This window comes from Pseudomonas sp. B21-040 (assembly GCF_024748695.1).
In the GTDB taxonomy this organism is placed as follows: domain Bacteria; phylum Pseudomonadota; class Gammaproteobacteria; order Pseudomonadales; family Pseudomonadaceae; genus Aquipseudomonas.
This window is the reverse complement of sequence record NZ_CP087176.1, coordinates 232182-347524: the sequence shown is the minus strand read 5'-3', so window position 1 is coordinate 347524 and position 115343 is coordinate 232182. Positions and strand designations below refer to the sequence as shown.

The window sequence follows — 115343 nt, the reverse complement described above, 5'->3', positions numbered from 1 at the left end:
GATTTCAGGTTCCGCCCGAATCGCCTGATACAACGCCACGGTGTGCATGAGGTTGAGCAACTGGCGTTTGTATTCGTGGATCCGCTTGACCTGCACATCGAACATCGCCGCCGGGTTGACCGCCACCCCCAGCCGCTCGTGAATCAGGTGCGCCAGGGCTTTCTTGCTGTGCAGCCGCTGCTCCGCGAACGCCTTGCGGAACGCGGATTTCTCGGCGAACGGTTCCAGATCAAGCAAGCGCCCTTCGGGGTTGTCCAGCAAATCAGGGCCGAGGGCATCGACCATCATCGACGTCAGCTCGGGGTTGGCCTGGTACAGCCAGCGGCGGAAGGTGATGCCGTTGGTCTTGTTATTGATCCTATTCGGGTATAGCTTGTGCAGTTCGGAGAACACCGTTTTACGCATCAATTGCGTATGCAGGCCGGACACGCCGTTGACGCTGTGGGAGCCGAGAAACGCCAGGTTACCCATGCGCACACGCCGACCGTTGTCTTCCTCGATCAGCGACACAGCGCGCAGCACGTCGAAATCGTGCACGCCTTTGGCACGTAGCGAATCGATGTGATGGGCGTTGATCAGGTAAATGATCTGCATGTGTCGCGGCAGCATCCGCTCCATCAAGCCGACTGGCCAGGTTTCCAGCGCTTCCGGCAGCAGCGTGTGGTTGGTGTAGGAAAGCGTGTCGACGGTAACCTGCCACGCCGCATCCCAGGCGACGTCGTAGACATCCACCAGTTGGCGCATCAATTCGGCCACGGCAATCGAGGGGTGGGTGTCGTTGAGCTGGATCGCCGCGTGATCGCCCAGGGTCAGGACCGAGGTGTGCATGTTGCGATGGCGGCGCAGCAAGTCTTGCAGGGAGGCGGCGACAAAGAAGTATTCCTGACGCAAACGCAGTTCCTGGCCGGCTTCGGTGCTGTCCGCCGGGTAGAGCACGCGGGAGATACTTTCGGCCCGGGCCACTTCGGCCACCGCACCCAAGTGGTCGCCAGCGTTGAAACGTTCCAGGTGCAAATCTTCCATGGCCCGGGCGCGCCACAAACGCAGCGTGTTGACGCTCGCCCCGCGCCAACCGACCACCGGCGTGTCATACGCAATGGCGCGGACGGTTTCCACCGGGGTCCAGACCTGCTTGGTCTTGCCGTTTTCATCGGTGAAGGTTTCGACGCTGCCACCAAAGCCAATCGGGTACACAACCTCTGGCCGTTCAAACTCCCACGGGTTGCCGAAGTCCAGCCAGTGTTCGGTCTGCTCCTGCTGCCAGCCGTCGACGATGGCCTGGCGAAACAAACCGTGCTCGTAACGAATGCCATAACCATGACCGGCGATGCCGAGGGTCGACATGCTTTCCATAAAGCACGCGGCCAGACGACCGAGGCCGCCGTTGCCCAGCGCCGCATCGGGTTCCAGCAGGCGGATGCGTTCAAGGTCGACACCGAGTTCGGTCAGGGCTTCGCGAGCGACGTCGAGCAGGCCAAGGTTGCTCAGGCTGTCGTAGAGCAGCCGGCCAATAAGAAATTCCAGGGAAAGGTAATAAACCCGTTTCTGCCCTTTGCGGTAGATCTGCCGGGTGTGGTCCATCCAGTGCTCGACCATGTGATCTCGTGCCGCCAGGGCGATGGCTTCGAACCAGTCGTGGTCGAAGGCGTGATCCGGGTCTTTACCCACCGCGTAAGTGAGTTTGGTCAAGACGGCGTCGCGGAATGCGGCCACCTCTGCATCGCGAACAAGTGGTTCTTGAGTCATCGATAGGACCTCGAGCGAGCGTGGAGTTGTTGAGCCTAGACGGTCTGACAGACGCTGGGGGCTCTGGTTCGGCAGTTTTTCCTGAGAGTGCGAGATCGGTCGGCATTACATTGTCGTGTGCCTGAATCAATGCAGGGGCCGTGCCGGATTAACGGTGCCGATTGGGCAATACAAAAAAATCTGGCGAAAGGTTGTTCAAAAATCCACCAGTCCCGGTATGATCGCGCGCCCTGATGCACGTGCTGGTAACAACCGATGATGAAGCCCAACCTGATCGCCGCCGCTGAGATCGATCGCCTCGATACCTGGGCCAAGTACTCTGCGCCGATGTGCGGTTCCTGCGTGTCCAGCTGCTGCACGCTGCCGGTCGAGGTCAAGATCAAGGATCTGATCCGCATCGGTATCGTCGACGAATTCGAGCGCGGCGAGCCGGCGAAAAACATCGCCAAGCGCCTGCAGAAGGAAGGGATCGTCGAGCGCTACAGCCAGAAAACCGAGATCTTTACCCTCCAGCGCATGAGCAACAACGATTGCCTGTACCTGGATCGTAAGAGCCGTCTGTGCACTATTTATGAAAAGCGCCCTGACACGTGCCGCAACCACCCGAAAATCGGGCCGCGCCCGGGGTATTGCGCCTACAAGCCCAAGGAAGTGGCGCGCGAGACCAGCAGCAGTCGCCGGCCCCTCGAGAAGTTTTAACCCCTTCGCATGAGCATTCCCACGCTCGGCGTGGGAATGTAGCCCGAGACGCTCCCCGCACTAAAGCGGACGCGGAGCGTCCATAGAGGCATTCCCACGCAGAGCGTGGGAACGATCAATCCCCCGTAGCAGCTGTCGAGCCTCAGCGAGGCTGCGTTCGGCTGCGCAGCAGTCGCAGTCCGGGGACAAGGTCGAAATGATGCACCGCAGCGTTTGATTTCACGACAGCTGCGCAGCCGAACGCAGCCTCGCAAGCTCGGCAGCTGCTATAGCCAGACAAACAAAAACGCCCCCGACCTTGCGGTCGGGGGCGTTTTTTTGCCAGCTAACTAAATGACTTAGTTACCGGACTTCTTCGCAGCGCGGGTACGCTCGCTTTCGCCCAGGATCTTCTTGCGAAGACGGATGGACTTAGGAGTGACTTCACACAGTTCGTCTTCTTGTACGAACTCCAGAGCTTGCTCCAGAGTGAACTTGACAGGCGGAACCAGTGCGATGGTTTCGTCTTTACCCGAAGCACGCATGTTGTCGAGCTTCTTGCCTTTAGTCGGGTTAACACCCAGGTCGTTGTCGCGGCTGTTCAAGCCAACGATTTGACCTTCATAGATGTCCTGGCCGTGTTCTACGAACAACTTGCCACGCGCCTGCAGGGTTTCCAGCGAGTAAGTCAGAGCCTTACCGGTAGCAACCGATACCAGCACGCCGTTCTGACGGCCGGACATGTCGCCGGACTTCATCACGTCGTAACGGTCGAAGATCGAGGTCAGGATGCCGCCACCGGAGGTCAGGGTCAGGAACTCGTTACGGAAACCGATCAAGCCACGAGCCGGGATGTTGTACTCAAGGCGCACACGGCCCTTGCCATCCGGAACCATGTTGGTCAGGTCGCCTTTACGCAGGCCCATTTGCTCCATGATCGCGCCCTGGGATTCTTCCGGCAGGTCGATGGTCACGTTTTCGTACGGTTCGTGCTTGACGCCGTCAACCATACGGATGATCACTTCCGGACGACCAACACCCATTTCGAAGCCTTCGCGACGCATGGTTTCGATCAGTACCGAGAGGTGCAGCTCACCACGGCCGGACACTTTGAACTTGTCAGCCGAGTCGCCTTCTTCAACGCGCAGAGCAACGTTGTACAGCAGCTCTTTGTCCAGACGTTCCTTGATGTTACGGCTGGTCACGAACTTGCCTTCACGGCCGCAGAACGGCGAGTCGTTAACCTGGAAGGTCATCGAAACGGTTGGCTCGTCAACGGTCAACGGCTTCATCGCTTCAACGTTCAGTGGGTCGCACAGAGTGTCGGAGATGAACAGTTGGTCGAAGCCGCTAACGCAGACGATGTCGCCGGCAGCTGCTTCTTCAACGTCGATGCGGTGCAGACCGTGGTGACCCATCAGCTTCAGGATACGACCGTTACGGCGCTTGCCGTCGGCATCGATTGCCACAACCGGGGTGTTCGGCTTGACGCGACCACGAGCGATACGGCCAACGCCGATAACACCCAGGAAGCTGTTGTAGTCCAGAGCGGAGATCTGCATCTGGAACGGACCGTCACGGTCGACTTTCGGTGCTGGTACATCGTCGACGATCGACTGGTACAGCGGGGTCATGTCTTCAGCCATGGCGGTGTGGTCAAGACCAGCAATACCGTTCAGGGCCGAGGCGTAGACGACTTTGAAGTCCAGCTGTTCTTCGGTAGCACCCAGGTTGTCGAACAGGTCGAAGATCTGGTCCAGAACCCAGTCCGGACGCGCGCCTGGACGGTCAACCTTGTTGATGACCACGATTGGACGCAGGCCGGCTTCGAAAGCCTTCTTGGTCACGAAACGGGTTTGCGGCATAGGGCCGTCTTGAGCGTCAACCAGCAGCAGAACGGAGTCAACCATCGACATTACGCGTTCAACTTCACCGCCGAAGTCGGCGTGGCCCGGGGTGTCCACGATGTTGATGTGGTAGCCGTTCCAGTTGATGGCGGTGTTTTTCGCCAGAATGGTAATACCGCGCTCTTTCTCCTGGTCGTTGGAGTCCATCACGCGCTCGTCGTTGAGCTCGTTGCGCTCCAGGGTGCCGGATTGACGCAAGAGTTTGTCTACCAGGGTGGTTTTACCATGGTCAACGTGAGCAATGATGGCGATGTTGCGTAGATTTTCGATCACTTGTGTATCTCGATCAGAGGATTCGGTGTGCTGACAAGTCTTGGCAGCGATTTACAGTAGAGTCAGGCCTTGCCGTTACAGCTTGACGGCAGAGTCGGGGGGCCGGTGACGCAGGCCACAGGCATACAGCCCCGGGCTCTTAGCTCGGTCGATAAACGCGCACATTGGCATGCCCCTCACTGAGCAAATGGTGGGCATGCAGGCGACTCATCACGCCTTTGTCGCAATACAGCAGGTACTGGCGAGTAGGGTCCAGTTCCTTGAAACGAGCGTTCAATGCATAAAACGGCATCGTTTGTACCTCGATGCCAGCGAGGTCCAGCGGGTCATCCTCAGCGGCATCCGGGTGACGGATGTCGATGACGATTTGCCCCGCCAGCGCTTCGCTGACTTCTTCAATCTGCAAGTCCTGGCCCAATTCGTCGATTACGCGATCGATCGGCACCAGTTTGGCGTTTTCGAGCGCACGCTCGAGCACCGCCATGTCGAATTCTTTCTCTTCGTGCTCCACCCGGTGGCGCTTGGCAGCCGTCTTCGGATTAACCGAGATGACCCCGCAGTATTCCGGCATGTGCTTGGCGAAGTCGGCCGTCCCGATTTCGTTGGCCAGGTCGATGATGTCCTGCTTGTGACTGGCGATCAGCGGACGCAGCACCAGCTTCTCGGTCACGCAGTCGATCACGTTCAGGTTCGGCAAAGTCTGGCTCGACACCTGGGAGATCGCCTCGCCGGTCACCAGCGCTTCGATTTGCAGTCGATCAGCAATACGGGAAGCAGCGCGCAACATCATACGCTTCAAAACTACACCCATATGACTGTTATCGACTTTCCCGAGAATTTCTCCCAGTACTTCCTCGAACGGCACACTGACAAATAACACGCGCTGGGAGCTGCCGTACTTCTTCCAGATGAAGTGCGCGACTTCCATCACGCCCAGCTCGTGGGCCCTTCCGCCCAGATTGAAGAAGCAGAAGTGAGCCATCAGGCCGCGACGCATGATCTGGTAGGCCGCCACGGTGGAGTCGAAGCCGCCGGACATCAACACAAGTGTCTGTTCCAGTGCACCCAGCGGATAACCGCCGATGCCGTTGTGCTGACTGTGGATTACGAACAACCGTTGGTCGCGAACTTCGATTCGGACTTCGATTTCAGGCTTTTTCAGGTCAATCCCGGCGGCACCGCACTGACGGCGCAACTGGCTGCCGACGTACTTCTCAATATCTATCGAGCTAAATGGGTGCTTGCCGGCGCGTTTGCAACGCACCGAGAAAATCTTGCCGGCCAGCGCATCACCGTAGTGCTGCTTGCATTTTTCAACGATGTCGTCGAAATCCCCCAGCGGGTACTCATCGATCTGCAGGAAGTGCGCGACGCCCGGCATGCAGCTCAGGCGCTCGCCCATCTCCTTCAGGGCCTTGGGGTCGCTGACGCGGGTTTCCAGCTCGAGGTTGTCCCACACGCCGTTCACCACCACGGCCGGGTCCAGATCGCGGAGCACGGCACGGATGTTCTTGGCCAATTGGCGGATGAAACGCATCCGTACCGGGCGGCTCTTGATGGTGATCTCAGGGAAGACTTTTACGATTAATTTCATGGAAACAGCGCGCGCATGGCCTGCCGAAAAAGGGGGGCGCGGATTATAGCGGAAATTGCTCAAGGTTTAACCAATTAATGTGCAGAAGGTTTTGCGCGCACCAAAACGGGTCATTTGTGAAATTCAGCGCTACATTGTAGGGCGGGATTTCCCACCTAAAGGGCCTTTGCGCCTTTATAAGCGTGTATTTGGGGCAAAAAACCCATGGTGGGGCACTGGCATGCAATTTGCTCCCTTGTGAGGCAGGTTGCCTTGGCAGAGTATTCGCGCCGGCATCACCAACATTCTAAGGGCATCCACTACTAAGCCCGAAGCCACCCGGAGGACACTATGTCGAAGTCGGTTCAACTCATCAAAGATCATGACGTCAAGTGGATTGATCTGCGCTTCACAGACACCAAAGGCACTCAGCACCACGTGACCATGCCGGCTCGCGACGCGCTGGATGACGACTTCTTCGAAGTCGGCAAAATGTTCGATGGCTCCTCCATCGCTGGCTGGAAAGGCATCGAAGCCTCCGACATGATCCTGATGCCGGACGACTCCACCGCTGTTCTCGACCCGTTCACCGAAGAGCCGACCCTGATCCTGGTCTGCGACATCATCGAACCTTCGAGCATGCAAGGCTACGACCGCGACCCACGTGCGATCGCCCGCCGCGCCGAAGAACACCTGAAAGCCACCGGTATCGGTGACACCGTGTTCGCTGGTCCAGAGCCAGAGTTCTTCATCTTCGACCAGGTCAAATTCAAGTCCGACATTTCCGGCTCCATGTTCAAGATCTACTCTGAACAAGGTTCGTGGATGTCCGACCAGGACATCGAAGGCGGCAACAAAGGCCACCGTCCAGGCGTCAAAGGCGGCTATTTCCCGGTTCCGCCGTTCGACCACGACCACGAAATCCGTACCTCCATGTGCAACGCACTGGAAGAAATGGGCCTGACCGTCGAAGTTCACCACCACGAAGTGGCGACTGCCGGCCAGAACGAAATCGGCGTCAAGTTCAACACCCTGGTGAAGAAAGCCGACGAAACCCAAACCCTGAAGTACGTCGTGCACAACGTTGCCGATGCCTACGGCCGCACCGCGACCTTCATGCCTAAGCCTCTGTACGGCGACAACGGCTCGGGTATGCACGTACACATGTCCATCTGGAAAGATGGCAAGAACACCTTCGCTGGCGAAGGTTATGCCGGCCTGTCCGACACCGCCCTGTACTTCATCGGCGGTATCATCAAGCACGGTAAGGCCCTGAACGGCTTCACCAACCCGGCTACCAACTCCTACAAGCGTCTGGTTCCAGGCTTCGAAGCTCCAGTGATGCTGGCCTACTCGGCTCGCAACCGTTCCGCTTCGATCCGTATTCCTTACGTGTCGAGCCCGAAAGCCCGCCGTATCGAAGCACGTTTCCCGGATCCGGCTGCCAACCCGTACCTGTGCTTCGCCGCACTGCTGATGGCTGGCCTGGACGGCATCCAGAACAAGATCCACCCTGGCGACGCAGCTGACAAAAACCTGTACGACCTGCCGCCTGAAGAGGCGAAAGAGATCCCACAAGTTTGCGGTAGCCTGAAAGAAGCCCTGGAAGAACTGGACAAAGGTCGTGCGTTCCTGACCAAAGGCGGCGTTTTCAGCGACGACTTCATCGACGCTTACATCGCCCTGAAAAGCGAAGAAGAAATCAAGGTACGTACCTTCGTACACCCACTGGAATACGAGCTGTACTACAGCTGCTGATCCGGTAGCGCTGCGGCACGCAGCGTGACAAAAAGAGGCCTCCTTCGCAGACTGTGTGAAAACCTAGCAATCTGCGCAAAGCTCAAAGAAAATGCTCCGTATCGAAAGATACGGAGCATTTTTCGTTATGGCTTACATCCAAGGTGAGTCCCGTAGCCAGACCAGTCTGTTCCCGGTCTCGCTGGAAGAACTGATCCCCGAGGATCATCTCGTTCGGGTTATTGACCTGTACGTCGCCAAGCTGGATCTGGTGCAACTGGGCTTTGATAAAGCGCTGCCCAAAAGCACAGGTCGTCCTTCTTATGATCCTGCCGATCAGCTCAAGCTCTACCTCTATGGCTATTTTCAGCGGATTCGCTCATCGCGGCGTCTCGAAGCCGAGTGCCAGCGCAACATCGAAGTGATGTGGCTGATCAACCGGCTTAAGCCCGACTTCAAGACCATCGCCGACTTTCGCAAAAACAACAAATCCGCCTTTGTGGCGACGTGCGGTGCCTTCGTCCGGTTTTGCCGCATGGCCGGTCTGATCGCAGGAGACTTGGTGGCCATCGACGGCAGCAAGTTTCAGGCAGTCGCTTCCTCGCGGCGCCATATGAACCTCAAGCAACTCAAGCGTCAGGAAGAAAAACTGGATAAGCGCATCGCTCAGTATCTGGCCGAACTGGATGAGGCTGACAGGCTCGATGCGGGAGAGGTGATTGATCGCGGCGCGATCAAAACAGCACTGGTGCAGCTTAAAGTTCGCCAGCAGGACAATCAGAGCTGCCAAGCGCTGATGAACTCGATGGGCCTGGAGCAGTTCAACACCCACGAAAGCGATGCCCGAATGATGCGCACGCCCAAGGGGCCGCGTGTGTCCTATAACGTGCAGAGCGCCGTGGATGCCAAGCATTGCCTGATTCTGCATCATGAGGTTACCCAGGATGGCGACGACCGCAAGCAACTCGAACCAATGGCTAAAGCCGCCAAAGAACAGCTGGAACAAGATGCCCTGACCGTGACTGCCGATGCCGGCTACTCCAACGGCCAGCAGTTTCAGGCCTGCGAGGAGGCTGCGATTACCGTTTATGTGCCGCCCAACCGCTCGGTCAATCCTGGTGGTGAGGACTTTTTTGAGCGCAAAGACTTTATCTACGAAGCCGAACACGATCGTTATCAGTGCCCGGCAGGCAAGTGGTTAACGCTCAAACAGCGCCACAAGGGCGATCGGATCTATCAGGCAGATGTCAGCGACTGCGCCGCCTGCCCGCTCAAATCCCAATGCACTGGCGCTCAGCGCCGCTACGTCTCACGCCACGCCCATGAGGAAGCCTTTGAGCGAATGGAGCAACGAATGCTGGCCCATCCGCAGATGATGGCCAACCGAAGATCCATTGTTGAGCACCCCTTCGGCAACCTGAAGCAATGGCTGTTTGGCAATGCTCGCTTCCTGTTGCGTCAACTGGAGGGCGCGAGAGCGGAAATGGCCTTGGCAGTGAGTGCCTACAACCTAAAACGCGCAATTAGTGTGCTCGGGGCCCGCCAATTGATGGCGTTAATGGGCTGAAAGGCTTTTTTCGCCTGTCGCCCGCACCAAAACAAACGCCCCGAACAAGTCGGGGCGTTTGTTGGGCCGGCCTTCAGCGCGTTTTCACACAGTCTGTTCGGGAGGCCTTTTTTGTGGGCGGCTTCCGACAACGAATATCGATTTCTCCTCCCACACACACAGCATCGTCCGGCATCAACCCAGTTGAATGACTCGTAGCCTGTTCACTACCTGCAATCAATGGATGGAATGATGAAAACTTTCCCACTCAAGACGCTACTGGCCGCCTTCACCGCCCTCACCCTTCTAGGCTGCACCACAAAACCTCAATCGACAGAAATCGAACGAGAAATCCTGCTCAAAAGCAGCCAGTCGTGGGACAACTCGCCTTACATGCGTTACCCGGATGCCGCACCCGAACTGACCGTGCTCAAACTCAAGATACCGGCCAACACCCGACTGCCCTGGCACATCCACGCGATTCCCAATGCGGGTTATATCCTCTCCGGCGAGCTGATTATCGAGAGCAAGGACAGCGGCCAGACCAGACGCGTCAAACAAGGCGAAGCCGTCGCAGAAATGGTCAATATCACCCATCGAGGGGTCACCGGTGATGAACCGGTAGAACTTATTGTGTTCTATGCTGGCAGCGAAGGTATTCCATTGTCGGAGTAAGTCCTTGCTTTAACAGGGAGTCTGAATGCGGCCATTTTTTATGCTTCTGCTGCTGTCTTTCGTTTCTCCCGTGATGGCCCAGATCTACAAATACACCGACGTCGACGGCAACACCGCTTACAGCAATCAGCCGCCCGATGGCGTCAAGGCGCAGCCGGTTGAGTTGCCACCGCTCAATAGTGTGGAACGCCAAACGCCTCCCGCAACGTCGAACGTCACCCGCGACGAACAGCCTCGCAGCGCCTACGAGGTGCTGCAGTTGACCGGCCTGCCCACCGACGAGGCCTTGCGCGCCAACAACGGCACGTTCACCGTCACCGTGTTGATCAAGCCTCGCTTGCAGGCGCCGCATGTGTTGAGGCTGCTGCTGGACGGTCAACCCTACGGCCAACCCAGCAACGTGCCGATCCTGCAGCTGGTGAACATCGACCGTGGCGAACACCGCCTGGCGGTGCAGGTACTCAATGGAGAGACCGTGCTTCAGCAAAGTCCGACCGTGACGCTCACCGTACAAAGGGTGCATAAGTCATGAGTCGGTGGCTGCTGGCGGCCTGGCTGATCGCCCTTCCTGTGTCGGCCGAGGTGTTCACTTACATCGACGCCCAAGGCAACCGCACCTTCACCGACCAGCCGACGCACGGCAACGCCAAACGTGTGCCGCTGGCAACCAGCAACCGCATGGCCGCCCACCCTACCGCTGCACAGCCGTTGTTGGCGGCGAACCCGCCCGAAGAACAGCCGCTTTTTCACTACGACATGCTGCGCATACTGGTGCCCGAACCGGACGCGACGATCCGTAGCAGTGCCGGCGAAATCATTGTCAGCGTCACCAACGAACCCGGCCTGCAACCGGGTCATCGCTACCGGCTGCTGCTTGATGGCCAACCCACTGCCGAACCCGGCTTCAGCCCGGTATTCCCACTGAGCAATATCGATCGCGGCACGCACAACCTGTCCGTGGAAATCCTCGATGAGCAAGGCCGTACTGTCGAACGCACGGCTAACCAGCCATTTCACATGCAGCGAACCTCCCTCGCGCAAAAACGCCAGGTCAAACCCTGCACCCTCACCGACTACGGTCAACGACCGGAATGCCCGCTCAAAGACAAACCGGCAGAAGAAAAAAATCCGTTCTTGCGTTTGTTCTAACGCCGTTCAGGTTTGCGCACTATATTGGTGCAATAGGTTGCACCGTTCCCACATCGCAACCCATTTTGGTTCGAAAGTACCCGCGAAAGCTGGCAGAACGCCACGCAAACGAGCTTCAAACGTCCGTTTCAGGGGTTAAACGCTTCTTTTCGGAGCCTTGGTTTGGTTTTTGCATTTTCCCCGCATCAGCGCTTGTTTCGTGCGCACGCTCCGCCCCAGAAGAGGTCCCGATGACCATTAGCGACGCACTACACCGTTTGCTACTCGACAACCTCACCACTGCCACCATCCTGCTCGACGCCGAACTGCGCCTTGAGTACATGAACCCGGCGGCGGAGATGCTGCTGGCCATCAGCGGCCAGCGTAGCCATGGGCAGTTCATCAGCGAGTTGTTCACCGAATCCACCGAAGCGTTGAATTCCCTGCGCCAGGCCGTCGAGCAGGCGCACCCCTTTACCAAGCGCGAAGCGATGCTCACCGCCCTCACCGGCCAGACATTGACCGTCGACTACGCCGTAACGCCGATCCTGGCCAACGGCGCCACCCTGCTGTTGCTGGAAGTCCACCCGCGTGATCGCTTGTTGCGCATCACCAAGGAAGAGGCGCAGTTGTCGAAGCAGGAAACCAGCAAGATGCTGGTGCGCGGCCTCGCTCACGAGATCAAGAACCCGCTGGGCGGGATTCGCGGCGCGGCGCAATTGCTCGCCCGCGAACTGCCGGAAGAAAGCCTGCGCGACTACACCAACGTCATCATTGAAGAAGCCGATCGCCTGCGAAACCTCGTCGACCGCATGCTCGGCTCGAACAAGCTGCCCTCGCTGGCCATGTGCAACGTCCACGAAGTGCTGGAACGCGTGTGTCATCTGGTGGAAGCGGAAAGCCAGGGTTGCATCACCTTGGTGCGCGACTACGACCCGAGCATTCCCGACGTGTTGATCGACCGCGAACAAATGATTCAGGCCGTCCTGAACATCGTGCGCAACGCGATGCAGGCCATCAGCAGCCAGAACGAACTGCGCCTGGGTCGCATCAGCCTGCGCACCCGCGCCATGCGCCAGTTCACCATCGGCCACGTGCGCCATCGCCTGGTGACCAAGATCGAGATCATCGACAACGGTCCGGGCATTCCTGTGGAACTTCAGGAAACCATTTTCTTTCCCATGGTCAGCGGTCGTCCGGACGGTACCGGGCTGGGGCTGGCCATTACCCAGAACATCATCAGCCAGCACCAGGGCTTGATCGAATGTGACAGCCACCCAGGCCACACCACTTTCTCGATCTTTCTGCCACTGGAACAAGGAGCCACATCGACATGAGCCGTAGTGAAACCGTGTGGATCGTCGATGACGACCGTTCTATCCGTTGGGTCCTGGAAAAAGCCTTGCAACAGGAAGGCATGACTACGCAAAGCTTTGACAGTGCCGATGGCGTGATGAGTCGCCTGGCGCGCCAGCAGCCGGATGTGATCATCTCTGACATCCGCATGCCGGGTGCCAGTGGCCTGGACCTGCTGGCACGGATCCGCGAGCAACATCCACGGCTGCCGGTGATCATCATGACGGCTCACTCTGATCTGGACAGCGCTGTCGCGTCCTATCAGGGTGGCGCTTTTGAGTACCTGCCCAAGCCATTCGATGTCGATGAAGCCGTCTCCCTGGTCAAGCGCGCCAATCAGCACGCCCAGGAACAGCAAGGCCTGGAAGTCGCGCCAACCCTGACGCGTACCCCGGAAATCATCGGTGAAGCGCCGGCCATGCAGGAAGTGTTTCGCGCCATCGGGCGCTTGAGCCACTCCAACATCACCGTGTTGATCAATGGCGAATCCGGTACCGGTAAAGAACTGGTAGCCCACGCGCTGCACCGCCACAGCCCACGGGCCGCCTCGCCGTTTATCGCGCTGAACATGGCGGCCATTCCAAAAGACTTGATGGAATCAGAGCTGTTCGGCCACGAGAAAGGCGCGTTCACCGGCGCGGCCAACTTGCGTCGCGGCCGTTTCGAGCAGGCTGACGGCGGCACGCTGTTCCTTGATGAAATCGGCGACATGCCGGCCGACACCCAGACGCGCTTGCTGCGTGTATTGGCCGACGGCGAGTTCTATCGCGTGGGCGGTCATGTGCCGGTGAAGGTCGATGTGCGAATCATCGCCGCGACTCACCAGAATCTGGAAACCCTGGTGCATGCCGGGAAATTCCGTGAGGACTTGTTCCATCGCCTCAACGTGATCCGCATCCACATTCCGCGCCTGTCGGACCGTCGTGAAGACATCCCGACGCTGGCCAAGCACTTCCTCAGCCGCGCCGCGCAAGAACTGGCGGTCGAGCCGAAGCTGCTGAAAAGCGAAACCGAGGAATACCTGAAAAACCTGCCGTGGGGCGGCAACGTGCGCCAGCTGGAGAACACCTGCCGCTGGATTACGGTGATGGCCTCCGGTCGCGAAGTGCACATCAGCGACCTGCCGCCGGAATTGCTGAGCCTGCCGCAAGATTCGGCGCCGGTGACCAACTGGGAGCAAGCGCTTCGCCAGTGGGCCGATCAGGCGCTGGCGCGTGGTCAGTCAAGCCTGCTCGACAGCGCCGTGCCGGCCTTCGAACGGATCATGATCGAAACCGCGCTCAAACACACCGCCGGTCGCCGCCGCGATGCTGCCGTTTTGCTGGGCTGGGGTCGCAATACCCTGACGCGCAAGATCAAGGAATTGGGAATGAAGGTTGATGGTGGGGATGATGACGAGGGGGATGAGGGCTAAGCAGCTTTAGTTCTTCACTGACTGTTACATCCAATCGCGGGCAAGCCTTGCTCCTACCGGTCATACGCCAATTTTGACATTGCGCATGACCGGTAGGAGCAACGCTTGCCCGCGATGCTTTTGGGGTCAGAGTGCACCGACTGAATGCACCGTGAACCGCAATCGCGCACAAAGACTGATTCACAACCTCGCATTTTTTCGCAATTGAACCCCACTCGAAAAAACACGAAAGCCCCGAAATACGGGGCTTTGCGCGTTCAAGGACGGCTTTCTGTACCAAATTGTTAAAACCTGGCACGCCCCCTGCAATAGTCCATTCAGTGATTCGGTTCACTACCCGGTTTCGGGGACCTTGGTACAGGCAGGCCGGGGATTCCCCTCTTTAACATCGGGCTCACACCGCACAAGCGACGAGCCCAAACAGTTTTGGGGCCCTTGATACAGGCAGGTCAGGGGTTCCTTCTTTACACCGGGCTCACGACGCAATGCGCGAGCCCTGCCGTTTTGGGAACCTTGGTACAGGCAGGCCGGGGATTCCCTCTTTTATTGCTCCCGGAGATGGATCTCCAACCGCCAGCGGTCATCGACCTCGCTGCCGGCCCATTCGCCTTGCAGCGGCCGGGCCGCAACCACCGACAGCAACAACCCCCCATCACTCAAACGCACCCGCCAGTTGACGCTTTTGTCGCCGAGCCTGAGCTGACCTTTCTGCGCCTTGCCCTCAGCCTCGAACAGCAGCGCGAGACTACCGTCCACGAACTCGCCGTGGCTCTTGGGTTCGTTGTTGAACCACGCCACCAGCCCGTCGCTTGTGACCTCGACCTGCTGCAAAACAGTCGGGTCGGGCGCGGTCAGGCGACCGATCATCAGCCCCACCATCATTCCGACAATCGCCAGCGAACCAAGCACTCGCGGGAATAGTTTCGAACGCGGGTCCTTTGGCGGCGTAGAATGCCCGTCATCTTTACCTTCGGAGCCGTGCATGTTTCACGTCATCCTTTTTCAACCAGAAATTCCGCCGAATACCGGCAACGTTATCAGGCTGTGCGCCAACAGTGGCTGCCACCTGCATTTGATCGAACCGCTAGGCTTCGAGATGGACGACAAGCGCCTGCGCCGGGCCGGTCTCGATTACCACGAGTATGCCACCCTGCAACGTCACGCAGACCTCGCCAGTTGCCTGGAGAGCCTCGGTCATCCTCGGCTGTTCGCCTTCACCACCAAGGGCTCGCGGCCCTTCCACGATGCCAGCTTCGCCGAGGGCGACGCCTTTCTGTTCGGCCCGGAAAGCCGCGGCTTGCCGGCCGACGTGCTCGACGCCTTGCCTGCGGAACAGCGCCTGCGCTTACCGATGCGTGAAGGCTGTCGCAGCCTGAACCTGTCGAACACCGTGGCGGTCGCCGTGTACGAAGCGTGGCGCCAGAACGGCTTCAAGTAACCCCAAGATCATTTTCGCCGGACAGAAACAATCGCGGGCAAGCCCGCTCCCACAGGTTTCGCACAACCCTGTGGGAGCGGGCTTGCCCGCGATTTTCAGCAGCGCCGTTTATTGAACGGTCGGCGTCTCGCCCGCAGCCTGCATGCGCTGCAGCTCTTGCGCATACAGCGCGTCGAAGTTCACTGGCGCCAGCATCAGGGCCGGGAACGAGCCACGGGTGACCAGGCTGTCCAGGGTTTCACGAGCGTACGGGAACAGGATGTTCGGGCAGAACGCGCCGAGGGTGTGGCTCATCGAAGCGTCGTCCAGGTTCTTGATCAGGAAGATCCCGGCCTGTTGCACTTCAGCAATGAACGCCACTTCGCCGTTTTCACCGTTCTTCACGGTAACCGACAGGGTCAGCACGACCTCGTGGAAGTCACCTTCCAGGGTCTTTTGACGAGTGTTCAGATCCAGACCGACGCTCGGTTCCCACTGCTGGCGGAAAATTGCCGGGCTTTTCGGGGCTTCGAAGGACAAGTCGCGTACGTAGATGCGCTGCAAGGAGAATTGCGGTGCGGTTTCTTCTTCGCTAGCTGCAGTGTTCTGTTGGTCAGTCATCTCAGATCCTTTCTGATCTTGGGGTCTTATAGGGAAGGCATTCAGGCCTTGAGCATTGCGTCGAGCTTACCGGCGCGCTCAAGGGCAAACAAATCATCACAACCGCCCACGTGGGTGCTGCCGATCCAGATCTGCGGCACGGACGTACGTCCGGCTTTCTGGGCCATGGCGGCGCGCACCTGCGGCTTGCCATCGACCTTGATCTCTTCGAAGGCCACACCTTTGTTCTCGAGCAGGTACTTGGCTCGCGAACAGTAAGGGCAGTAATCGCTGGAGTAGACGACGACGTTGCTCATATCACTTCACCAGCGGCAGGTTGTCGCCCTTCCAGCTGGAAATACCACCGGAGAGCTTGGCGGCGGTGAAGCCGGATTTCATCAGCTCGCGAGCGTGCGTACCGGCGGTCTGGCCCATGGCGTCGACCAGGATAATGGTCTTGGCCTTGTGCTTTTCCAGTTCGCCGATGCGAGCGGTCAGTTTGTCGTGAGGAATGTTCACCGCGCCAACGATGTGACCAGCGGCAAAGTCCTTGGTCGACCGAATGTCGATCACAACGCCCGCGTCCTTGTTGACCAGCCCGGTCAGTTCACCGGTGCTCAGGCTACGGCCGCCGCCTTGCATTTGATAGGCAATCAGCGACGCCAGCAGTACGACGAAGATACCGACAAGAATGTAGTGGTTAGTGGCAAATTCAATCAGGTGAGCAACCATCGAAGGAGGTTCCAGGGCGTTAAAATGTCGGCCAGTATACACAGCCACTATGGTGGGCCAAACCCCGTCCGGCGGTGACGTGGCCGGAACTTCGCTTTAAACTGCCACTCCCTTTTCCATCGCCCTCTTTTAACTTGAGCCAGAGTGAATCCATGACTACCACGCCTAAACCTTTGGTCCTGATTATTCTCGATGGCTTCGGTCACAGTGAGAGCCCTGAATCCAACGCCATCTTTGCGGCCAAGAAACCCGTGCTGGACCGTCTGTGGGCCACCGTGCCGAACGGCCTGATCTCCGGCAGTGGCATGGACGTCGGCCTGCCGGACGGCCAGATGGGCAACTCCGAAGTCGGCCACATGAATCTCGGCGCCGGCCGCGTGGTGTATCAGGACTTCACGCGCGTGACCAAATCGATCCGTGACGGCGAGTTCTTCGAGAACCCGACCATCTGCGCCGCCGTGGACAAAGCCGTCGCTGCCGGCAAAGCCGTGCATTTCATGGGCCTGCTGTCCGATGGCGGCGTTCACAGCCACCAGGACCACCTCATCGCCATGGCGGAACTGGCATTCAAGCGCGGCGCCGAGAAAATCTACCTGCACGCCTTCCTCGACGGTCGCGACACCCCGCCTAAAAGCGCACAGTCGTCCATCGAATTGCTCGACGCCAGCTTCCAGGCGCTGGGCAAAGGCCGGATCGCCAGCATCATTGGCCGTTACTTCGCCATGGACCGCGATAATCGTTGGGACCGCGTGGCCCAGGCCTACAACCTGATTGTCGACGGCAACGGCGAATTCAACGCCGCCACCGCCCAGGAAGGCCTGCAAGCCGCTTACGAGCGTGGCGAGAGCGACGAATTCGTCAAAGCCACCTCCATCGGTGAGCCGGTAAAAGTAGAAGACGGCGACGCCGTGGTGTTCATGAACTTCCGCGCTGACCGCGCCCGTGAACTGACTCGCGTGTTCGTCGAAGACGGTTTCAACGAGTTCGAACGCAGCCGTCAGCCGAAACTGGCCGGCTTCGTCATGCTGACCCAATACGCCGCCAGCATCCCTGCGCCGTCGGCGTTTGCCGCGGGCAGCCTGGAAAACGTGCTGGGCGACTACCTGGCAAAAAACGGCAAAACTCAATTGCGCATCGCTGAAACCGAGAAGTACGCCCACGTGACCTTCTTCTTCTCCGGCGGTCGCGAAGAACCGTTCCCGGGCGAAGAACGCATCCTGATCCCGTCGCCAAAAGTCGCTACCTATGACTTGCAGCCGGAAATGAGCGCACCTGAAGTCACCGACCGCATCGTCGATGCCATCGAAAACCAGCGTTACGACGTGATCGTGGTCAACTACGCCAACGGCGACATGGTCGGCCACAGCGGCGTGTTCGAGGCAGCGGTCAAGGCAGTGGAATGCCTGGACCAGTGCGTCGGCCGCGTCGTCGATGCGCTGGAAAAAGTCGGCGGCGAAGCGCTGATCACCGCTGACCACGGCAACGTCGAGCAAATGTCCGATGAAACCACTGGCCAGGCACACACCGCCCACACCACCGAGCCGGTGCCTTTCATCTATTTCGGCAAGCGAGACCTGAAGGTTCGCGAAGGCTGCGTCCTGGCGGATGTAGCGCCGACCATGCTGAAGTTGCTGGGCCTGGAACAACCGGCGGAAATGACCGGGACTTCGATTCTGGTGTAATCAAACCTCCAAACACCAAAAAACCTGTAGGAGCGGGCTTGCCCGCGATAGCAATCTGACCGCCAACATACATATTGAATGGTCGAAAGCTATCGCGGGCAAGCCCGCTCCCACAGTGGTTTGTGGTGGTTTTAAAGATTATTTGCAGATGTATCCCAGCCCAGTTATCACACAGTCCCAATTGGGCATTTTTTTTGCCACGCTTGGCGGGCATACTAGGCCGTCCCTTTCCCTGGTGCCGCCCGCCTCTATGCTTCGCGTCCTGATAGCCCTCGCACTGACTTGCCTGCTCCAACCGGCTTTTGCTGACGAGCGCGAGCAAACCCAACAACAGTTGGACGCCACGCGTCAGGACATTGCCGAGCTGAAAAAACTGCTGGGCAAGTTGCAGGAAGAGAAATCCGGTGTTCAAAAAGAACTCAAAGGCACCGAAACCGAAATGGGCAAGCTCGAGAAGCAGGTCGATGCCCTGCAAAAAGAGCTGAAGAAAAGCGAATCCGAGCTGCAGCGACTCGATGCGGAGAAAAAAAAACTCCAGAGCGCGCGCATTGAACAGCAACGACTGATCGCCATCCAGGCCCGTGCGGCCTATCAAAATGGCCGTCAGGAGTATTTGAAGCTACTGCTGAACCAGCAAAACCCGGAAAAATTCGCCCGCACCCTCACCTATTACGATTACCTGAGCCAGGCGCGCCTGGAGCAGCTGAAGAATTTCAACGAAACCCTGCGCCAACTGGCCAATGTCGAAAAAGACATTGCCGCGCAGCAGGCGCAATTGCTGGTGCAGAAGAGCAGCCTCGACAGCCAGCGTGACGAACTCGACAAAGTCCGTCAGGAGCGCCAGAAAGTCCTGGCCAAGCTCAGCGACGACGTAAAGGCTCGCGACCAGAAACTGGCATCCCGCGAGCAGGATCAGGCAGACCTGTCTAAAGTCCTTAAAACCATTGAAGAAACCTTGGCTCGCCAGGCCCGTGAGGCAGAAGAAGCGCGGCAAAAAGCGCTGATCGCCCAGCAGGAAGCCGAAAAAAAGCGTTTACGTGAGGCGCAGGCTGCAGCAGATGCAGAGACTACCGACGCCCCACGCAAACCGGTTAAATCGACACCCGGCGCTCTGGTTTCAAGTTCAGGCGAGACCTTTGGCGGCCCTTTCGCGTCAACCCGGGGAAAACTTCCCTGGCCAGTTGATGGTCGACTGCTGGCACGTTTCGGTGAAACCCGTGGCGACGACGCCCGCACCAAGTGGGACGGCGTGATGATCAGCGCCTCCGCCGGCAGCCAGGTGCATGCCGTGCACGGCGGTCGCGTGGTGTTTGCCGACTGGTTGCGGGGCGCCGGGCTGCTGGTAATTCTCGACCACGGCAACGGTTTTTTGAGTCTTTATGGTCACAACCAGACGCTGCTCAAGTCTGCGGGTGACGTCGTAAAAGCCGGTGAGTCCATCTCCACTGTCGGCAACAGTGGCGGGCAGGACACACCAGCGCTGTATTTCGCTATTCGTCAGCAGGGTCACCCGAGTGATCCGGCGCAATGGTGCCGCGCGCAAGGATAAGCGTGCCGCCTAATTCAGGAGTTCGTTAGACATGCTGCATTTGTCCCGCCTTACCTCGCTGGCCCTGACGATCGCCCTGGTGATCGGCGCGCCTCTGGCGTTCGCCGCTCAGCCGGCCCCGGCAGTCGCGCCTGCGGGCACTGCCGCGACGACCAAGGCGCCGTTGCCGCTGGAAGAACTGCGCACCTTTGCCGAGGTCATGGACCGGATCAAGGCTGCCTATGTCGAACCGGTGGACGACAAGACCCTGCTTGAAAACGCGATCAAAGGCATGCTCAGCAACCTCGACCCACACTCCGCCTACCTGGGCCCGGAAGACTTCGCCGAGTTGCAGGAAAGCACCAGCGGTGAATTCGGCGGTCTGGGCATCGAAGTCGGCGCCGAAGACGGTTTCATCAAGGTGGTTTCGCCGATCGATGACACCCCGGCCTCCAAGGCGGGTATTCAGGCCGGCGACTTCATCGTCAAAATCAACGGCCAGCCGACTCGCGGCCAGAGCATGACCGAAGCCGTGGACAAGATGCGCGGCAAGATCGGCCAGAAAATCACCCTGACCCTGGTGCGCGATGGCGGCCCGCCGTTCGACGTGACCCTGGCCCGCGCCATCATTCAAGTGAAGAGCGTGAAGTCGCAGTTGCTGGAATCCGGCTACGGCTACATCCGCATCACTCAGTTCCAGGTCAAGACCGGCGAAGAGGTTTCCCAGGCCCTGACCAAGCTGCGCAAGGAAAACGGCAAGAAGCTCAAAGGCATCATCCTCGACCTGCGCAACAACCCGGGCGGTGTGCTGCAGTCCGCGGTGGAAGTGGTCGATCACTTCATCACCAAGGGCTTGATCGTCTACACGAAGGGCCGTATCGCCAACTCCGAACTGCGCTTCAATGCGACGGGCAAGGACGAAAGCGAAGCCGTGCCAATGGTCGTGCTGATCAACGGCGGCAGTGCCTCGGCCTCGGAGATTGTTGCTGGCGCCTTGCAGGACCAGAAGCGTGCCGTGGTGATGGGTACCACCAGTTTCGGCAAAGGCTCGGTGCAAACCGTGCTGCCACTGAACAACGATCGCGCACTGAAGATCACCACCGCGCTGTACTTCACGCCCAATGGCCGCTCGATCCAGGCCCAGGGCATCGTTCCAGACATCGAAGTGCGCAAGGCCAAGATCACCAACGAGCAGGACGGCGAATACTTCAAGGAAGCCGACCTGCAAGGTCACCTGGGTAATGGCAACGGCGGCGCCGACAAACCGACCAGCTCCAGCGGCAAACCCAAGGCCATGCCGCAGGATGATGATTACCAGTTGGCCCAGGCCTTGAGCCTGCTCAAAGGGTTGAGCATCACCTCCGGCCGCTGAGATGTTCCAGCGGTTTATCCTGGGGCTGTGTCTCTGCCTGGCGGGTGCTGTTCACGCAGCGCCCGTCGAAACGCCTTCTCAAAAAGCCTACCTGAGCCTGATCATCGACGACCTGGGGCAGAACCTGCCCCGGGATCGCCGCGTGCTCGCCCTGCCCGGCCCGGTGACCACGGCGATCATGCCCGACACCCCCCATGCCACCGAGTTCGCCCGCGAAGCCCATCGCGCCGGCAAAATCGTGATCCTGCACATGCCCATGGACCCGGCGACCGGCCCGTTCGCCTGGCATCCTGACTTGCCCATCGAGGAGCTGGAAAAACGCCTGAATGCGGCGTTCAAGGTTGTGCCTTACACCGCCGGGATCAACAACCACATGGGCAGCCGGATGACTGCCCAACCGGCTGCCATGGCCTGGTTGATGGCGGACTTGCAGCAGCGCCACAAATTCTTCGTCGACAGCCGTACCAGTGCGCAAACCGTTGCCGCCGCCCAGGCACAGAAAATTGGCTTGGCGAGCGTATCGCGGGATGTGTTTCTGGATGATGAGCGAACCGAGGCGGCGATTTTCACGCAGCTGCAAACGGCGATCAATCTGGCGCGAAAGCAGGGGTCGGCGGTGATGATCGGGCATCCGTACCCGCAGACGCTGGCGGTGCTGGAGCGGGAGTTGCCGAAGCTGAAAGCTCAGGGAATCGAGTGGATTGATATCAAGCAGATGATCAGCGTGCGCGGCAATCGGGCGACAGCGGCTCATGGCAAGGACGGCGTGTACCGTTGAAGTGGGATCGTTCCCACGCTCTGCGTGGGAACGATCAGTGCCCCCTAGAGATACCGCGCCATGATCTCGTCCACCTTGCCTTCTTTACGCAACTGATCCAGCGCAGCCTGCAGTTTGGCCACCGTTTCGTCCGGCACTTCTTTGTTCAGTGCCAGATACAGCTCGGCGCTGTTGAAGCGCAGAACGGTCTTGAGCCCGCTCACACCTTCCTGACGCGCCAGATAACGCCCGGCCGGATCACCGGTGGCCCACAGATCGATCTGGCCGCTGACCAGCTTCTTCGCGTTGTCCTGATCGCGCAGGACCACCACCGGTTTCAAGCCTTGCTTGGCCAGTGTCATGGCAATGGCATCGCCCTTGTAAGCGCCGATTTTGTACTTTCGCGCGTCATCCAGGGTTTCGAGGGTGATAGTGCTGTCAGCCTTGGCCAGCATGATCCAGTCGTCCGGACCGATCGGCCCGACCCACTTGAAGAGTCTCTCGCGGTCCGGCAACCGCGCCATCACGAATGCACCGTAACCGGGGTTTTCCAGCGCGAGTTTGTAGACCCGCTCCCAAGGGAAGCGCAGCGTCAGGCTGTAGGTAACATCGGCACGCTTGAACATCTCGCGGACGATGTCCACGGCGATGCCATCGATATTCTCGCCCTGAGCAAAGTTTTTGCCGTTCTTGGCCATGTTGTAGGGCGGGAAATTTTCTGTCAGCAACACCAGGTCGGTGCCGGGACTTTCTGCGGCACGCACTCCATTGATAAACAACAGGGAGGCGCTGGCGAGGACTAGAAGAAGGCGTTTGAGCATGTCTGGCTACCGAAATCCATGGCGTACCCAAGAGTGCCTTGAGCCCGCCATGATGTCCACTGGCCTGTATCGTTTGTTTAGGCGCTGTACGAAAACTCGTCGAGCGGCGATCAAGCAAACTCGCTTTCAATACAGCATGATCGTCGCGAAGGCAGTTTTCGTAGGAGCCTAACGCATCACGATGCCGCGATGAGCCATGTAGGCCTTGGCTTCCTGCACGGTGTATTCGCCGAAGTGGAAAATACTCGCCGCCAATACCGCGCTGGCGTGGCCTTCGAGGATGCCGTCTGCCAAGTGCTGCAAGTTGCCGACACCGCCGGATGCGATCACCGGAATGCCCAGCGCGTCGCTGATGGCGCGAGTGACGCCGAGGTCAAAACCGTTTTTCATGCCGTCCTGATCCATGCTGGTCAGCAGGATTTCGCCAGCGCCCAGGCCTTCCATCTTCTTCGCCCATTCAACGGCGTCGAGCCCGGTTGGCTTGCGGCCGCCGTGGGTGAAGATTTCCCAGCGAGGGGTTTCGCCAGGTCCCGAGACCTTCTTCGCGTCGATGGCGACGACAATGCACTGCGAACCGAAATGCTGCGCGGCTTCACCGACAAACTCCGGGTTGAACACCGCCGCGGTGTTGATCGAAACCTTGTCGGCACCGGCATTGAGCAGGTTGCGAATGTCCTGCACAGTACGCACGCCACCGCCCACGGTCAGCGGAATGAACACCTGGCTGGCCATGCGCTCTACGGTGTGCAGTGTGGTGTCGCGACCGTCGACGCTGGCGGTGATGTCGAGAAAGGTAATCTCGTCGGCACCTTGCTCGTCATAACGACGGGCGATTTCCACCGGGTCGCCGGCGTCGCGAATGTTCTCGAACTTCACACCTTTAACGACCCGGCCGTTGTCCACGTCCAGGCAAGGGATGATGCGTTTGGCCAGCGCCATGGTCAGTCCTCAGCCTTTGTACGAATCGCAGAAAGCTTGCGCTTCGGCGACATCGAGGGTGCCTTCGTAGATCGCCCGGCCGGTGATCGCGCCGATGATGCCTGGCGCCTTCGCGTCGAGCAGCGATTTGATGTCACCCAGATTGTGAATACCGCCGGACGCGATCACCGGAATGCGCGTAGCAGCAGCCAGCGCGGCGGTGAACGGTACGTTGCAGCCCTGCATCATGCCGTCTTTGGCGATGTCGGTATAAACGATCGCGGACACGCCGTCGGCTTCGAACTGTTTGGCCAGGTCGATGACCTGAACGGTGCTGATTTCTGCCCAGCCGTCGGTGGCAACAAAACCGTCTTTGGCATCGAGGCCAACGATGACCTTGCCCGGGAATGCACGGCAGGCTTCAGCGACGAAAGCCGGATCTTTCACAGCCTTGGTGCCGATGATCACGTAGCTGACGCCGGCTTTGACGTAGTGCTCGATGGTTTCCAGCGAGCGGATACCGCCGCCGATCTGGATCGGCAGGTTCGGGTAGCGCTTGGCGATAGCGGTGACCACTTCGCCGTTGACTGGCTGGCCTTCGAAGGCGCCGTTCAGGTCGACCAGATGCAGACGACGGCAACCGCCCTCCACCCACTTGGCAGCCATGCTCACCGGGTCATCGGAGAACACCGTGGAATCTTCCATGCGGCCCTGGCGCAGACGAACACAGGCACCGTCTTTGAGATCGATAGCGGGAATAATCAGCATCTGGCAAACCTTCAAATTCGAGTATTCAGCTTCGCTCGGAAATCAGTTTTTCTCGAGCGCCCACAAGTCGCTTTCGATGCTTTCGAACCTCTCTTTGAGGTGCGTCTGCACATCGAAAATCGCCCTGTTGTAATAGTGCGGAGCAATTTCACGGGTAAACAGCTCAAGGATTTCGGCCGCTTCGAACGAACCCAGGTCCAGTTCGAAGCGATCCTCCATGAAGCGCTTGATCTTGTGATTGGCCTCGCGCTCCTGTTCGGGCGTGAGGGTCAGGATCGGTGGCTTCTTCTTGACCGCCATTTACCAGCGACCATCCCACGCGGCGAAGTTCTGCAGCAATTGCAGGCCATGGGTATGGCTCTTTTCCGGGTGGAACTGCACGGCGAAACGCGAGCCTTCAGCCAGCGCCGCAGCGAAATCGACACCGTAATGACCGCCGCCCACCACCTGCCGCGCGTTGCCGGCGGCGATGTAGTAGCTGTGCACGAAGTAGAAACGCGCCATGTCCGGAATGTCGTGCCACAGCGGGTGACTGACCTTCTGCTTCACTTCGTTCCAGCCCATGTGCGGGACTTTCAGGTGTTCGCCGTCTTCATGCAGGTCTTTGCCGAAGAACTTCACCGCCCCCGGGAACAGGCCGATGCAGTCAACGCCATCGTTCTCTTCGCTGGAGTCGAGCAAGGCTTGCATGCCGACGCAAATCCCGAGGAACGGGCGGTCCTGGCTGACTTCACGCACCAGCGAATCAAAGCCAAGACGACGGATCTCCGCCATGCAATCGCGAATCGCGCCAACGCCGGGGAACACCACCCGGTCAGCTTCGCGAATCACGTCGGCATCACTGGTGATCAAGACCTTGCCGGCACCGACGTGCTCGAGGGCCTTGGCCACCGAGTGCAGGTTGCCCATGCCGTAATCGATAACCGCGACCGTCTGCATTACAGAACGCCTTTGGTCGATGGCATCTGACCGGCCATGCGGTCATCGAGCTCTACGGCCATGCGCAGTGCGCGGCCGAATGCCTTGAACACGGTTTCGATCTGGTGGTGGGTGTTGGTGCCACGCAGGTTGTCGATGTGCAGGCTGACCAGCGCGTGGTTGACGAAGCCCTGGAAGAATTCCTGGAACAGGTCAACGTCGAAGCCGCCAACGGTGGCACGGGTGTAGGGAACGTGCATCTGCAGGCCAGGGCGGCCGGAGAAGTCGATCACCACGCGCGACAGCGCTTCATCGAGCGGCACGTAGGCGTGACCGTAGCGACGGATGCCTTTCTTGTCGCCGATGGCTTTGGCGAAAGCCTGACCCAGGGTGATACCGACGTCTTCCACGGTGTGGTGGTCGTCGATATGCAGGTCGCCCTTGCTGACAATATCCAGGTCGATCAGCCCGTGACGGGCGATCTGGTCCAGCATGTGCTCAAGAAAAGGAACACCGATATCAAATCGGGCCTTTCCGGTGCCATCCAGGTTGATCGAGGCTTTGATCTGGGTTTCCAGAGTGTCGCGCTCGACTGACGCCTTACGTTCGGCCATCACCAGCTCCGCAAAATCATTGGGCGAAAAAGGCAGCCATTATAGGGGCGCGGGCACGAAACAGAAACACGAGAGGTGATATCGCTGACGGATAGAAACCCGTGTGGTCGGGGATAGACATGTCCGTACAAGCGGCCTGGTGCGCAGAATTTCGGGCTTTGATCGCTCCCACGCTCTGCGTGGGAGTGCAGCCCTGGACGCTCCGCGTCCGCTCTGAATGTGACGCGGAGCGTCACGGGAGGCATTCCCACGCGGAGCGTGGGAACGATCAACCACAGGGGTACTGCGTTTACTTAGTGGAAGAGGATCGCCGTTTTCTGCAGGGTCACCCACACACCCCACGCCAACGGAACCCCCACCACCAGCCATGCAGCGACGGCCAGCGGCTTGGTGCCAGCATCGGCTTTCCATTCCAGCACAGTGCTGCTGTCAGCACCTTTGTCATGACCCAGCGCCTGTTCGGCAGCCAGTTCAGCGTCGGTCATGAAGTACTTGTCAGCCACCGGACGCACTAGCAGGTTGCACAGGAAACCCAGCACCAGCAGGCCTGCGAGGATGTACAAGGTGATGTCGTAAGCGGCAGCGCGTTCAACGCCGATGCTCAACTGATACTCACGCAGGTAGTTCACCAACACCGGCCCCAACACACCCGCCGCCGCCCAAGCGGTCAACAGACGACCGTGGATCGCGCCGACCATTTGCGTACCAAACAGGTCCGCCAGGTAAGCCGGGACGGTCGCAAAACCGCCGCCGTACATGGACAGAATGATGCAGAACGCGGCGACGAACAGCGCGACGTTGCCCAGATGACCCAGGTTCGGGATCAACGCGTACAACGCGAAACCCAATGCGAAAAACACGAAGTAGGTGTTTTTACGGCCCAAGTAATCGGAGAATGAGGCCCAGAAGAAACGGCCGCCGATGTTGAACAAACTCAGCAAACCGGTGAAACCGGCCGCAATCGCCGCAATCGAAGCCAGTTGCCCGGCGTCCAGCTGACCAAACGGCAGGTCTACACCGATCAGTTTTCCACCGAACACTTCCTGCAGCAGTGGCGAAGCCATGCCCAGGATGCCGATACCGGCGGATACGTTCAGGCACAGCACCAGCCACACCAGACGGAACTGCGGAGTTTTCCACGCCACGTTCACGTGGACGTGACGGTGGGTGATCATCGCGTTCGCCGCTTTTTTCGCCGGGGCCGTCCAGCCTTCAGGCTTCCAGCCGGTTGGCGGAACGCGGTACGACAATGCGCCACCGATCATGAACACGAAGTAAATCGCAGCCATCACCAGGAAGCTCTGCCATACGCCGACGCTGTCTGGCGAAGCGAAATGGCCCATCAAGGCTGCGGCCAGCGGAGCACCGACCATCGCGCCACCACCAAACCCCATGATCGCCATGCCGGTCGCCATGCCGCGCTTGTCCGGGAACCATTTGATCAGCGTCGAAACCGGCGAGATATAGCCCAACCCCAGGCCGATACCGCCAATGACCCCGGAACCGACCCACATCAGCCAGATCTGGTGGGTATAAATCCCCAGCGCCGAAATCAGCAGACCGCCACACCAGCACAGTGCCGATACCACGCCAGCCTTGCGCGGCCCGGCGTGTTCCAGCCAGCCACCCCAGATCGCTGCCGAGCAGCCAAGGAAGATGAAGAACAGGGTGTAGATCCAGCCGAGCATCGAAATCGGCCAGTCGCACTGCGACGAAAACACTTGCGAGATGAAGCTCATGTCCGGCGCGCAGGCCATGGGCTTGGTGACGCCCAAGGCTTTGGACAGTGGCAACCAGAACACCGAAAAACCGTAGGCCATGCCGATGCAAAGGTGGATGGCCAAGGCGGCCGGTGGTACCAGCCAACGGTTGAAACCGGGCTTGGCGATGATGCGTTCCTTGGACAGGAACGCAGGCTGGCCGGCGTTAAGGCCGTCCGCCGTGATGCTCGTGGTCATTGTGTATCCCCCAATTATTAGTAGGGTTCGCCAGCCACTCCTCGCCCCCGGCCTTCATGCGCACGCATGACCGTTTTGTTGGGTGAAGTGCCTTTTTGTGCGACATCTGGTCGCAGCGGGACGGACGAACGGGCAAAGGTTACCATTTGCACGTGACAGAAAAACCAAACTGATATCACCTTTTGTAAGTCATCTGTTCTCGTACCTCTTAAGGAGACACCATGCCGATCATTGTCGAACCGTTGAACGAGGCCACGTACCAGGATCAGCAAGACCTGCAGAAAATTTACCGCGACGCTCCGCTGTGGCTGTTCGCCCCGTTTTCAGGGGAAGCGCAGTTGATCGAAGGCTGCCTGCGGGACGGCTCGCTGATCGCAGGACGCTTCAATGATCGACTGCTCGGCGCCGCGCGTTTACAGCGGAATCAGGACGTTTGGCACTTGTCTCAATTGTGTGTACGAAAAATTACCCGTCGGCGTGGCGTCGCCGAGCGCCTGGTGAACCAAGCGCAAAAAATGGCCTCTGAGTCGGGCGCAACCCTGCGTCTGCTGGCCCCCGCCGGGCATCTTGAAGCCCAGGCGCTGGCGGCCAAGCTGAAACTGCCGCTGGATGTGTTGCCCGATTGATCGCCTGACCGGTCGTCCGCTTCGGAGCGCTATACTCCCCGGCTAAATTTCGAATTCGACTAACTACAAGGACTCGCCCATGAAAGCGTTCGGCAAAATCCTGGGTCTGGTGCTTCTCGGGCTGTTGCTGATCATTGTGGCGCTGGGCTTTGCCCTGACCCACCTCTTCGATCCCAACGACTACAAAGACGAGATTCGCCAGATTGCCCGCGACAAGGCCCACATCGAGCTGACGCTCAATGGCGACATCGGCTGGAGCCTGTTCCCGTGGCTTGGCCTGGAGTTGCATGACGCCAGTGTCGCGACCCTGGTCAAGCCAACCGAGCCGTTCGCCGACTTGCAGATGCTGGGTCTGTCGGTACGCGTGCTGCCGCTGCTGCGCCGAGAAGTGCAGATGAGCGATGTCCGTGTCGAAGGGCTGAACCTGCGCCTGACCCGCGACAAGGATGGCCACGGGAACTGGCAGGACGTGGGCAAGGTCCCCGCGCCAGCCACTGCAAGCACGACGCCGACCACCACCGGCGAGCCTTCGCCAGCGGCCACGGCCCCAGTGGAAAAACCGGCCCAGCCCATGCGCCTGGACATCGACAGCCTGACCGTCAATAACGCCCGCGTTGAGTACAGCGACGAGCAGACGGGCAAGCAGTTCAGCGCCGAGAGCATTCAGCTCAGCACCGGCCCGGTCCACGACTCGACCAATATTCCGGTCAAGCTCACGGCATTCCTGGGCACCAACCAACCGGTTCTGCGCGTGCGCACCGAGCTCAATGGCGAACTGCGTTTCGAGCGCGCCTTGCAACGCTACAAATTTGAAGACATGAAAATGTCCGGCGAACTCGCGGGTGATCCGCTGCAGGGCAAGACCATGACGTTCTCTGCCCAGGGGCAATTGCTGCTCGATAAAGCGGCGAACGTCGCTGAATGGACCGGTATCAAGATCTCTGCCAATCAACTGCGCGCACTGGGTGAACTCAAGGTCAACGACCTCGACAAGACCCCGCAAATCAGCGGCGGCATTTCGATTGCCCAGTTCGACCTGGCGAAATTCGTCGACAGCATTGGCCAGCAACTTCCGGCCATGGCTGAAGGCAGCCTGAGCAAAGTCGAACTGGTCAGCCGCGTGGCCGGCACGCCGAGCAGCGTGGCGTTCGACAATATCAATCTGAAAGTCGATGACAGCAGTTTCAGCGGCCGTATCGCTGTTGAGGATTTCGCCAAGCAATCGCTACACGCAGTCCTGAAGGCTGACACGTTCAACATCGACCGCTATCTGCCAGCAAAATCCGCCGAAGCCAACAGCGCGACCCAGGTGCGCCAGGCTGAAGTCGCCAGCACCGAGGCCGACGCCATGGCGGGTGCGGGCAGCACGCCGCTGCCGGAGAAACCGACCAAAGATGCGTGGAGTTCCGAACGCCTTTTGCCGGTCGAGCGCTTGAGCAAACTCGACGTGGACGCCGACCTGACCTTCGGCCAGTTGACCCTCGACAAGCTTCCGATCCAGAACGCGGCACTCAAGGCCACGGGCCAGGGCGGCCTGCTGACCCTGCAGAACCTGCGCGGCGATCTGTATGGCGGCAACTTCGAAGCCAAAGGCACTCTCGACGTGCGCCAGCAGGTCCCGGCGCTGAGCCTGCAGACGAACATCAACAAAGTACCGGCGGAAAAGATCCTCGAAAGCCAAGGGAAAAATCCGCCGGTCAAAGGCCTGGTGACGCTCAACAGTGCGCTGACCGGTAGCGGCAACAGCCAGAAGGCGCTGATCGACAGCCTCAACGGCAACGCCAGCTTCGTCATCAACAACGGCGTGCTGCTCAATGCCAATCTCGAACAACAGCTGTGCAAGGGCATCGCCACCCTGAACCGCAAAACCCTCAGCGGCGAGCCACGGGGCAAGGACACGCCCTTCCAGGAGCTCAAGGGCAACCTGACGTTCCGTAACGGCGTCGCCAGCAATCCGGACCTGAAAGTGCGTATCCCGGGCATGACCGTGAATGGCGACGGCGACGTTGATCTGCGCGTGCTGGGCATGGATTACCGCGTGGGCATCATCGTCGAAGGCGATACAAGCGCCATGCCGGACCCGGCTTGCCAGGTCGGCGACAAATTTGTCGGTGTCGAGTGGCCGCTGCGCTGCCGTGGGCCGCTGGAACTCGGTGCCAAGGCTTGCCGTCTCGATAACGAACGCATGGGCCAGGTCGCGAGCAAAATGGCCGGCGACAAGATCAGCGAAAAAATCGACGAGAAGCTGGGCGACAAGGTCAGCCCTGAATTGAAAAACGCATTGAAGGGGCTGTTCAAGCGATGAGATCCGAGCAGTTTTCATCGGCGGTGCTGGATTGGTACGACCGCCACGGCCGCCACGATTTGCCTTGGCAGCAGGGCATTACGCCGTATCGCGTGTGGGTCTCGGAAATCATGTTGCAGCAAACCCAGGTCAGCACCGTGTTGAATTACTTCGACCGCTTCATGGCTTCGTTGCCGACGGTCGAAGCCCTGGCCGCCGCGCCGGAAGACGAAGTGCTGCACCTGTGGACTGGCCTGGGTTACTACACCCGCGCCCGCAATCTGCAGAAGACCGCAAAAATTGTCGTGGCTGAATATGGCGGCGAGTTTCCTCGTGATGTCGAAAAGCTGGTTGACCTGCCAGGCATTGGCCTGTCGACGGCGGGTGCCATCGCCAGCCTGAGCATGGGCCTGCGGGCGCCGATCCTCGATGGCAACGTCAAACGCGTCCTGGCGCGCTTTACCGCGCAAGAGGGTTACCCGGGGGAGCCGAAGGTCGCCAAACAGCTCTGGGCCAACGCTGAGCGCTTTACGCCGCATGATCGTGTCAACGCCTACACCCAGGCCATGATGGACCTGGGTGCCACGCTGTGTACGCGCAGCAAGCCAAGTTGCCTGCTGTGCCCGCTGGAAAAGGGCTGCGAGGCGCACATGCTTGGGCTGGAAACCCGCTACCCCATTCCAAAACCGCGTAAAAGCGTGCCACAGAAGCGCACGCTGATGCCGATGCTCGCCAACGGTGACGGCGCGATTCTGCTCTACCGTCGCCCTTCCACGGGCTTGTGGGGCGGTCTCTGGAGTTTGCCGGAGCTCGACGACCTCGACGACCTGCAACATCTGGCTTCGCAACACTCACTGGAGCTGGGCAGCCCAAAGGCGCTGCCGAGCCTGGTACACACCTTCAGTCACTTCCAATTGTCCATCGAACCCTGGCTGGTCCGGGTCCAGGAAGCCGGCCATCACGTGGCCGAGGCCGACTGGCTCTGGTATAACCTCGCCACCCCGCCGCGCCTGGGCCTTGCCGCCCCGGTCAAAACCTTGCTCGAACGCGCGGCCGCCGTATTGAACGCAGGAGAATCGTCATGACCCGCACCATCATGTGCCGCAAGTACAAAGAAGAATTGCCTGGCCTGGAGCGCGCTCCGTTCCCGGGCACCAAGGGCCAGGACATTTTTGATCACGTCTCTGCCAAGGCCTGGGCCGACTGGCAAAAGCATCAGACGCTGCTGATCAACGAAAAACGCCTGAACATGATGAACGCCGAAGATCGCAAATATCTTCAGGGCGAGATGGACAAGTACTTCTCCGGCGAGGAATACGCCAAGGCCGAAGGCTACGTGCCGCCGGCAGAATAACCCCGCCAAATCGGGGGTCGGATCGTAAGCGACGGTAATAATTAAATTTTTTTTGAAAACTTTCTTGACGACCCCCTGAAAAACCAGTTTAATGCGCCCCGTTGCCCAGATAGCTCAGTCGGTAGAGCAGGGGATTGAAAATCCCCGTGTCGGCGGTTCGATTCCGTCTCTGGGCACCAAATACCGAAAACCCTGAATCGCAAGATTCAGGGTTTTTTTATGCCTGCGATTTGATAACGGCAGAAAACCACAGCACAGACGCCTGAAACATTTCCTTTTTTTGATCCAGTCCAGTGATAGCTCCGTGCTATCATTTTTCGCGTACATGGAAGATGGTCAGCATCGATCCCGACGCCCCCCGCATTCGGATCAATCGCCACAGGCTAGAGACAGCGCAAGGAGTGCGTGCTTTTCACCCCCTCCCCGCAGAACACCTTCTCCCCTGCAGGACGATTTGCCCCCCCTTTCAAGCACGCCCTCCCCTCGATCCTGAACATGGAACCGTTATGTCTGACATCAATGAACTCAAAGACAAGATCAACACCAAAACCTTGAATATGGTTTTGCTGTCGGTCGCAACCTTCGGGCTGTACCTGTTGCTGTGGCTGGTCAGAACCAATCAGAAAATCAGCGAAACCACCAAGATCAAACTGGTCGATAACACCTACATTATCTGGCTGGCCGTCTGCCTTGGCTGGAGCCACGCATTGTCCAATTCAGGCGAAGTACTGTTCGAAGCGTTGTCGGGCATTCTGATTATTGCGACCAACGCGCTGTATATCGTCTGGGCGTTCAAAGCCAAGAATGCCTTGTCGGAATACGCCCTCAGCGAGCACAAAATCGATCTGCGTATGAACGCGTTCTACACCTTCTTCCTGAACGTTTTCTACATCAACTACTGCATCAATGACCTGCCAGAAGAGCAACGCAAGCAACAGATCCTGCGCGGTCAAACGACGCAGGCCTGATGCGACCGACAGGCGAGCAGTCTCAAGACGACTGCCGCCTGTTTGCTCAAGGTATAACGTCGGTCGTTAAAGAAACCGATCAGCTGTTCCAGTGAAAAACCAGGTTGCGTGCAGCGCCGCTACCAATGTCTGTCGTATCCCGCCGCGTTTCTCCATTGCGAGTCGCAACAACGGTGTATTTGCCAGGAGGCAGCTGGACATAAACCAGCGGGCCAGCCTGACTCAACGTCAACACTGTTTGCCCCGCTGCTTTCTGAATCACCACCTCTACATCGGGTATGTATTCATTCCCGGACCCGACAGAAAACGTCATGTGCAGGTTGTAACCCGACGTCTGCTGGATGGCCTTTGATTCATCCTCACCGATACCACCGTTCAGGTAAGTGATGCCGTTCTGCGCTTCACGCTGGACCTGTACGCCTGCGTTATCAACAGGATCAAGACTGGCCGCCGGCGCGATCCCTGGAAAAACCAGCACACCGACAGCGATGAGGGGCAACATGAATGAATGGAAGTTTTTCATGATGACGACTCCCGGGCTCTGTAGAACCCTATCGTTACCCCTTTTTAGACGCCTCGCCGAAGGCCAGGGTTTTAGATTGATTGGTACTTTGGCTCACGGCGAAATGGACTACAGGTTGTATTCCACAAACGTGCTCTGACGTCGGCTTGCTCCTGCAAAACGGATCCGGCATTTCCTTGCGAATCACCAGCGCCATCCTGCATCGCCGAATGGCGCTCCCTTGTCATCCTCTTTCGCCTGTTCCTTCAGCCTCGTCAAATCCGATCACCTGCAAGACCCACAACTCGCCTCACTGGTGGGCAATCTTGGGGAACTGATCCGCCAGGCACGTCAAAAGGTGCTGCGCGCGGTCGATACCGCTCAAGTACAAACCTGCTGGCAGATCGGGCGGCATATTGTGGAGTTTGAGCAGGAGGGGGCCCGGCGGGCAGGTTATGGCAAGCAGTTGCTGTCAACGCTGGCGAAGGTTCTGACAGCCGAATTTGGGAAAGGCTTTGATGCCTCCAACCTTCGTTACATGCGCCTGTTCTATCAAGCATTCCCAATGTGTGACGCACTGCGTCACGAATTGAGCTGGACCCATTACCGCCGCCTGTTACGAGTCGACAATGACCATGCTCGCCACTGGTACATGAACGAATCAGCCATTCAAAACTGGTCCAGCCGTGCGCTGGAGCGCCAGATCAACACGCTTTACTACGAGCGCCTGCTGGCGAGTCGGGACCGCGATGCCGTCAAGGATGAAGCAGATACCAATATCCAGAAAATGCGCGCCAGCCCCAGGGATTTCATTCGTGACCCCGTCGTACTGGAGTTTCTTGGCCTGCCCAACGCAGGTCAGGTGCTGGAAACCGAACTCGAACAAGCACTGATCAACCAACTTCAGGGCTTTTTGCTCGAACTGGGCAAAGGATTTGCCTTTATCGCCCGACAGCAACGCATCAGTACCGACAGCAAAGACTTTTACATCGATCTGGTGTTCTACAACTATCTGCTCAAGTGCTTCGTCATCTTCGACCTAAAGCGCGGCGAATTGACCTGCCAGGACGTCGGCCAAATGGACATGTATGTGCGCATGTACGACGAGCTCAGACGAGGACCGGAGGACGGCCCCACTGTCGGCATCATTCTCTGCGCCCAAAAAGATGAATCAGTGGTGCGTTTTTCAATCCTGGAGGGTAATGAGCAACTGTTCGCCAGCAAATACAAACTGGTGCTGCCGAGCGAAGAGGAGCTTCGTGCGGAGCTGGATCGGGAGCAGGCAGCGCTAGAAGAACGACTGCTTTATCAGAAATCACGATAGTGCCGGTGGATTGCTCCCAAGCAACGTGAAGACTATCGTTAGCAACTCCGCGCAAAGGCCCGAAACCTATGAATGTGCAGGACATGCCGCCATTGGCGCCGGCAGAGATTGTGCTGTCGCAGCCCACCCTGGCTTGCGGCGAACCGTTCAAAGAGCCCGCCGCAGATGGCTTCATGCTCGGCGGCTTCACGTGGCGGCACGCCCGGCAGGATGCAACCCGCCCGGTCGTTATCATCAACGCCGCCACCTCGGTACGCTGCCGCCACTACTCGCGTTTCGCCGATTACCTGTTCGCCAACGGTTTCGACGTGATCACCTTCGACTACCGAGGCATCGGTGAGTCCCGCCCCACCTCAATGAGAGATCTCGACGCTTCATGGTCCGATTGGGGCGCACTGGACTTTGAGGCGATGCTCAGGCGCGCTCAGCGAGAATTCCCCGGCCAGCCCTGCGATGTCGTCGGTCATAGCTTTGGAGGCTGTGCAGCGGGCCTGGGAGCCTCTGGGCGTGTCATTCGGCGCTTGGTGACGGTAGGCGCTCAATTTGCTTACTGGCGCGATTACGCGCCGGCCCACCGCTGGCGAATGTTTGGCAAATGGCATGTAGTGATGCCGCTGGTGACGATGCTTTATGGCTACTTTCCCGGAAAACGCCTTGGCTGGCTGGAAGACACGCCTGCCGGCGTCGTGCATGACTGGAGCACGCCCACCGCCCGCTACGAAAAACGCCCCAGCGGTCGCGTCATCCACGCCAGGGACGGTGGGCTCCCGTTCGCTAACGTCAGCGCAAAAACCCTGGCCATCAGTATCAGCGACGATCCTTACGGCACCGTTGCGGCCATTGAACGCCTGCTCGGTTACTTCACCGGCAGTACAAACACCCACCTGAGAATCGCCCCCGAAGACATCGGCGAAAAAGAAGTCGGACATTTCGCCTTTTTTCGCAGCGCATACCAAGCCACACTATGGCCCATTGCATTGTCCTGGTTGCAGACCGGCGAACTGGCCCCCGATACCCCCGGGCGGCAAGTCCCGCGCAACTGAGCCCCTCAACGAATTACGGAACGACACCCATGGCCTCCGCCAACAAGCAGCACAAACGCGCCACTCGCGCTAAAGCCAAGGCCAAGCAAAACCGCACGCAGCGGGCAGCCGCACCGGTCGAGCTGGACCCGAACGATGATCGCATCGACTTCGAATCGGTGGACCTGACCGAACTGTTCAAGAAAATGATCGACGCCGAAAAAATCAGCCAGCAAGCGATGTGCGTAGCCTTCCTGGAAGACCCGCTGCTGGAGCTGGTGTACGAGCAAGAAGGCGAAGAAGGCGCGATGGACTTCATCCTCGCCGCGCTGATCGAGTACCGCCAATGGTCGACCGAAGCAGACGAGGCCGGCGCCCTGGCGTGGATCGAATCACCGGCCTTCCAGGCCGACTATGTCGCAGCGTCCGATATCATCGCCGCCCAAACCCAACAGAAAACCAACTGAGTTCCCATGGCATCCCTGAACAAGCAACAAAAACGCGCCAAGCGCGCAAAGGCCAAAGCCAAGCAGATCAATATCCACGGCCGCAAACCCGCCGCGCTGGACGATGACCTTGGCCATCTCGATGAGCCGATCCCGGAATACACCCTGGCGATGTTCAGCAAAATGCGCGATGCGGAAGCCGTCAGCCGCAGTGAAATGCTCTCGGTGTTGCTGACGAACCTCGCCTTTATCATCATCGACCACCCAGAACTGCTGGACATGGAAAACGCCGACGACGAAGGCATGGCTGCCACCCACCTGGCCGCCGACATGCTGATCGACTACCGCATGTGGGCCGACGGCATGGACCGCGACGCCGCCCAGGCGTGGCTGAGCGAGCCACAGTTCATCGCCGATTTCGGCGCTGCATTGGATGTCTACCGTGAGTCGCTGGAAGAAAAAGCCGAGTAAGGATTACGACTCAAACAAAAACGGCCGCTCGTCATCACTGACAGCGGCCGTTTTTTTTACCTGCAGAAGCTACAAGCCTCAGGCAGCCACAGGATTCAGACGCGGGATTTCCATGCCGATCTTGGCACTGGCGTAGCTAAGATCACCGCTGGCAATGGATTGAGCCTTGAAGCCGGCACCGATCAGATCCTTAACGTACAGCTTGTTGTAGATGAACATGAACACGAGGTTGCTGAGGCTAAAAGTGAAGCAGGCCACGACAAACATGATCGCTGCCCACTTGAAATCACCACGGAATAAAGCCGGGAAAAAGCCAAAGAAAAACACAGTCCACGAGAAGCCGATTGGCGCTTCTTTCATGGCACCGGTATTCGGGTTTTTGAACACAACCGATGTAAACGCCATGCCTGTCTCCTTGATGCCCCAATGGGTTGGCTGAGTGGCCGGGCTAGCTCCATGCAGCGCTGACTCTGATCTGCCGCTTGAACGGCAGGCACACGCAAATGCATCTGTGAACACACCGCAGATGAAGGAGCAGGCAAGAAAGGGTCGGGGGGCTTTTAGCCGCAAAGGCTGAGGGCGTCGAACAATCCGTGTCCTGAAACTCCATCGTATCCCGTAACAGCGAGATACACATTCGGTGCAAAGGCTACTATCTCGCCATCATCGTGTCTATCCGCTTACTACCCAATAAAGCACCTGAATGAAAGGCAAAAAAACGACCGCGATCATTTCTGATGGCGGTCGTTTCGGTGCCTCAACAACAATTGGCTTGAGTCAGATATCTCAGCGCGCCAAGGCTGCGCTCAGCTTCTCATTGTGACGACGACGAGCTACCAGCACGCCTGCCGCGACTACCAACAGCGCCAGCAGGCCGGTCGCGAGAATCTCTACGCGATGCGCTTCCTGGAACAACATGATGGTCAGGGCCGCCACGATGAAAATGATCACCGCGTAGGTCAAGCCCGGGAACAGCCACATGCTGAAGGCAATTTTTTCACCGCGTGCCATACGCTGTTTGCGCATACGCAGCTGGGAAATGGCGATCACCAGGTACACCAGCAGCGCGATGGCGCCGGAGCTGGCCAGCAGGAACTCGAACACCGCAGCCGGGGCGACGTAGTTGGCGAACACGGCGAGGAACGCAGCACCGGTCGACAACATCACAGCCCAGTACGGCGTGCCGCTCTTGTTGGTGCGCTGGGAAACGGCCGGTGCGTCACCGCGCTTGCCCAGGGAGAACATCATGCGCGAGGCGGTGTACAGCGCCGAATTGAGGCAGCTGGTCACAGCCACAAGTACCACGATGTCGACGATCAGCTTGGCATTCGGGATGCCCATGCGCTCAAGCACAGTCTGGTAAGAACCGACGCTGGCCAGAATCGGGTCGTTCCATGGCACCAGGGCCACGACGATGAAGATCGACACGAGGTAGAACAAGCCGATCCGCCAGATAACCGAGTTGGTCGCCTTGGAGATTTGCTGGCCAGGGTTTTTCGATTCCGCGGCCGCGATGGTCACGATCTCGGTGCCCATGAAGGAAAACATGGTGGTCAGGATCGCGCCCAATACCGCGCCCATGCCGTTTGGCAGGAAGCCCTGGGTGTCGAACAGGTGCGAAACGCCACTGACCTGGCTGCTTGGCAGGAAGCCGAAGATCGCCAGAACGCCAAGGACGATGAAACCGATGATCGCTACAACCTTGATCAAGGCGAACCAGAATTCGAACTCACCGTAGTTTTTGACGCTGAACAGGTTGGTCACCGTCAACAGCAGGGTGATGATCAGCGTGAACGCCCAGATCGCCACGTTCGGGAACCAGGCGTGCAGGATGGTGGCGGCGGCGTTGGCTTCCAACGGGATGACCAGCACCCAGAACCACCAGTACAGCCAGCCGATGGTGAAACCGGCCCAGTGACCGATCGCGCGATCGGCGTACGTCGAGAAGGAGCCGGTGTCTGGCGAAGCAACAGCCATTTCACCGAGCATGCGCATCACCAACACCACCAGCATACCGGCGGCAGCGTAAGCCAACAGCACGGCCGGGCCGGCGGCGGCGATGGCGTGACCCGAGCCTACGAACAAGCCGGCGCCGATAACCCCGGCAATCGACAGCATGGTCACATGACGCGGTTTAAGCCCCTGTTCGAGGCCATTGGAGTTTGGGGTACTGCTCATTGAAACTACCTTTGTAAGGAAAAGCGAATGCATGCATCCCGCCTGGTTTTCTTTCTCGTAAAAAGAAACCAACGGGGCGTTCTGGATTCTGCACGCAATAATTGCGCCAAAATGTTTCAAAACCGTCTATCACGGCGATCTCGACCTGACCGGACAGTCATCGCAAGTCATTGAAAGTAATAGCACTTCGCCAGAACGTTACCCTGCGACTCACTTTTCCAACGAGCGCGCGCACCAGAAACACATCCGGTAAACGCTCGACGCACAATAAAAGTGCGGATCAGGAACGTTTGGCCGCTTAGCGCTTCCAACACCCCGCCAAAGCTGGCAACATCGCGCCCTTTTTTACGCCACCCGCGGCTGCTTTGTATTTAAAAGCAGGATCAAACGGCTGTTCGGTTGATAGCAGCGCGACAGTCTGCTGTACCGATGCGACAACCTGCCACATCACTTCCGTTTACCGCCCATAGCGCTGTTGGCTGCCATTCAAACGCTATGCTAGCGTGGCCGCCTCGCCAGGAAGGCCGCCAACAGCAGGAGCGAAACACTATGAGGAACGCACATGGCTGAGGCCACGCCCGCGCTTGAAATCCGCAATTTGCACAAACGCTACGGACAGCTTGAGGTGCTCAAAGGCATCTCGTTGACCGCCCGCGACGGTGACGTGATCTCGATCCTGGGTTCTTCCGGTTCCGGCAAGTCCACGTTCCTGCGTTGCATCAACCTCTTGGAAAACCCGCACCAGGGCCAGATTCTGGTAGCCGGCGAAGAACTCAAACTCAAAGCGGCGAAGAACGGCGAACTGGTCGCTGCCGACGGCAAGCAGATCAACCGCCTGCGCAGCGAGATTGGTTTTGTGTTTCAAAACTTTAATCTCTGGCCGCACATGAGCGTGCTCGACAACATCATCGAAGCTCCGCGCCGCGTGCTCGGCCAGAGCAAGGCCGAAGCCATCGAAGTGGCCGAAGCCCTGCTGGCCAAGGTCGGCATCGCCGACAAGCGCCATGCCTACCCGGCGCAACTGTCCGGCGGCCAGCAGCAGCGCGCCGCCATCGCCCGAACCCTGGCGATGCAGCCCAAGGTGATCCTGTTCGACGAGCCCACCTCAGCCCTTGACCCGGAAATGGTCCAGGAAGTACTTAATGTCATCCGTGCACTGGCCGAAGAAGGCCGCACCATGCTGCTCGTGACCCACGAGATGGGCTTCGCCCGTCAGGTCTCCAGCGAAGTGGTGTTCCTCCACCAGGGCCTGGTAGAAGAGCAAGGATCGCCACAGCAGGTGTTTGAAAACCCGCTTTCGGCGCGCTGCAAACAATTCATGTCCAGCAACCGCTAACGGAGCTCCCCACATGCAGAACTACAAAAAGGTCTTCCTGGCTGCCGCCGTCACCCTGGCGTTCAGCGCCGGTGCCATGGCCGAAACCCTGAAGATGGGCATCGAAGCGGCCTACCCGCCATTCAACAACAAAGATGCCAGCGGCAACGTGGTCGGCTTCGACAAAGAAATCGGCGACGCCCTGTGTGCCAAGATGAAAGTCGAGTGCACCGTGGTCACCTCCGACTGGGACGGCATCATCCCGGCCCTGAACGCGAAGAAGTTCGACTTCCTGATCTCCTCGATGTCGATCACTGACGAGCGCAAGGGTGCGGTGGACTTCACCGACCCGTACTACTCGAACAAGCTGCAATTCATCGCCAAGAAAGACGCAGACTTCAAAACCGACAAGGCTTCCCTGCAAGGCAAAGTGATCGGCGCACAACGTGCGACCCTCGCCGGTACCTGGATGGAAGACAACATGCCCGACGTCGAAGTCAAACTCTACGACACTCAGGAAAACGCTTACCTGGACCTGACCTCTGGTCGTCTGGACGGCATCCTCGCCGACAAATACGTCAACTACGAGTGGCTGAAAAGCGACGCCGGCAGGTCTTACGAATTCAAAGGCGATCCGGTAGAAGAAAGCGACAAAATCGGTATCGCTGTCCGTAAAAACGACCCGATCCGCGAGAAGCTGAACGTCGCACTGAAAGAAATCGTCGCTGACGGCACCTACAAGAAAATCAACGACAAGTACTTCCCGTTCAGCATCTATTGATTCTGACCTGCCTGACCGGCGCCGCTTTATAGCGGTGCCGGTTCTCGGCATTGCCTGCCGCGATTTGAAAAGAAATCCATGACTATCGATCTCTACGGATTCGGCCCGGCGCTCGCCGCCGGCGCGCTGATGACTGTGAAACTGGCACTCTCGGCCCTGTGCCTGGGACTGGTGCTCGGTCTGCTCGGCGCCTTGGCCAAGACTTCGCCATACAAGCCGCTGCAATGGCTTGGCGGCACTTATTCGACACTGGTTCGCGGTATTCCGGAATTACTCTGGGTGCTGTTGATCTATTTCGGCACGGTCAACCTGATGCGTGCCATGGGCGAGTTTTTCGGTAACCCCGACCTCGAACTCAATGCCTTCGCAGCCGGTGTGATTGCCCTGGGGCTGTGCTTTGGCGCCTACGCCACCGAAGTGTTTCGGGGCGCGATTCTGGCGATTCCCAAAGGTCACCGTGAAGCCGGCGTGGCGTTGGGTCTGTCGAAGTTTCGCATCTTCACCAAACTGATCATGCCGCAAATGTGGCGCATCGCCCTGCCGGGCCTTGGCAACCTGTTCATGATCCTGATGAAAGACACCGCGCTGGTATCGGTCATCGGCCTGGAAGAAATCATGCGCCACGCGCAAATCGGCGTGACCGTGTCCAAGCAACCGTTCACCTTCTATATGGTGGCCGCGTTCATGTACCTGGGCTTGACCGTGCTCGCCATGAGCGGCATGCACTTAATGGAACGACGTGCCGCTCGCGGCTTCGCGAGGAGCACCCAATGAACTGGGAAGTCATCATCAAGTGGCTGCCGAAACTGGCCCAAGGCGCAACGCTGACCCTGGAACTGGTGGCCATCGCCGTGATCGCCGGTTTGCTGCTGGCGATTCCGCTGGGCATCGCGCGTTCGTCACGACTCTGGTACGTACGGGCATTTCCCTACGGCTATATCTTCTTTTTCCGCGGCACGCCGTTGCTGGTTCAGCTGTTCCTGGTTTATTACGGCCTGGCGCAGTTTGATGTCATCCGTAATAGCTCCATGTGGCCGTACTTGCGCGATCCGTTCTGGTGCGCCACCGCGACCATGACCCTGCACACCGCTGCCTACATCGCCGAGATCCTGCGCGGCGCGATCCAGGCGATTCCGCCGGGTGAAATCGAAGCGGCGCGCGCGTTGGGTATGTCTCGCGCCAAAGCGCTGTTCTATATCATCCTGCCGCGAGCCGCGCGCATCGGCCTCCCGGCCTACAGCAACGAAGTGATCCTGATGCTCAAGGCCAGCGCCCTGGCCAGTACCGTGACCCTGCTGGAACTGACCGGCATGGCCCGCACCATCATTGCCCGAACCTACCTGCCGGTGGAGATCTTCTTCGCCGCGGGCATGTTCTATCTGTTGATGGCTTACGTGCTGGTTCGCGGCTTCAAGCTGCTGGAGCGCTGGTTGCGCGTCGATGCCTGCCAAGGGCGTTGATTCCTCCTGCGTGCTGACGGGCGAGGCCCTGCTCGCCCGCTTCACGGCGCTGGATGCTTTTCTGATCGAGCATCAAGCGCTGTGGAAGCCACGGCCGTTTACTCATCTGCACCTGCCTTGGGAAACGTCCTACCCTGAATTGTCCTTGTGGCTACGCAACCGCTCGCTGGACGACGCGGAAAGCAGCCACAACCACCCTTGCTCGTTGAGTGCGCCGGAGCCATTTGCTTCGTTGGCGGCGCTGTCGCTTGAGCTGAGCCAGGTGGCTGAATTGCCGGCGCACGCACTGCAAGCGGCCGGGCATCGCCTGAACGTCGATGTGCCGGGGCGCAAGTGGCAGCAGATTGAGGCGTTTGCCAGTCGCCTGTCGTTTGCTGCGCCGCCGAGGCATTGGCTGGACTGGTGCTCGGGCAAGGGCCACCTGGGCCGGCGTTTGCTGCAAACCGGGCAACAACTGACCTGTCTGGAATACGACCCGGCACTGGTGGCCAGCGGACAGGCACTCAGCCAGCGTCATCACTTGCACGCACTGCACGTCGAACAGGATGTACTGGCCTCGGATGCTGCATCACTACTGCACAACGGACACACACCCGTCGCGCTGCATGCATGCGGTGACTTGCATGTGCGACTGATCCAGCTCGCCAGTGCGGCAGGTTGCAAGCAACTCGCCATCGCGCCGTGCTGTTATAACCGGATCAGTCTTGCGGCCTATCAGCCACTTTCCTCTGTGGCTTTACGCTCCGACCTACAGCTGTCCCTCGACGATCTCGCCCTCCCGATGAGCGAAACCGTCACCGCCGGTGCACGCGTGCGCCGTCAACGTGACACCTCCATGGCCCGGCGTCTGGGTTTCGACCTGCTGCAACGGCAACTGCGCGGCGTTGATGAATACCTGCCGACTCCGTCCCTGCCCAGCGCCTGGCTGGACAAACCCTTCGCCGAGTACTGCCATCATCTGGCCGCGCTGAAAGAGTTATCCACAGTTGGCGCGCAAGATTGGTCCGCACTCGAAGCCGCTGGCTGGCAGCGCTTGGCGCATGTACGCAATCTGGAGCTGCTGCGCGGACTTTTCCGACGCCCGTTGGAGCTATGGCTGGTTCTCGACCGGGCACTTTTCCTCAGGGAGCAGGGCTATACCGTTCGTCTGGGCACCTTCTGCGAAACTCCGCTCACGCCGCGTAATTTCCTGCTTCTGGCAGAACGCCCTTAAAGCAATTCAGACCTGTGGATAACTCTGTTGATGAAATAATCGTGGATCCAATAAACACGGCTGTTTCAGAGCTGAAACTAGTCTGTTCACTTTTCGTACACCTGCGAAAAAAACCAGAAAAACAGGCATTTGCGAACAAATGAGAACGGGTCCGCAAAAACAGTAATGAAGGGGGCAAGGCGTGCGGCCCGATGTGCATAAGCATTCAATGCAAAGGACATAAGCGCCGAAGTCAGGACGCCAGACCGGGGAAATTGCACCGCTTCGTGACTCTTGTTATACACAGACGCAAGGACGCCGACAGCGCGACCACCCACAAGAAAATTCGACCGACAGGATGCGACAGTGACGTTCATTTCTTACGCACAGAATTTCGAAGACATCCGCCTGTGGCGCGCCCTCAAGACTGTCGAGAACGGCTTCTATATCGATGTCGGGGCCAACGACCCCACCCATGACTCGGTCACCAAAGCGTTCTACGACCATGGCTGGACCGGCATCAACGTCGAACCGATGCCCAACTACTACGAAGCCCTGTGCCAGCAACGTCCCAAAGACACCAACCTGCAATGCGTGGCCGGCGAAAGCGCTGAGAGCCTGACCTTCTACGGCATCGCCGGCACCGGCCTCTCGACCGTCGACCCGGCCATGGCGCAAATGCACAAAGACGCCGGCATGGACGTGCGCAGCCAGACCGTCAAATCCCGCACCCTGACCTCCATCTGCGAAGAGCACGCGCAGGGCCGGCCGATCCACTTCCTGAAAATCGACGTCGAAGGCCACGAAGAAACTGTCCTGCGCGGCATGGACTTCACCCGGTGGCGGCCGTGGGTCATCCTCATCGAAACCCCGTGGGAACGCGACCAGACCTGGGAAACCCTCGTCACCGGCGCCGGCTACCAGTCCATCCTGTTCGACGGCATCAATACCTATTACCTCGCCGAAGAACACCTGCACCTCAAACCCGCCTTCGACATCCCGCCCTGCAACCTGGACAATTTCCAGTTCTGCAAAGGCCACAACTTCAGCCACCCCGTCAGTGACGCCGAACACCAACTCACCGCCGCCCTGCAACGCGCCGAACAGGCCGAAGCACAGCTGCGCGCAATGCAAAACAGCCGGACCTGGCAAGCCATCCAGAAACTCAAGAAAACCCTGCTTCGCGCCTGACCTGACACCTGCGCAAAAATAGTCTGAATTCAGGGGTTTACAGAACCAATCCAATCGCTATAATCGTCGCCCAACACGCCGGTATAGCTCAGTTGGTAGAGCAACTGACTTGTAATCAGTAGGTCCCGGGTTCGACTCCTGGTGCCGGCACCATACAAGGTTCCAGAGAAGGCTTTCAAAATCTCTAGAACCCCCGAAAAACCCGCCTTCTGGCGGGTTTTTTCGTTTTGGGGTTCCATCGGTTTCTGTCAGAAACTGGTGGATTCCAACCGTTTTAAGGGTAGAGTTTGGGATACAGGTCACTTCGATAAAAGGGAGTACCCTTATGTCGCGCACCACAGCTCCGCTCTCTGACGCAGCTTGCCGCTTGGCAAAACCTACAGACCGCGCCTACAAGCTTTTCGACGGCGATGGCCTCTACCTCCTAGTCCAACCTAATGGCCGCAAAGGCTGGCGGCTCCGTTACGTCAAACCCGACGGACGGGAAGGACTGACCTCGTTCGGCAACTACCCCGTCATTGGCCTCGCCGATGCGCGCCGCAAGCGCTTGGAGGTCAAGCGAATGCTGGCGGATGGCATTGATCCCATAGAGACCAAGCACCAAGCCAAGGCGGAAGCCGTGATCAAAGGCAGAACCTTTGAAAGCGTTGCGCTGGACTGGCACACGGAAATGTCGGCCAAGTGGGCACCAGGCCACTCCAAGACTGTGATGAGCCGCCTCAAAACCCACGTTTTCCCGCTGATCGGCACCCGCGCCATTGTCGACCTCGACACTCATGACCTTATGCAGCCCTTGGAAGAGATCAAGAAGCGCGGAACGATAGACGTTGCTTTAAGGGTACAAAACTACCTGCAGAGCATCATGCGCGAGGCAAAGCGCCTCCGGCTTATCACCATAAACCCTGCTTACGATCTCGAAGGCTCGATCAAAGCCCCGCGGGTGGTACATCGCCCCGCTCTACCCTTATCGCGACTGCCGGAACTGCAGGAGCGGATCGACACCTATAAAGGCCGGGCACTTACCCGTCTGACGGTGATGCTGTCGCTCCATGTGTTTGTACGATCCAGCGAGCTGCGTTTTGCACGCTGGAGCGAGTTCGACCTCAAGCGCGGCACCTGGGAGATACCGGACACTCGACCCGCGTTGGAGGGAGTACCCTTTTCCACAAGGGGTACGAAGATGGCAGGGGATATCCATTTAGTACCCTTATCGCCGCAAGCAGTGGCGCTACTCGAAAAAATCCATGCACTCACAGGCAAATTCGCATTGGTCTTCGCAGGTGATGCCAAACCCTGGAAACCCATGTCCGAAAATACCGTGAACAATGCGCTACGAACGATGGGATACGACACCAAAACCGATATCTGCGGGCATGGGTTTCGTTCGATGGCATGCAGCGCACTGATCGAGTCAGGATTGTGGTCGGAGACAGCCATTGAACGGCAGATGAGCCACAAGGAGCGGAACAACGTCCGCGCCGCTTATATCCACAAGGCCGAGTTCATCGAGGAGCGCAGGCTGATCATGAACTGGTGGAGCCGGTACCTGGAGGCCAACCGGCAGGAGCATGTCACTCCACACGAATTTTCAAATCAGACCGGAGCGAACGTCACTCGTCTAAAGTCAAAACGTGGCGGAATAGAGTAAACGACACTCACGAAATCTGAGCTTTAACCTTCAACACATTAATCACCCAACGAATATCATTTAATACGGGAGGGGGGAGCACTTTAAGATGTCCGTTATTTGCAGCCAAGAGACGCTGCTGTATCGCCAATCCAACGAGCCTGCTTCTTAATTATATCTTCGCTCTGTAGCGCACATCGGAGGATTCCACAGAAAACATCAGAAGAAAGCGTCTGACTGGTTAGATGTGTGCGTTTTTGTTTTATATGGAGTTTTAGATCATAAACATCTAAAAACTTAACACTGCTAAAATCCACCCAGCTAGGGAGTAGAAGAATATTGCCTGGCGCACCCACATAGTAGCCTGCTCTGGGCGGGCCCAGTGAGCACGCCGGATTCTCGATCAGCCCATTCGATTTAGAAGTGAAAACAGCAGTAACTAGGTCTTCTTGATCTGGACTAAGTGCTAGAATAATCCAATATTTTCGCTCACAACACCCAGTTTCTTCGTTTAGATAATAACAATCGTCTTGCCAGATCTGAGCTGGCGCTAAATTCAGCCCAACCATAATTCAAACGGACTCTTGGCGTGCAGCAGCGAGGGCTGCTTGGTACATTGCATTCTCAGATGCTATTGCTAATAGGTCTTCTCTTTCTGGTGCGTCTTCTTTGATCGAGAGTTCGTAGGGTATAGGTTTATGTGCCCCATTACCGTTGTTCCAGATTTTATCCCAAGCGCCGTTTTGCTCATGAGTGACATCGATCATTTTAGGGGAAAATGTTTCTTTGTAGCGGCTAACAAGATTATTCATGATTCGAAGTTGCCTTGGTGTAAACTCCTCATCATCAAAGCTTATACCTTCTTTGACCACTACTTTTTGGCGAACATAATCGACTACTTGCTCTGAAACTATAGTCACTAAGCCGGCAAGGTCATCATTTAACTCTTCCCACTCCTCCATAAGATCAATGGGTACTGGCCCAAACTTCCACGCCTGATAATCGCCACCTGTAACACTCTTCCCTGTTTGACGAAAATGCTCAAAATCAAGTAGATATAGAAGCTTAAAAAGTTTTATTTTCCCGCAGACCTTAGTGTTATCAGCAAAGAAAATAATCGCGTTAACAAGGCGGTTTCGTGCCGTGTTAGCCATTCGTACTACCCCATTCTCTGTAAAGCCATTGCTTACAGTGTAATTTATATTTATAAATAATATCAAAAGTCAATATCTTTCGCCAGTGAAATTTAAGATTTGCCTAGCCCATTCCCATAAACTATGACCCCCACTGGTTACCTTGGCATCTTTTTATTTTCGTGAATATATATAACCAATTGATTAAATTAATATTCCAATTTTTAGGCGACGTAGAACCTTCTGATGCTCCTCAATTTTGGAAAACCCCTCGGGACCAAGGAATCACCGTCAACCCTTACACCCCCATTCCTTGATTGAGGCTCTGGAGCTCCCGACCCACCGCAAAATGATCCTGCATGCCATAACAGCTGGGGCGGAATAATCCCGCAGCGGAGTCCGCGTACATTTTCGAGATTTCGCTGATCCGCTCGTCCACGCGGGTCCATCCAAACAGGGCTGCAAAGCCGCCCTGCTTGGATGGACCTCACTTAAAAAATCTAAAGCCACCAACTGTCTGTGGAAAACCACTGATTTCCACCGGTGGATAATTTCATCCACAGCCGCAGAACTCCCGAAAATTCGAGCCTTGACCCGAATTATCCACAGGCGTAGAAAAGATCGGGCAAAGCGCTGTCGTTGACAGCAACCCAGGTAGCCAGAGCCTTTGAGGCTACGCCACACCGTGGTGGTTCTCCCAAAGTGCGATTAGCATCCGGCGGCTCGCACGGTCACAGCGATGTGATGGATGCCTACTTCTACCAGAGTGCCCACTGCGGCAACTCATACCCCTTTATAGCTGCCCTGCAGCAACCTATCCGCTTGGCCATTTCATTGCGCCAACCTGCGCCCGTCTCTTTCTCCCGGAAAGAGACGGGCGCTCCTACCGCTGCTGCAGCCCATCTCGTACAAGGCTTTGCGGCATTTCCCCTCGTGACAATCGGCGTGACAAACACCGAAGTCACCAGCAACGGCGATGCAGATGATGGTGCCGCAGCCTACGGAATGGACTGCACCTGACTGACAGTCAGGCATGCCCCGGTCATCGCTTCACTGCCCTCACCTGACTCAGGATCTCGCGGCGTTGGTTTCGTCAGCCTATGCAGCCCCCACCCGCCCACTTCCTCGGAAGTGTTCAGGAGGCCAGATCATGAGATGCCCAAGCTCCCGGTCGTAAAGAGCCGCCAGTCCCGCGTTAGTGGACAACCCTCACAGGTCGCAGGGGCCTTGATCCCTGATAACACTCAACATCCATGGCGGGATGACGTGGGGAAGGTTTTAAAAGTTTTGTCTTCGAGAGGAGTTTGATCATGGCGCTGGTCGGTAAACGGGATGGGCGCAATTTTGGCTATGGCCGGCAATTGAGCTACGCCGGGCCGCAGGCGTTGAAAGACATGTTCGGCGGCGGGCATTACGGGACTGTCCAAGCGCACAGTGATCGCTGGCTGGCCTTTGTGCGCTGGTGTCGCTCGGAGGATGGGCCAGGGTTCAACGATGCGCGGAAAATTGTTCGGCAGACCTTGCTGGACTACGCCAGGCATCTGCGCCAGCAAGTCGAACAAGGAGCTATCGGCATCGCGACTGCGCAAAACCGATTGTCCAGTGTGAACAGAACTATGGCCGCGCTTCGCGGTGATCAGTCTGTGAAAGTGCCGAGCCCAAGCAAGGCGTTGGGAATGCATCGGGCCAGTGTTCGTCGCTTAGTGCCGCAAGGCCAAGACCGCGAATACGTGAAGCGGATCGTCGACGAGCTTTGCGAACATCAGCAGCCGCGCGCTGCGGCCATCGCTAAGTTAGCGCGAGCCACCGGCATGCGTTTGCGTGAAGCGATTTTGGCCGACCTTCCTCGACTACAGCGGGAAGCCAAGCAACTCGAGAGGATCAACATCCAGGACGGCACCAAAGGTGGTCGCGGCGGAGCAACAGCACCTCGCTGGATCATCGTAGATGACCATGTTCGCGAAGCGCTCAGATATGCCGAGCAGGTCCTACCGCATGGTAGCCACAACCTACTAGCTCCGAACGAGAGCTACCTCGATTTCCAGCAACATGTCGTACGCCCCGCCCGAGACATCCTCCATACGTACAACCTCAAAGGCTTCCACGAACTGCGCGCGGCTTATGCGTGCGAACGCTATGAGCAGATCACCCATCACCTAGCGCCCATCAACGGTGGCAGGTGCAAGCGCCTCGATCCAGGCCTTGATCGAGAGGCACGCATACAAATCAGCTATGAACTCGGGCACGGCCGTATCGACGTGGTATCGGCTTACATCGGTGGTCGAGCATGAGCAAGCCATTCGATATGAAGCTGTTCCTGGTGGGCGTTCTGACCGGATCGCATTCCACCCGCAAGCGTCACCTTCGTCAGGCGAAGGCCATTCAAGCGGCTATTTATTTTCGCTGGCACCGAGATAATCCATGGACCTGGCAGCGAAAACATATCGACTGGTTTCTAAATCAGCACCTGAACCAGCGCAGTGAATCCACGCGCTATTACTATCTGCTGACCGTGCATTTGCTCACTATTCGCTTAGGTAAGCCATGGCATTTCAAAGTTGTAGGCCAAGGTCAGCATCTATAGCGGATCTCGGGAGAGGCGCTGACCAACGTTTACATCCGGTTTGACCATTGCACGCAAAAAGGGCGACAGGGCTAGATCGGCCAAGGACGGAAAGCCGGCATGGTCCACTTTGCTCCCCGGTGAAGATGATAGGTGACAGCACCCACTGTTGCTGGCCAGCCACCTGCCCTGGAAAGGCGTGAAATTCTCATGCTTGGCCTTACTTGGCTAAAGCTTGACAGCTCCTGCAGAATGCCCTGTGACAACATCCATATTAACGGTCAATCTACGCCAGATAACGGCTCATTTCCCCAGGCCGCTTTGGCAACCAATGAACTACAACGTTATGTGGCATCGGACGCGATATTCCATCAGCCGGCGCTACGCACGAGAAAAGGCCACCCCCACTTTTAAGAGCGTTGTAGACAAATGTGAATATCGCGTGGCGCATCGGCTAATCGTGCCGAGAAAAAGAAGGTGCGGCACGGCTCGGCTGCTAAATAGTTCTTTGGGGGGCAGTCGTAGTCAAACAGGACGAGCAAATGAGCAAAGCAGGGATTCAGTCCAATCGAGGCGATGGTTACCAAACGCTGGTTGCCTTTGACTGGGCGTTGAGCATTCTTTCGGATCCTGGTTACCAGTGGCTTGAAGTAGATTCCGTAAGCTGGTCAGTGGACGATGTGGTGATCGGCAAAGTAGATGGCACCAAAATTTACTGCCAATGCAAAAAAAACCAGACGCTGCATAAGGCCTGGTCTACCGCCGACCTCGCCGACGAATTGCGCAAGGCAATCAGCTTGTTGACCAGCGACCCGACAGCGGAAATTCGCTTCTATTCGCGCAGCGCGTTTGGTGATCTCTCAAGATTGCGGGAATACAGCACCAACTATGCCGATGAAGCGACCTACCAAACCAATCTGGGCAAGGCCCTTCAAGAGTCAGATACCGAACTAGGAAATCTGCTTGTCGAACAGGCGTCAAATCTTTCGACCTACCAGTTCCTACAACGCACGACGTTTGAAATCAGTCCAGAACTGGATCGCATGGAGGCATTTCTGCGCGAACGTTTGTGGCGGCTGGTAAGCAACGGTTCAGCGGCTTACAACACTCTATGGACACGCCTTGACTACCTCGGAATGCGCATTCGCGGCCACGGCGAAAGTAGCGCGACGCAACATCGATTGACAAAGGACAACCTGACAGACTTGCTGGACAAAGCAGGCTCAATGCTGACCCCTCCCATGGACATGGTAAAGGTTCGTACTTCATTCAAAAGCACTTCTGCCATTGGCCGGTCATGGCGCCGAGATATTGGCAGTGAAAGCATTTCGAATCCATCCGTCAACGAGCTCATCGAAGCCATTGAAGCCAAACATGGCTCTATCTTGCTCACTGGCTTGCCAGGCTCCGGCAAGACCTGCGTGATGCTGGCAGTGCAAGAAGCACTGGAGCAACTTGCCAAAACCCGCACTGACCTGCTGCCGCTGTTCATTCAATCGCGCGAGTTCGCCGACATCGTCACTGCGCAAGACCGTCAAGCCCTAGGCCTGTCTGAACAATGGGTAGAAGAAGCGGCACGCATGGCGGAGGATGGGCACGTAGTCGTGATGATCGACTCGTTAGATGTACTTTCCATTGCCCGTGAACACAGCGTACTTACGTACTTCCTTGCCCAAATTGATCGTCTGCTGCTGGTCCCCAATATTACCGTCGTCACTGCCTGTCGCGATTTTGACTGTCATTACGATCGACGTATTGCCCAGCGCAGTTGGGGTAAAAAAATCACTTGCCAGCCATTGGAATGGGATACCGAGATAGCGCCGCTGCTCGCAAAACTCAGCATTGACGCATCGACCATCGATGCGACCACGCGCGAATTAATTTGTAATCCACGTGAATTGGCCTTGTTTGTTGAATTAGCGCAGCAAGGAGGTAGCTTCAATGTAGTGACCAGCCAAGCGCTGGCACAGCGCTACCTTGCCACGATCGTGCAGGCTAATAGCACACTGGGCCATGCCGCCATGCAAGCCATCGAAGCCATCGCTGCTGAAATGCTAAAGTTGCGCAGTCTTGCAGTGCCACGTCAGCGATTCACCGCCTCACAAGATATTGAACGTGCGCTTCTCAGTAATAAGGTGCTGCATGAGACGCAAGATGGGCAGCTGACATTCGGACACCAAACCCTGCTCGACGTGTTGGTGATCAGCGGCGCGGTGCGCCAAGCTGTGACTTTGAACGCATTCATACAACGTTTACCGCCTGTGCCTTTTGTGCGCCCCAGCATTCGTAGCTTTGTCACGCAGCTGGCAACCGGAGATCGGCGCGAATTCCGAAAGCAGTTGCGTACTGTTTTGACAGGCAACAACGCCTTCCACATTCGCCGTCTTGTGGCGGAAACCTTTTCAGAACAGCCTCCACACGATGACGACTGGCTTTTAATACGCGACCTGCGCAACCAGCATCGTGATGTGTTTCAGGTGATCTACACCCTGGCGGTTCGGGTGGAATGGCATCACTTTTGGATGAAGCATCTAGTACCTTTTTTGAGAGATACCCGCGATGTTGACGGGTTAACGATGCATGTGCACCGGGTGTCTCAATGGAAAAATGACGATGCTGTAGGGGTGTTCGCATTTTGGACCGAAATGCTGGCGCTGGATGGGGTGGACAATACCCAGCTGACAAATTCTATTGCACATGCGATCACGCAAGTCCATGCAGACCATTCGGCGGTGCTTGTGCCTTTGCTTGTCGAATTGCTTAAGTTACCGAGGCAAGAACACAGCTTTCTTGGGCGTGCACTCGCACGCTGCGTAAACGATGGAGGTATGGACGATACGGTTCTATGGCGCTATGTCGCTGACGAAGTCACCGATGATGATGTGCTCGCCTATAGCTTTGGCAAAAAACTGCACTGTCAACCGCATGACTTTGGGACAAGCAATAACAGTTTTCTTGCAGATCGAATGCGAAAGTCCACGGCATTGCTTGACCTGGCTATAGCATCGATTGAGCGATGGAGCCAAATCAAGAACTCAAGCTATGGTGAGGCTCCTAAAAACTTTTGGAGCGGTTTCCTGCACCAAACGTCATACAACGACGCACATACCCAGACCGACCACCGGCACCTTGAAAGTGAACGCATACTGCTGGATGCCGTTGAAACCGCCATCGTGCATCACGCAAACACTCAATCGAATTGGTGGCAAAGCAACAGCGAACGTCTGTGCTTCAGCACAGAAGGCGCATTACGCTATTTCGCCATCCTCGCGTGCATGGCAGCACCAGCCGCAAATCTGGATGTGATTGGCCGTATGCTTTGCAACAAAAAACTGCTCGAATCCTCTTTGTCGTATGAACTCGGCACGCTGATACAAACCACTTTTCTGCACCTTGATTCGGCTACGCAAGACGCAATACATTCGACCGTTTTAACCCTTCACTGGGAAACTACAACTGACCCGAAGCACCATGCATGGGCGCTACGAGATCAAGCGCAACTAATTCTTACCATCCCCTGCCATCTGCGTTCAGCCGATGCACAGGCTGTATTGGACGAATGCGAAAAAGAAATATGGCCTCTGCTTCGCCAGCCGGACATTCACATGCGAGGAGGAATGGTTAGCGCACCGTTTTCTTTCGAAGTGTTTCTTGGTGCAAGCGATGACTCCGTGCTGGACCTACTGAATCACTACAAAGCGCATGTCAGAAGCCCTTTTGATGACTTTCTGATGGGGGGTGAGAGAGAGGTTGGCTCACAATTGCGTGAGGCGGCTTCGCGCCACCCCACCCGTTTTATGAGTCTTTTATCAGCCAACTGGGAGCGGATCTCGGACCGCTTTCGAAACGACCTCATGGAGGGCATTGCGACCTACCTGGCTCACCGCTACGGCAACTTGCAGGTAAATGGCACTTGGTCACCCAAAGATGAGCCCAATGCTGCAGCGCTGGCGCAGCAAATCCTGAATGAGCTGGAAACGCATCCGAGTCATTGGCACCACAACCGCGTCGCATCTAAAGCAATACAGAGCTGTGCGCACGTAGTTGAACTGTCACAGGACGCTACGCGGCTAGTGTCCTTGGCTGCGGATTTTTCTACACTACAGGAGGAGAGCTCCATCTCAGGGGATTCCGTTGATTTGGTCACAGCGGGCATCAATATGGCCAAAGGTAACGCAGCGGAAGCCTTGATGATCGTGGCCAATCAACTTGAAAAGAACGGCGTACCGTGGCCCCAATTGCTACCGAACGTGCTGCGCATATTTGCCGCAGACCCGCACCCAGCTATTCGCGCCCTATTGCTGCGGCGCATGCCCTATTTGCAAAGCCATCACCCAGAACTTGGCTGGGAGCTGTTTGGCCTTGCCATGCAGGAGATATCCCCCGGACTTTGGCCAATAGCCGAATCTAGCCTGTATTACGCTTACCACCAAAAGTTCGAAATTGTCGCTTTGTGGCTAGCACGCCTTTATCGCGAAGGCAGCAAAAAGGATTTTGAGACTTGGGGGCGTATATCTGCACTGGCATCTCTTTCGAAGAGATTGGAGTTTTCTACCCTTCTCGCAGGACTCGACGCTGGGGAAACCGTCGAAGCGTGGCACGGTGCAGCGAGCGTTTGGACTCACAGCGACAACATTCAGCAGCACCGGGAACAGTGTCTCGCCGGTCTTGAGGCCGGCTTGGATGCAGAAAATCATTATGCTGTTGCAGTTGCCCAAAAATTCCGCAACCTCTTCCAGGAGGCAACACCGCTGGTTGCTATACCCATTGAGTTAATTCGGCGCTGCTTGTTCTTGCTAGGAACAGAAAGTGATTCTGCACGAAACGACATCTATGGCTTCGATGCATGGCTGAACGCTATGTCACATCACGATCCAATGTATGCATTAGAAGCAACCGAGATTTACCTTGATTTTGTTCGGCAAACAAAACCCTATCTATACGACCATGAAAACAACCTCACGCAACTGCTAACACGCCTTTTCGCGCAGGCTGAAGAACAGGAGGAGTCAGACGGTAGTGCCATGCTACAGCGGGTGGTAGCGATGCAGGATTCGCTGCTGACTTTGGGTGTCGATGGCATGAATGACTGGCTTAAAGCCGCGGAGCGTCCATGATCATAAATAGCAAAACAGGGACTTTACGAAAACATCGCCATAAAACTCATGAGATTCATGCCCAGCACCAGCCACCACAATCCACCGACTCCAAGGGTGATAACTGGAGCGATCGCGGCGATACGGCTGTAACCGTCCGGGAAACCACCTGCGTCACGCTATCAACAAGAGAGCGCAAGTCTTGAGGTAGTTTTAGAGGTAGAAGAACGCAGCTTTATAGAAATTAAAATAAAAATCAATAGATTACGGATTAGTTCGATTCCTGGTGCCGCACCATACGCAATATCGAAAAAGGCTCACCGAAAGGTGGGCCTTTTTCGTTTATGGGTCTTACGCTCGCCCGTCTCGCTGAAGGATGGTCATATTCATCAAAGACGCGAGTCGACGCATCCCATTCTGGTACCGCGCATCTACATACCTCCCCGAAACGATGAGCGGTTACGGTCGAAAATCAGTGAGGCGGCATAATGGCAGCAGTGCTTATGCACAATCTGCCACTTCACTCCGCCGTTGCGAGCCCCTTTGTAATGAACACCGAACGACGTTACTCGATCATCTTGGAGCACAGCGCCGAGGTGCTGCTGGAACATGCACCCATGGCGCAGATAGAGGCATTTTGGGACGCCAACGATACCCGCTACTTCGGGTTGCGCATGGAGGAAGAGCACAGCGCGCACGCACGAGTGATTGTTACGGACGAAGTCCCCGACGACGAAGATGTGGAGCTTTCTTGTCTGTAGCGAATGTTGCGGGCAACATAAAAAAAGCCCTCGTAGAAATATGAGGGCTTTGTTGTTTCTGGGGTTTGGAGACAGTCCCCGGGACGCCAACACATTGGCTTCTATAGAAGCCAACAAAACCTTACCTCCAGCGCCAGACCAAACATTGCCCGCACACCTAATCGTTACAAATTCGCGTCAGTGCAACGTTGACGGGGTCTCACACCTACCTATAATGCACCCCAACACACCCGCCAAGCCTAGGTTGACCCAGTCAGCAAGCTCAAATCGTGCGGGTTTTTTTTGCCTGGAGAAAAGCTACATGAGGTCCTTCGACAAACCGGCCCTCAGCGTAGAACAGCAATTGGAACTGCTAAAGCAACGAGGCCTGCAAGTCGCAAACAACGACCGGGCCATGCGCTTTCTCGAAGTGGTCACGCTGTTTCGCCTGAGCCCCTATATGCGCCCCTTCCAAGAGCAAGGGCCAGAACATACCTTCAAACCCGGTAGCACTCTGAAAGCCGTAGTCGACATCTACCGATTCGATGGGGCGTTGCGGCGCATAACCATGGACGCCATCGAGAGGGTCGAGGTCGCGATACGAGCAAGCATCAGCAGCCACATGTGCCCCAAGTATGGGTCTGACTGGATCGCCGATGCCTCGGTGTTCTCCTCGTCCTATTCGCACACCGAACTCTTACGCCCCCTTCGGGACCAATTGAGCAAAGAGCGAAATAAATTCGAACGTGAAACGGACCGTATCAAGAAAGGGCGACAGGACGACGGCCTTCAGCAGCAGAGAATCGAAAACCGCATGCGTGATAACTATTTTCGATACTACGGTGCGACCTATGTAGTGGTCTAATTTCCCCGGACACCTCGATAGGTGGAGAATGCATCTATCGAGGAGTTTTTCATGACTGGCAAACGCAGGGCATTCGACGACAGCTTCAAGCTGCAAGTCGTAAAGATGATCAAGGACCAAGGACTGGCCGTTCCGCAGGTCTGTCGCGACCTGAATATTGGTGAGACCGCCGTCCGGCGCTGGGTACAGCAGTACGAGGCTGAACAGCTGGGAGAGGCCGGAATCGGCAAACCGTTGACGGCTGAGCAACAGCGCATCCGGCAGCTGGAGCAGGAAAACCGCCAGCTCAAGATGGATAACGATGTATTAAAAAAAGCCACCGCCTTCTTTGCCCGCGAGCTGAAGTAACGTATCGCCTGGTTCGTCAGCTGCAACAGAAGGCTTATTCGGTGGCGTATGTCTGTCGGCTGCTGGGTATCAGCCGATCCGGTTTCTACGAGGCCAACAAGCGTGCTGGAGCGCCAGCCTCGATTTGTCCCGTGACTGTGCAACTCAAGGCGTCGTTTGCTGCGAGTGGCGGCAGCTATGGCAGTCGCCCGTTGCGTAAAGCGTTGCGCGCTAAGGGTATGGAAATAGGCGTTTATAAAATTCGTCGCTTGATGCGCGCCAACGGTCTGCGTTCGGCCTGGAAGCGCAAGTTTGTGCACACGACCGATAGCAACCACGACCTGCCGATCGCTGAAAATGTGTTGAATCGTCAATTCGAACCCGCGGCGGTGAACAAGGCTTGGGTGGCGGACATTACCTATATCCGGACCCGTAGCGGCTGGCTGTACCTGGCCGTGGTACTGGACTTGTTCTCACGCAAGATCGTGGGTTGGTCCATGGCCCCGAACATGCCTGCCGAGCTGGTGTGTAGTGCCATGCAACTGGCAGTTGCTCAGCGTCAACCGCCACTTGGTCTGATCGCTCACTCGGATCGCGGTAGCCAGTACGCCAGCGCGAGCTACAGGGCGCTGCTGACAAGAAATAACATGCAGCAAAGCATGAGCCGTAAAGGTAACTGTTGGGACAACTCAGTGATGGAGCGCTTCTTCCTGAGTTTGAAAATGGAGCGGGTATGGCGGCGCGATTACGCCAACCACGCCGAAGCGATACGTGACATCACTGAATACATCGTTGGGTATTACAACAACGAGCGGCTGCACTCAAAACTGGGATATCTGCCACCGACCGTTTACGAACGGGCAATGGCGTCGAAACCACCTATCGAGGTGTCCGGAATTAATTGACCACTGCACTATGCCTTTCCCGAACTGCCGCCCGCATGGGCCATTCTTGAAGAACTCAGCCTCGGTACGGTATCCACCCTATTCAATGCCATAGGCAGAAGTGCCGACAAGAAAGCTATTGCCGCCAGATTCGGTCTGCCGTTCGATGTTTTGGCTTCGTGGCTCCACACCCTGACCTTCATACGAAACTGTTGCGCCCACCACTCGCGGTTATGGAACAGAGAACTCTCAATTCGGCCCTCGCTACCCAAAGAGTGGAATATCCCAAACGCAGCTGCCAGCAGACCTCAGCCCAAACAGCGGCTTTATATCGTATTGACGATCCTCGCGTATCTAACCGATTTGATCAGTCCAGACAGCCGGTGGAAACCTCGTCTCGCAGAAATCATGGAGCATCTGGAATCAACGAATTTAAGCCTGATGGGCTTTCCTGGCGATTGGAAACGTCAACCGCAATGGCACCTGGAATAAAAACCCGAAGTAAAAAAAAGCCCTCGTAGAGATACGAGGGCTTTGTGTTTCTGGGGTTTGAAAGACCAAGTCTTAGTGACCAGCGCTCTGCCCACCATCCACATGCAGAATCTCACCAGTAACAAAGTTCGCGCTATCCAGGTAAACAACCGCCTGAGCAATGTCACCGATCTCGCCCATATGCCCAACCGGATGCAGATTCCCCAGCGCTTCATGCGTTTCCTCACCATGCATCGGCGTCTTGATGATGCCTGGCGAAACCGCATTCACCCGAATCCCACGCTTGGCGTACTCAATCGCCAGGGACTTGGTCGCCGCGTTCAAACCACCCTTGGTCAGCGAAGCCAGAACCGATGGCACACCATCAACCGCGTGGTCCGTCAGACTGGTGGTGATGTTGACCACGTGGCCTTTGCCCTGTTTTTCCATCTCGTTGATCGCGAGTTGGGTGATGTAGAAGAAGCCGTTCAAGTTAACCGACAACACATTGGCGTAGTCTTCAGCGGTGTAGGCAGTGAACGGCTTGGCAATGAAGATCCCGGCGTTGTTGACCAACGTATCGATGCGGCCAAAACGGGCGATGGCTTCGCGGATCACTTGCTGCGCAACAGCCGGGTCGCCAATGTCGCCCGCTACAGTGAGGATGTCCGGGTCGGTAGATGGTTTGATCGAACGCGAAGTGGCGACAACCTTGTAATCCAGATCACGGAACGCTTTGACCATGCCGGCGCCGAGGCCTTGGGATGCGCCGGTAATGACGATGACTTTTTTCGAATTGCTCATGATGAACCTCTGCTAATTAAAAGATGATTTAAATAAGTAAGTAATCAGGCTTCAGCGGGGGCCTTGGCCATTTGTCTCAGCATTTGTTCGTAGTACTCGACCGACTGCGATCCGGACACCAGGTGACGACCGTTGAGGATCATGGCCGGGACCGAATTGATCCCGTGCTGGCGGTAGAACGCATCAAGCTCGCGCACTTCTTTCGCGAACGCTGCGGATGCCAACACTTCCTGCGCAGCTGCCACATCCAGTCCTGCTTCCCCGGCCAGACGAGCCAGCGTTTCGCGATTGCTCGGGTTCTGGCCATCGGTGAAATAAGCGCGCAACAGGATCTTCTTCAGCTCGATCTGCCGCCCTTCCTGCAACGCCCACAACAGCAACCGGTGCGCATCAAACGTGTTGTAGAAGTGCGTGCGCTTTTCCAGATCGAACGTGAAACCGATGGCCTCGCCACGAGCGATTTGCATGGCTTTGCCGGCGGCGACGTCCTCGGCGGTGCGTCCATACTTGCGCATTAAATGCTCAACAGCTTTTTCACCGACCGCCGGCATGTCCGGGTTCAACTCGAAGGGCTTGTAGGTCAGCGCCACCGACACTTCACCGGCCACGTTCTCAATCGCCTGCTCCAGCGCCGTCGCGCCCAATGCGCACCACGGGCACACCACGTCGGAGATGAAGTCGATGGAGACGGGCGCGGTCATGACTTGCCCTCCGCCTCTGCCAGTTTTTTGCGGTATTGGGTGGTGGTGATGCCGGCGTAGCCCCAGTTATCGGTGTCGACTTCTTCGATCACGATGTGGGTCAGGTGCGGATCCTTTTTGAGGACGCGCTCCAGGGTTTCAGTGATTTCGGCGATCACCTGAGCTTTCTGCTCTGAGGTAACGCCATCGCGGGTGATGCGAACGCTGACAAAAGGCATGAGGGAATCTCCAGTGACCTGCCCTTCGGAATGAATGGGTAGGCGTTGGAGCTCAATGTAGGGAGTTAGCTGGAGGGGATAAAGGTGGGGACGGGAACATCATTAGTTACTTGGTGTAATGAGTGCGCTAGGGGCAGGCGAAAAAATGTTTGCATCAAAAATGATCAATCGCTAACCTCCATTTATCGTAAATTTTAGATAACCATTTAAAAAAGGAGATTGCTCATGGCAATCCAATTCTTCGACAGTCCGTTCCATGTCACGCATGACGAGGAAGTCGCCAGCAAAATGGCTCTGAAAATGGAGTTGTCCATTTTCATCACTGAGTGCATCAAAAAACTGGGCCTCAAACAGAGTGAGACCGCAGCCAGGTTGAACGTGACCCAATCACGTGTTTCTGAACTCACCACTGGGAAAATCGAGAAGTTTACGATCGATGCAATGATGGACATGCTGGATAAACTCGGCTTTCGCACCACGTTTACTCTGCCATCCAACGATGCTGGCGCGTTGCCTCAGATAGTCATTTCACAAGCTCACGCCTGCTAGACGTTCCACTCCATATTCCGAAGCTCCCGTTTGAGCTCCTTCAACCGATCCTCCGCAACTGCCATTGCGTGACGATCAGTTCGATTCGTCGTCTTCACGAACGAATGAAGGACGAAAATGGTGTCCGCATACTTCGTGATGTAGATGCATCGGTATGCCGGGCTACCATTGATGATCATCTCAATCGTCCCCGCCCCGATTGAACTCAGCTGCTTTATTGCCAACTCTGGATCCCCGCCGTACTGCACACGCATCAGGTCTTTCCCAAACTCATCCTGAACCCAGTCCGGCAAGGCCTTGTACTCCCGTGTTGCAGCTTCACTTACAAAAGCAAATCTCTTCAAATGCTGGATTCCTACCTGAAACAGTCGATGCCTTCTCAACGTCCAGTAGACGATTGAAGGGATGCTGTTTAGTAGTTATCGCAGGCTTCTTTTTCCGTAGGACTCAGCCCCTTTTGATGTAGTCCGTTTTGTAACGTGTCGCTTTTTTTCACTTTCTGCGACACGTTATTGGAACGTGTCGCTGATAACGACATGTGCGAGTTGATGCGTTCCTTCGTTAACGGCCTGCCCTCAGCGATTGGAAGCGCTCGGTGCTCATTCATTTCGCGCACAGATTCCAGCAAATCCTTTTGAAACTGATCCAATTCGATATCCAATACTGATGCCTATTTCGCCAGTCGATAAGGTCTCAACAAGCCTTCTCAAATTATCAAAATTATTGCTGGGCAATATTTATTTCCCAGCCATAAAAATCACCAAAACATTTCGGCACGCCACCACCTAGCCACGATTGCGCATCCTCCCCTCTCAAGCTACCTTCAGGTCGTCGCTGCCAATTCAGCGACCGGGCCTGAGAACCCGAGTAAGATACAGGCGCACAAGCGCCCATAATCACGATTGTTGGCGTTTTTTTGTGCCTGCATTTCCGTGTAATGGCGGCTGTGCGTGGGAGACCTTCGGGTCTGCCGGGTTCCTGTATCTCCGGTTTCTCAGCCCACGCATAGCTGCCACCCATTCGCCTGAGAACGAACGTGGTAGCTCAAACTTTGATTCAGGAGTTTTTGCTAATGCCCGCTATCGATCCGTCCAAAATTTGCGCTACCGCTCCACCAGCCATCACCCACCACCGCCCAAAAACCGGAGGTGCCCAATGACCAACCCTCAAGACCTCAAAACCATCGGCCTCACCCCTTTCTCCTACCACGCAAACGATGCACTCTTCCGCATCAACGCTGGCGTCCCGGTGATCCAGGCCCTCTCCCACGCTTCCGATCTGCTCCACATCGCCAAACTTCTCGCATCAGATGCCGCGATGGTTCGGGATACCGACCGGCATGCCTGGGCATTGCATTATTTGCAGGATATGAGTAAGGCGATTATTGATGATGTGGTGAAGGTGCTCGCCGCACCGTGTAACAACCGATCCAGTGACGTCGCACCATAAAAAATTGCACGCATAAATAAGCCCCGAGCCTATCGGGGCGTTTTGAGTCGTTCTTATTAACGTGTCGCAATTTTTCACTTTTTGCGACACGTCTTCGGAACGTGTCGCCGCGGACGACATGTTGGCGACACGTGTCGCCGAAATTGGATTTTTGCGACATGAGCTTTGTCGCGAGGGAGACAACTACCGTTTGAGTGCAAAAAAAAGCGTTGCTTGTGAGAATTTTGGGGCCGCTTCGCAGCCCAGCGGGAGCAAGCTCCCTCGCCACAGAGGTGAGCAATCAAGCGACGTCGACAGTTTCCACCGTGATCTGCTTAAGCGCATAAAACGGCGCCAGCGCAGCTTCATCCGCAGTGGAGCCGGTAATCAACCGCCACTCCCGCTCAATCGGCGTCCAATGCTGCTGCCGGGCACGGCCCAACTTGTCGGTGTCGGCGAGGACAACAATCTGCGCCGCACGCTTGATGATGCATTCCTTGAGATACGCCTGCTGCGCACTCGCTTCACACAAACCAAACTCCGCGACCACACCGTCCGCACCCAGAAAGGCCTTGTCGACGCTCAACCGGCTCAACGTCAGTTCCGCCAACGGCCCCAATGTGCTCATGCTCGAACCGCGCAGATCGCCGCCGATCAGGGTCAGGCGCACGCCCGGCGCGTTGGCCAGGGTCATCACCGCCAGCAGATTATTGGTCACCACATGCACGTCTTGCCGTGAACACAAATGGTGAGCCAGCGCGGCGCAGGTGGTGCCGCCATCGAGCAATACGGTATCGCCATCCTGAACGTGAGCCGCCGCCGCTTGGGCGATGGCGTCTTTCTGTTCCCACTGGCTGGTTTTGCGTTCTTCGAGGGAAGCTTCCGGCTCATGAACGCCAACCACCGAAGTCGCGCCGCCGTAGGTGCGCACCAGATGCCGCTGTTTGGCGAGCATGGTCAGGTCACGTCGCACGGTCGCTTCCGAGACCCCGAGCGCCGCGCTCAATTGCTCGACGTTGGCATCGCCAATGCGTACGAGATCGAGGATGGCGCGGTGGCGTTCGGAGGCTTTCATGGCGGGTCTCGTTGTGTGGACGGTGGTCGATCTTACACGACAGCGCCCGTGCGCCTCATCCCCGTCGCGTGGCAAGCTCCGCACCCTGGCGCAGCGCTTCGAGCAGGCTGCGTTCATCGGCGATGCCCTTGCCGGCGATATCGAAAGCAGTGCCGTGGTCGACCGAAGTGCGGATCACGTCCAGGCCCACGGTCACGTTCACACCGGCTTCAAGCCCCAGCACTTTGACCGGGCTGTGGCCCTGGTCGTGATACATCGCCACCACCAGGTCGAAGTCGCCGCGTCCGGCGCGGAAGAACAGCGTATCGGCGGGCAGCGGGCCGGTCACGTCGAGGCCGCGTTCCTGCAACAGCTTCACCGCAGGGATGATCTTTTCTTCCTCTTCGCCATAACCGAACAGACCGTTTTCACCGGCATGCGGGTTGATCCCGCACACGCCGATTCGTGGCTTGGCAATGCCGGCCTTGATCAGCGTCGCGTTGCCGCGCTCGATGGTGCGCTGGACCAGGCCCGGTTCGATCTTGCGGATCGCGTCGATGATCCCGATGTGGGTGGTGACGTGAATCACCCGCAGCTGCGGCGCCACCAGCATCATCGATACTTCGTCGACGTTGGTCAGGTGCGCGAGCATTTCGGTGTGGCCCGGGTATTTGTGGCCGCCGGCGTGCAGCGCTTCCTTGTTCAATGGCGCGGTGCAAATGGCATCAATCTGGCTGGCCTCGGCGAGTTGCACAGCGCGGGCGATGTATTGATAAGCGGCGTCACCGGCGATGGGCGACAGTTCACCGAACGGCAGGTCGTCGGGGATCAGGTCGAGGTCGATGCAGTCAATGGTGCCGGCCTCGTACAACGCTTGGGAGGCATCTTCGATGCGGCGCACTTTGGCGCTGCCGCCGACGATGACGTTGGCCTGCTCCAGGCGACGGGCATCGCCGATCACCAGTGGTCGGCATTGCTGGTAGACGATGTCATGAGTCAGGCTCTTGACGATGATTTCCGGGCCGACGCCCGTGGCGTCGCCCATGGTGATGCCGATGATGGGGAGGTAGTTGTTCATAGTGTTCATTGGAGTCCTTGGATTCGTGTGCGTTTGGACGGGGAGCGATCGGCGTTGTCGCTCAAGTGTTGCCATGCCGCATACAAGGCGTGATCGGTGCCGAACGCGCCTGCCTTGGTAACGATGCCGGGACGATGGCCCTGCCGGGAATCGGTCGGGCGGGCGAAGGCGACGCCGGCTTCGATTTCCGTCAGCAGTTGCAGGCTGTCGATGCCGACGGTGGTCAATATGGCCCGCGCCGTCTCGCCACCCGTGGCGATCAAGCCGCCAACCTTGGCGAAGTGGGGTTCTACCAGCACGGCCAGCAGGTTCGAGAGTTGCGCGCCCTCCTGGGGATCGAACGCTTCATCGCGGCCGATGCGCAGCAGCAGGTCACTCCAGCCGTCCAGTTGCTCGCCGATGCGCGCCTGCCACGTCGCCCAATCGACATGCGTTGTGCCCTGGCGAAGGACCTCGGGCGGTACGACCAATTCGCTGACGCCGCCACGCTCCTTGAGCCGTGCGCATTGCCGGTCGCAGACTCCGGAAAGGCTACCGACGAGTATCAGGATAGGCGCCTGACTTTTTTCGACTGCATCCGGTTCGATGGCCGTGAAACCTGTTTCGCTGAAGTCAGGAAGACCGGCTATTTCCCGAGCGAGACCACCCGAACCGATCCAGAACAGCGGCTGTTCCATCGACGCGGTCAGGCGAGCGAGGGTCAGCAGGTCATCTTCGGTTTGTGCGTCGACGATCAACGCCTGCGTGCCGCTGCGGGCGACTTCGATAATGTGCTGTGCGAGCGCATTTTCGTTGCCGCGCAAGGTGTCGAGGTCCAGCTTCGCGGTGCTCAGGCCCGCGGCGATGAGCATCACTTCGACGTCAGCCGGGCGGTCGGCGTTTTCGAGTTTCCAGGTGTCGGTGGTTTCCAGTGGCTGGCCGTTCACGAACACCCGACCGCCACGCAACGTACGCCCGGTGGCGGGAAACGCCGGGGCGACGATGGCCAGGCCTGCCAACGGTTGCAGGGCAGCGACTTCGGCCGCCCAGTTGCCGCGCAAGGTTGAATCGATTTTTTTATACAGTCGCTGCCCGGGTTGATGCAGCGCTTTAAATGCAGCGACGGTGCGCTCGGCGGCCCGCTCCGGAGAGAGGCGTCGAGTGTCCGTATCGGCCGCAATCACCTGAGCGTCAGCCTTGTCATTCAAAGGGTCGAGCGTGACCACCGTTTGTAGCCCCGCGCTCGCAAAACCGATGGCGCAATCTGCCGCGCCCGACAAATCGTCCGCGATGATCAGAATCCTCATCGCAAGGCCTCCTGCTTTTGAGGCTCTATCTCCGGTTCAGGGATAACGACGGGATTGCGCTGTTGCACGCGCTTGGCAACGGCTGCGGTGAGCAACGGCGCGAGAATCGCTGTGACCACGACACAAGCGGCGACCAATATGGTCGCACTCTTGGCCGCTTCTGCGTACACCGGATTGGCCGCCGCGATCAGTGCTGGCACGGCGGCGGCGTTCCCGGCGGTGGTGGCCGCAGCGACGCCGGCGACGCCAGTGCCACCGGTCAAACGGTCAGCGAAGAACAGCGGGATACCGGTCAACACGACAACCGCAACACCCATTCCCAGACCGAGCAAACCGGCCTGCCAGACGTTATGCAAATCCAGGCTGGCGCCGAGTGCCAGGGCGAAGAACGGGATCATCACCGGAACGGCTTTGGCCAGAAAATCGCGCATGTCACGGTCAAGATTGCCCAACAACATGCCCAGGGCCAGCGGCAGAATGCTGCCCACCAGCGTCGGCCACGGGAAGGCCGACAGGCCGGCGATACCCAAGGTGACCATCGTCAGAAAAGGCCCGGACTCCAGGGACATGACCGAGTAGGCACCGACGTCTTCGGATCGACCGTATTGCCCCATCAGCGCCATGTACAACCCGCCGTTGGTGTCGTTCATCGCAGCAACGATCGCCAGCGTGGAAATACCGGCGAACAGCCCTGACGAAACCGGCTGCTCACCCAGGAAGTGCCCAAGCACAATGCCGATCAGGACAGCGATGCCGACTTTGGTGATGAGCAGCGTGCCGCCCTTCTTCAGCAGGTAAGGCGTGGCCTTGATGTTGATGCTCGCGCCCATGCAAACGTAGAACACCGCGAGGATGGGTAATGCCCCGGTGAACAGCGCATTGGTGAAAGAGCCGAAAAACTTCGGTGTATCGGGAAGAAAGGTAGCCACCAGCGAACCGATCAGCAGCGGGACAATCATCATGCCGCCAGGGATGCGTTCTATGGTGCGCTTGATAGGAATTTGGGCCACGAGGGTCTCCTTTTATAATTGTTTGGCAAGACGTTTATCACCTCGAAACTGACTGAATCGATCACGCAGTGATTAATTCAGTCAAATTTATCTTAGGCTTTCGTCATGAACTGCGCAAATCAATCATTCAAATGATCGTTTTGATCATTTGTGGTGGAGGAGCCTGCTGTAACAGGTGAATTTATGCCCTCGTTGAAAAGAGGTAACAAGGTGTAAACCTTAATCGGGACGAGCCACCGCGCACTTAAAAGCCCCGAATTACTCGAGGCTTTTAAGCTTGAGGACATCGTTAGTAATTTCGGCCCTCTGCATAAAAATGAGTTTTCGTGCATAAAAACGATCATAAAACTGCCTGTTTGCATAAAAACGTTTCGAAATCGTCAAATGTATCCGGATGGTCGACTCAAGATCTTCAAGTTGACACCGACGTCGCAAGTGGCAGAGAGTCGGTCCAAGAGCGCGAAACCGACTGCCATCAGGTGGCTATAGTCGGCGTTAGGAACCCCGTTGATGACCTGGAGATCAGCGCTCGGGTGAGACCTCTTCTCCCCTGCTTGAGGGAGCACAATATCAAGCAACCTCTTCAAGAAAAGCAGCCTAATCAGGCTGCTTTTTTTGTTTGTGGGGAAGACATCGTTGATAAACCAACATCCCATGCCGATGCTTGTTTAGTACCTGGTCCAAGGCGTGATTGAGATCGACTGCACTTGGTTGTTCCCGAGCGTCGCTCGCCAGTATCGATAGCGGTATATCCCGGATATCTGGCAAACCAATGTCTTTCCAGTTTTGTTGACCGAGAACTTCCTTTATCCCTGGTACATCCATCGGTATCTACTCGCTCGCGTCGTGGATGCTGGCAAATGCCTTGATATCCAATGGGCTCAAATTCGGAGAAAAATCTCGAATTGATGAGTCGATATTTCAGCGAAACAAGTCAGGGATGGAAATCAGGCGGGTTCTCTTTTTGACTGGGAGACGTCCGGTAGCCGTGCAGGTAGCGGCTTTCTTATACGTACGAAATGGCGCGACCTTATGAAAACAAAACGCAAAAAAATGCCCAAACCTCCCGGTCCGAGCATTCTTTGACCCCGATCACCCACCCTCCCCCAGAAACCCGCGATCCTGCGCAACCCTCCAACCATCGGACGCCAGCATCAATTCGCTACTAAACTCGGGACAAGCGGGTTCAGGTGCAGGATTATAGCCAGCACGTATCGCCCAACCGACGGCCAGGTACACAACAATAGCCAGCCCACTTCAGAGGGCATTACCCAATGGATAGCAGAACCCTACGCAACCTGATGCGCATTGTGCAGACTGGCTCATTGTCAGCGGCGGCAGAGCATTCCTGTTTGACCGTGCAGGCATTGGCTGCACAGTTGAACAAAGTCGAAGAGCAGTTTGGTTTTCGGTTGTTTCGTCGCTCCAACAAGGGGTTGACCCTGACCACGCAGGGCTCGGAACTCACGCCTTTCATGGACAAGGTGTTGGTGGCCACGCGGCAACTGGAAGAAAAAGTTGCTGCGCTGAAAGAGCCTGGGCAGCGCACGCTCAAAGTGGCGCTGAACACAACGCTTTCGGCTGACTTCAATCGACGAATGATCGGACGCCTGATTGAGGTGTTTCCCGACTATCAGCTGGAATTCAGCTACGCCGAGTCGATGGAAAACCTCAGCAAGCTCAAAAACGAAGACTTTGACCTGGCCGTGTTGATCGGCCCGCAGCAGCCAGGGATGCCCAGCATTATCCTGCCCGAGGTTCAGGTGCAGGTGGTCGGTGCCCATTGCGGTCAGGAACATGATCCGCTGGTGATGCTTGGCAACAAATTTCAGGTGCGTCCGGCCGACGATTGTCCGTATTCCCACAGTTTCTTGCGCTTTCTCGACGCCGGCCTTGGCAATTACGAGTCGAACAAACGGATGGTTTACTCCTGCAGTGAGACGCTGACGCTCTCCTTGATCACGCAAATGGACGGCCTGGGCATGGTGTCCCGTGACGCCGCCCAACGTAACGGCTTGACCATTTTCCCTGGCTTCGAGGATGCCCTCGAAGTTCGGTTGGCGGTCAATAACCCAGAGTTGTCGAGCCAGGCTTTGCACGATGTGGTCGACCTGGCGCTACATGAACGAACCGAGCGCAATGTACGCAGCCGTTCCCACCGCAACGGAGAGAAAGAGGTTTTTGCTGAAGTACGCACATAACAACGTCGGAATCGCGGCATAAAATTCCGGGCGATCGAGCTGCACGTGTTGATCCTTGATCAACAGCGGTGTGACGCTGATGGCAGCGACGATCGCCACCGGCAGGAATTCCAGCGCCCGGGCGACGAAGGGCGGCCAATGGTCGGTGTTCACTTGCAGCGGCAGCGCACGCGGCAAGAACGTCACAGCCATCATCAGGACGACGACCAGAATCAGGAACGTTTGGTCAGGCATACACCCACCCCGCAGCCCACAAAGGTGGCGATGAATACGTTGAACGGCGAGCTGCCGACCAGGCTCAGTGCGCCCATACAGGCGACGGCGGCCAGTGCAGCGATGAGTTTGTTACGCGTATTGCACAGCGAAACCAGCACGTAGAGCATCATCGCCGTCAGCGCGTAGTCGAGCTGATACTTGATCAAGTGCGCCGCGTACTGCGCGCAAATCGCCCCGAGCAATCCGCCGAGCACCCACGAGGTGTGGCAAAACAGATTGAAGCCGATCAGGTAGCGCACATTGACCGGCGCACCCTTGCCCAGTTTGACGCTGTGGAAGGCGAACGACTCATCGGTCAACCCACCCGCATAACACCAACGCTCAAGTCGACTGAGCCCCATCGCCTGCAACGCCTTGGCCATGTAAACGGACATCAGCATGTGCCGCGCGTTGATCAGAAACGTGGTGAGGACGATGGTGGTCAGTGACGCGCCGCTGGTAATCAGCGCCAGCGCAGCGAACTGCGAAGCACCGGCGTAGACAAACAGGCACATCGCGACCGGTAACCACACCGGCATCCCGGCATTGACCGCCATCAGGCCGAACACGAACGACACCGTGAAATAGCCCGCCACTACCGGGCTGGCTTCTGCAAAGGTGCGCGAGCGTTGTTGTGGCCCGACCATCAGCGGACGGCTGCTGGACGTCTCATTCATAGATCCCTCTCAAATGTTCTTTCGCCACGCGGTTCGCAAAAACCCTGGGCACTCCAAAAGCGTTGGCCGACGAGGTTTGCATCGTCGACAAACAGGAACATGCGCAGCACGCCCACGCGTTTCATGTCCGCCGATGCCGCTTCAACCAAGCGTTGACCGACACCCTGGCTGCGATACATCGGGCTCACGGCCAAATGGTTGATCGTGCCGCGACTGCCGAGCATGCCGCCCAGTACCGCGCCGACGATTTCGCCACTGGCGTCCAGCGCAATGAATGCGGTGGTGGTCTTTTGCACCAATACACCACGCAGGCATTTGGCGTCCTGCCATTCGCAGAAAGACACCTCTTCGAATTGCCGGAAGAAGCGCTCCAGGCGCTGGGCATCCTTGGCTGTCGTACGCCTCAGCATTACCGGTGCAGGGCACTCGGCGAGGCTGATCGCGGCGTTGTACTGTTCAGCGAACAATGTCGAAAGCGGTCCCGGGCCGCGAGAAGGAAATCGCCAGAATTTGCCGATAAGCCATGGCGTGGGAATGGGTGTTGCGCGCCGGCGTGACGTAGTGGCGCATGTCCCGATCCAGGAAGTAAGTGGTGTCGAGAATGTCGGTGTAAGTCGTCGACGCCAGATGTTCTTGTTCATGGGCGCTGTACAAGCGGCTTTCCGCCCCCTCCACGTTATTGCGCCCCCAGAAATGCACGCCGCTGAACGGGTAACCGTCGCAGTGAATGCCTTCCGGGGTGATCTCCAGTTGCTTACCTGGCTTGATCTCGATGCGGATCTGGTGAATCTGGCATTGCCAGATTTCATCGTGCAGTTCCGGCGGCAGAACGTTTTTGTACACCTCGAAATCCGTGTCGATCAGGCTGCGCATCACCGGCGAATGAATGATTTCATCGGAGAAGTCCTGGAAGTGCCGAACCATTCCGCCCACGTAGGCGTTGTTGGCCTTGGACTGGACGTAGGCGCGGTGTTCCAGCTGCGTCAGTTCACGGGTCACCGGGTTGTATTCGAAATCACTGTAGCGACGGTATCGATTGCCCGCGTCAGCCTGACCGTAGTAACTGTCGGGCTCCATGTTTTCCCAACTTCGGGTCAATCTGACGAAGTCGGAGAAGTGACCGAATAGATTGAAGTCACTACTTTTGACGTTGACGTATTTGTCGCGCCGTAGCGATTCGCCCACTTCTTTATTCAAAACGAGCATTTTCAAAATCTCCGTGCATTTAGCTACCTAATCTAGAGAGCACAGGATTTGCGTCCATGAGAAAGAATTTCAGGCATATCAAGCACTGCTTGAAACGGAGTATGAAGTCGCTTCAATTCCACTTTTCAAGACTGAAAACAGCGGTTTTTAGTGCGTTTTTGCAGTCACAAGGCAAAAAAAAACCCCGAATCAATCGGGGTTTTTTTCGAGTTTTAACGCTCAGTCGATCATCAGAAGATGCTGATCGGGTAATCCACGAACACACGCACTTCGTTACCGCTGACGTTGTACTCGCTGGATTTTTGCGACACACGCAGAACCGAACTGCGCAACTTCACACTCAGGTCTTTGGCCGGGCCATTTTGCACGACGTACTTGAACTGGTTGAAGATTTCGCGCTCGGTACCGCCTTCGCTGGTGGACGTGGTGATGTTGTCACCGCGCACATAAGCGAAGTTGTAGGTCAGGCCCGGAACGCCGAATGTGCTGAAGTCCAAACCGTAGCCCAACTGCCAGCTGCGCTCGTCTTCAGCGTTGAAGTCGGACCAGTAGGAGTTTGCCAGGTAGATGGTGTTGCCGCCGTCGCCGATACGCCCCTGGTCTTTCTGATAACCACCGTAGGCGTAGCCCAAGTTGCTGTCACCGGTGCTGTGTTGGTGCGCGAGGGTGAACGAGTGCGGGCCGGTGACGAATGTTGCGGCCAGGCTCCAGATCTTGTTGTCGTCGCCGGTGATCCCGTTTTCGCGGACGTAAGCATCGTCCAGCTTGGTGCGGTAACCGTTGAAGTCCAAGGTCAGGGACTGATCCTTGTCGATCGGGAACAGGTAGTTGGCGTTCACGTATTGCTTCTTCAGCACGTCTTCGACATCGGAAGCGTACAGCGCGCCTTTGAATTGTTCGGTGAACTGGTAGCTGCCGCCCAATACGTTGATCGACTTCAAGCCACCGCTGTCATGGCCTTCAGCGCTTTTACGCGACTCGGCGGTGAAGCGGCCGGCGTCCAGTTGCAGGCCTTTGATCTCTTTGGAGGTGATCAGGGTGCCGGTGTAGCTTTCTGGCAGTAGACGCGAGTTGTCGTAGTTCAACACCGGCAGGGCCGGCATCTGGTCGCCGTAAGTCAGCGTGGTGCTGGACAGACGGAATTTGACGGCCGCGCCGCCCTTGGACAGATCATCAGCAGGCTGGCCGCTGGCGCCCTTCTTGAAGAAGTCGATGCCTTGCGCGCCGCTACGGTCTTCGCTGCGCTCCAGATTAAGGGCGTACAGACCGAAAGCGTCCACACCCACACCCACGGTGCCTTGGGTGAAGCCGGACGAGAACGTGCCGATGGCCGCCTGGCCCCACTCGGATTTATCCGGGTTGCCGTCTTTGTAGTCACGGTTCATGTAGGCGTTGCGCAGCAGCACGTTGAGGCTGCTGTCTTCTACGAAACCCTTGGATTGGGCCTGGTCGTTCGCCATGGCCGGTGTTGCACTCAATATCCCCAGAGCGATCAGGCTGATTCGCTTGTTCAACATCTTGTTTTCCTTATTTCGGGTTGAAACGTGCTGTGTCAAACGGCTGAAACGGCGCTATCGCACTCTTTTTTCACCCCAAAACAAAAAGGCCCGCACACGAAAAAATCGTGGCGGACCTTTTATTATTTTTTGAGTCGTGGCGGTTAGCCACAGGCGTTGGGCGCGATCCTAGTCGGGCCCACAACTGCCTGTCAATTTGACGAATTGACTATGGATAGACGAAAAACGCCTAAGCGCTTTGGGCAAGCCAGGTCGCAAATGCTTCCGGCTTGCCGAGCCATGGGCTGACATCGACCAGGGAGAATTGGCCATCTTGCTCAAGCGCCAGCGTTGGAAAACCCTGACCGCCGACGCGGGCCAGTAAGGCGCGACTGTCTTTGATGTGCTGATCGGTATTGGCACTTTTCAAGGCGGCCGCAAATGCCACGGGCTCCAAATCGATGCCTATTGCCAATTCAAGCAGCACCGATTCGTCCGCAATGCGCCGACCTTCCACATAGTGAGCGGTCTGCAAACGCCCCAACAACTCGATACCGCGCCCGGCTATCTGCTCAGCGGCCAGCACCGCAGCGATCGGTGGATCGGAATCGAACACCGCCGTTTCATCACGCAGCAGGCCTTCAAAATAGGCTTCACCAAAGGGCTGGCCCGTGAACTCGGCGATGCGCCGGTCGTGTGGCATCACGTAGTTGCGCAGTTGTGGCGAAACTGCCTGGCGGTTGGCGCCGGTCATCATGCCGCCGCCGTGGGCGATCACGGGCAACACGCCTTGGGCAGCCTGTACCAACGGTTTGGCGCCGTAACACCAGCCGCACAATGGGTCGTAAATATAATGAAGGATCATCGCAAGGCTCCGGCAATACGTCAGGAAGATTCAATGGCCGGCAGACTAATCCTCAGGTGGTTTCGGAAAAACGCTGGAATGGCTTTCAGTCTGTTTCATGAATCGGTCGAATGACGCCGCGTGGCCGTTGTAGCAACTTCGACACAACTCGACACAATCAAACAGCCACCATTTTCAAGAACAATTAACGAAAGTAAATAACAAGCATTACCATTCGCATCCTGAAATTTCCCACCCCTTTCGGATGCGCTTCTTGATGCCTGCCCCGTTCCGTCTAACGCCCGCTACGCTTGGGCTGTCTGCCTTTTTGTCCACCGGTTTTGCCTGCGCTTCCACCACTGTTTTACCCGAGACCGCGATCAGCGCCGATGTGGAGGCTGATGACCCTCGCGTAAAAGAAACCAACACCGCGACCCGAACAGAGACCCCGGTGCGTTACGTGCCACAGGCCATCGACTCGATCAAAACCTCGAACGTCATGGATTACGGCACCAACGACCTGGGCACAGCGCTCAGTGGCCTCCCCAACGTCAGCAGTGGCGCCGATACCCGCTTCGACAGCCTGCGCATCCGTGGCTTCGACGCGAGCAACGACTTCTACCTCGACGGCATCCGCGATGACAGCCAATACGTGCGCGACTTGCACAACATCGAACGCATCGACGTCCTCAAAGGCCCGGCGTCAGTGTTGTATGGCCGTGGCAGCCAGGGCGGCATCGTCAACCGGGTCAGCAAGGTGCCGGAGTTCGGTCGCCGCTCGACCCTCGAAGCCCAGGGTGGCAGCGATGACCTGCGCAGCTTGTATGCCGACCTCAGCACCGACCCGAGCGAGAACATCAGCCTGCGTTTGAACATGGGCAACATGGATCAGAACAGCTTTCGCGATGGCGTCAGCGGTAATCGACAACTGTTCGCGCCGTCGATGAGTTGGCAACTGACGCCGGACCTGAACTGGCTGGTGCAATACGAATACAGTCGCTACAACCGTACGCCGGATCGGGGTGTTCCCGGTGTGAATGGGCGTCCGGCGGATGTAGGACGCGATACGACCTACGGCAGCGAGCACGATTTCATCGACGACAAGTCGCAATCCCTACGCTCCAGGCTCAGCTATGAACTCAGCGACAACTGGCAACTGCGCCACACCCTGGGCGTGTTCAAGCTCGACAGCGATTTCGACAACACTTACCTGACCGGTTACACCCCGGCAACCAACAAGGTGACGCGCCAGCACTGGCAGCAAGATCTGACCACCCGCAACGTGTACAACAACGTTGAGCTGGAAGGCGGTTTCCACACGTTTGGACTGGAGCATCGTCTGCTGACCGGCCTCGAAACGGGCAGCCAGCGCCGCGATCCGACCTTGTACAACGCCGCCACCTCCGGACGCGGCAGTTCACCCGTGCCGGCCCTGGACCTGTACAACCCCAATCGCGATTTGCGCCATACCGGACGCATGCAGGTGTCCAGCAGCAGCCACACCGAAGTCGAGAGCCGCGCGGTGTACGTACAGGATCAACTGCGCCTGAACGATCAATGGCAACTGCTGGCCGGTCTGCGTTACGACACATTCGACATCGAGTCGACCAACAAGCTGAAGGACATTTCCGAAGACCGTGACAGCCACAGCACCAGCCCGCGTGTCGGGGTGGTCTGGACGCCGCTGCAGAATCATTCCTTCTACGCGTCCTGGACCAAAACCTTTTCGCCGGTGGGCGGCGGTTTGATCGGCATCACACCGGGTGCGCCCGGTAACGCCAATGACTTGAGCCCGGAGCTGACCAAGCAAAAAGAAATCGGGGTGAAGAGCGATTGGTTCGATGATCGCCTGAGCACCACACTGGCGATCTACGAACTGGAACTCTACAACCGTCGCACCAGCGACCCGAATGACCCCACCGTGACCTTGATGAGCGGCCTGCAACGCTCGCGCGGAATCGAGCTGACCGGCACCGGCAAAATCACTGGCAACTGGTATGTACGCGGTGGTGTGGGCGTGCAGGACGCCACCGTCGAGAAGGATAACAACGGCTTTGAAGGCAAACGCATCAGCAATGTGGCCAAGCACAATGGCAGCCTGTTCCTGACGTGGAAACCGGAAATGGGTTGGTACGCCGAAACCGGTCTGACCCTGGTCGGCCAGCGTTATGCCGACAACCTCAATACGGTTGTGCTGCCCGGTTATGGCCGTTGGGATGCACTGGCCGGGTTCCGCCAGAAGGACTGGGACTTGCGCGCGGCGCTGAACAACATCAGCGATAAAACCTACTACGCCTCCGCCACGAGTGCCGCGCAGATCCAGCCGGGCGAACCGCGCAGCGTGGTGGTGACCGGAACCTACAGCTTCTAAGGAGGCAGTAAAACCTGAAGCAGCTGCCGAAGGCTGCGTTCGAGGACGAAGTCCTCGTAAACCGGACACCGCAGTTTTTCTGAAAAAACGCGCTGTTCGGTTTGACGACTGCTGCGCAGCCGGACGCAGGCTCCGCCAGCTGCTACACGTTCGGTGTACGTCCCATAAGATTCACGCAAAAAAAAGCGCCGCCATCCCGGCAGCGCTTTATCAATCCTTTGTTTATTCTTCTTATCCTTCCATCACATCCCACAACGCTTCCAGTTCCGCTTCGCTGAATAAACCAGCGGGGTAGCGCTCGATCATCATCCGGCGCGGATCAGGTTCCCCGATCTGACGCGTTCCATTGGACTTGAACCAGTGCGCAAGGACCTGGAGCGATTCGCTATTAATTGCCAGGGGATGCGACGCCCGCTCGCTCACTACGTTCACTTCGGCGTTCATTTCAGCGCTCTCTCCTGGTTTGTGAGCGGCTAACTTATCCAAGGTTTATGACAGAACATCGCAGTTCTCCCCCTCCCTGTTTCACCCCTGACAGATACAAGAGCTGTGCCAATGTTTCGCATCTGTCGACAAGCGGATACAAAGAAGCCCGCAGTCCATACGGATTGCGGGCTTTTCGTCGAGCAGCATAGGGGGTTGCTTTTTTTGATCGATTTCGCAATCGACTCAGGCTGTTACGACCTCACTCACTCCTTGTGCGGAGCGGGTTGTTGTTGGGTAAGGCAGTGGATGTTACCGCCCCCCAGTAACAGTTCACGGCCCGGCACCATCACCACTTCATGTTGCGGGAACAGCGTCTGCAAAATTTCTTTTGCCGGGCCGTCCATCGGGTCATCGAAGCTCGGCGCAATGATGCCGCCGTTGACGATCAGGAAGTTCACGTAGGAACCGGCCAGACGAACGGAAGGGTTTCGTTCCTGAGTGCCGTCCACCGGGTCGACACCCGCGCACTCTTCTTCGGTCGCGTACAGCGGCCCCGGAATCGGCATCTTGTGCACCGTGAATGGGCGACCCTTGGCGTCGGTGCTGCTTTGCAGCACGTTCATTGCTGCCTGGCAGCGCGGGTAGTTCGGGTCTTGCGGGTCATCGGTCCAGGCCAGCAAGACTTCGCCCGGGCGCACGTAGCAGCAGAAGTTATCCACATGGCCGTCGGTTTCGTCGTTGAACAAACCGTCCGGCAGCCAGATGATTTTATCCACAGCCAGGTTGGCGCTGAGCACCGCTTCGATTTCGGCACGCCCAAGGTGCGGATTGCGATTGCGGTTGAGCAGGCATTCTTCGGTGGTGATCAGGGTGCCTTCGCCATCGACGTGAATCGAACCGCCTTCGAGCACGAAACCCTCGGTGCGATAACGCGGGCTGCGCTCGATCTCGAGGATCTTGCCGCCCACTTGCGAATCACGGTTCCACGGCGAATACAGGCCACCGTCGAAACCACCCCACGAGTTGAAATCCCAGTTCACACCACGGACTTCGCCACGGCTATTGATGACAAATGTCGGGCCGGTGTCGCGTACCCATGCGTCATCGCTGGACATTTCCACCACACGAATATTCGGCACGTCGAGACGGGCGCGAGCGTTTTCGTACTGGCCTGCGGAAACCGCCACGGTCACCGGTTCGAAACGCGCGATGGCTTTCGCCACCGCCACGTGCGCGGCTTGCGCCGGTTTGCCACCCAGGCGCCAGTTGTCCGGGCGCTCGGGCCAAATCATCCAGGTCTGGGTTTGTGGCGCCCATTCGGCCGGCATGTAGAAACCGTCGGCGCGAGGCGTGGTGTGCAAAGTGGTCATGACAATCAGGACTCCAGGGAACCGTCGAGAGTTTTCAGTGCGCCGTAAAGGTTAGGACGGCGATCACGGAACGAACCCCACGCGCTGCGAATGTGTTCCAGCTCGTCGAGGTCGAAAGTGTGCACCAGAATACCTTCTTCGGTTTTGTTGAGCTCCTGAACTTTTTCGCCGAACTGGTTGGCGATGAACGATGAGCCATAGAAGGTAATGTCGTAGCCGTCCTGCTCTTCGTTGCCGATTCGGTTGCTGGCGATCAGCGGCATCAGGTTGGCGCCGGCATGGCCCTGCTGCACGCGCTGCCAGTGATCACGCGAGGAGATGGTCTTGTCGTGCGGCTCGCTGCCGATGGCGGTCGGGTAGAACAGGATTTCCGCGCCCTGCAACGCCATGCTGCGCGCCGCCTCAGGGAACCACTGGTCCCAGCAGATGCCCACGCCGATTTTCGCGTAACGGGTGTTCCACACTTTGAAACCGGTATCGCCCGGGTTGAAGTAGTACTTCTCGTGGTAGCCAGGGCCGTCCGGGATATGGCTTTTACGATAAATCCCGAGGTTGGAGCCGTCGGCATCGATGATCGCGATGCTGTTGAAACGCGCACGGCCGGCCAATTCGTAGAAGCTGATCGGCAGCACCACTTGCAGCTCTTTGGCGACTTTCTGGAAGTGCTTGATGGCGACGTTGTCTTCAACGGTCGTGGCCAGTTGCAGGTAATCCGGGTTCGGCTTCTGGCAGAAGTACGGGCTCTCGAACAGTTCCTGAATCAGGATGATCTGCGCGCCTTTGCCCGCAGCCTCACGGACCAGCTTCTCAGCGGTTTCGATGTTGGCTTCAAGGTCCCAGGAACAGGCCATCTGGGTAGCGGCGACGGTAACGATACGGCTCATGAATCGGCTCCTGAGCAAAGGCGTGGGGTCGAGTGTGGCCTCGACCCATGACAGAAATGGGAAGCATCGGGCGTGGTTCGTCCACACCGAGGCTGCGGTGACTTTATATCCGATAAATATCGGCTTTAGAAGCCACCAGTAAGCCATACGTCATATTTTTTTGCTTAAAAGCCGATATCTATCGAACTACCACTCCTACAGAGGTATGTGTTTACAGGCCCTCTGCGAGCACCTTCGAGAGCATGTCGACGAAGAAATCCACACTCTGGCGCGAGGTCACCATCGGCGGTTTGATCTTCAGGACGTTGAGGAAGTCGCCGGTCGGCTGCATGAAAATCCCCAGTTCGCGCAGGCGATCACACAGCGCCGTGGTTTCTTCGGTTGCCGGTTCCAGGGTCTCGCGATTGCGGATCAGCTCGACGCCCAGGTAGAAACCGGAACCATGCACCGCGCCCACCAGCGGATGGATATCGATCAGTGCCTCCAGTCGCTCTTTGAAGTACCCGCCCACCACCTGGGCGTTTTCCCAGAGCTTTTCTTCTTCCATCACATCCAGCACCGCCATGCCGATCTGGCAACTGACCGGGCTGCCACCTGCCGAGGAGAAGAAATACCCTTCGGCTTCCAGCGCCTCGGCGATTTCCCGACGCGTGATCACCGCGCCCAACGGCTGCCCATTGCCCATGCCTTTGGCCATGGTGATGATGTCCGGCACCACGCCCTGTTCCTCAAAGCCCCAGAAGAAGTGCCCCATACGCCCGTAGCCGACCTGCACTTCGTCGGCGATGCACACGCCGCCCTGGGCTCGAACCAGTCCATAAACCTGTTTCAGATAACCCGCTGGCAACGAAATCCCACCCGCATTGCCGTACACCGGCTCGCAAATGAAACCGGCCAATGGGCGACCTTGCGCGGCGATTTTCGCCAGGTTGTGTTCGACGCTGCGTACGTAGTCCGGCGCGCTGTCCGGGCCTCGGAACTCTCCGCGATACGTATTTGGCGCAATGACTGGATGCACCCAATCCGGGCGGCTGCTCAAGGCCTTGGGGTTATCGGCGATCGACGTCGAGACGGCATCCGCGCCCACCGTCCAGCCGTGGTAGGCCTCCAGCACGCTGAGCATGTCGCGACCTCCGCTGTAGGCCCACGCCAGACGAATCGCCAGGTCGTTGGCTTCGCTGCCGCTGTTGACCAGGAACACGCGGTCCATGGAGTCCGGCGACAATTTCAGCAAGCGCTCGGAGAACTCGGCGACCGCGGCGTAGTTGAAGCGCGAATTGGTGTTGAGCAGCGACCACTGACGAGCGGCGACCGCCGCCATGCGCGGATGGCCATGGCCGAGCACCGCGACGTTATTGAGCATGTCGAGGTAGGAACGGCCCTGCATGTCGATCAGGTGGTTGCGCCAGCCGCGTTCGATGCGCGGCGGGTCAACGTAGTAGTGCTTCTGGGTACGGGCGAAACTGGCGTCGCGGCGTGCCAGCAGTGTCTGCGAGTCCAGCTCCTCTTCAGCATCACAGGCCAGGCCCAGCAGCGCTGCGGGCGACGGGCACAAGGCTTGCCAGGCCAGGGCGCGCGAAGGTGTGCAAAACAGCGGCGCATTGAACGCCGTGCCTCGGCACAACTGCACGATCAGTGGCCCGCTGACCGAACCCAACACCTGGCCTTTGACCAGTGCTGCGCCGGTGTGCAGCGATGGGGTCACGCCCCACAGCCGCACGCTGAGTTGCGGCCCGTCGAGTTGCAGCACACCCGCCGACGGCTGATGAACCACCCCGGCAAACGGCGACTCGACGGCCGTGCCGTGGGGCACTCGCAACTCGACGTGCAATGGGCAGGTGTCCGGCTCGTCCGCCGTGTCTGGCCGGGTTCGCGACAACCGGTATTGCCCATAACGACTGGCCGCCAGGCCGTGGGTCGCGGCGGCTTCCGTCAGCAGCCGCTGATCGATGCCTTCCTGTTCCCAGTTACCCGCCTCGAAATGCGGGCTGAGCACACCCAGATCAATCAGCGCAAACTCGCGCCCCACCAGGCTCGGCAGCAACGGCGCGAATCCTTCGCTGCCAATGCTCGGCAGGCTCTGGCCAACACGCGCCAGGATCGCCGCCTCCATCAGTTCCAGCGGCACCGAGGTGGCCACGCGGAAAATTTCCCATTCATGAATGAGGTTGTCGCGGCTGTATTGATTGCCCGGATCAATGCTGACCTGCTGCTCGCCACTGAGCACCAGCACCGCCGCCCGCGCGACGATCAACGGCCAGAGCGCCAGCAGTTCTTCGCGCTGCAACGGGTTGATCGCGTGATAGGCCTGAATCGCCGGCAAGATGTAAAACGGATCGCTATTGGCGTGATGCAGCAACGCCGCACAGGTCACCGAAAGATCGGTGATACGCCAGGTGCGGACCAGGTCGCCGAAATCGATCACGCCCTGCAATTGCCACTGGCGCTGAGCATCGCGCTGCCAGACCACGTTGTCGTCAGTGATGTCCATGTGAATGGCCTGCACCGGCAACTTATCTACCAGCGGTTGCAAATGACGCTCGGCGCGTTCGGCGGCCTCGGTGATCAACCGGCGTTGCGCGTCATCCTTGATCACCGGCAGCAAATGGCCGATCAATGCGTTGGCGTGACGAGCGTCCCACTGCAACGTGCGTTCAAGTCCCGGATGGTCGAAAGCGGCCAGGGCCAGGTCCATTTCGCCGCAGAGTTGACCGAAACCGGCGACCACGGCACCTGGCAAATGATCGAGGTGGGTGAGCGACTGGCCTTCGATGTAATCGAGCAGGCGCACGTGCACCGATTGGCCTGCGACGTCCAGCGTGAGCAAATCCACACCGTTTTTCGCCGCAATCACACGCGGCACCTTGACGCCGGACTGTTCGCCCAAATGCTTGAGCCCTGCGTGCTGGGCTTGCAGTTCCAGCGCTGAATAGTCGCCACGGCAGATTTTCAGGACGAAACGCCCCTGGTCGCTGTCGACGCGGAAATTGAGATCTTGCTGGCTGCCCAGGGCCTGCAACCTCCCGCTAAGCCCGTAATGCCCCTCCAGCAGCTCAAGCGCTTGCTGCGCAGACACTTGCGGGCTGGGCAAACTGGCGCGGTGAATCAACGTGGCGAGCGGCATACAACGACCTCTGAAATTTTATTAGGCGCTTATATCGCCACTGCTTGCGGCGATACGCAACCCCCATTCGACTGCCTGACCAGCGCCGGACACCCGGCACAATGAGCAAACGAATCTGGAAAAATCACGCCACACTCGCCTCGCTCGACACTTTGCGCAAGAATGTCCCCCATCAACGCCTATTGCTGGAGAAGTACCATGAATGTAGTCACCACCGACTTGCCCGGTGTTCTGATCATCGAACCCAAGGTATTTGGTGACGAGCGCGGCTTCTTCTATGAAAGCTTCAATGCCAAGGCATTCAAAGAAGCGACTGGCCTGGACACACAGTTTGTTCAGGACAACCATTCCCGCTCGCAAAAAGGCGTACTGCGCGGCCTGCATTACCAACTGGAAAACACTCAAGGCAAACTGGTCCGCGTGACGGCCGGTGAGGTGCTGGATGTGGCAGTGGATATTCGTCGTAGCTCGCCGCACTTTGGCAAATGGGTGGTGGTGCGTCTGTCCGCAGACAATCATCGTCAACTCTGGGTCCCGGAGGGTTTCGCCCACGGCTTCGTGGTGCTGAGCGAGTTCGCTGAATTCCTCTACAAAACCACCGATTACTACACCCCATCCGCCGAGCGCAGCATTCGCTGGGACGACCCGGACCTGGCCATCGACTGGCAACTTGAAGAAGCACCGCAACTGTCCGGAAAAGATCAAGCCGCCGAGTTTTTCAAAGACGCTGAAGTTTTCGCCTGAGTCTGAATTTTCGCCTCAAGAAGGACTTGGCAACGGTGCGCAGACTGCGCCACCAAGCCTAGGCATAATGCGCCTGTACCCCCAGGCGCCCGATGCTCATGACTCCGACCCTCCCTCGCAGACCCCGCTGGCGCAGCCTCGCCCTGGTGGCGCTATGCCTGGCGCCGTTACTGTGGCCGCTGGAGCACTTGGCCGAGCGCTATTACCGCAGCGAACTGGCCGGGCAAAATCGCCAAACCCTCGACCTGTACGTCGCCAACCTGCTGGGCACGCTGCATCGTTATGAAGTGTTGCCGCAAATCCTCGGCGACTTGCCGGCCCTGCGCGCGGTACTCGGCGCGCCGGACGATAGCGCCACCCAAGGCAATGCCAACCGCTTGCTGAAAAACATCAGCACCCAGACCGGTGCCGAAGTCATGTACTTGATGGACACCCGCGGCAAAACGCTGGCGGCGTCCAATTGGGACAAACACGACAGCTTTGTCGGCCGTAATTTTTCCTTCCGGCCCTATTTCAGCGAAGCCATGGCCGGGCGGCTCGGACGGTTTTTCGGCCTGGGCACGACCTCCGCCAAACGCGGCTACTTCTTCGCCGCCGCAGTACGCGATGGCGAAAAAGTCATCGGCGTGCTGGTGGTCAAGGTTGATCTGGACCACACCGAAAGTCTCTGGGGCAAAACCCCGGAACAGCTGTTGCTGACCGACCATAACGGCGTGGTCATTCTCACGTCACGGCCAGAGTGGCGCTTCCGCTCGACCCGTCCGTTGAGCGACGAAGAAAGCAAAGCGATAACCGCGATCCAGCCCTACCCGACCCGTGACCCCAAACCGCTGAAGCTCAACCCCAACGCCTGGCTGACTCAGACCCAGCAGATCGCCGAAACCGGCTGGAACGTCAGCATCCTCGCCCCGCGCACCTTGATCGACCGACCGGTGCGTACGGTGGTCGCCATCGGAGGCGCCACGCTGTTGGTGTTGATGCTGCTGCTTGGGCTGATGATGCAGCGCCGCCGCCATTACCTCGAACGGATCGCCTTCGAAGCCAAGGCCCGTCGCGAACTGGAAGGCCGGGTCGCCGAACGCACCAGCGACCTCGAAGGTCTCAACCGGCGTTTGAAACAGGAAGTGCTGGAGCGCGAACACGCCCAGCAGGAACTGGTGCGCGCGCAGGATGATCTGGTCCAGGCCGGTAAATTGTCGGCATTGGGAACGATGTCGGCGAGCATCAGCCACGAACTCAATCAGCCACTGGCGGCGATTCGCAGCTACGCGGAAAACGCCGAAGTGCTGCTCGATCATCAACGCACCGACGATGCGCGCGGCAATCTCAAACTGATCAGCGAACTGACCGGGCGCATGGCCTCGATCATCGCTCACCTGCGCGCCTTTGCCCGGCGTGATCGTCACGCGCCGGAAAGTGTCGCTCTGCAACCGGCGCTGGATGACGCGCTGGCGTTGCTGGCCAAGCGTCGACGCAGCATGGAGGTCGAGCTGATCCGCGATTTACCGGCCGCCACGCTGTGGGTCGAGGCCGGGGAAACCCGTCTGCGCCAGGTGCTCGGTAACCTGTTGGCCAACGCTCTGGACGCGCTGACCGAAAAAGGTCCACCGCGTAAACTCTGGTTGAGTGCCCAATCCACCGCCGACGGCGTCCATCTGTACATTCGCGACAACGGCCCCGGCTTTTGCATGGAAGCCCTGGGGCGCGCCAGCGAGCCTTTCTACACCACCAAGACTCGCACACAAGGGCTTGGGCTGGGGCTGGCGATTTGTGAAACTCTGATGCGTGCCTTCGGGGGTGAACTGTCGTTCGCCAACCACAAGGAAGGCGGCGCCCTGATTACTTTGAAGCTACGCGCAGGCGCACCGGGTGTGAGCCTGCAACCGTCCGAGGACCGAAGTGCATGACCATCGACAACCGCATCCAGGTCGTGTTGATCGACGACGATCCCCACCTGCGTCAGGCCCTGAGCCAGACCCTGGACCTCGCCGGCCTGAAAATCCTGCCGCTGGCCGAGGCCAAGGGCCTGGCCGTGCAATTGGAGCGCGACTGGCCGGGCGTGGTGGTCAGTGACATTCGTATGCCGGGCATGGACGGTCTCGAACTGCTGACCGAACTGCATGCCCAGGACCCGGAGCTGCCCGTGCTGCTCATCACCGGCCACGGCGATGTACCGCTGGCGGTGCAAGCCATGCGCGCCGGGGCTTATGACTTCCTGGAAAAACCCTTCGCCAGCGATGCCTTGCTCGACAGTGTGCGTCGCGCACTGGCTTTGCGTCGGCTGGTGCTGGATAACCGCAGCCTGCGTCTGGCCTTGAGTGATCGCAATGAATTGAGCACCCGGCTGGTCGGGCATTCGGCGCCGATGTTGCGTCTGCGCGAGCAGATTGGCGCACTGGCCGCGACCAAGGCTGATGTGTTGATTCTGGGTGAAACCGGTGCCGGCAAAGAAGTCGTGGCGCGGGCGCTGCACGATTTGTCGAACCGTCGTAATGGCCCGTTCGTGGCGATCAATGCCGGTGCGCTGGCCGAGTCGGTGGTGGAAAGCGAGTTGTTCGGCCACGAGCCCGGAGCGTTCACCGGCGCGCAAAAGCGTCGCATCGGCAAGTTCGAGTTCGCCAACGGCGGCACGCTGTTCCTCGATGAAATCGAAAGCATGAGCCTGGATGTGCAGGTGAAATTGCTGCGATTGCTACAGGAGCGCGTCGTCGAACGCCTGGGTGGCAATCAATTGATCCCGCTGGACATCCGCATCATCGCCGCGACCAAGGAAGACCTGCGCCAATCCGCCGATCAAGGACGCTTTCGCGCCGACTTGTATTACCGCCTGAACGTCGCACCGCTGCGTATTCCGCCGCTGCGCGAACGTGGCGAAGACGCGTTGACGTTGTTCCAGCATTTCGCCGATGAAGCCAGCGCCCGCCACGGTTTGCCCTCCCATGAATTGCAACCGGGGCATCGCGCCCTGTTGCTGCGCCACACCTGGCCCGGCAACGTTCGCGAGCTACAAAATGCCGCCGAACGCTTTGCCTTGGGCCTCGAACTGGCGCTGGACAACAACACGCCCGGCGGCGGCCCCAACACAATGGTTGAAGTGGTCAGCGGCGGCTTGAGCGAGCAAGTGGAAAACTTCGAAAAGAGCCTGATCGCCGCCGAACTGGCGCGCTCACACAGCTCCGTGCGCAGCCTTGCCGAAGCGCTGGGCATCCCGCGTAAAACCTTGCACGACAAGCTGCGCAAACATGGGCTGATCTTCGCCAGCGGCCCGACCGACGATCTCGATTGAGCGACCGTTAATCAACACCTTCAGACAAGAGGCCCATGCATGAACCGCGACAGTCGTCACCTGGAATCCATTCTCCATCACGACATCCCCTTGACGCAGGCCATGGGTATCAAAGTGCTCGACTGGCACGACCAGCAATTGCGCCTGTACTTGCCGCTGGAAGCCAACGTCAACCACAAAAGCACCATGTTCGGCGGCAGTCTCTATTGCGGGGCGGTGCTGGCGGGTTGGGGCTGGCTGCATTTGCGCTTGCGTGAAGAGGGGATCAAAGACGGGCACATCGTGATTCACGAAGGGCAGATCAGCTATCCACTGCCGGTGACCATGGACGCGACAGCGATTTGTCAGGCACCGAGTGCGGCGGTGTGGAAGAAGTTTTTGGTGATGTATCAGCGCTATGGGCGAGCGCGGTTGACGTTGCATTCGCGGATTGTGAATGTCGACAGTGATGACGATGCGGTGACGTTTACCGGGCAGTACGTGCTTCACCGTTGACGCAAAATTCGCAGCCTCGTTTCACTCGACAGCTCCTACAGAAGACCGCGCGCCCCTTGTAGGAGCTGTCGAGTGAAACGAGGCTGCGTTTTTTTGATCTTTATGCCCGCGCCAACGCCAGCAGTTTTTCGCGCCAGGCAGCCTTCGCCGGCAGCGCCAAAAAGAACTCATTCAACAACGACTCGCGCGCCGGATAGCAAAACGGCGCACCGCTCAAATCCAGCACCTCGCCGCCCGCGCCTTCCAACACGCCTTGCGCAGCTGCCGTGTCCCACTGCGACGTCGGCGCCAGACGCGGATAACAATCTGCCGCCCCTTCCGCCAACAGGCAGAACTTCAACGAACTGCCGATGTTGGCCAATTGCAACTCACCCAGGCTATCGCTCAACCCGGCCAGCAAGCGCTCCTGCTCCGGGCTCGAATGTCGACGGCTGGCGACCACGGTAAACGCCTCTCCCGCAGCAGGCACTTCGCGGACCTGGATCGGTAATGGCTGGCTGCCCCTATCGCCACGCCAAGCGCCCAAGCCTGCACCACCGACGTAGAAGCGCCCGTTGGTCGGCATCGACACCACACCAAACACCACCCGCCCCTGCTCGATCAACGCAATGTTGACGGTGAACTCTTCGCTGCCGCTAATGAATTCCTTGGTTCCGTCCAGCGGATCTACCAGCCACCAACGCTGCCACCCGGCGCGCACGCTTTGGGGGATGTTGGCGTCTTCTTCGGACAGCACAGGAATACTGGGGTCCAGCGCGGTCAACCCGGCCAGAATCAAATGATGAGCCGCCAGATCGGCAGCGGTCACTGGCGAATCGTCAGCCTTGGCCGTCACGGCCGTGCCGGTGCGCCAGAACGGCAAAATCGCTTCGCCAGCCTTCAACGCCAGTTCAACCACCGGCGCCATCAACGGATGGGGGAAATTCAACTTCATGGCAAAAACACCCCACGTTGGGTCAATAAGTCACGGGCCAAGTACAACGCCGCCAAGGCTCGGCCCTCAGTGAAGCGTGGGTTCTGCGCCAGGGCAGACAGCTCATGCAGATTGATCTTGTCCACGCCCATCGGCTCGGGTTCGTCGCCCTCCAGGCTTTCTTCGTACAGATCGGTGGCCAGCACCACCTGAATCTTCTGGCTCATGTAACCGGGCGACAACGACAACTCGGTCAGGTGCTCCAACTGCCGCGCGCCATACCCGGCTTCTTCCTTGAGCTCCCGCTCGGCCGCCGCCAGCACATCTTCGCCCGGCTCGATCAGGCCTTTGGGCAGGGACAGCTCGTATTCATCCGTACCGCCGCAGTATTCCTCGACCAGTACCGCGTGATCGGCATCGAGCATGGCCACGATCATCACGGCGCCATAACCAGCGCCCTTACCGACCAAACGCTCGTACGTGCGCTCCACGCCATTGGAAAAGCGCAGTTTCAGCTCTTCGACACAGAACAAACGGCTGGTGGCGACGATCTCGCGGGCGAGTACGGTGGGTTTCTGGCGCATGAAAAGCTCCTTGGCGTGAACGCGTTACTATACCCGGCCTATCCTGATTGTTGACCTCGGATATCCTTTTTACCGCTGGAGATTTTTTAATGCCCCCGCTGCCCTGGCGCGACATCGATACCGTTCTGCTAGACATGGACGGCACGCTGCTGGACCTGCACTACGACAACCATTTCTGGATGGAGCATTTGCCCCAGCGTTACGCCGAGTTGCACGGGGTGAGCCGGGCCATGGCCGAGTTGGAGTTGCAGCCGCTGTTCGAGCGCAATGCCGGTCAGTTGCAGTGGTACTGCCTGGATTTCTGGAGCGCCGAACTGAAGTTGCCAGTGCGCGAACTGAAACTGGAAACCGCCCACCTGATCGCCTTGCGCCCCGACGCGGACACCTTTCTGGCGGCGATCAAACAGGCCGGCAAGCGCGTGGTGATGATCACCAATGCGCACCGCGACTCGCTGTCATTGAAGCTGGAAAGGATTGAACTGGCGCCCTATTTCGAGCGTTTGATCAGCTCGCACGATTACGGTTTCCCCAAGGAGAATCCGCAGTTCTGGGAGGCATTGCAGGCCGACATCGGCTTTGATCCGGCACGCAGTCTGTTTATCGATGACACGTTGCCTATCCTGCGTAGTGCGCGCGATTTTGGCGTGACTCATTTGTTGGCGGTGAGTGAGCCGGACAGTCGCAAGGGGCCCAAGGACACGGCGGAGTTTACGGCGCTGAGGGATTATCGGGATTTGATTGCAGGGCTTTAGACCGAGTCGCCTGCATCGCGGGCAAGCCTCGCTCCCACAGGTTTTGTGTTGTTCGCATAGTGTTCAAACGACGCAAAACCTGTGGGAGCGTGGCTTGCCCGCGAAGGCCATCACACGGTCTTGAGGCTTACTCAGGAATCCGCAATGTTTGCCCCGGATAGATCTTGTTCACATCCTTGAGTATCGGCTTGTTGGCCTCAAAGATTTTTTGATACTTGTTAGCGTCATGGTAAACGCGCAACGAGATTGCGCTCAGGGTATCGCCCTTTTCTACAACGACGAACCTCGCGGCCACAACCACCGGCCCGGTCACCGTGATCTGGTCATCCACACTGCCCACACCGGCAATGTTGCCCACCGCCAACAGAATCTTCTCCTTCTCTTCCTGACTGGCGACTTCCCCGGTGACGGTCACTTTGTCGCCATCCACCGTCGCCTGCACATTCGGGTTACCCAGGCCGACCTTGCTGATGTGTTCCTTCAACTGCTCGCTGGCATTGGCATTGCCGGGGGTCAGCAGATCCAGCAGTTTTTCGCCGGCTTCCTTCACAAAGCTCAAAAGACTCATGGTGCACGCTCCTTGGGTTTAGGGATCCAGACGCAAAAGACTAGACCAAGCCTGTCATCCCCGGTTCCAACCCGACCAATGACGTCGATCCGGTGCAAGCGCTAGAATCCCCTCCTTCACCGCGCCCTGGAGCGAAGATGGACATCAAGCAGCTGAAATTCCTCATCGCCCTCGACGAAACCCGGCACTTCGGCCAGGCCGCCGCGCGGTGTCACATCACCCAGCCGACCCTGTCCATGCGCCTGCGCAGCCTCGAAGAAGAGCTTGAGTTGCCGTTGGTCAATCGCGGCCAGCGCTTTGAAGGTTTCACCGCCCCCGGTGAGCGCGTGCTGGCCTGGGCGCGCACGGTGCTGGCGGCTTACGACGGCTTGCAGGCTGAAGCCGCCGCCTGTCGCGGCAACCTGGTCGGTACGTTGCGGTTGGGTGTGGTGCCGTTGTCGAGTTTCGATCCGCTGCCCTTGATGCAGCGCCTGCACGCCGAACACCCGAACTTGCGCTTCGAACTCTCGGCATTGAGTTCCGAGCAAATCCTCGAACAACTGGCGAACAACCGCCTCGACCTTGGCGTGTCCTATCTGGAACGCCTGGACAACGAGCGCTTCGATTCGCTGGCCTTCGACGAAACCCGCATGGGCCTGCTTTACGACCAGCGCTTCTTCAATTTCGGCGATACGCCCTTGAGCTGGGAATCGCTGATCGAACTGCCGCTGGGCATGCTCACCAGCGGCATGCACTTTCGCCAATCCATCGACCACAACTTCCACAGCCGTGGCCTGACGCCCCAGCCGTTGCTGCAAACCGATGCAGTCCATCAATTGCTGCAAGCGGTACACGGTGGCATGTGCTGCGCGGTGATGCCGCTGGACGGCGGGCTGGAGAACCTCACCGATCACCTTCGCCTGCAACCGATCGAAAACGCGCAGACCCTCGCCCGGCTGGGGCTGATCATGCGTCGAAGTGCGCCGCGTTCGGCGTTGGCGGAAGCCTGTTTCGCGCTCTATCAGAAATCACCAATAGCTTCTTGATCGACGGCATCTATCGGCAGATCAGTAATAGCGATTAGACGCGACAAGTTGACACGCCTAGGCTTAAAGCTGACTAAAACGTCGGTGATACCTCATGAACGCCAAGCGCCCTACTTGCGCGGCGCCTGCCCTCGACACGCCCGCGCCAGACGCTAGCCAGACGTACAGTTTTTGCGACCTTCAATACACCGAATCGGCCAGCACCGCGCTGGCTGAAGAAGTCGCGTTGGCGATCGCCTACAACGGCATCAGCCAAGCCGTAATGCTGGTGACACCGACGGACCTTGAAGACTTTATTGTCGGCTTCAGCCTCGGCAGCGGCATCATCGAAGACGCCAACGACATTTACGACCTGCAACTCAGCGGCTCGGGCTCGGCGCAGTACGCGCAAGTGACCATTGCCAACCGCGCCTTCTGGAACCTCAAGCAACAGCGTCGGCAATTGGCCGGCACCAGCGGTTGCGGGCTCTGCGGCGTGGAAGCCGTGGAACAGGCGTTGCCGGATCTCAAGGTGTTACCCGGCGCACCGCTGCCGCCTGCTGAATGGCTCGATGGCCTGCGCCAACGCATCGGCGCCTTCCAGCCGTTGGGCCAGCATTGTGGCGCAGTGCACGCGGCGGTGTTCATGAACGGTCAGGGCGAATTGCTGATGGGCCGTGAAGACATCGGTCGGCACAATGCCCTCGACAAACTGATTGGCGGGTTGATCCGCCAGAAGATCCCGACCACCGGCGGCCTGGCGATCGTCACCAGCCGGTGCAGCCTCGAACTGATCCAGAAAGTATTGCGCGCCGGTATCCAGACCCTCGTCAGCCTGTCGTCGCCCACGGGCCTCGCCGTGCAATGGGCCCGTCGTCACCACCTCAATCTCATCCACCTGCCGCAAAAAAGTGCGCCGCGGGTTTACAGCCCTGCGATGGAGAACCAAGCGTGAGTCAACACCGTCAAGCCGATCAGACACCCGTCCCTCGCTACAAGCCCTACAAAGGACCGGCCGGCGGCTGGGGTGCACTGATCAGCGTGGCCCAGGCCTGGTTGACCAGCGACAACGCGTTGAAAAACCTGCGCATCATGCTCAAGACCAACCAGAACGGTGGCTTCGACTGCCCGGGTTGCGCTTGGGGCGATTCTCCGGAAAAGGGCATGGTGATGTTCTGCGAGAACGGCGCCAAAGCGGTGAACTGGGAAGCGACCAAACGCCGGGTGGACGGCGCGTTCTTCGCCAAGCACAGCGTTACGTCCTTGCTGGAGCAGAGCGACTATTGGCTCGAATATCAGGGTCGTCTGACTGAGCCTATGGTTTATGACGCCGAGACCGATCGCTACAAACCGATCAGCTGGGAGGGCGCCTTTGCGCTGATCGCCAAACATTTGAAGGGCCTGTCGAGCCCGGATCAGGCCGAGTTTTACACCTCGGGGCGGGCCAGCAACGAAGCGGCTTACTTGTATCAGCTGTTCGTGCGCGCTTACGGAACCAACAACTTTCCGGACTGCTCGAACATGTGCCACGAGGCCAGCGGCGTGGCGTTGGCGCAAAGTGTCGGCGTCGGCAAAGGCACCGTGACCTTCGACGACTTCGAGCACGCCGACGCGATTTTCGTCTGGGGCCAGAACCCCGGCACCAACCATCCACGGATGCTCGAGCCACTGCGTGAAGCGGTGAAACGCGGCGCTCAAGTGGTGTGCATCAACCCGCTCAAAGAGCGTGGCCTGGAACGCTTCCAGCATCCACAGCACCCGATCGAAATGCTCACCAACGGCGACAAGCCCACCAACACCGCCTACTTGCGCCCGGCGCTTGGCGGCGACATGGCGCTGATGCGCGGCATGGCGAAGTTCCTGCTGCAATGGGAGCGCGACGCACAGAAGGCCGGTGAGCCGGCCGTGTTCGACCACGACTTCCTCAATGAACACAGCGCCAACGTGCTGGAGTACCTGGGCATCGTCGACGATACGTCATGGGAGCAGATCGTCGAGCAGTCCGGCCTGACCCTGGTGGAGATCGAGCAAGCGGCGCGCATGTACGCCAAAGGCAAGAACGTGATCATGTGCTGGGCGATGGGCATCACCCAGCACCGCCATTCGGTGGCGACCATCCAGGAAATCGCCAACCTGATGCTGCTGCGTGGCAACATCGGCCGACCGGGCGCCGGCCTGTGCCCGGTGCGTGGTCACAGCAACGTGCAGGGCGACCGGACCATGGGCATCAACGAACGTCCGCCAGTGGCGTTCCTTGACTCGCTGGAACGTCGCTTCCAGTTCAAAGTGCCACGCGACAACGGCCACAACGTGGTCGAGGCGATTCACGCCATGGCTGAAAGCCGCTCCAAAGTATTCATCGGCCTGGGCGGCAACTTCGCCCAAGCCACCCCGGACAGCCCGCGCACCTTCAAGGCCCTGAGCAATTGCGACCTGACCGTGCAAATCAGCACCAAGCTCAACCGCAGCCATTTAGCCCACGGCAAAGACGCGCTGATCCTGCCGTGCCTGGGCCGTACCGACATCGACATCCAGACTGAAGGCCCGCAAGCGGTGACCGTGGAAGACTCGTTCAGCATGGTCCACGCCTCCAACGGCCAGTTGCAGCGACTGTCCGATCAGATGCGTTCGGAGCCGTCGATTATCGCCGGTATCGCCGCCGCGACCCTGGGCAGCAAACCGGTGGACTGGAACTGGCTGGTGGCTGATTACGGGCGCATTCGCGACCTGATCGCCGACACCATTCCGGGCTTTCGCGATTTCAATGAGAAGGTCAAGAACCCGGGTGGTTTCTACCTTGGCAACAGCGCCGGCGCGCGCAAGTGGAATACCCCGTCGGGCCGGGCCAATTTCCGTCCCAATACGCTGCCCAAAGACCTGGTGCACGAACGTACGCGTGCGACGGGCGTGTTGCCTGACTTGATCATGCAATCGATGCGTTCACATGATCAGTACAACACCACGATTTATGGTCTCAACGACCGTTACCGTGGAGTGAAAGGTCAGCGCGATGTGCTGTTTGTGAACGAAGCCGACATCATTCGCCTGGGTTTCAAACCGGGGCAGAAGGCCGATATCGTTTCGATCTGGGATGACGGACGTGAGCGCCGCGTCAAGGGCTTCACCCTGCTGGCGTTTGATATCCCGGCGGGGCAAGCGGCGGCTTACTACCCGGAAGTGAATCCGCTGGTGCCACTGGAAAGCACCGGGGATGGCAGCCATACACCGACGTCGAAGTTTGTGGCGATCCGTTTGGAAGCAGCGAGTGAAACCGGATTGATCATGGCCAGGTCGGCCTGACGTCCCACCCCTGATCGTTCCCACGCTCTGCGTGGGGATGCAGCCCGGGACGCTCCGCGTCCCAAAGCGGCCGCAAAGCGTCCATTGAGGCGTTCCCACGCAGAGCGTGGGAACGATCACTCTTCGCGACGAACAACTTTCCAATCGCCCACAAAAAAGGCCGTTTCTGTATAGAAACGGCCTGTCCGAAGTAACTAAAGACCGGCGAAAAACCGTTAAGTTCCGTCTATAAAACAGTAACTTATCAAAATGTGCTGAAGTCGTGTTACTCGTCGGATTTCGATTGTCACACCTCTGACACAGCCTCAGGATCGCGCCGTCATCCCCTTGAGGTTCCCCCATGAAGTTCTCCTCGATTCTCTTGTTGTCCCTTGGCTTGGTCAGTGGCATTGCTTCTGCTGGCGGCACCACCGAAGCAGGTGTGGGCGGCGCATTGGGCGGGGTTCTTGGCTCGGTCGTCGGTCAGTCGTTAGGCGGCAATACAGGTTCCACCATCGGCGCGGCCCTGGGCGGCGCGGGTGGTAGCGCAGTTGGCGCAAACAAACACAGCCGTGGCGAAGCCGCTATCGGCGGCGCACTGGGCGCAGCAGGCGGTAACGTGGTCGGCCGCAGCATGGGCGGCACCACCGGCAGCCTGATCGGCTCCGCAGCAGGCGGCGGCGCTGGTGGCGCGCTGGGTAACTACATGGGCAACAAATACGATGATGAGGGCGACAACGATAATCGCTCTTATCGTGGTGATCGTGGCTACTACCGTGACGGTCACCACGATCGTGGCCACCACTATGGTCATCGCAAGCACCACAAGTACTACCGCGACCGCGATTGAGACTTCAGTCGCCTCGCTAGCCGGTACGTCAAAAAATCGCAGCCCTCGGGCTGCGATTTTTTTTGCCCGGTCTAAACCACCAAACGCTCCAGCGCCCCACGCAATCCGGCCGGAATCGACACAGGCTGATTCGACAGGCGATCTACAAACACATGCACGAAGCGCCCCGCCGCGCAGGCTTCCTCTTCCCCTTGCTTGAACACGGCCAGTTCATATTGCACCGAACTGTTGCCCAACTTGCCGACTCGCAGGCCGATCTCGATCCGGTCCGGAAACGCGATGGAAGCAAAGTAGTCGCAAGCCGAACTTACGACAAAACCCACCACCTCGCCGTCATGGATATCCAGGCCGCCGACTTCGATCAGGTAAGTGTTCACCGCCGTGTCGAAGAAGCTGTAGTAGGTGACGTTGTTGACATGACCGTAGGCGTCATTGTCGTGCCAGCGGGTGGTGATGGGCTGGAAGTGTGGGTAGTCGGTGCGTTGGCTCATGGGAGGCTCTCGTCTTGAAAGATCGTTCCCACGCTCTGCGTGGGAATCCAGCCCGTGACGCTTGGCGTCACAGTGGACGCAGAGCGTCCAAGGAGGCGTTCCCATGCAAAGCATGGGAACGATCACCGGTATTGAAGTCTACCGATCCGCGAATCCTTTACCCACCGCCGCCAACTCGCCAATCAGCCGTGCTGGCTGCCAGTGATCGCCTTGCCGGGTTTCCAATGCCATCAAGCGTTGGTGGATGTCCGCCAATCCTTGCTGATCCGCCCAGGCCATCGGCCCGCCCTTGTCCGCCGGGAAACCATAGCCGTTGAGGTACACCAGATCGATGTCGTGTGCCGACCCGGCAATGCCTTCCTCAAGGATCTTCGCGCCTTCGTTGACCAGTGCCAGCAAGCAACGCTCCAGAACCTCTTCAGGGCTGATTTCGCGGCGCTGGAAGCCCAAGCCTTCGCTGACCTTCAAGACCAGCGCATCAACCTCGACATCGTGCTCAGCCTGACGACTGCCCGGTTCGTAGTGGTAATAGCCGTTGCCACTTTTCTGACCGAAACGCCCGAGTTCACACAGCCGGTTATCCACTTGAACCTCTGGCGCATCCTGCCCGGTGCCGGCCAATTCCCGCGCACGCCACCCCAGGTCGACCCCGACCACGTCGTACATGCGGAACGGTCCCATGGCAAAACCGAAACCTTGCAGCGCCGCATCCACCTGGTAGGGATAGGCCCCCTCCAGCAGCATCTTGCGCGCTTCGAGCACGTAGGTATTGAGCATGCGGTTGCCAATGAATCCGTCACAATTGCCCGCCACCACGCTGACCTTGCCCATGCGCTTGCCCAGCACCAGCGCGGCATCGAGTACCGCCGGCGCAGTCTGGGCGCCACGGACGATTTCCAGCAGTTTCATGATGTGCGCCGGGCTGAAGAAGTGCAGCCCCAGGACCTGTTGCGGACGGCGAGTGGCGGCGGCGATGGCGTCGATGTCCAGCGCCGACGTGTTGCTGGCCAGAATCGCTTCGGGTTTCAGCAGGCCGTCCAGTTCGCGGAATATTTTCTGTTTCAGTTCGAGGTTTTCATACACCGCTTCGATGACCAGATCGACGTCGCGGATCGAAAAGTAGTCTGGCGCAGCAGTCACTCGCGCAATGCGGGCGTCAGCCTCGGCCTGATCGATGCGCCCTTGGCGCACATTGTGAGCGTTGGTTTCGGCTACCGTGGCCAACGCCTGTTCAAGCATCTGCGGATTGTTATCCACCCACTGCACCGGCACCCCGGCATTGGCCAGACACATGACAATGCCACGGCCCATGGTGCCTGCACCGATAACGGCGGCACGCTGAATATTGAATGGCGTCTGGCTCATGATTTGCTCTCTTGTTGGCGATCCAAAGACAGCCCTCACCATAGTCAGACGCCCTGCATTTTTGAAATTTATTCCTGTGATGAGCAACATTCAGCGGATGGATCTACCCCGGGAGATGCGCCTCGGCCCACTCCCGCACGTCGGCATAGGGATAATTCTCCAGCGCCGCGAACCCCGCAATTGCCCGCACCTTGAGCTTGGTAAACAGCGGTACGCTGATGCCGCACAGAAACCGCGTGACGCGCTCGGCCGACGGTGCATTGCCGGTGTGCTGCTCGTGCCTGTGGATAAAATCACCGCACAGTGCTTCGAAACTTTTATCCACAAGTGCCGGCAACTCCGGCGGTGCTGGCAGCCGGGCTACTTGCCCGTGACAGACCGAACAATGCCCGCACTGCCGAGGCGCGTTTTCATCACCGAAATACTCGGCCAGGCGATAACCCAGGCACTGGTCAGTGGCAAACAGATCAAGCATGGCGTGAATCCGAGCGATCTCGGTTCGCTCGTGTTGAGTGAAGTAGGCATGTAACTCGACACTCAAGGCCTGAGAATCAACTTCCGATTGCAGCAGGCTGTAGACCTCGGTCATCTGCTTGCTTTCGAGTTCGACCCAACCCTTTTCCTGGAAGTAATCCAGTGCCTTGACCACCCGATTGCGCTCGGCCTGGTGCTGCTCGTACAGCGCATCGAAATTCACCGTCGCCCAAGTCCGTGCGCGACTGGAGGTCTGGATGATTGCCGCGACAAAGTCCCTTCGCTCACCCTCAAAACGGGCTAACAGGGCCTCGGGTTCCTGCAAGTATTTGAAGCGGTATTCGGCGTAATAGGCGTAACGCGGGGCAATCAATCCGCGCAGTTCCAGTTGCACCAGCAAGGTCTTGAGCGGTAATTGCCGGATGTTGCTCTGGTCCGCCAGAGGGCCGATTAAAAACTCCCATTGACCTTCGGGGGCGGACGCTTGCAACTCGTCGAGTACGCAGCGAATGCCGTCCAGTTCCGGCGTATCGCCGTAGACGAAGTTTTCCAGCACGTTGAGGCTGTCGCGGTTGGCTAGCACCAGACAATCGGACGGCTGCCCGTCACGTCCGGCACGGCCGATTTCCTGGCTGTAGTTTTCGATGGATTTGGGCAGGTCGAAATGCACCACATTGCGGATGTCACTCTTGTCGATGCCCATGCCAAACGCGATGGTGGCGACGATGCAATTGGACTGCCCGCCCATGAAGCGCTTTTGAATGGCTTCGCGTTGTTCGTGGGGCAAACCGGCGTGATACGCCTCGGCCTGAATGCCGTTGCGGCTCAAATGTTCAGCAATATGCTCAGCGGTTTTTTGCAGGGTGACGTAGACGATGCTTGGCTGATTGGGGCGCTCGTTCATCCATTCGACCAGCCGTCGGCGTTTGTCCTGACCACGCACGGGCTCTACCAATAAGTTGAGGTTGGGTCGATAGAAACCCGTGGTCACTACGTCTTGCGGTGCGATGGCAAACTTGGCCTCCATGTCGGCGATGACCTTGGGCGTCGCGGTCGCGGTCAGCAGCAGCGCCTGTGGAATATTGAACTGGCGCTGGTAGTCCGGGAGCTTGAGGTAGTCGGGGCGGAAGTTGTGGCCCCACTCGGAAATACAATGCGCCTCGTCCACCACCAGTAGCGAGATAGGCACTTGCTGCAAAAAGTTACGGAAGCGCTCGTTCTTCAGCCGCTCCACTGAAATCATCAAGATCTTCAGCTCGCCAGACTTGGCCCGCGCCATCACATCACTGGCGTCATCACGGCTCTGCGCCGAATCGATGCTGCCCGCCGCAATACCGTGGCGTTGCAGGAACGCCAGTTGATCCTGCATCAGCGCCAGCAATGGCGAGACCACCAGCGTCAGGTGTGGCAGCAGCACGGCGGGTAATTGGTAGCAAAGGGATTTGCCCGAACCTGTCGGGAAAATCGCCGCCGCCGAGCGCCCGGCCAAGACCGCGCTGACTGCCGCCTCCTGGCCAGGACGAAACTGTGGATAACCGAAAACCTGTTCCAGGGTGTTGTGCATAAGCTGTCACTCCGTTGACCGCTGCGAAGCCCAAAGCCTAGCCGGCAAACGCAGCGAGTCGAGAAAAGGTCGGGGGCCAAAACGATACGGGATGATACAGCTTCAAAGGGTCACCAGTAGGCGAAGGGGCTAAGGCATCGCATGCCTGACTCGCTTTAAGCGAAACGCAGGCGTTTTCGAATCGTCCTACGGATTCTGGCGCGCGCGTAGGCAAAAGACGACATCGACGGTAAACCCCCTACAAAACCTGTCCATTTGCGCGGTATTGCGACCCCCTGATGCGCGCCCCTATAGTTTGCCGCGCCGCTGAAAACAGGACGGACCTCATGCAAGACCGCTATCGCCCACTCAAATCCAGCTACAGCGAAACACCGGTGCTGGTCATCGACACCGACGCAGATCCTCACGAAATTCTCGACGCCGCCCGACAACGCATCCGCGCCGCCACCGGCCTGCTCGAAACCCTCTATTGCCTATGCTTCAAACACGCCGATACAGCCGACATCCCCAACATCGTCAACGCGTTGTACCTGCTGACTCAGGACGGCAACGAACTGTTGGACATCGCCCACCAGCGCCTACCGAGAATTAGCGCTGGTTGATGCCCGGATGAAAATCCCTGTAGGAGCCGGGCTTGCCCGCAATGGACGATAACGCGGAAGGCCTGATGGCTCTAAACGATAGATATTTCGGCTGGGGATAAGTCTGTAGGCAGCGCCCTATCAAAGCTTCATCCCGGTCCTACAACGACAGATCCCTTGTCGCCTTTCGCTGCCTGGCGGCTCACACCTATAGTCGTGACCGTCGCTGCCAAATCAGCGGCTCGGGCTTGGTCACCCGACAAAGAGAGTTCACATTTCCAATTAAATACAGGTGTTCATCAGTGACAACGTTAAATCCTCTTTTTGATCGCTACCGCCCGCTGCAAACCAATCTCACCGACTCCCCGCCCCTGATCATCGACACACAGGCCAACCCCCAGGACATCCTCGAAGCTGCCATGCAGCGCATCCGAGCCTCCAGTGATCTCCTCAAAACCCTGCACTGCATCTGCTTCAAACACGGCGACGTCGAAGACATCCCGCACATCACTCACGCGCTCTACCTGCTGACTCAGGACGGTTGCGACCTGATGCAAGTCGCCCAACAACGCATGATGGGCTGGAAAGCACCAACCTAAGACACCCTTTTCACCGGGAAGCCAACTTCACTGTGAGCTGGCTGCCCACGAAAAAGGATACTAATTCCTACATCCCTAATGGAGGCAAAAGATTGCAAACTATTATTGATTGCGTAGCATGTGAGCCACTGATCAGCCACGGGCTCCTTTTTATGACAACCGAAACGATTCATCACAGCACGCTTGTCAAACTGGTTGAAAACGGCGCCGTTAACGCCGCTCACATCTCAGCCAAACAGGGTGGGTGGGCGGTACAGATTGAACATGGATCACAAGCACATTCCCTGGCAGCGCAACGCAGCCAACAAATTCGCCTATTTAAAAAACTTGAAACGCTAGTGATTTATTTGCAAGGAATAGGCATCAATCATTTCGATGTCGATGCTTCGGGCTATGACCCCCTACAAGTAAAAACCTATTCGCGCCCGGACCGTTCCGACGCAATGAAGCAAGCTCATGAAGCCGCTGCTTATGAGGAGTGGTTCAGGAAGCAGGTTCAGGCCAGCATTGATGATCCCCGACCAAGCGTGAGTGACGAAGAGGCACGCCGAATCTTTGCTGCAAAACGTGATGCCATACGTCGACGGACGTGCTAATGCGGGTTGTTTGGCGCCCCTCGGCGCTGACTGACCGGGACAACATCATGAATTACATTTGCCAGGACAACCCTTACGCGGCAATTGCTTTAGACGAAGTCTTCGAATTCAAAGCAGAGCAAGCACGCCAGCAACCAAAGCTATATAAAAAGGGCAGAATCCATGGCACTCATGAAATAGTCGCCACACCAAATTACGTTATGGTCTATGCGGTCTTGCCACAAACGGTAGAAGCAATACGGGTACTGCATGCTAGACAACAATGGCCGTGATTAGGCCCACCACCAGGTTTCGAATGTTACAAAAGCTCTCCGACGCCGACCCAACCGCTCGTTATTTGAAAGAAGGCACTGAGCGTATCAACGCCACTTTTCTCCAACTGGAGGCCATCATGAACCTCGCCCCCAACTTCCCCGACGACCACACCATGCACCTGCTCATGCAGTTGTTGCACGAGGAACTCGGCCTGCCTGAACGCAAATCCATCAGCCTCACCACCTCGATCAACTTCGACCTGAGTTGTGACGGCACCGATGCGCGGCACTTGATGGAAGCGCTGGAAGAGCAGTTTGGGATCGACTTGATAGATTACGACGCCTATCGCTACTTTCAGCCGGAAGGGTTTGATGTGTTCCTCAAGCGCCGAGCCAAAGGTCGCGGTGACAAAGTCCCACTGACCATTGGCATGCTGTACAAAGCAATCAAAGCTCAACGGTGGGATACGCTCGAATTGGAAGGCTCCAAATCGAACGCATAAGTGCCATTATCCTGGTCGTTTTACGCAGTTTCAGCTGGAATATTGGCAGTTTCGTGAATCTGACGAGCTGAATAGCGCCCACAAAAAAGCCGCCCCGAAGGGCGGCTTTTTCATTCGCCAGAACCAGTCTTACAACTTCGGCCCGGCAGCCTTGATCGCATCGCTCACTTCGAACTTCTTGAAGTTCTCAACAAACAGACCCGCCAGTGCTTTGGCAGCTTCATCGTAAGCAGCCTTTTCAGCCCAGGTGTTACGTGGGTTCAACAGGCCAGTCTCAACGCCCGGCACGGCCAATGGCACGTCGAGGTTGATAGTGTCGAGGTGTTCGGTTTCAGCACCGATCAACGCGCCGCTCTGGATCGCTGCGATCACCGCACGAGTGGTCGGGATGTTGAAGCGTTTGCCGACGCCGTAGCCACCGCCGGTCCAGCCGGTGTTGACCAGGTAAACCTTGGAGCCGAAGCCGCGGATGCGCTTGATCAGCAGTTCTGCGTATTCGCCAGCCGGACGCGGGAAGAACGGTGCGCCGAAGCAGGTGGAGAAGGTCGACTTGATGCCGCTGCCCGAACCCATTTCAGTCGAGCCCACCAGAGCGGTGTAGCCGGACAGGAAGTGGTAGGCCGCTTGTTCTTCGCTGAGGATCGACACTGGCGGCAGCACGCCGGTCAGGTCGCAGGTCAGGAAGATTACAGCGTTTGGCTCGCCACCGAGGTTCTTCTCGGAACGCTTGGCAACGTGCTCCAGCGGATAGGCCGCGCGGCTGTTCTGGGTCAGGCTGACGTCGGCATAGTCGGCGTGCTTCGCGTCATCGATAACGACGTTTTCCAGGACTGCGCCGTGCTTGATGGCTTTCCAGATGACCGGCTCGTTCTTCTCGGACAGGTCGATGCACTTGGCATAGCAACCGCCTTCGATGTTGAACACTACGCCCTCGCCCCAACCGTGTTCGTCGTCACCGATCAGGTAACGGCTTTCGTCGGCGGACAGGGTGGTTTTACCGGTGCCGGACAAACCGAAGAACAGGGTCACGTCGCCTTCTTCGCCGATGTTGGCAGCACAGTGCATTGGCAGCACGTCGGCGGCCGGCAGCAGGAAGTTCTGCACCGAGAACATGGCTTTCTTCATTTCACCGGCGTAGCGCATGCCAGCGATCAACACTTTTTTCTGTGCGAAGTTGAGGATCACGCAACCATCGGAGTTGGTGCCGTCACGCTCTGGATCGCATTCGAAGTTGGCAACGTTCAGAACCTGCCACTCTTCACGACCAGCCGGGTTGTACTGGGCCGGGTTGATGAACAGGCAACGACCGAACAGGTTCTGCCAGGCAGTCTGGGTGGTCATTTTCACGGCCAGGTAGTGATCGGCAGCCGCACCTACATGAACGTGGGAAACGAAATGCTCTTGTGCATTGTTGAACGCCTCAACGCGGTCCCACAGGGCATCGAACTTGTCGGCCGGGAACTTGCGGTTGATCGGGCCCCAGGCGATGGCAGCCTGAGTGGTTGGCTCTTCAACAATGAAACGGTCGACTGGCGAGCGGCCGGTACGGTGACCGGTGCGAACAACCAGCGCGCCGGTATCGGCAAGCTCGCCTTCACCGCGATTCAGGGCTTCTTTAACCAGATCATCAACACTCAGATCGGTGTACACGGCGTTATTGGCTTGCGTCATGAGGTTCCCCGTCGGCCAGTGGCCGAGTGCTCCAAACGTTTTTGTAGTAGAAAGTCGTGCACTACTACCGCGAAAAAAGTGGGCCGGATTATGCCAGAAAAGCCCAAAAAGAGTAGGCCCCTCCTGTCGTAACGGCGTTATTCCGGCACTTACCAGTGAATTTACCTGCGCTGAACCGTTTTAGTGACGGGTATCTGACGGCGTCTCGACCCCTGCGCCCGCGAACAATTGAGTGACGTCAGCGGCATCGAACAGGTAGCGCTGGTTGCAGAATTGGCAGTCGATTTCGATGTTGCCACCGTGTTCAACCACCAGATTTTGCGCATCGTCCATCCCCAGACTGACCAGGGCATTAGCCGAACGTTCGCGCGAGCAGCTGCAACGGAAGCGCAGTTTCTGCACGTCGAAGAGGCGCACTTGCTCTTCGTGGTAGAGGCGATGGAGCACGGTTTCGTTGTCCAGGCTCAGCAATTCATCGGCGGTCAGGGTGGTGGCCAGCGCAGTGAGGTGCTGCCAGTTGGCGGCGCGTTCTTCTTCGTCTTTCAAGCGATCGGCAGGCAGTTGTTGCAGCAGCAGGCCACGGGCGCGGCGGCCATCGGCGTACAGCCAGAAACGAGTGCCGACCTGTTGGGACATGACGAAATAGTTGGTGAAGCACTCGGACAGGGTCTCGCCGTCGAGGTCGACGATGCCCTGGTAACGCTGACCCTGGGTCGGGTCGACTGTCAGCGCCAACACGCCGTTAGGCATCAAATCGGCGAGTGTCGCATCGGGGGCAATCTGATCGGCCTCGTAACGGGCCAGGCCGCGGATATCGCGCTCGCTGGAGCACTCGATCATCAGCAGCGGGATCGGGCCATCGGAACGGGCCTGGAGAATCAGCAAGCCATCGAACTTCAGCGCGCCGACCAGCAGCGATGCAGCCGCCATCAGTTCGCCGAGCAATTGTGCGACCGGTTCCGGATAGGCGTGTTTGGCCAGGACTTCGGCGTAGCTGAGCTCCAACGAGACCAGCTCGCCACGGGTGTCGCTGTCATCGAAGATGAAGCGTTGGGTGAAGTCGTTATCCGGTAGGTCGGTCATAAGTCTGGGTATCTGAATTGATCAAAATGAAGTTTCAACGCCTCTGACGCCATAGGCCCTCTTTATGGCCCATGGGGTCGGATGCGGTAGTGATTTTCGACGAGTGGCTATTTATCAGCTCGTAGTACCGTCAGGGAATGACCCGATATGGTTACTCATCCCGCCAATTGCAAGTCCGCCCCGGTCAAAGGGCCGGATTTCAGGCTAGTCGCCGCTGCTACTGCCACGAAACTTGAACAAATCCCGTCGCTGTTTCTTGCTCGGTTTGCCATCGGTGCTCACACCCAGCGCGCCAGCCTTACGCTGGGCGGCGGCGTTTTCGCGCTTGGCGATGCTGACTTCGGTTTCGGCATACAGCGTCTGGGCCTCCGGCGCGCCCCGACGAACGATCGACAGCGCCTGAACCACCACCGTGCGCTCGTCGAAACCGGCTCGAATCACAAACTCATCGCCGACTCTCGGTTCCTTGCCTGGCTTGCAACGCTCGCCCCGGCAATGCACCTTGCCGCTTTCAATGGCAGCCTTGGCCAAGGCACGGGTTTTGTAAAAACGCGCGGCCCACAACCATTTATCGAGACGGACTTTATCGTCCTCTTCGTTTTTTTGTGCCATGGGATTTCCTCATTCTGAAATATTGCTGAACTGTACTACCGTTTCAGTCGTACCAAGAATTCCACCGGCTCGGATTACAATGCACGCATTCCAGAACCTCTCGCAGGGGCTGGAAATCCGGGCCGTAGATATCTGTCGCCTTTTAACCATTATTCTGCGTGAATACCGCGAATTCGGCCGCTTGCCGGGCCGTGCGGTTTCTACCGGTTGAGCACTTTGAAGACATTTGACCATTTGACCGTTGTCGGTCTGCGCGAGTGGGTGGCGCTCCCGGATTTGGGAGTCGCGGGCCTGCGGGCAAAAATCGACACCGGTGCCAGTACCTCCAGCCTGCATGCCACCGACATCGAGCCGTTCGAGCGCGATGGCGAGCAGTGGGTTCGCTTCACCGCGCACTTGGGCACGGTGGTGCAGTTGCGCCATCGACGCTGCGAAGCGCCACTGGTGACGATGAAAACCATTAAAAGCTCCAACGGTCACGCGCAGAAGCGATACGTGGTCAGCACCACCCTGGCCCTCGGTGATCGGGTCTGGCGGGTCGAGTTCACGCTCGCCTGCCGCAAATCCATGCGTTATCGCCTGTTGCTCGGTTCCAAAGCCCTGATTCACGGCCAGCTGGTGGTCAATCCGGGCATCAAGTACGTACAAGACAAGCCGGTGTTCCCGGTATCTACCTCCTCCACAGGTGTTGCATGAAGATCGCTGTGCTGTCGCGGAACCCGCGTCTGTATTCCACTCGTCGTCTGGTTGAAGCCGGTACCGAGCGTGGCCATGAAATGGTGGTGATCGACACCCTGCGCGCCTACATGAACATTGCCAGCCACAAGCCGCAGATCCACTACCGCGGCAAGCCGCTGGAAGGGTTCGACGCGGTGATCCCCCGGATCGGTGCGTCGGTCACGTTTTATGGCTGCGCGGTGTTGCGCCAGTTTGAAATGATGGGCGTGTTTCCGCTCAATGAATCGGTGGCCATTGCCCGTTCGCGGGACAAGCTGCGTTCGTTGCAATTGCTGTCACGTCGCGGCATCGGCCTGCCGGTGACCGGGTTCGCTCACTCGCCGGATGACATTCCCGACCTGATCGACATGGTCAACGGCGCCCCGCTCGTGATCAAGGTGCTGGAAGGGACCCAAGGCATTGGTGTGGTGTTGTGTGAAACGGCGACGGCGGCGGAGTCGGTGATTGAAGCGTTCATGGGCCTGAAGCAGAACATCATGGTTCAGGAATACATCAAGGAAGCCGGCGGGGCCGACATTCGTTGCTTCGTGGTCGGCGACAAGGTGATCGCAGCAATGAAGCGTCAGGCCAAGCCCGGGGAGTTCCGCTCCAACCTGCATCGAGGTGGCAGCGCCAGCCTGATCAAGATCACACCCGAAGAACGCATGACCGCGTTGCGTGCAGCGAAGGTGATGGGCCTGGCGGTGGCGGGCGTGGACATCCTGCGCTCCAATCACGGGCCGCTGGTGATGGAAGTCAATTCGTCGCCGGGACTGGAAGGGATCGAAACCACCACCGGGAAAAACGTGGCGGGGATCATCATCGAGCATCTGGAAAAGAATGGCGGGCCGAACATGACCCGAACCAAAGGAAAGGGCTGAGGCTGATCGTTCCCACGCTCCGCGTGGGAATGCATCAACGGACGCTCCGCGTTCGGCTTTGAATGGGACGCGGAGCGTCCCAGGCTGCATTCCCACGCGGAGCGTGGGAACGATCAGGTAAAAATACCGGCGCTTAGACAGCATCCCGCGGCAACATCAACCCCAGCGGCAACCGTACCCGAGCTTCCAGCCCGCCACCGGAACGGTTACGCAACTCAACATTCCCACCGTGCATCGAAGCAATCCGCTTCACGATCGCCAGGCCCAGGCCGGTCCCTTTGCCACCCCGGGCACGATCCCCCCGAGTGAATGGATTGAAGATCGCTTCGAGCTCCGACGGATCAATCCCTGCCCCACGGTCCATGACACTCAGCACCACATACGGCGCGGCAGTATCGCCAGACACATAGGCCGCCACCTCAACGCCGCTGCCGGCGTGATGCAAGGCATTGCCGATCAGGTTGTTCAACAGGCGTTTCATCGACACCCGGCGCAATGGAAACGGCTGGATCGGCTCCAGGCGCAAACGCACTCTTTCTTCGTTCTGGTTGTACGGTGCCGCGACTTCGCGCACCAGGTCGCTGAGGTCCACTTCCTCCACCGACTCGTCACGACCATCGCGGATAAACGCCAGGAACTGATCGAGGATTGCGTCCATGTCTTCGATGTCGCGCACCATGTCGTCGGTCAGATCGGTGCGATCACCCATCAGCTCCAGGGACAAGCGCAATCGGGTCAACGGCGTACGCAAGTCATGGGACACACCGGCCAGCATCAGCTCGCGTTCCCGGCCTGCCTGCTCGACGTCCTCCGCCATCTGATTGAAGGCGCGATACACCTCGGTCATTTCGCTGGGCGTGTCGCTGATGGGCAATCGCACGCTGCGCCCCTGGCCGAGTTGCCTTGCGGCATACACCAGACGTTTCAATGGTTGGTTGAGCTGACTGACGAAGATCCATGCCGACGCCGTGGACAACAAGCCAATGGCGAGGAACCAGCCGAGCACGTTCCAGATTTTCTGCCCCCGCAATGGATGCGGATACAGCGGCACTTTCAGCCAGCCATCACCCAGGCTCGGCGCCCGGACCCACAGCGCCGGCGGCGAGTGCATGCGTAACCGGACTTCGGTATCGGCGCCCAGTTCAGCCTGCATCTGCCGCTGGTAGATCTCGCTGTATGGCCAGTGCTGCTCACCCTCAGGCACACCGGCACCCACCACCCGAATCAGGGTGGCGGCATCGGCGATCTTCGCGCGGTTTTCTTCATCGGCGGCCCAATAGGCGCGCAGCGTCAGGGCGACACCGTGGCTGTATTGCCGGTCCACCAGCACGTCTTCGTTCATCAACAGATAAACCAGGGTCAGCGCCTTGGAAAACAGAACGACGATCAGCACCAGCCAAAGGGTGCGGGAGAAGAAACTCTGGGGGAACCAAACGGGGGTTTTCATGGATAACCGCTACACACTTGCAGGAGCGAGCGATGCTCGCATATTGCGGATCGCGAGTCTGCGGACAATGTCGTCCGCAGGACCCGCTCCTACAAATCGCCGATCACTTGGTGGCGGCGCCATCCGGAACGAACACGTAGCCCACGCCCCAGACTGTCTGGATGTAACGCGGCTTGGACGGATCGGGTTCGATCATCCGGCGCAGACGGGAGATCTGCACGTCGATGGAACGCTCCAGGGCATCCCACTCGCGGCCACGGGCCAGGTTCATCAACTTGTCGCGGGTCAGTGGCTGACGCGCGTTCATCACCAATGCCTTGAGGACCGCAAACTCACCGGTGGTGAGCATGTGCACTTCGTCGCCACGCTTGAGTTCGCGGGTCGCCAGCGACAGTACGTAATCACCGAAGGTCACGCTTTCGTCTTCGCTGCCCGGTGCTCCCGGCACAGGTGTCGACTGACGACGCAGGACCGCTTTGACGCGGGCCATCAGCTCATCCGGGTTGAACGGCTTGGCCAGGTAATCGTCGGCGCCCAGTTCCAGGCCCTTGATACGGCTCAGCTCATCGCCCTTGGCGGTCAGCATGATGATCGGAATCTGATTGTTCGCGGCGCGCAGGCGGCGGCAGGCGGTCAAGCCGTCTTCGCCGGGCAGCATCAGGTCGAGGACGACCAGGTTGAACACTTCACGCGACAGCAGACGATCCATCTGCTCGGTGTTGGGTACGGCGCGGGCGCGGTAGCCCTTGCTGACGAAAAAACGCTCCAGCAGGCTGCTGAGGCCCGGATCGTCGTCAACAATAAGAATTTTTTCGCCTTCAGCAGTGTTTGCAGTGCTGCTCATTAGATGCTCCTTTGATCTCGGCGCGCATTATGGCGTAGCTGCCGTTATACGCACCGTGTGCATTGTTAGCAGATTTTTCCTCCACCGCCAGTAAACCGGCCATTCCCCTTCCCGCCAGCGATGCCCCGGAATGCGCGAACGCTGGTTATAATGCGCGGCGTTTTGTGTCAGGCAACATCAGACAGGTACTACAGGCAGGCGCTATTTATTTTCCTGCCGCCCGCAGTAATTGTTCGATTTCACGGGTCAATGGGGTGCCCTTTGATCCAGGCAGCGGCGCAGGCCAGGCCGCTCAACCAGACTCGCAGAGCCTCTATCTCTGCGCCTGCGAGCCTGCTTTCACAATTTGTCAGGTGGTTTTATGGACAGCATCAACAGCCGCATCGCCGAGGAACTCGGTGTACGCCCACAACAGGTCGAAGCGGCCGTCGCGCTACTCGATGAAGGCTCTACCGTTCCCTTCATCGCCCGTTACCGGAAAGAAGTGACCGGCAGCCTCGATGACATCCAGTTGCGTCATCTGGAAGAGCGTCTGCGCTACCTGCGAGAACTCGACGAACGGCGCATCAGCATCCTCGCCAGCATCGAAGAGCAAGGCAAGCTGACCCCGGCACTTGAGCGCGATATCAAACTCGCCGACACCAAGACCCGCCTCGAAGACTTGTACCTGCCGTACAAGCAAAAGCGCCGCACCAAGGGCCAGATTGCCCTGGAAGCCGGCCTCGGCGAACTGGCTGACGGCCTGTTCAACGATCCATCCCTGACGCCCGACGCTGAAGCCGCACGCTTCGTGAATGCAGAAAAAGGCGTGGCCGATGTGAAGGCCGCCCTCGAAGGCGCCAAGTACATCCTCATGGAGCGCTTCGCCGAAGACGCCGGTTTGCTGGACAAACTGCGCAGCTACCTAAAGCAGGAGGCTACCCTCAGTGCCCGCGTTATCGCTGGCAAGGAAGAGGAAGGCGCCAAGTTCCGCGACTACTTCGAACACGACGAACCGCTGAAAAGCATGCCGTCGCACCGCGCGCTGGCAATTTTCCGTGGCCGCAACGAAGGCATTTTGAGTTCGGCCCTGAAAGTCGGTGACGAACTGCCGGGCACCATGCACCCGTGCGAGGGCATGATCGGCCAGCAATTCGGTATCCAGAACCAGAACCGCGCCGCCGACAAATGGCTGGGCGAAGTGGTGCGCTGGACCTGGAAGGTCAAGCTCTACACCCACCTTGAAACCGACCTGCTGGGTGAGCTGCGCGACGGTGCGGAAACCGAAGCGATCAACGTGTTCGCGCACAACCTGCATGACTTGCTGCTGTCGGCTCCAGCCGGCCCGCGCGCGACACTGGGCCTCGACCCGGGCCTGCGTACCGGCTGCAAGGTCGCCGTGGTCGATGCCACCGGCAAGCTGCTGGACCACGCCACCGTTTACCCGCATGTGCCGCACAACAAGTGGGATCAGACCCTCGCGATTCTCGCCGCCCTGTGTGCCAAGCATTCGGTCGATCTGATCGCCATCGGCAACGGCACCGCCAGCCGTGAAACCGACAAGCTGGCCGCCGAGCTGATCAAGAAATACCCAGCGATGAAGATGACCAAAGTCATGGTCTCCGAGGCCGGTGCATCGGTTTACTCGGCGTCGGAACTGGCTTCCAAAGAATTCCCGGACCTGGACGTATCGATCCGTGGTGCGGTGTCGATTGCCCGTCGCTTGCAGGATCCACTGGCTGAGCTGGTGAAGATCGATCCGAAATCCATCGGTGTCGGCCAGTACCAGCACGACGTGTCGCAGCTGAAACTGGCGCGTGGCCTGGACGCGGTCGTCGAAGACTGCGTGAACGCCGTGGGCGTCGACGTCAACACCGCCTCCGTGGCGCTGCTGGCGCGCATCTCCGGCCTCAACGCGACCCTGGCACAGAACATCGTCAGCCATCGCGATGAACACGGCGCGTTCAAAACCCGTGCGGCATTGAAGAAAGTCGCGCGTCTGGGCGAGAAAACCTTCGAACAGGCCGCCGGTTTCTTGCGCGTGATGAACGGTGACAACCCGCTGGATTCCTCGGCCGTTCACCCGGAAGCCTATCCGTTGGTGCAGCGCATTGCCGCTGAAACCGACCGTGACATCCGTTCGCTGATTGGCGACGCCAGCTTCCTCAAGCGTCTCGATCCGAAGAAGTACACCGACGAAACCTTCGGTCTGCCAACGGTCACCGACATCCTGCAAGAGCTGGAAAAACCCGGTCGCGACCCGCGTCCCGAGTTCAAGACCGCCGAGTTCCAGGAAGGCGTCGAAGACCTCAAGGACCTGCAACTGGGGATGATCCTCGAAGGCGTCGTCACCAACGTGACCAACTTCGGTGCGTTCGTCGACATCGGCGTGCATCAGGACGGCTTGGTGCACATCTCCGCGCTTTCGGAGAAGTTCATCAAGGACCCACGCGAAGCGGTGAAGGCCGGTGACGTGGTGAAGGTGAAAGTCATGGAAATCGACATCCCGCGCAAACGCGTGGGCCTGTCGATGCGCATGAGCGACACCCCGGGCGAGAAAATCGACGGCGCTCGCGGTGCACGTCCGGGGTCGGCGCCACGCCAGTCCCAGAACACCGCACCGCGTAAGGAAACCACAGCTGCCGCACCGAGCAACAACGCCATGGCGTCGCTGTTCGCCAACGCCAAGCAGTTGAAGAAACGCTGATGGACATCCCCGCCGGGTACACCGAAAGTGCCTTTTTCAAGCTGCTGGGCTGTCGCTTGCACAGCCTGGAAACCGGGGTGGCGCACGTCGCCCTGGTGCTTGAGCCCGAGTTGCGCAATCGCGCTGGCAAGCTGCACGGCGGGGCCTTGTTCAGTCTGGTGGACATTGCCATGGGGCTGGCCTGTTCCAGCGCCCACGGCTTTGACCAGCAGAGCGCGACCATCGAGTGCAAGATCAACTACATCCGCGCGGTATCCGACGGCGAAGTGATGTGCACGGCACGGGTGATTCACCCGGGCCGACGCACATTGGTGGTCGAAGCCGATGTGATGCAGGGCGACAAACTGGTCGCAAAAGCGCAAGGCACGTTCGCTGTCCTGTAGCTAGTCGTCATCAATTTGAGTTAATTTCAGCGCTGTGACAGCAGCGTCGGAGTTTCCTGTGGGAGCGGGCTTGCCCGCGAAAAGGGAGTGTCAGTCAACATCAAGTCGTCTGACACACCGCCTTCGCGGGCAAGCCCGCTCCCACAGGGATTGCGTTTCCTTCGCGTGCATCTGCCAGATTCAAGGATTGAAGCCGGTGGCTCCACAGGGGCTTTGAGAGCCCGAAAAACCAGGCGAAAACGCCAGTTTTAACTTCACCCTTGTAGACCGTCCTGCCCACCCCCATATTGGGGCGACTGACGCGTGAAGGAATCCAACTTGAGCGAACTTCTCAACCGCCGCCTGGCCCTGCTTGGCGAGCGCGCTAACCTCTCTCTGCTCGAACAGTGCCTTCACGGCATCGAACGTGAATGCCTGCGCGTGACCGGCGAAGGTCGCCTGGCGCAAACGCCGCACCCGGAAGAATTGGGTTCCGCGCTGACCAACGAACAGATCACCACCGACTATTCCGAGTCGCTGCTGGAGTTCATCACTCCGGCCCTGCCCGACCCGGCGGACACGTTGGCGAGCCTGGACAAGATTCACCGTTTTGCCTACAGCAAGCTCGGCAACGAGTACCTGTGGAGCCCCTCGATGCCGTGCCCGTTGCCGGCCGAGGAAGACATCCCGATTGCCTACTACGGCACGTCCAACATCGGGCAGCTCAAGTACGTGTATCGCAAGGGCCTGGCCCTGCGTTACGGCAAGACCATGCAGTGCATCGCCGGGATCCACTACAACTTTTCCCTGCCGGAAAAGCTCTGGCCGCTGCTCAAGCAAGTTGAAGATTTTGTTGGCGACGATCGCGACTATCAGTCAACGGCCTACATCGCCCTGATCCGCAACTTCCGCCGCTACAGCTGGCTGCTGATGTACCTGTTTGGCGCCTCGCCCGCACTGGACGCCGGCTTCCTGCGTGGTCGCTCGCACCAGTTGGAACAACTGGACCCGGACACCTTGTACCTGCCGTACGCCACCAGCCTGCGCATGAGCGACCTGGGTTACCAGAGCAACGCCCAGGCCGGCTTGACGCCGTGCTACAACGATCTGTCGAGCTACACCGATAGCCTGCGCAAAGCGGTCGCCACACCGTATGCACCGTATGTCGAGATCGGCACGCATCAGGACGGTGAGTGGGTTCAGCTCAACACCAACATTCTGCAGATCGAAAACGAGTACTACTCCAACATCCGCCCGAAGCGCGTGACCTACACCGGCGAACGGCCGATTCAGGCGCTGGTGGCCCGTGGCATTCAGTACGTTGAAGTGCGCTGCCTGGACATCAACCCGTTCCTGCCAATGGGCATCGATCTCACCGAGTCGCGTTTCCTCGATGCGTTCCTGCTGTATTGCGCGCTGAACGACAGCCCGCTGCTGACCAACACCAGTTGCGGCAACGCGACGTCGAACTTCCTCAGCGTGGTCAAGGAAGGTCGTCGTCCGGGCCTGCAACTGCAACGGGATGGCCAGCCGGTTGACCTGAAAGAGTGGGCGGGCGAGCTGCTGGAAAAAATCGCTCCGCTGGCCGCACTGCTCGATCAGAGCCATGGCGGAGATGCGCACAGCAAGGCGCTGGATACGCAAATGGCCAAGGTCCAGGATCCGTCCCTGACACCGTCGGCCCAGGTGTTGGCATCGATGGCTGAGCACAAGGAAAGTTTCGCGCAGTTCTCCTTGCGTCAAAGCCAGGCCCATGCCGAGTTCTTCCGCAGCGAGCCATTGGCGGCGGATGAGCAGGCCAAGTTTGAAGAACTGGCGCGTTCGTCGCTGGCCCAGCAGGTTGAGCTGGAACAGAACGAAGTCGGTGATTTCGACGTGTTTGTCGGCGCGTATCAGGCGAGCATTTTGGCAATCAGTAACTAAACGCTGACTTCTGCCTGATCGTTCCCACGCGGAAGCGTGGGAACGATCAAGCGATTTGCAGCGACGCCCTTAACGTTTTCCTCTCATAAGCTAATTCGAAAAAGTTATTTATTTTTGAATTCTTAGATCATTTAGTCTCTTTATCACGCCGACACTCGGTCGCCGGATAAGGAGCTTCGCAATGAAACTGACCTTCCCACTTCGCTTGCTGGCGGCCGCCACTCTGGCTGCAGCGAGTCTGTTTGCCCAAGCCGCTGACGTTACCGTTGCCTACCAGACCACCGTGGACCCGGCAAAAGTTGCCCAGGCCGACGGCGCCTACGAAAAAGCCACCAAAGCCGATATCAGCTGGCGAAAATTCGACAACGGTGCCGACATCATTGCCGCCATCGCCTCGGGTGACGTGCAGATCGGCTACCTCGGTTCCAGCCCCCTGACGGCGGCGATCACCCGCAAAGTGCCGGTGGAAACCTTCCTCATCGCCACCCAGATCGGCGCTGCCGAAGCGCTCGTCGCGCGTGACGGCTCCGGGATCAAGACACCGCAGGATCTGATCGGCAAGAAAATCGCCGTGCCATTCGTTTCCACCGGTCACTACAGCCTGCTGGCTGCGTTGAAGCACTGGAACATCGACCCGTCGAAAGTCACCGTCCTCAATCTGGCTCCACCCGCGATCATTGCTGCGTGGAAACGCGGTGACATTGACGCCACCTACGTCTGGGATCCAGCCCTGGGTGTCGCCAAGGAAAACGGCAAAGTACTGATCACCTCCGGCGAACTGGCCAAGTTCGGCGCACCAACCTTCGATGCCTGGATCGTGCGCAAAGACTTCGCCGAGAAGCACCCGGAAATCGTCACTGCGTTCGCCAAAGTGACCCTGGACGCCTACGCCGACTACCGCAAAGACCCGAAAGCCTGGCTCGCCAACCAAAGCAACGTCGACAAACTGGTGAAGCTCTCCGGCGCCAAGGCCAGCGACATTCCATTGCTGCTGCAAGGCAACGTCTACCCGCTGGCGGCTGACCAGGTGATCACCCTCGGCGCACCGACCACCAAAGCCATCACCGACACCGCCGCGTTCCTCAAGGAACAAGGCAAGGTCGAAGCCGTGCTGCCGGACTACGCACCGTACGTCAACGCCAAGTTCATCACCAACTGATCGGGAGTTAACCGCAATGGCCTTGCTACAGCTGGAGCGCATCAGCGCACAGTACCCCGGTAGTCCGGAACCGGTACTGGCGGATATTTCCCTGAGCCTGGGGCCCCAGCAGTTGCTGGTTGCCCTCGGCCCGTCCGGCAGTGGCAAGACTTCGCTGTTGAACCTGATCGCCGGTTTTGTCGAGCCCAGTGCCGGGCGCATTACCCTCGACGGCGTGCCGGTCAAGGGCCCGAGTGCCGAACGCGGCGTGGTGTTTCAGGACGACGCGTTACTGCCTTGGCAGGACGTATTGGCCAACGTCGGTTTCGGTCTGGAGCTGGCGGGCGTTCCTCGGGACAAACGTGAAACCCGCGCGAAGGAAATGCTCGCGCTGGTCGACCTTACCGGTTTCGAAAACCGTCGCATCTGGCAGCTCTCGGGCGGCCAGAAGCAGCGTGTCGGCCTTGCCCGCGCATTAGCCGCCGACCCTCGCGTCTTGCTCATGGACGAGCCCTTCGGCGCTCTCGACGCCTTCACCCGCGAACAGATGCAGGAGCTGTTGCTGCAAGTCTGGCGACGTACCGCCAAGCCGGTGTTCCTGATTACCCACGACATTGAAGAAGCAGTCTTCCTCGCGACAGACCTGATTCTGCTGGCGCCCAATCCTGGGCAAATCGTCGAGCGCCTGAGCCTGGATTTCGGCCAACGTTATGCGGCCGGCGAGTCGGCGCGGGCGATCAAATCCGACCCGCGCTTTATCGAAACCCGCGAACACGTGCTCGCCAAAGTATTCTCCCAACGCAGCGCCGCCCAGCGGCAGGAGCGCGCATGAGCAGCTATGAAATTCCGGCCGTGACGGTGAAACCGAGTTCGACGGTGATTCCGGTTCGTCGCAGTTTGAGCACCCGCTGGATCAGCGTGCTGACACTGGTGGCGCTCGTGATCCTCTGGTGGGCCGTCACGGCCACGGGGATGATCGAACCGTTGTTCCTGCCGCCACCATCCGCCGTGCTGCAAAAGGGTTGGCTGCTGGCGACTTCCGGCTACATGGATTCGACGTTGTGGCAGCATTTGGGCGCGAGCCTGAGCCGTATCGGCCTGGGCCTCGGCTTTGCCGTGCTGACCGCTGTGCCGGTGGGGATCGCCATCGGCCACAA

110 protein-coding genes and 2 tRNA genes (2 of these 112 cut by a window edge) are annotated in these 115343 nt (G+C 58.2%); 64 read left to right on the top strand and 48 right to left on the bottom strand.

What is annotated here, in order from left to right:
• Positions 1-1746, bottom strand: partial view of a glycogen/starch/alpha-glucan phosphorylase gene (locus LOY55_RS01625; RefSeq protein ID WP_046031223.1) — the 5' portion only. The gene continues 705 nt to the left of window position 1, outside the view; the window shows 1746 of its 2451 coding nt (coding positions 1-1746); its start codon is at positions 1744-1746; the stop codon falls past the left edge of the window.
• 258 nt (positions 1747-2004) lie between these two features.
• On the opposite strand from LOY55_RS01625, the gene LOY55_RS01620 reads away from it, so the two are divergent.
• Positions 2005-2445, top strand: coding sequence for a YkgJ family cysteine cluster protein (locus LOY55_RS01620; protein WP_090473876.1), 441 nt, complete (start codon positions 2005-2007; stop codon positions 2443-2445).
• Between the two features lie 338 nt (positions 2446-2783).
• On the opposite strand, the gene typA is transcribed toward LOY55_RS01620, so the two are convergent.
• Positions 2784-4604 carry a translational GTPase TypA gene (gene typA, locus LOY55_RS01615; RefSeq protein ID WP_007949013.1) on the bottom strand — a complete coding sequence of 607 codons (1821 nt, stop codon included), beginning with the start codon at positions 4602-4604 and terminating at the stop codon, positions 2784-2786.
• Between the two features lie 139 nt (positions 4605-4743).
• Positions 4744-6198: a tRNA uracil 4-sulfurtransferase ThiI gene (gene thiI, locus LOY55_RS01610; RefSeq protein WP_046031225.1), complete on the bottom strand. Its 1455-nt coding sequence runs from the start codon at positions 6196-6198 to the stop codon at positions 4744-4746.
• 330 nt (positions 6199-6528) lie between these two features.
• Between thiI and glnA the strand changes: the two genes are divergently transcribed.
• The 7 genes from glnA (at position 6529) to ntrC (ending at position 14033) form a co-directional block, all read left to right on the top strand.
• The gene (gene glnA, locus LOY55_RS01605; RefSeq protein ID WP_046031226.1) at positions 6529-7935 is read left to right on the top strand and encodes a glutamate--ammonia ligase; all 1407 of its coding nucleotides are present in this window, start codon (positions 6529-6531) and stop codon (positions 7933-7935) included.
• A gap of 127 nt (positions 7936-8062) precedes the next feature.
• The gene (locus LOY55_RS01600) at positions 8063-9481 is read left to right on the top strand and encodes an IS1182 family transposase (RefSeq protein WP_223525272.1); all 1419 of its coding nucleotides are present in this window, start codon (positions 8063-8065) and stop codon (positions 9479-9481) included.
• Between the two features lie 231 nt (positions 9482-9712).
• Complete coding sequence (locus tag LOY55_RS01595) at positions 9713-10135, top strand: cupin domain-containing protein (protein ID WP_109785347.1); 423 nt, start codon at positions 9713-9715, stop codon at positions 10133-10135.
• A gap of 25 nt (positions 10136-10160) precedes the next feature.
• A complete protein-coding gene (locus tag LOY55_RS01590; protein ID WP_109785346.1) occupies positions 10161-10667 on the top strand; it encodes a DUF4124 domain-containing protein in 507 nt (168 codons plus the stop codon).
• Positions 10664-11284 (top strand): DUF4124 domain-containing protein, encoded by a 621-nt coding sequence (locus LOY55_RS01585; RefSeq protein WP_223524251.1) that lies wholly within the window; start codon positions 10664-10666, stop codon positions 11282-11284. Before LOY55_RS01590 ends, LOY55_RS01585 begins: the two co-directional genes overlap by 4 nt.
• 230 nt (positions 11285-11514) lie before the next feature.
• On the top strand, positions 11515-12600 hold the full coding sequence (gene glnL / locus LOY55_RS01580) for a nitrogen regulation protein NR(II) (protein ID WP_046031230.1): 1086 nt from the start codon (positions 11515-11517) through the stop codon (positions 12598-12600).
• Complete coding sequence (gene ntrC, locus LOY55_RS01575) at positions 12597-14033, top strand: nitrogen regulation protein NR(I) (protein ID WP_046031231.1); 1437 nt, start codon at positions 12597-12599, stop codon at positions 14031-14033. Before glnL ends, ntrC begins: the two co-directional genes overlap by 4 nt.
• A gap of 543 nt (positions 14034-14576) precedes the next feature.
• Here ntrC and LOY55_RS01570 read toward each other — a convergent pair.
• Positions 14577-15017 (bottom strand): hypothetical protein, encoded by a 441-nt coding sequence (locus LOY55_RS01570; protein ID WP_046031232.1) that lies wholly within the window; start codon positions 15015-15017, stop codon positions 14577-14579.
• Between LOY55_RS01570 and trmL the strand changes: the two genes are divergently transcribed.
• On the top strand, positions 15016-15471 hold the full coding sequence (gene trmL, locus LOY55_RS01565) for a tRNA (uridine(34)/cytosine(34)/5-carboxymethylaminomethyluridine(34)-2'-O)-methyltransferase TrmL (protein ID WP_046031233.1): 456 nt from the start codon (positions 15016-15018) through the stop codon (positions 15469-15471). The genes LOY55_RS01570 and trmL overlap by 2 nt on opposite strands.
• A 108-nt stretch (positions 15472-15579) precedes the next feature.
• On the opposite strand, the gene secB is transcribed toward trmL, so the two are convergent.
• The 3 genes from secB to LOY55_RS01550 are packed head-to-tail and all read right to left on the bottom strand — an operon-like array spanning position 15580 to position 16782.
• The gene (secB, locus tag LOY55_RS01560) at positions 15580-16071 is read right to left on the bottom strand and encodes a protein-export chaperone SecB (protein ID WP_046031234.1); all 492 of its coding nucleotides are present in this window, start codon (positions 16069-16071) and stop codon (positions 15580-15582) included.
• A 41-nt stretch (positions 16072-16112) separates the two neighbouring features.
• A complete protein-coding gene (gene grxC, locus LOY55_RS01555; protein ID WP_008149430.1) occupies positions 16113-16367 on the bottom strand; it encodes a glutaredoxin 3 in 255 nt (84 codons plus the stop codon).
• 1 nt (position 16368) lies between these two features.
• Positions 16369-16782: a rhodanese-like domain-containing protein gene (locus LOY55_RS01550; RefSeq protein WP_077432291.1), complete on the bottom strand. Its 414-nt coding sequence runs from the start codon at positions 16780-16782 to the stop codon at positions 16369-16371.
• A 152-nt stretch (positions 16783-16934) separates the two neighbouring features.
• Between LOY55_RS01550 and gpmI the strand changes: the two genes are divergently transcribed.
• The 4 genes from gpmI (at position 16935) to LOY55_RS01530 (ending at position 22142) form a co-directional block, all read left to right on the top strand.
• Complete coding sequence (gene gpmI, locus LOY55_RS01545) at positions 16935-18464, top strand: 2,3-bisphosphoglycerate-independent phosphoglycerate mutase (protein ID WP_223524249.1); 1530 nt, start codon at positions 16935-16937, stop codon at positions 18462-18464.
• Between the two features lie 250 nt (positions 18465-18714).
• On the top strand, positions 18715-20013 hold the full coding sequence (locus LOY55_RS01540; protein WP_046031237.1) for a murein hydrolase activator EnvC: 1299 nt from the start codon (positions 18715-18717) through the stop codon (positions 20011-20013).
• A gap of 31 nt (positions 20014-20044) precedes the next feature.
• Positions 20045-21364 (top strand): S41 family peptidase, encoded by a 1320-nt coding sequence (locus LOY55_RS01535; protein WP_046031238.1) that lies wholly within the window; start codon positions 20045-20047, stop codon positions 21362-21364.
• A gap of 1 nt (position 21365) precedes the next feature.
• On the top strand, positions 21366-22142 hold the full coding sequence (locus tag LOY55_RS01530) for a divergent polysaccharide deacetylase family protein (RefSeq protein WP_046031239.1): 777 nt from the start codon (positions 21366-21368) through the stop codon (positions 22140-22142).
• Between the two features lie 44 nt (positions 22143-22186).
• Here the strand turns inward: LOY55_RS01530 and LOY55_RS01525 are convergent, their stop codons facing one another.
• The 7 genes from LOY55_RS01525 to LOY55_RS01495 form a co-directional block, all read right to left on the bottom strand.
• Complete coding sequence (locus tag LOY55_RS01525) at positions 22187-22942, bottom strand: ABC transporter substrate-binding protein (protein ID WP_046031240.1); 756 nt, start codon at positions 22940-22942, stop codon at positions 22187-22189.
• A gap of 168 nt (positions 22943-23110) precedes the next feature.
• The gene (gene hisF, locus LOY55_RS01520) at positions 23111-23881 is read right to left on the bottom strand and encodes an imidazole glycerol phosphate synthase subunit HisF (RefSeq protein ID WP_007897430.1); all 771 of its coding nucleotides are present in this window, start codon (positions 23879-23881) and stop codon (positions 23111-23113) included.
• A gap of 9 nt (positions 23882-23890) precedes the next feature.
• Positions 23891-24628: a 1-(5-phosphoribosyl)-5-[(5-phosphoribosylamino)methylideneamino]imidazole-4-carboxamide isomerase gene (gene hisA, locus LOY55_RS01515; RefSeq protein ID WP_017336056.1), complete on the bottom strand. Its 738-nt coding sequence runs from the start codon at positions 24626-24628 to the stop codon at positions 23891-23893.
• 42 nt (positions 24629-24670) lie between these two features.
• The gene (locus LOY55_RS01510; RefSeq protein ID WP_077432287.1) at positions 24671-24928 is read right to left on the bottom strand and encodes a DUF2164 domain-containing protein; all 258 of its coding nucleotides are present in this window, start codon (positions 24926-24928) and stop codon (positions 24671-24673) included.
• A complete protein-coding gene (gene hisH, locus LOY55_RS01505; protein WP_046031242.1) occupies positions 24929-25567 on the bottom strand; it encodes an imidazole glycerol phosphate synthase subunit HisH in 639 nt (212 codons plus the stop codon). It lies immediately after the preceding gene.
• Entirely contained in the window at positions 25567-26160 is a 594-nt protein-coding gene (gene hisB / locus LOY55_RS01500) for an imidazoleglycerol-phosphate dehydratase HisB (protein ID WP_003218037.1), read from the bottom strand. Before hisB ends, hisH begins: the two co-directional genes overlap by 1 nt.
• A gap of 293 nt (positions 26161-26453) precedes the next feature.
• On the bottom strand, positions 26454-28118 hold the full coding sequence (locus LOY55_RS01495) for an OFA family MFS transporter (protein ID WP_077432285.1): 1665 nt from the start codon (positions 28116-28118) through the stop codon (positions 26454-26456).
• A 221-nt stretch (positions 28119-28339) separates the two neighbouring features.
• Here LOY55_RS01495 and LOY55_RS01490 point away from each other — a divergent pair, with 221 nt between their 5' ends.
• The 6 genes from LOY55_RS01490 to LOY55_RS01465 all read left to right on the top strand — a co-directional run bounded on the left by LOY55_RS01490 (position 28340) and on the right by LOY55_RS01465 (position 33350).
• Entirely contained in the window at positions 28340-28744 is a 405-nt protein-coding gene (locus LOY55_RS01490; RefSeq protein ID WP_046031244.1) for an acetyl-CoA sensor PanZ family protein, read from the top strand.
• 79 nt (positions 28745-28823) lie between these two features.
• Entirely contained in the window at positions 28824-31049 is a 2226-nt protein-coding gene (locus LOY55_RS01485; protein WP_223524246.1) for an AsmA family protein, read from the top strand.
• The gene (mutY, locus tag LOY55_RS01480; RefSeq protein WP_109785339.1) at positions 31046-32113 is read left to right on the top strand and encodes an A/G-specific adenine glycosylase; all 1068 of its coding nucleotides are present in this window, start codon (positions 31046-31048) and stop codon (positions 32111-32113) included. The genes LOY55_RS01485 and mutY overlap by 4 nt, the downstream gene beginning before the upstream one ends.
• Positions 32110-32382, top strand: coding sequence for an oxidative damage protection protein (locus tag LOY55_RS01475; RefSeq protein ID WP_046031247.1), 273 nt, complete (start codon positions 32110-32112; stop codon positions 32380-32382). The genes mutY and LOY55_RS01475 overlap by 4 nt, the downstream gene beginning before the upstream one ends.
• A 103-nt stretch (positions 32383-32485) precedes the next feature.
• Positions 32486-32561, top strand: a tRNA-Phe gene (locus LOY55_RS01470).
• Positions 32562-32888: 327 nt separating this feature from the next.
• Positions 32889-33350, top strand: a complete 462-nt coding sequence (locus tag LOY55_RS01465) for a DUF4234 domain-containing protein (protein WP_046031248.1) — start codon at positions 32889-32891, stop codon at positions 33348-33350.
• 79 nt (positions 33351-33429) lie between these two features.
• On the opposite strand, the gene LOY55_RS01460 is transcribed toward LOY55_RS01465, so the two are convergent.
• Positions 33430-33873: a hypothetical protein gene (locus tag LOY55_RS01460; RefSeq protein ID WP_046031249.1), complete on the bottom strand. Its 444-nt coding sequence runs from the start codon at positions 33871-33873 to the stop codon at positions 33430-33432.
• A 220-nt stretch (positions 33874-34093) separates the two neighbouring features.
• On the opposite strand from LOY55_RS01460, the gene LOY55_RS01455 reads away from it, so the two are divergent.
• The 4 genes from LOY55_RS01455 to LOY55_RS01440 all read left to right on the top strand — a co-directional run bounded on the left by LOY55_RS01455 (position 34094) and on the right by LOY55_RS01440 (position 37115).
• Positions 34094-35176 carry a YhcG family protein gene (locus tag LOY55_RS01455; RefSeq protein WP_408980972.1) on the top strand — a complete coding sequence of 361 codons (1083 nt, stop codon included), beginning with the start codon at positions 34094-34096 and terminating at the stop codon, positions 35174-35176.
• Between the two features lie 68 nt (positions 35177-35244).
• A complete protein-coding gene (locus LOY55_RS01450) occupies positions 35245-36219 on the top strand; it encodes an alpha/beta fold hydrolase (RefSeq protein WP_223524244.1) in 975 nt (324 codons plus the stop codon).
• 29 nt (positions 36220-36248) lie between these two features.
• Positions 36249-36665, top strand: a complete 417-nt coding sequence (locus LOY55_RS01445) for a hypothetical protein (protein ID WP_223524242.1) — start codon at positions 36249-36251, stop codon at positions 36663-36665.
• A gap of 6 nt (positions 36666-36671) precedes the next feature.
• Positions 36672-37115, top strand: a complete 444-nt coding sequence (locus LOY55_RS01440; RefSeq protein WP_046031253.1) for a hypothetical protein — start codon at positions 36672-36674, stop codon at positions 37113-37115.
• A 78-nt stretch (positions 37116-37193) separates the two neighbouring features.
• Here LOY55_RS01440 and LOY55_RS01435 read toward each other — a convergent pair whose 3' ends face one another.
• Both LOY55_RS01435 and gabP read right to left on the bottom strand, forming a co-directional pair.
• Complete coding sequence (locus LOY55_RS01435; protein ID WP_046031254.1) at positions 37194-37520, bottom strand: hypothetical protein; 327 nt, start codon at positions 37518-37520, stop codon at positions 37194-37196.
• 381 nt (positions 37521-37901) lie between these two features.
• Positions 37902-39293, bottom strand: a complete 1392-nt coding sequence (gene gabP, locus LOY55_RS01430) for a GABA permease (RefSeq protein WP_046031255.1) — start codon at positions 39291-39293, stop codon at positions 37902-37904.
• Positions 39294-39855: 562 nt separating this feature from the next.
• On the opposite strand from gabP, the gene LOY55_RS01425 reads away from it, so the two are divergent.
• From LOY55_RS01425 to LOY55_RS01390, 8 genes are all read left to right on the top strand, one after another.
• The gene (locus LOY55_RS01425; RefSeq protein ID WP_007897462.1) at positions 39856-40629 is read left to right on the top strand and encodes an ABC transporter ATP-binding protein; all 774 of its coding nucleotides are present in this window, start codon (positions 39856-39858) and stop codon (positions 40627-40629) included.
• A 13-nt stretch (positions 40630-40642) separates the two neighbouring features.
• Positions 40643-41389, top strand: a complete 747-nt coding sequence (locus LOY55_RS01420) for an ABC transporter substrate-binding protein (protein WP_223524240.1) — start codon at positions 40643-40645, stop codon at positions 41387-41389.
• A 78-nt stretch (positions 41390-41467) separates the two neighbouring features.
• Positions 41468-42163 (top strand): ABC transporter permease, encoded by a 696-nt coding sequence (locus LOY55_RS01415; RefSeq protein ID WP_046031257.1) that lies wholly within the window; start codon positions 41468-41470, stop codon positions 42161-42163.
• Positions 42160-42849, top strand: coding sequence for an ABC transporter permease (locus LOY55_RS01410; protein ID WP_046031258.1), 690 nt, complete (start codon positions 42160-42162; stop codon positions 42847-42849). Before LOY55_RS01415 ends, LOY55_RS01410 begins: the two co-directional genes overlap by 4 nt.
• Complete coding sequence (locus LOY55_RS01405) at positions 42830-44062, top strand: methyltransferase (protein WP_223524236.1); 1233 nt, start codon at positions 42830-42832, stop codon at positions 44060-44062. The genes LOY55_RS01410 and LOY55_RS01405 overlap by 20 nt, the downstream gene beginning before the upstream one ends.
• Before the next feature lie 345 nt (positions 44063-44407).
• Positions 44408-45232, top strand: coding sequence for an FkbM family methyltransferase (locus LOY55_RS01400; protein ID WP_109785325.1), 825 nt, complete (start codon positions 44408-44410; stop codon positions 45230-45232).
• A gap of 77 nt (positions 45233-45309) precedes the next feature.
• Positions 45310-45385, top strand: a tRNA-Thr gene (locus LOY55_RS01395).
• A gap of 172 nt (positions 45386-45557) precedes the next feature.
• Positions 45558-46880 (top strand): integrase arm-type DNA-binding domain-containing protein, encoded by a 1323-nt coding sequence (locus LOY55_RS01390; RefSeq protein WP_258667513.1) that lies wholly within the window; start codon positions 45558-45560, stop codon positions 46878-46880.
• A gap of 551 nt (positions 46881-47431) precedes the next feature.
• Here the strand turns inward: LOY55_RS01390 and LOY55_RS01385 are convergent.
• On the bottom strand, positions 47432-48013 hold the full coding sequence (locus LOY55_RS01385; protein ID WP_258667511.1) for a Panacea domain-containing protein: 582 nt from the start codon (positions 48011-48013) through the stop codon (positions 47432-47434).
• 1289 nt (positions 48014-49302) lie between these two features.
• Here LOY55_RS01385 and LOY55_RS01380 point away from each other — a divergent pair.
• From LOY55_RS01380 to LOY55_RS01350, 7 genes are all read left to right on the top strand, one after another.
• The gene (locus LOY55_RS01380) at positions 49303-50283 is read left to right on the top strand and encodes an integrase domain-containing protein (RefSeq protein WP_258667509.1); all 981 of its coding nucleotides are present in this window, start codon (positions 49303-49305) and stop codon (positions 50281-50283) included.
• On the top strand, positions 50280-50576 hold the full coding sequence (locus LOY55_RS01375) for a hypothetical protein (protein WP_258667507.1): 297 nt from the start codon (positions 50280-50282) through the stop codon (positions 50574-50576). Before LOY55_RS01380 ends, LOY55_RS01375 begins: the two co-directional genes overlap by 4 nt.
• A gap of 521 nt (positions 50577-51097) precedes the next feature.
• Positions 51098-55672 (top strand): ATP-binding protein, encoded by a 4575-nt coding sequence (locus tag LOY55_RS01370; protein WP_258667505.1) that lies wholly within the window; start codon positions 51098-51100, stop codon positions 55670-55672.
• 527 nt (positions 55673-56199) lie between these two features.
• Positions 56200-56412 (top strand): hypothetical protein, encoded by a 213-nt coding sequence (locus tag LOY55_RS01365; RefSeq protein ID WP_046031369.1) that lies wholly within the window; start codon positions 56200-56202, stop codon positions 56410-56412.
• A gap of 301 nt (positions 56413-56713) precedes the next feature.
• Positions 56714-57256 carry an Abi family protein gene (locus LOY55_RS01360; RefSeq protein ID WP_223524214.1) on the top strand — a complete coding sequence of 181 codons (543 nt, stop codon included), beginning with the start codon at positions 56714-56716 and terminating at the stop codon, positions 57254-57256.
• Positions 57257-57307: 51 nt separating this feature from the next.
• Positions 57308-58488, top strand: a protein-coding gene (locus LOY55_RS01355; RefSeq protein ID WP_408980969.1) for an IS3 family transposase whose coding sequence is annotated in 2 segments (ribosomal slippage) — positions 57308-57575 and positions 57575-58488 — 1182 coding nt in all. Because the reading frame shifts where the segments join, the coding sequence is not laid out codon by codon here.
• 3 nt (positions 58489-58491) lie between these two features.
• Entirely contained in the window at positions 58492-58959 is a 468-nt protein-coding gene (locus LOY55_RS01350) for an Abi family protein (RefSeq protein ID WP_223523178.1), read from the top strand.
• Between the two features lie 72 nt (positions 58960-59031).
• Here LOY55_RS01350 and LOY55_RS01345 read toward each other — a convergent pair whose 3' ends face one another.
• From LOY55_RS01345 to LOY55_RS01335, 3 genes are read right to left on the bottom strand one after another with little or no spacing between them, the layout of a single operon-like run.
• Positions 59032-59742 (bottom strand): SDR family NAD(P)-dependent oxidoreductase, encoded by a 711-nt coding sequence (locus LOY55_RS01345; RefSeq protein WP_027922197.1) that lies wholly within the window; start codon positions 59740-59742, stop codon positions 59032-59034.
• Positions 59743-59786: 44 nt separating this feature from the next.
• Entirely contained in the window at positions 59787-60443 is a 657-nt protein-coding gene (locus LOY55_RS01340) for a DsbA family oxidoreductase (protein ID WP_223523167.1), read from the bottom strand.
• Positions 60440-60661: a 4-oxalocrotonate tautomerase family protein gene (locus LOY55_RS01335; RefSeq protein ID WP_046031263.1), complete on the bottom strand. Its 222-nt coding sequence runs from the start codon at positions 60659-60661 to the stop codon at positions 60440-60442. Before LOY55_RS01335 ends, LOY55_RS01340 begins: the two co-directional genes overlap by 4 nt.
• A gap of 225 nt (positions 60662-60886) precedes the next feature.
• Between LOY55_RS01335 and LOY55_RS01330 the strand changes: the two genes are divergently transcribed.
• On the top strand, positions 60887-61210 hold the full coding sequence (locus LOY55_RS01330; RefSeq protein ID WP_046031264.1) for a helix-turn-helix domain-containing protein: 324 nt from the start codon (positions 60887-60889) through the stop codon (positions 61208-61210).
• Here the strand turns inward: LOY55_RS01330 and LOY55_RS01325 are convergent.
• Both LOY55_RS01325 and LOY55_RS01320 read right to left on the bottom strand, forming a co-directional pair.
• A complete protein-coding gene (locus LOY55_RS01325) occupies positions 61207-61554 on the bottom strand; it encodes a type II toxin-antitoxin system RelE/ParE family toxin (RefSeq protein WP_046031265.1) in 348 nt (115 codons plus the stop codon). The two genes, LOY55_RS01330 and LOY55_RS01325, sit on opposite strands and share 4 nt — an antisense overlap.
• 68 nt (positions 61555-61622) lie before the next feature.
• A complete protein-coding gene (locus tag LOY55_RS01320) occupies positions 61623-61871 on the bottom strand; it encodes a hypothetical protein (RefSeq protein ID WP_223523166.1) in 249 nt (82 codons plus the stop codon).
• A 494-nt stretch (positions 61872-62365) separates the two neighbouring features.
• Between LOY55_RS01320 and LOY55_RS01315 the strand changes: the two genes are divergently transcribed.
• Positions 62366-62659, top strand: coding sequence for a DUF3077 domain-containing protein (locus tag LOY55_RS01315; RefSeq protein ID WP_223523164.1), 294 nt, complete (start codon positions 62366-62368; stop codon positions 62657-62659).
• 280 nt (positions 62660-62939) lie between these two features.
• Here LOY55_RS01315 and LOY55_RS01310 read toward each other — a convergent pair whose 3' ends face one another.
• From LOY55_RS01310 to LOY55_RS01295, 4 genes are read right to left on the bottom strand one after another with little or no spacing between them, the layout of a single operon-like run.
• Complete coding sequence (locus LOY55_RS01310; protein WP_046031267.1) at positions 62940-63713, bottom strand: DeoR/GlpR family DNA-binding transcription regulator; 774 nt, start codon at positions 63711-63713, stop codon at positions 62940-62942.
• Between the two features lie 55 nt (positions 63714-63768).
• Positions 63769-64770, bottom strand: a complete 1002-nt coding sequence (pdxA, locus tag LOY55_RS01305) for a 4-hydroxythreonine-4-phosphate dehydrogenase PdxA (RefSeq protein WP_223523176.1) — start codon at positions 64768-64770, stop codon at positions 63769-63771.
• 5 nt (positions 64771-64775) lie between these two features.
• Complete coding sequence (locus LOY55_RS01300) at positions 64776-66056, bottom strand: four-carbon acid sugar kinase family protein (protein ID WP_109785318.1); 1281 nt, start codon at positions 66054-66056, stop codon at positions 64776-64778.
• On the bottom strand, positions 66053-67066 hold the full coding sequence (locus LOY55_RS01295; RefSeq protein ID WP_077432267.1) for a 2-keto-3-deoxygluconate permease: 1014 nt from the start codon (positions 67064-67066) through the stop codon (positions 66053-66055). The genes LOY55_RS01300 and LOY55_RS01295 overlap by 4 nt, the downstream gene beginning before the upstream one ends.
• A gap of 1274 nt (positions 67067-68340) precedes the next feature.
• On the opposite strand from LOY55_RS01295, the gene LOY55_RS01290 reads away from it, so the two are divergent.
• Positions 68341-69267: a LysR family transcriptional regulator gene (locus LOY55_RS01290; RefSeq protein ID WP_223523162.1), complete on the top strand. Its 927-nt coding sequence runs from the start codon at positions 68341-68343 to the stop codon at positions 69265-69267.
• Here LOY55_RS01290 and LOY55_RS01285 read toward each other — a convergent pair.
• The 6 genes from LOY55_RS01285 to LOY55_RS01260 form a co-directional block, all read right to left on the bottom strand.
• The gene (locus LOY55_RS01285) at positions 69184-69501 is read right to left on the bottom strand and encodes an AzlD domain-containing protein (RefSeq protein WP_077432265.1); all 318 of its coding nucleotides are present in this window, start codon (positions 69499-69501) and stop codon (positions 69184-69186) included. The genes LOY55_RS01290 and LOY55_RS01285 overlap by 84 nt on opposite strands.
• Positions 69480-70199: an AzlC family ABC transporter permease gene (locus LOY55_RS01280; RefSeq protein ID WP_046031272.1), complete on the bottom strand. Its 720-nt coding sequence runs from the start codon at positions 70197-70199 to the stop codon at positions 69480-69482. Before LOY55_RS01280 ends, LOY55_RS01285 begins: the two co-directional genes overlap by 22 nt.
• Positions 70196-70609 carry a GNAT family N-acetyltransferase gene (locus LOY55_RS01275; protein WP_223523173.1) on the bottom strand — a complete coding sequence of 138 codons (414 nt, stop codon included), beginning with the start codon at positions 70607-70609 and terminating at the stop codon, positions 70196-70198. The genes LOY55_RS01280 and LOY55_RS01275 overlap by 4 nt, the downstream gene beginning before the upstream one ends.
• Positions 70610-70655: 46 nt before the next feature.
• Complete coding sequence (locus tag LOY55_RS01270; protein WP_046031273.1) at positions 70656-71405, bottom strand: 2OG-Fe dioxygenase family protein; 750 nt, start codon at positions 71403-71405, stop codon at positions 70656-70658.
• Positions 71406-71635: 230 nt separating this feature from the next.
• Positions 71636-72922, bottom strand: coding sequence for an OprD family porin (locus LOY55_RS01265; RefSeq protein ID WP_223523160.1), 1287 nt, complete (start codon positions 72920-72922; stop codon positions 71636-71638).
• A 229-nt stretch (positions 72923-73151) separates the two neighbouring features.
• Positions 73152-73766, bottom strand: a complete 615-nt coding sequence (locus tag LOY55_RS01260; protein ID WP_223523158.1) for a DsbA family protein — start codon at positions 73764-73766, stop codon at positions 73152-73154.
• A 256-nt stretch (positions 73767-74022) separates the two neighbouring features.
• Here LOY55_RS01260 and LOY55_RS01255 point away from each other — a divergent pair, with 256 nt between their 5' ends.
• Positions 74023-76116: a TonB-dependent siderophore receptor gene (locus LOY55_RS01255; RefSeq protein ID WP_223523156.1), complete on the top strand. Its 2094-nt coding sequence runs from the start codon at positions 74023-74025 to the stop codon at positions 76114-76116.
• Between the two features lie 231 nt (positions 76117-76347).
• Here the strand turns inward: LOY55_RS01255 and LOY55_RS01250 are convergent, their stop codons facing one another.
• From LOY55_RS01250 to LOY55_RS01235, 4 genes are all read right to left on the bottom strand, one after another.
• A complete protein-coding gene (locus LOY55_RS01250; protein WP_046031276.1) occupies positions 76348-76560 on the bottom strand; it encodes a hypothetical protein in 213 nt (70 codons plus the stop codon).
• Positions 76561-76805: 245 nt separating this feature from the next.
• Positions 76806-77912 (bottom strand): agmatine deiminase, encoded by a 1107-nt coding sequence (aguA, locus tag LOY55_RS01245; protein ID WP_223523154.1) that lies wholly within the window; start codon positions 77910-77912, stop codon positions 76806-76808.
• A gap of 5 nt (positions 77913-77917) precedes the next feature.
• A complete protein-coding gene (gene aguB, locus LOY55_RS01240) occupies positions 77918-78796 on the bottom strand; it encodes an N-carbamoylputrescine amidase (protein ID WP_046031278.1) in 879 nt (292 codons plus the stop codon).
• Positions 78797-79007: 211 nt separating this feature from the next.
• Entirely contained in the window at positions 79008-81920 is a 2913-nt protein-coding gene (locus tag LOY55_RS01235; RefSeq protein WP_223523153.1) for an aminotransferase, read from the bottom strand.
• 198 nt (positions 81921-82118) lie between these two features.
• Between LOY55_RS01235 and rfbC the strand changes: the two genes are divergently transcribed.
• From rfbC to LOY55_RS01215, 4 genes are all read left to right on the top strand, one after another.
• Entirely contained in the window at positions 82119-82664 is a 546-nt protein-coding gene (gene rfbC, locus LOY55_RS01230; protein WP_223523151.1) for a dTDP-4-dehydrorhamnose 3,5-epimerase, read from the top strand.
• Between the two features lie 98 nt (positions 82665-82762).
• Positions 82763-84571 (top strand): ATP-binding protein, encoded by a 1809-nt coding sequence (locus tag LOY55_RS01225; protein WP_258667499.1) that lies wholly within the window; start codon positions 82763-82765, stop codon positions 84569-84571.
• Positions 84568-85950 (top strand): sigma-54 dependent transcriptional regulator, encoded by a 1383-nt coding sequence (locus LOY55_RS01220; RefSeq protein ID WP_223523149.1) that lies wholly within the window; start codon positions 84568-84570, stop codon positions 85948-85950. Before LOY55_RS01225 ends, LOY55_RS01220 begins: the two co-directional genes overlap by 4 nt.
• Positions 85951-85989: 39 nt before the next feature.
• Entirely contained in the window at positions 85990-86445 is a 456-nt protein-coding gene (locus tag LOY55_RS01215; RefSeq protein WP_046031285.1) for a thioesterase domain-containing protein, read from the top strand.
• Between the two features lie 100 nt (positions 86446-86545).
• Here the strand turns inward: LOY55_RS01215 and cysQ are convergent, their stop codons facing one another.
• Positions 86546-87379 carry a 3'(2'),5'-bisphosphate nucleotidase CysQ gene (gene cysQ, locus LOY55_RS01210; RefSeq protein ID WP_109785308.1) on the bottom strand — a complete coding sequence of 278 codons (834 nt, stop codon included), beginning with the start codon at positions 87377-87379 and terminating at the stop codon, positions 86546-86548.
• A complete protein-coding gene (gene nudE, locus LOY55_RS01205; protein ID WP_046031287.1) occupies positions 87376-87942 on the bottom strand; it encodes an ADP compounds hydrolase NudE in 567 nt (188 codons plus the stop codon). The genes cysQ and nudE overlap by 4 nt, the downstream gene beginning before the upstream one ends.
• An 89-nt stretch (positions 87943-88031) precedes the next feature.
• On the opposite strand from nudE, the gene yrfG reads away from it, so the two are divergent.
• The gene (gene yrfG / locus LOY55_RS01200; protein WP_223523147.1) at positions 88032-88694 is read left to right on the top strand and encodes a GMP/IMP nucleotidase; all 663 of its coding nucleotides are present in this window, start codon (positions 88032-88034) and stop codon (positions 88692-88694) included.
• Between the two features lie 127 nt (positions 88695-88821).
• On the opposite strand, the gene lysM is transcribed toward yrfG, so the two are convergent.
• Positions 88822-89262: a peptidoglycan-binding protein LysM gene (lysM, locus tag LOY55_RS01195; RefSeq protein WP_258667496.1), complete on the bottom strand. Its 441-nt coding sequence runs from the start codon at positions 89260-89262 to the stop codon at positions 88822-88824.
• A 137-nt stretch (positions 89263-89399) separates the two neighbouring features.
• Between lysM and LOY55_RS01190 the strand changes: the two genes are divergently transcribed.
• The 4 genes from LOY55_RS01190 to LOY55_RS01175 all read left to right on the top strand — a co-directional run bounded on the left by LOY55_RS01190 (position 89400) and on the right by LOY55_RS01175 (position 94395).
• The gene (locus LOY55_RS01190) at positions 89400-90287 is read left to right on the top strand and encodes a LysR family transcriptional regulator (RefSeq protein ID WP_223523143.1); all 888 of its coding nucleotides are present in this window, start codon (positions 89400-89402) and stop codon (positions 90285-90287) included.
• Between the two features lie 94 nt (positions 90288-90381).
• Positions 90382-91221, top strand: coding sequence for a formate dehydrogenase accessory sulfurtransferase FdhD (gene fdhD, locus LOY55_RS01185; RefSeq protein WP_223523141.1), 840 nt, complete (start codon positions 90382-90384; stop codon positions 91219-91221).
• On the top strand, positions 91218-93566 hold the full coding sequence (locus LOY55_RS01180) for an FdhF/YdeP family oxidoreductase (RefSeq protein WP_109785305.1): 2349 nt from the start codon (positions 91218-91220) through the stop codon (positions 93564-93566). Before fdhD ends, LOY55_RS01180 begins: the two co-directional genes overlap by 4 nt.
• Before the next feature lie 340 nt (positions 93567-93906).
• Entirely contained in the window at positions 93907-94395 is a 489-nt protein-coding gene (locus LOY55_RS01175; RefSeq protein ID WP_046031293.1) for a glycine zipper domain-containing protein, read from the top strand.
• 71 nt (positions 94396-94466) lie between these two features.
• Here LOY55_RS01175 and LOY55_RS01170 read toward each other — a convergent pair whose 3' ends face one another.
• The 3 genes from LOY55_RS01170 to LOY55_RS01160 all read right to left on the bottom strand — a co-directional run bounded on the left by LOY55_RS01170 (position 94467) and on the right by LOY55_RS01160 (position 98289).
• A complete protein-coding gene (locus LOY55_RS01170) occupies positions 94467-94886 on the bottom strand; it encodes a thioesterase family protein (protein WP_077432254.1) in 420 nt (139 codons plus the stop codon).
• 138 nt (positions 94887-95024) lie between these two features.
• Positions 95025-96251: a 3-hydroxyacyl-CoA dehydrogenase gene (locus LOY55_RS01165; RefSeq protein WP_223523139.1), complete on the bottom strand. Its 1227-nt coding sequence runs from the start codon at positions 96249-96251 to the stop codon at positions 95025-95027.
• Between the two features lie 103 nt (positions 96252-96354).
• The gene (locus LOY55_RS01160) at positions 96355-98289 is read right to left on the bottom strand and encodes an ATP-dependent DNA helicase RecQ (RefSeq protein WP_223523138.1); all 1935 of its coding nucleotides are present in this window, start codon (positions 98287-98289) and stop codon (positions 96355-96357) included.
• Positions 98290-98615: 326 nt separating this feature from the next.
• On the opposite strand from LOY55_RS01160, the gene LOY55_RS01155 reads away from it, so the two are divergent.
• The 5 genes from LOY55_RS01155 (at position 98616) to LOY55_RS01135 (ending at position 100822) form a co-directional block, all read left to right on the top strand.
• Positions 98616-98891 (top strand): hypothetical protein, encoded by a 276-nt coding sequence (locus LOY55_RS01155; protein WP_109785302.1) that lies wholly within the window; start codon positions 98616-98618, stop codon positions 98889-98891.
• Between the two features lie 281 nt (positions 98892-99172).
• Entirely contained in the window at positions 99173-99469 is a 297-nt protein-coding gene (locus LOY55_RS01150; protein WP_109785301.1) for a hypothetical protein, read from the top strand.
• A gap of 92 nt (positions 99470-99561) precedes the next feature.
• Entirely contained in the window at positions 99562-100065 is a 504-nt protein-coding gene (locus tag LOY55_RS01145) for a hypothetical protein (protein ID WP_309475394.1), read from the top strand.
• The gene (locus LOY55_RS01140; RefSeq protein WP_223523137.1) at positions 100065-100337 is read left to right on the top strand and encodes a type II toxin-antitoxin system RelE/ParE family toxin; all 273 of its coding nucleotides are present in this window, start codon (positions 100065-100067) and stop codon (positions 100335-100337) included. The genes LOY55_RS01145 and LOY55_RS01140 overlap by 1 nt, the downstream gene beginning before the upstream one ends.
• 119 nt (positions 100338-100456) lie before the next feature.
• Positions 100457-100822, top strand: a complete 366-nt coding sequence (locus tag LOY55_RS01135) for a DUF1493 family protein (RefSeq protein WP_109785523.1) — start codon at positions 100457-100459, stop codon at positions 100820-100822.
• Between the two features lie 129 nt (positions 100823-100951).
• On the opposite strand, the gene LOY55_RS01130 is transcribed toward LOY55_RS01135, so the two are convergent.
• The 3 genes from LOY55_RS01130 to LOY55_RS01120 form a co-directional block, all read right to left on the bottom strand.
• Positions 100952-102493, bottom strand: a complete 1542-nt coding sequence (locus LOY55_RS01130; RefSeq protein ID WP_046031304.1) for a phosphoenolpyruvate carboxykinase — start codon at positions 102491-102493, stop codon at positions 100952-100954.
• Positions 102494-102673: 180 nt separating this feature from the next.
• On the bottom strand, positions 102674-103576 hold the full coding sequence (hslO, locus tag LOY55_RS01125; RefSeq protein WP_046031305.1) for an Hsp33 family molecular chaperone HslO: 903 nt from the start codon (positions 103574-103576) through the stop codon (positions 102674-102676).
• Positions 103577-103780: 204 nt separating this feature from the next.
• Complete coding sequence (locus tag LOY55_RS01120; RefSeq protein WP_258667484.1) at positions 103781-104188, bottom strand: RNA-binding S4 domain-containing protein; 408 nt, start codon at positions 104186-104188, stop codon at positions 103781-103783.
• A 234-nt stretch (positions 104189-104422) separates the two neighbouring features.
• Between LOY55_RS01120 and LOY55_RS01115 the strand changes: the two genes are divergently transcribed.
• Positions 104423-104884 (top strand): ATP-dependent zinc protease, encoded by a 462-nt coding sequence (locus LOY55_RS01115; RefSeq protein ID WP_175649051.1) that lies wholly within the window; start codon positions 104423-104425, stop codon positions 104882-104884.
• Positions 104881-105786 (top strand): 30S ribosomal protein S6--L-glutamate ligase, encoded by a 906-nt coding sequence (gene rimK, locus LOY55_RS01110; protein WP_007949201.1) that lies wholly within the window; start codon positions 104881-104883, stop codon positions 105784-105786. The genes LOY55_RS01115 and rimK overlap by 4 nt, the downstream gene beginning before the upstream one ends.
• Positions 105787-105919: 133 nt before the next feature.
• Here the strand turns inward: rimK and LOY55_RS01105 are convergent, their stop codons facing one another.
• Both LOY55_RS01105 and ompR read right to left on the bottom strand, forming a co-directional pair.
• Complete coding sequence (locus LOY55_RS01105; protein WP_046031307.1) at positions 105920-107233, bottom strand: ATP-binding protein; 1314 nt, start codon at positions 107231-107233, stop codon at positions 105920-105922.
• Between the two features lie 103 nt (positions 107234-107336).
• The gene (ompR, locus tag LOY55_RS01100) at positions 107337-108077 is read right to left on the bottom strand and encodes a two-component system response regulator OmpR (RefSeq protein ID WP_046031308.1); all 741 of its coding nucleotides are present in this window, start codon (positions 108075-108077) and stop codon (positions 107337-107339) included.
• Positions 108078-108438: 361 nt separating this feature from the next.
• Between ompR and LOY55_RS01095 the strand changes: the two genes are divergently transcribed.
• The 6 genes from LOY55_RS01095 to tauC all read left to right on the top strand — a co-directional run.
• Positions 108439-110763: a Tex family protein gene (locus tag LOY55_RS01095; RefSeq protein ID WP_109785298.1), complete on the top strand. Its 2325-nt coding sequence runs from the start codon at positions 108439-108441 to the stop codon at positions 110761-110763.
• Entirely contained in the window at positions 110763-111146 is a 384-nt protein-coding gene (locus LOY55_RS01090) for a PaaI family thioesterase (protein WP_046031310.1), read from the top strand. The genes LOY55_RS01095 and LOY55_RS01090 overlap by 1 nt, the downstream gene beginning before the upstream one ends.
• Positions 111147-111464: 318 nt before the next feature.
• The gene (gshA, locus tag LOY55_RS01085) at positions 111465-113048 is read left to right on the top strand and encodes a glutamate--cysteine ligase (protein WP_109785297.1); all 1584 of its coding nucleotides are present in this window, start codon (positions 111465-111467) and stop codon (positions 113046-113048) included.
• A gap of 181 nt (positions 113049-113229) precedes the next feature.
• The gene (gene tauA / locus LOY55_RS01080; protein ID WP_046031312.1) at positions 113230-114207 is read left to right on the top strand and encodes a taurine ABC transporter substrate-binding protein; all 978 of its coding nucleotides are present in this window, start codon (positions 113230-113232) and stop codon (positions 114205-114207) included.
• A 16-nt stretch (positions 114208-114223) separates the two neighbouring features.
• Complete coding sequence (tauB, locus tag LOY55_RS01075) at positions 114224-115018, top strand: taurine ABC transporter ATP-binding subunit (protein WP_046031313.1); 795 nt, start codon at positions 114224-114226, stop codon at positions 115016-115018.
• On the top strand, positions 115015-115343 hold the beginning of the coding sequence (tauC, locus tag LOY55_RS01070; protein WP_077432247.1) for a taurine ABC transporter permease TauC. 505 nt of this gene lie beyond the right edge of the window; the window shows 329 of its 834 coding nt (coding positions 1-329); its start codon is at positions 115015-115017; its stop codon lies off the right edge, out of view. Before tauB ends, tauC begins: the two co-directional genes overlap by 4 nt.

Excerpts from the sequence above, each read along its gene's own strand:
- LOY55_RS01620 (WP_090473876.1), top strand. The coding sequence starts at position 2,005 with ATGAAGCCCAACCTGATCGCCGCCGCTGAGATCGATCGCCTCGATACC.
- thiI (WP_046031225.1), bottom strand. The coding sequence starts at position 6,198 with ATGAAATTAATCGTAAAAGTCTTCCCTGAGATCACCATCAAGAGCCGC.
- glnA (WP_046031226.1), top strand. The coding sequence starts at position 6,529 with ATGTCGAAGTCGGTTCAACTCATCAAAGATCATGACGTCAAGTGGATT.
- LOY55_RS01600 (WP_223525272.1), top strand. The coding sequence starts at position 8,063 with ATGGCTTACATCCAAGGTGAGTCCCGTAGCCAGACCAGTCTGTTCCCG.
- LOY55_RS01595 (WP_109785347.1), top strand. The coding sequence starts at position 9,713 with ATGAAAACTTTCCCACTCAAGACGCTACTGGCCGCCTTCACCGCCCTC.
- LOY55_RS01590 (WP_109785346.1), top strand. The coding sequence starts at position 10,161 with ATGCGGCCATTTTTTATGCTTCTGCTGCTGTCTTTCGTTTCTCCCGTG.
- LOY55_RS01585 (WP_223524251.1), top strand. The coding sequence starts at position 10,664 with ATGAGTCGGTGGCTGCTGGCGGCCTGGCTGATCGCCCTTCCTGTGTCG.
- glnL (WP_046031230.1), top strand. The coding sequence starts at position 11,515 with ATGACCATTAGCGACGCACTACACCGTTTGCTACTCGACAACCTCACC.
- ntrC (WP_046031231.1), top strand. The coding sequence starts at position 12,597 with ATGAGCCGTAGTGAAACCGTGTGGATCGTCGATGACGACCGTTCTATC.
- trmL (WP_046031233.1), top strand. The coding sequence starts at position 15,016 with ATGTTTCACGTCATCCTTTTTCAACCAGAAATTCCGCCGAATACCGGC.
- LOY55_RS01570 (WP_046031232.1), bottom strand. The coding sequence starts at position 15,017 with ATGCACGGCTCCGAAGGTAAAGATGACGGGCATTCTACGCCGCCAAAG.
- secB (WP_046031234.1), bottom strand. The coding sequence starts at position 16,071 with ATGACTGACCAACAGAACACTGCAGCTAGCGAAGAAGAAACCGCACCG.
- grxC (WP_008149430.1), bottom strand. The coding sequence starts at position 16,367 with ATGAGCAACGTCGTCGTCTACTCCAGCGATTACTGCCCTTACTGTTCG.
- LOY55_RS01550 (WP_077432291.1), bottom strand. The coding sequence starts at position 16,782 with ATGGTTGCTCACCTGATTGAATTTGCCACTAACCACTACATTCTTGTC.
- gpmI (WP_223524249.1), top strand. The coding sequence starts at position 16,935 with ATGACTACCACGCCTAAACCTTTGGTCCTGATTATTCTCGATGGCTTC.
- LOY55_RS01540 (WP_046031237.1), top strand. The coding sequence starts at position 18,715 with ATGCTTCGCGTCCTGATAGCCCTCGCACTGACTTGCCTGCTCCAACCG.
- LOY55_RS01535 (WP_046031238.1), top strand. The coding sequence starts at position 20,045 with ATGCTGCATTTGTCCCGCCTTACCTCGCTGGCCCTGACGATCGCCCTG.
- LOY55_RS01530 (WP_046031239.1), top strand. The coding sequence starts at position 21,366 with ATGTTCCAGCGGTTTATCCTGGGGCTGTGTCTCTGCCTGGCGGGTGCT.
- LOY55_RS01525 (WP_046031240.1), bottom strand. The coding sequence starts at position 22,942 with ATGCTCAAACGCCTTCTTCTAGTCCTCGCCAGCGCCTCCCTGTTGTTT.
- hisF (WP_007897430.1), bottom strand. The coding sequence starts at position 23,881 with ATGGCGCTGGCCAAACGCATCATCCCTTGCCTGGACGTGGACAACGGC.
- hisA (WP_017336056.1), bottom strand. The coding sequence starts at position 24,628 with ATGCTGATTATTCCCGCTATCGATCTCAAAGACGGTGCCTGTGTTCGT.
- LOY55_RS01510 (WP_077432287.1), bottom strand. The coding sequence starts at position 24,928 with ATGGCGGTCAAGAAGAAGCCACCGATCCTGACCCTCACGCCCGAACAG.
- hisH (WP_046031242.1), bottom strand. The coding sequence starts at position 25,567 with ATGCAGACGGTCGCGGTTATCGATTACGGCATGGGCAACCTGCACTCG.
- hisB (WP_003218037.1), bottom strand. The coding sequence starts at position 26,160 with ATGGCCGAACGTAAGGCGTCAGTCGAGCGCGACACTCTGGAAACCCAG.
- LOY55_RS01495 (WP_077432285.1), bottom strand. The coding sequence starts at position 28,118 with ATGACCACGAGCATCACGGCGGACGGCCTTAACGCCGGCCAGCCTGCG.
- LOY55_RS01490 (WP_046031244.1), top strand. The coding sequence starts at position 28,340 with ATGCCGATCATTGTCGAACCGTTGAACGAGGCCACGTACCAGGATCAG.
- LOY55_RS01485 (WP_223524246.1), top strand. The coding sequence starts at position 28,824 with ATGAAAGCGTTCGGCAAAATCCTGGGTCTGGTGCTTCTCGGGCTGTTG.
- mutY (WP_109785339.1), top strand. The coding sequence starts at position 31,046 with ATGAGATCCGAGCAGTTTTCATCGGCGGTGCTGGATTGGTACGACCGC.
- LOY55_RS01475 (WP_046031247.1), top strand. The coding sequence starts at position 32,110 with ATGACCCGCACCATCATGTGCCGCAAGTACAAAGAAGAATTGCCTGGC.
- LOY55_RS01465 (WP_046031248.1), top strand. The coding sequence starts at position 32,889 with ATGTCTGACATCAATGAACTCAAAGACAAGATCAACACCAAAACCTTG.
- LOY55_RS01460 (WP_046031249.1), bottom strand. The coding sequence starts at position 33,873 with ATGAAAAACTTCCATTCATTCATGTTGCCCCTCATCGCTGTCGGTGTG.
- LOY55_RS01450 (WP_223524244.1), top strand. The coding sequence starts at position 35,245 with ATGAATGTGCAGGACATGCCGCCATTGGCGCCGGCAGAGATTGTGCTG.
- LOY55_RS01445 (WP_223524242.1), top strand. The coding sequence starts at position 36,249 with ATGGCCTCCGCCAACAAGCAGCACAAACGCGCCACTCGCGCTAAAGCC.
- LOY55_RS01440 (WP_046031253.1), top strand. The coding sequence starts at position 36,672 with ATGGCATCCCTGAACAAGCAACAAAAACGCGCCAAGCGCGCAAAGGCC.
- LOY55_RS01435 (WP_046031254.1), bottom strand. The coding sequence starts at position 37,520 with ATGGCGTTTACATCGGTTGTGTTCAAAAACCCGAATACCGGTGCCATG.
- gabP (WP_046031255.1), bottom strand. The coding sequence starts at position 39,293 with ATGAGCAGTACCCCAAACTCCAATGGCCTCGAACAGGGGCTTAAACCG.
- LOY55_RS01425 (WP_007897462.1), top strand. The coding sequence starts at position 39,856 with ATGGCTGAGGCCACGCCCGCGCTTGAAATCCGCAATTTGCACAAACGC.
- LOY55_RS01420 (WP_223524240.1), top strand. The coding sequence starts at position 40,643 with ATGCAGAACTACAAAAAGGTCTTCCTGGCTGCCGCCGTCACCCTGGCG.
- LOY55_RS01415 (WP_046031257.1), top strand. The coding sequence starts at position 41,468 with ATGACTATCGATCTCTACGGATTCGGCCCGGCGCTCGCCGCCGGCGCG.
- LOY55_RS01410 (WP_046031258.1), top strand. The coding sequence starts at position 42,160 with ATGAACTGGGAAGTCATCATCAAGTGGCTGCCGAAACTGGCCCAAGGC.
- LOY55_RS01405 (WP_223524236.1), top strand. The coding sequence starts at position 42,830 with ATGCCTGCCAAGGGCGTTGATTCCTCCTGCGTGCTGACGGGCGAGGCC.
- LOY55_RS01390 (WP_258667513.1), top strand. The coding sequence starts at position 45,558 with ATGTCGCGCACCACAGCTCCGCTCTCTGACGCAGCTTGCCGCTTGGCA.
- LOY55_RS01385 (WP_258667511.1), bottom strand. The coding sequence starts at position 48,013 with ATGGCTAACACGGCACGAAACCGCCTTGTTAACGCGATTATTTTCTTT.
- LOY55_RS01380 (WP_258667509.1), top strand. The coding sequence starts at position 49,303 with ATGGCGCTGGTCGGTAAACGGGATGGGCGCAATTTTGGCTATGGCCGG.
- LOY55_RS01375 (WP_258667507.1), top strand. The coding sequence starts at position 50,280 with ATGAGCAAGCCATTCGATATGAAGCTGTTCCTGGTGGGCGTTCTGACC.
- LOY55_RS01370 (WP_258667505.1), top strand. The coding sequence starts at position 51,098 with ATGAGCAAAGCAGGGATTCAGTCCAATCGAGGCGATGGTTACCAAACG.
- LOY55_RS01365 (WP_046031369.1), top strand. The coding sequence starts at position 56,200 with ATGAACACCGAACGACGTTACTCGATCATCTTGGAGCACAGCGCCGAG.
- LOY55_RS01360 (WP_223524214.1), top strand. The coding sequence starts at position 56,714 with ATGAGGTCCTTCGACAAACCGGCCCTCAGCGTAGAACAGCAATTGGAA.
- LOY55_RS01345 (WP_027922197.1), bottom strand. The coding sequence starts at position 59,742 with ATGAGCAATTCGAAAAAAGTCATCGTCATTACCGGCGCATCCCAAGGC.
- LOY55_RS01340 (WP_223523167.1), bottom strand. The coding sequence starts at position 60,443 with ATGACCGCGCCCGTCTCCATCGACTTCATCTCCGACGTGGTGTGCCCG.
- LOY55_RS01335 (WP_046031263.1), bottom strand. The coding sequence starts at position 60,661 with ATGCCTTTTGTCAGCGTTCGCATCACCCGCGATGGCGTTACCTCAGAG.
- LOY55_RS01330 (WP_046031264.1), top strand. The coding sequence starts at position 60,887 with ATGGCAATCCAATTCTTCGACAGTCCGTTCCATGTCACGCATGACGAG.
- LOY55_RS01315 (WP_223523164.1), top strand. The coding sequence starts at position 62,366 with ATGACCAACCCTCAAGACCTCAAAACCATCGGCCTCACCCCTTTCTCC.
- LOY55_RS01310 (WP_046031267.1), bottom strand. The coding sequence starts at position 63,713 with ATGAAAGCCTCCGAACGCCACCGCGCCATCCTCGATCTCGTACGCATT.
- pdxA (WP_223523176.1), bottom strand. The coding sequence starts at position 64,770 with ATGAACAACTACCTCCCCATCATCGGCATCACCATGGGCGACGCCACG.
- LOY55_RS01300 (WP_109785318.1), bottom strand. The coding sequence starts at position 66,056 with ATGAGGATTCTGATCATCGCGGACGATTTGTCGGGCGCGGCAGATTGC.
- LOY55_RS01290 (WP_223523162.1), top strand. The coding sequence starts at position 68,341 with ATGGATAGCAGAACCCTACGCAACCTGATGCGCATTGTGCAGACTGGC.
- LOY55_RS01285 (WP_077432265.1), bottom strand. The coding sequence starts at position 69,501 with ATGCCTGACCAAACGTTCCTGATTCTGGTCGTCGTCCTGATGATGGCT.
- LOY55_RS01280 (WP_046031272.1), bottom strand. The coding sequence starts at position 70,199 with ATGAATGAGACGTCCAGCAGCCGTCCGCTGATGGTCGGGCCACAACAA.
- LOY55_RS01275 (WP_223523173.1), bottom strand. The coding sequence starts at position 70,609 with ATGCTGAGGCGTACGACAGCCAAGGATGCCCAGCGCCTGGAGCGCTTC.
- LOY55_RS01270 (WP_046031273.1), bottom strand. The coding sequence starts at position 71,405 with ATGCTCGTTTTGAATAAAGAAGTGGGCGAATCGCTACGGCGCGACAAA.
- LOY55_RS01265 (WP_223523160.1), bottom strand. The coding sequence starts at position 72,922 with ATGTTGAACAAGCGAATCAGCCTGATCGCTCTGGGGATATTGAGTGCA.
- LOY55_RS01260 (WP_223523158.1), bottom strand. The coding sequence starts at position 73,766 with ATGATCCTTCATTATATTTACGACCCATTGTGCGGCTGGTGTTACGGC.
- LOY55_RS01255 (WP_223523156.1), top strand. The coding sequence starts at position 74,023 with ATGCCTGCCCCGTTCCGTCTAACGCCCGCTACGCTTGGGCTGTCTGCC.
- LOY55_RS01250 (WP_046031276.1), bottom strand. The coding sequence starts at position 76,560 with ATGAACGCCGAAGTGAACGTAGTGAGCGAGCGGGCGTCGCATCCCCTG.
- aguA (WP_223523154.1), bottom strand. The coding sequence starts at position 77,912 with ATGACCACTTTGCACACCACGCCTCGCGCCGACGGTTTCTACATGCCG.
- aguB (WP_046031278.1), bottom strand. The coding sequence starts at position 78,796 with ATGAGCCGTATCGTTACCGTCGCCGCTACCCAGATGGCCTGTTCCTGG.
- LOY55_RS01235 (WP_223523153.1), bottom strand. The coding sequence starts at position 81,920 with ATGCCGCTCGCCACGTTGATTCACCGCGCCAGTTTGCCCAGCCCGCAA.
- rfbC (WP_223523151.1), top strand. The coding sequence starts at position 82,119 with ATGAATGTAGTCACCACCGACTTGCCCGGTGTTCTGATCATCGAACCC.
- LOY55_RS01225 (WP_258667499.1), top strand. The coding sequence starts at position 82,763 with ATGACTCCGACCCTCCCTCGCAGACCCCGCTGGCGCAGCCTCGCCCTG.
- LOY55_RS01220 (WP_223523149.1), top strand. The coding sequence starts at position 84,568 with ATGACCATCGACAACCGCATCCAGGTCGTGTTGATCGACGACGATCCC.
- LOY55_RS01215 (WP_046031285.1), top strand. The coding sequence starts at position 85,990 with ATGAACCGCGACAGTCGTCACCTGGAATCCATTCTCCATCACGACATC.
- cysQ (WP_109785308.1), bottom strand. The coding sequence starts at position 87,379 with ATGAAGTTGAATTTCCCCCATCCGTTGATGGCGCCGGTGGTTGAACTG.
- nudE (WP_046031287.1), bottom strand. The coding sequence starts at position 87,942 with ATGCGCCAGAAACCCACCGTACTCGCCCGCGAGATCGTCGCCACCAGC.
- yrfG (WP_223523147.1), top strand. The coding sequence starts at position 88,032 with ATGCCCCCGCTGCCCTGGCGCGACATCGATACCGTTCTGCTAGACATG.
- lysM (WP_258667496.1), bottom strand. The coding sequence starts at position 89,262 with ATGAGTCTTTTGAGCTTTGTGAAGGAAGCCGGCGAAAAACTGCTGGAT.
- LOY55_RS01190 (WP_223523143.1), top strand. The coding sequence starts at position 89,400 with ATGGACATCAAGCAGCTGAAATTCCTCATCGCCCTCGACGAAACCCGG.
- fdhD (WP_223523141.1), top strand. The coding sequence starts at position 90,382 with ATGAACGCCAAGCGCCCTACTTGCGCGGCGCCTGCCCTCGACACGCCC.
- LOY55_RS01175 (WP_046031293.1), top strand. The coding sequence starts at position 93,907 with ATGAAGTTCTCCTCGATTCTCTTGTTGTCCCTTGGCTTGGTCAGTGGC.
- LOY55_RS01170 (WP_077432254.1), bottom strand. The coding sequence starts at position 94,886 with ATGAGCCAACGCACCGACTACCCACACTTCCAGCCCATCACCACCCGC.
- LOY55_RS01165 (WP_223523139.1), bottom strand. The coding sequence starts at position 96,251 with ATGAGCCAGACGCCATTCAATATTCAGCGTGCCGCCGTTATCGGTGCA.
- LOY55_RS01160 (WP_223523138.1), bottom strand. The coding sequence starts at position 98,289 with ATGCACAACACCCTGGAACAGGTTTTCGGTTATCCACAGTTTCGTCCT.
- LOY55_RS01155 (WP_109785302.1), top strand. The coding sequence starts at position 98,616 with ATGCAAGACCGCTATCGCCCACTCAAATCCAGCTACAGCGAAACACCG.
- LOY55_RS01140 (WP_223523137.1), top strand. The coding sequence starts at position 100,065 with ATGCGGGTTGTTTGGCGCCCCTCGGCGCTGACTGACCGGGACAACATC.
- LOY55_RS01135 (WP_109785523.1), top strand. The coding sequence starts at position 100,457 with ATGAACCTCGCCCCCAACTTCCCCGACGACCACACCATGCACCTGCTC.
- LOY55_RS01130 (WP_046031304.1), bottom strand. The coding sequence starts at position 102,493 with ATGACGCAAGCCAATAACGCCGTGTACACCGATCTGAGTGTTGATGAT.
- hslO (WP_046031305.1), bottom strand. The coding sequence starts at position 103,576 with ATGACCGACCTACCGGATAACGACTTCACCCAACGCTTCATCTTCGAT.
- LOY55_RS01120 (WP_258667484.1), bottom strand. The coding sequence starts at position 104,188 with ATGGCACAAAAAAACGAAGAGGACGATAAAGTCCGTCTCGATAAATGG.
- rimK (WP_007949201.1), top strand. The coding sequence starts at position 104,881 with ATGAAGATCGCTGTGCTGTCGCGGAACCCGCGTCTGTATTCCACTCGT.
- LOY55_RS01105 (WP_046031307.1), bottom strand. The coding sequence starts at position 107,233 with ATGAAAACCCCCGTTTGGTTCCCCCAGAGTTTCTTCTCCCGCACCCTT.
- ompR (WP_046031308.1), bottom strand. The coding sequence starts at position 108,077 with ATGAGCAGCACTGCAAACACTGCTGAAGGCGAAAAAATTCTTATTGTT.
- LOY55_RS01095 (WP_109785298.1), top strand. The coding sequence starts at position 108,439 with ATGGACAGCATCAACAGCCGCATCGCCGAGGAACTCGGTGTACGCCCA.
- LOY55_RS01090 (WP_046031310.1), top strand. The coding sequence starts at position 110,763 with ATGGACATCCCCGCCGGGTACACCGAAAGTGCCTTTTTCAAGCTGCTG.
- tauA (WP_046031312.1), top strand. The coding sequence starts at position 113,230 with ATGAAACTGACCTTCCCACTTCGCTTGCTGGCGGCCGCCACTCTGGCT.
- tauB (WP_046031313.1), top strand. The coding sequence starts at position 114,224 with ATGGCCTTGCTACAGCTGGAGCGCATCAGCGCACAGTACCCCGGTAGT.